This is a genomic window from Micromonospora sp. NPDC023966, from assembly GCF_040639095.1.
GTDB lineage: Bacteria > Actinomycetota > Actinomycetes > Mycobacteriales > Micromonosporaceae > Micromonospora.
Map to the genome: position 1 here is coordinate 1 of NZ_JBEZZJ010000010.1, position 114,725 is coordinate 114,725.

Sequence of the window (114,725 nt, forward strand, 5' to 3'; positions counted from 1 at the left end):
GTGGCCTCCATGGTCATCGTTGCTCAGCAACGTCGATCATGGACGCCCTCGTCTGTGTGCGCTGTCCCCGTATCCCTTGGAATAGATCGTCTAGGCCCTCTCGGATCTTGGACAGTTGCCGTTCGCACCGAACGGCATCTGTCTAAGATCTCGGGGGCTAGCCGGGCAGGGCGGCCAGGCCGGCCAGCAGTTCCCAGCGTTCGGCGTCGCTGAGCACCGCGTACGCGGGCTCGTCGCGCCGGTCGGTCTCCGCCTCGATGGCCGCGCGCTCCGGCCCGTCCGGCAGCGCCCGGATCCCTTCGGCGGTCAGCCCGGCGGCCCGCCACGCCGCCCGGTGCGCGTCGGCGCGGTGGTGGCGCAGGGAACCGAGCCGGGTGACCAGCAGCAGCGCCGGCGAGGCGCCCTCCGGCTCGTACGGCGGGGACATGGCGCGGAACGCCGGACCGCCGGTGGCCTGCCCGTGCGCCAGCACCCGGCCCACCAGGTCGGCGAGTCGGGGCACGATGCTCAGGCCGGGCAGCATTCCCGGCATGGCCGACCACAGCTCCTCGGCGGCCTCGGCCGTGGCCCGTTGCGCGTGGAGGGCCAGCTCCCGGCCCAGCTCGGTGAGGTGCCAGGTGCCCTCGGCGTCCACCGTGGTCACACTCTGGGCCAGCTCCCGGCTCATGTCGCCGTCGGTGTAGGCCAGGCCGTCGGCGAGCGCCTCGGCGGACATGGGCCGGGCCAGCACCCCCGAAAAAAAGCTGTTCTCGTAGCCGAGGTCCACGCCGCGTTCGGCGTAGAACTTCTCCATCCGGGCGCGGGCGGCCCAGCGGGCGCCCACGTACACCCGGTCGATGGCCGGTCGGATCAGTCGCGCGTAGCTCACCGTCGTCTCCACGCCGCCGGACCCTACCGGCAGCGTGGAGACCGGTGGGGGTTGCTACTCCGGCACCCGTCGGTACGCGCCGTCGCTGGCCGAGGTGGCCATCGAGGCGTACGCGCGCAGCGCCGCGGATACCGGGCGGACCCGGCCGGCCGGGGTGTACGGGCGGTCCCGCTTCTCCTCCGCCACCCGGCGCGCCTGAAGCACGTCGTCGGGCACGTCGAGCCGGATCGACCGGGCCGGGATGTCGATGACGATCTCGTCGCCCTCCCGCACCAGCGCGATCAGCCCGCCGGAGGCCGCCTCGGGGGAGACGTGCCCGATGGACAGGCCGGAGGTGCCGCCGGAGAACCGGCCGTCGGTGAGCAGCGCGCAGGAGCGGCCCAGCCCGCGGCCCTTGAGGAACGAGGTGGGGTAGAGCATCTCCTGCATGCCGGGGCCGCCCTTCGGGCCCTCGTAGCGGATCACCACCACGTCCCCGGCGACGACCTCCTTGGCCAGGATCGCCGACACGGCGTCGTCCTGTGACTCGTAGACCTTGGCCGGCCCGCGGAACGTCAGGCACTCCTCGGGCACCCCGGCGGTCTTCACCACGCAGCCGTCCGGCGCCAGGTTGCCGTGCAGGATGGCCAGCCCGCCGTCCGCGCTGTACGCGTGCTCGCGGTCCCGGATGCAGCCGCCGGCCGCGTCGGCGTCCAGGGACGACCAGCGGTTGGTGGTGGAGAACGGTTCGGTGGTGCGCACCCCGCCCGGGGCGGCGTGGAACAGCTCGACCGCCTCCGGGGTGGCGGAGCCGCCGCGCACGTCCCAGTCGGCGAGCCACTGCGCCAGGCTGGGCGAGTGCACCGCGTGCACGTCCCGGTGGAGCAGGCCGGCGCGGTCCAGTTCGCCGAGGATGGCTGGGATGCCGCCGGCCCGGTGCACGTCCTCCATGTGGTACTGCGGCGAGTTCGGCGCGACCTTGGCCAGGCAGGGCACCCGGCGGGAGATGGCGTCGATGTCGGCCACCCCGAAGTCCAGTTCCGCCTCGCGAGCGGCGGCCAGCAGGTGCAGCACGGTGTTGGTCGAGCCGCCCATGGCCACGTCGAGGGCGACCGCGTTCTCGAACGCGGCCCGGCTGGCGATCGACCGGGGCAGCACCGAGGCGTCGTCGGAGTCGTACCAGCGCTTGGCGATCTCCACGGCGGTGCGGCCGGCCTCGACGAAGAGCGACCGGCGGGCGGCGTGGGTGGCCAGCGTCGAGCCGTTGCCGGGCAGCGCCAGGCCGATGGCCTCGGTGAGGCAGTTCATCGAGTTGGCGGTGAACATGCCGGAGCAGGAGCCGCAGGTCGGGCAGGCGGAGCGCTCGATCTCGCCGAGCTGGTCGTCGGTGACCGCCTCGTTCGAGGAGGCGATCATGGCGTCGATCAGGTCGATCTTGGAGTGGACCACGCCCTCGATCGCCACGGTCTTGCCGGCCTCCATGGGCCCGCCGGAGACGAAGACGGTCGGGATGTTGAGCCGCAGCGCGGCCAGCAGCATGCCCGGGGTGATCTTGTCGCAGTTGGAGATGCAGACCAGCACGTCCGCGCAGTGCGCGTTGACCATGTATTCCACCGCGTCGGCGATCAGCTCCCGGCTGGGCAGCGAGTAGAGCATGCCGCCGTGGCCCATGGCGATGCCGTCGTCCACCGCGATGGTGTTGAACTCCCGGCCCACCCCGCCGGCCTCGGCCACCGCGTCGGCGACCAGGCCACCGAGGTCCTTGAGGTGTACGTGGCCGGGGACGAACTGGGTGAAACTGTTGGCGATGGCGACGATCGGCTTGCCGAAGTCGTCGTCGGTCATCCCGGTGGCCCGCCACAGGGCCCGGGCGCCGGCCATCGTCCGACCGTGGGTGGAGGTCCTCGACCGCAGCTCAGGCATGCCTACCAGTCTGACACCGCCGGTCCGGCCGCCCCCCGGCACGCGCCCCGTGTCCCAACAGTTGCACACCCGGTGCCCCACCGAGGGCGCCGATCCGGCACAGTTGAGGTCGTGCAGTCGTCCCCGGGCATGGTCACCGTCGCGGTGCTGAGCGGGCTCGCCGCGGCCGGCGCCGCCGCCCTGCTCGCCGTGTCGGCGCGCCGCCGGGGTGGGCCGCACCGGCGGGCCCACGTGCTGCTCGCGGCCGCCGCCGGGGTCGCCCTGCTCAGCCTGCTCCTCGGCCTGGCCGGCACGCTGGCCGCCGGCGACCACTGGGCGCACCGGCAGGGCCAGCGGACCGGGTGGGCCACCCTCGTCTCGTTCGGCACCACGCTCGCCGGGCTCGGCCTCGGCGTCGTCCTGCTCCGGCTGCCCGGCACCGCCGCGGCCCGGGCGGCCACCGCCCGGCTGCTGCTGGACGGCGTGATCATGGCGAGCGCGCTCTGGTTCGTCGGCTGGGCGGTGTTCAGCCCGCCGACCCGGCTGCTCGGCGACGCGACCCCGGCCGTCTGCCTGGCCATCCTGCTGGCCACGGTCAGCGCGGCGCTCACCGCCGGGCTGACCCTGATCATGGTGTTGCGGGCGGCCCCGCCGCGCGGCCGGCTGGTCCTGCTCGGCGCCGGCGCGACCGGGGTGACCTGCGGCGGCCTGGGCCTGTCGGCCGGGCTCTGCCAGGCCGGTGCGGGCCTGGCGTTCGCCGGCGCCGCGGTGATCGCCGCCGGCCTGCTGGCCACCGCCCTGGCCGCGCACCGGGTCGACCTGCCGCAGGTCGACGTCGACCTGATCCGCCGCGACGGCGAGTACGCCTTCGTCCCGATGTTCGCGATGGCCGCCTCCGCCATGTACCACCTGGTGCAGGGCGGCCGGTTCGACGTGTTCGGCATCGCGGCGGGCAGCGTCGAGGGTTTCGCCCTGGTGGCCCGGCAGTACCTGGCCCTCAACGACGTCCGCGGCTACGCCGGCCGGCTGGCCGAGCGGGAGGCGCACTTCCGCGAGCTGGCGCACACCGACCCGCTCACCGGCCTGGCCAACCGGCGTGGCCTGCTGCGGGCGCTGCACCGCTGCGCCGAGGCCGGCGTCCCCTGCCTGCTGCTCGGGCTGGACCTGGACGGCTTCAAGAACGTCAACGACATGCGCGGGCACGACGTCGGCGACGCGGTGCTGGCCGAGGTGGGCCGGCGGTTGCGCGGCAACCTGCGCCCGGGCGACCTGGCCGCCCGGCTCGGCGGCGACGAGTTCGCGGTGCTCATGCACGGCACGAGCGACCCGGGGCCGGTCGCCGAGCGGCTGCTCGGCGTGCTCGGCCGCCCCTACGAGGAGGCCGACGGGCCGGTCTTCCTCTCGGTCAGCATCGGGGTGGCCGGCGGCTGCGGGGAGACCGACGTCGAGCTGCTGCTGCGCAACGCCGACCTGGCGCTGCGCTACGCCAAGCAGCGCGGCAAGAACCGGATCGAGCGCTACGACGCCACCTACGACCAGCTGCTGCGCCGGCGCACCATGCTGGAGCACGAGCTGCGCGGCGCGATCGAGCGCGACGAGCTGCGGCTGGCCTTCCAGCCGGTGGCCTCGCTGCCCTCGGTCCGCCCGGTCGGCGCCGAGGCGCTGCTCCGCTGGCACCACCCGGAGCTGGGCAACGTCCGCCCGGACGAGTTCATCCCGCTCGCCGAGGAGTGCGGGATGATCTCCAAGCTCGGCGCCTGGGTGCTGCACCAGGCCTGCTACCAGCTCTCCCGCTGGCTGGCCGACGGGCACGACGTCTGGGTGTCGGTGAACGTCTCGCCCCGCGAGCTGCACGCCCCGGAGTACGTGGTCCAGGTCGCCGACGCGCTGCGCGCCCACCACGTGCCGCCGCAGCGGCTGGTGCTGGAGGTCACCGAGCACGCCGTCGCCACCGACCTCGACGAGCTGATCCGGCGGCTCACCGCGCTGCGTCTCACGGGCGTGCGGATCGCGCTGGACGACTTCGGGGCCGGCTACTCCTCGCTGGGGCAGCTCCGCCGGCTCCCGATCGACATCCTCAAGATCGACCACAGCCTGGTCGCGGAGCACGAGCCGGTCCGGCCGGTCGGCCGCGACGGTCCGGCGTTCGCCCCGATGGTCGACATCGTCATGCGCCTCGGGCACCAGCTCGGCCTGGAGGTGATCGCCGAGGGCGTCACCACCCCCACCGAGCTGGCCGCCGTGGTGGCCGCCGGCTGCCGGTTCGGGCAGGGCGCGGCCTTCGGCTGGGGCGTACCCGCCGAACACCTGGAGGCGATGCTGGAGGCGGCCACCTCGCCCGGCAACCGCCCGGCCTCGGTGCCGCCCGTCCCACCGCCCCCGCCGGTGCGGACCGGGCCGTCGCCGCTGCTGCCCCGACTGCGGTCGAACCCGCCCGCCCAGATACCCGCACCGCGTACCTCGAATGAGGGATCTTCGCAGGTGGCGCCGGGCGTGGAGGGCGTTTCGGGGGCCGACACGCCCACGTCCGTGAACCAAAATGTGGGATCAGTTGACTCATCGCGTGAGATGCGTCAGGCTTGACCGCATGTCGTCGAACCGGTCGCTGCGAGTACTTACCTGAGCGCACTCTCCCGAACGAGAGTGCGCTGGCCCCGTGCATCTGCACGTGGGCCGTTTTTGTTGCCGTCGGACCATCGCCGGGACGCCCGCGTTCCATCCTGAGAAGCGCATCACCCACTCCAGCCGAAGGCCTGAACCGCCATGACGAGACCCACGCCAGAGACCCTCGCCCACTCCGTCCGGCGAGCCCGCCCGGCCACCGAGCCGGCGGCTGACGCCGACCACGCTCCCGCCCCCCGCACCGGTGCCGCGCCGGCCGCCTCGGCCGTACGGCAGCCGACCACGGCGCAGGTCTCCGGTGCCGGTTCGCTGGTGCGGTCGCTCGAGGCGCTCGGCGTCGACGTCGTCTTCGGCATCCCGGGCGGCGCGATCCTGCCGGCGTACGACCCGCTCTACGACTCGACCGTCCGGCACATCCTGGTCCGGCACGAGCAGGGCGCCGGGCACGCCGCCACCGGCTACGCCCAGGCCACCGGCAAGGTCGGCGTCTGCATGGCCACCTCCGGCCCGGGCGCGACCAACCTGGTGACGCCGATCGCCGACGCGTACATGGACTCGGTGCCGATGGTGGCGATCACCGGCCAGGTCGCCCGCCCGTCGATCGGCACGGACGCCTTCCAGGAGGCGGACATCCAGGGCATCACCCTGCCGATCACCAAGCACAACTTCCTGGTGCAGACGGCCGACGAGATCCCGCAGGTGCTCGCCGAGGCGTTCCACCTGGCCTCGACCGGCCGGCCCGGCCCGGTCCTGGTCGACATCCCCAAGGACGTCCTCCAGGCGCCGACCACCTTCACCTGGCCGCCCACCCTGGACCTGCCCGGCTACCGGCCCACCCTGCACCCGCACGGCAAGCAGATCCGCGAGGCGGCCCGGCTGATGAGCAGCGCCCGCCGCCCGGTGCTCTACGTCGGCGGCGGCGTGCTCAAGGCCGGCGCCACCGAGGGGCTGCGCCGGCTGGCCGAGTTGACCGGCATCCCGGTGGTCACCACCCTGATGGCGCTCGGCTCGTTCCCCGACTCGCACCGGCAGCACCTGGGCATGCCCGGCATGCACGGCACCGTCGCCGCGGTGTACGGCCTGCAGAAGTCCGACCTGATCGTGGCGCTGGGCGCCCGCTTCGACGACCGGGTCACCGGCCGGCTGGACTCGTTCGCGCCGGACGCCACCGTGGTGCACGCCGACATCGACCCGGCCGAGATCGGGAAGAACCGGCACGCCGACGTCCCGATCGTGGGCGACGCCCGGCACGTCATCGACGAGCTCATCGCGGCCGTCACCGCCGAGCACGCGGCCCACCCGGCCGCCGACCTCGCCGACTGGTGGAACCAGCTCGACGACCTGCGCGGGCGCTACCCGCTGGGCTACGAGGAGCCGGCCGACGGCACCCTCTCCCCGCAGTACGTGATCAAGCGGCTGGGCGAGATCGCCGGTCCAGACACCGTCTACGTGGCGGGCGTTGGCCAGCACCAGATGTGGGCCAGCCAGTTCATCTCGTACGAGAAGCCGTACACCTGGCTGAACTCCGGCGGCCTCGGCACCATGGGCTACGCCGTCCCGGCGGCCATGGGCGCCAAGGTCGGCAAGCCGGACACCACGGTGTGGGCGGTCGACGGCGACGGCTGCTTCCAGATGACCAACCAGGAGCTGGCCACCTGCGCCCTGGAGGGCATCCCGATCAAGGTCGCCGTCATCAACAACGGCAACCTGGGCATGGTCCGCCAGTGGCAGACCCTGTTCTACGGGGAGCGCTACTCCAACACCGAGCTGGGCACCCACAAGCACCGCATCCCGGACTTCGTGAAGCTCGCCGAGGCGCTCGGCTGCGTCGGCCTGCGCTGCGAGAACGCCGCCGACGTGGACAAGACCATCGAGGCGGCCATGGCGATCACCGACGCCCCGGTGGTCATCGACTTCGTGGTCGGCAAGGACGCCATGGTGTGGCCGATGGTCGCCGCTGGCACCAGCAACGACGAGATCATGTTCGCCCGGGGCGTCCGCCCCGCCTTCGACGAGGACGAGCTGTAGTCATGGCCGAGTGCACCGAGCGCAGCGAGGGCCATGAGGGCATGACGAGGAAGGCGCTGTAATGACCCTGCACACCTTGTCCGTGCTGGTGGAGAACAAGCCGGGCGTGCTGGCCCGGGTCTCCGGGCTGTTCTCCCGGCGCGGGTTCAACATCGACAGTCTCGCCGTCGGGGAGACCGAGAACCCCGACGTCTCCCGGATCACCATCGTGGTCAACGCCGAGTCGTCCCCGCTGGAGCAGGTCACCAAGCAGCTCAACAAGCTGGTCAACGTCCTCAAGATCGTCGAGCTGGACTCGCAGGTCTCGGTGGCCCGAGAGCTGCTGCTGGTCAAGGTCCGCGCGGACCGCAGCGCCCGGGGCCAGGTGCTGGAGACGGTCGCCCTGTTCCGCGCCCGGGTGGTCGACGTCGCACCGGACACGCTGACCATCGAGGCCACCGGCACCCCGGACAAGCTCGACGCGCTGCTGCGTGACCTGGAGCCGTTCGGCATCAAGGAGATGGTCCAGTCCGGCACGGTGGCCATCGGGCGCGGCTCCCGCTCGATCACCGCCGGCCCGGCGCTGCGCGCCGCCTGATTCGCACCCACCAGATTTTCGACGGGCCGACGGGCACCGCCGTACGAAAGGGAAGTCAATGAGCGTTGAGGTGTACTACGACGACGACGCCGACCTGGGCCTGATCCAGGGCCGCAAGGTCGCCGTGATCGGGTACGGCAGCCAGGGCCACGCCCACGCGCTGTCGCTGCGCGACTCCGGCGTCGACGTGGTGATCGGCCTGCCCGCCGGCTCGAAGAGCCGGCCCAAGGCCGAGGAGCAGGGCCTGCGGGTGCTCACGCCGGCCGAGGCGGCGGCCGAGGCCGACGTGATCATGATCCTGGCGCCGGACACCGCCCAGCGCGGCCTCTACGCCGAGGCGATCGCCCCCAACCTCGCCCCCGGCAAGGCGATCTTCTTCGGCCACGGCTTCAACATCCGGTACGGCCTGATCAAGCCCCCGGCCGACGTGGACGTGGCGATGGTCGCCCCGAAGGGCCCCGGCCACCTGGTCCGCCGCCAGTACGTCGACGGCAAGGGCGTGCCCTGCCTGGTCGCCGTCGAGCAGGACGCCAGCGGCAACGCCTTCCGCCTGGCGCTGGCCTACGCCAAGGCGATCGGCGGCACCCGGGCCGGCGCCATCCGGACCACCTTCACCGAGGAGACCGAGACCGACCTCTTCGGCGAGCAGGCGGTGCTCTGCGGCGGCGCGGCGGCGCTGGTGCAGACCGGCTTCGAGGTGCTCACCGAGGCCGGCTACGCCCCCGAGGTGGCCTACTTCGAGTGCCTGCACGAGCTGAAGCTCATCGTCGACCTCATGTACGAGGGCGGCATCGCCCGGATGCGCTACAGCATCTCGGACACCGCCGAGTACGGCGACCTCTCCCGCGGGCCCCGGGTCATCGACTCCCGGGTCAAGGAGGAGATGCGCAAGATCCTCGGCGAGATCCAGTCCGGCGAGTTCGCCCGCGAGTGGGTGGCCGAGGACGAGGCCGGCCGGCCGAACTTCGCCAAGTGGCGCGCCGAGGGCGCGGCGCACCCGATCGAGGAGACCGGGCAGAAGCTGCGCGCCATGATGAGCTGGGTCGACCGGCCCATCACCGAGACCGCCTGACCCCGGGTCGGGCAGCTCCGACGCGGCCCGCGGCCCGACGCTCTCCCCGGCGTCGGGCGGCGGGCCGCCGTCATTCCCGCGACGAGGACGGCGGCCAGGCTCGCGGCGGCCCCGCCGGGCGGCCCGCTCACCTGGTGGGACCGGGTGACCAACGCCTCGACCGGACGGCACGCCGACGGGTCACCGGGTGAACGGGGGATGACGGGCGCGCGACCAGGCTGTGTGAGGGCGCTCACCCCGCGGTCCGCGACCCGGAGGGCGGGCCGCCCCCTACCATCCTTGGTGAGGTGCTCCAGCCGGCACCCGACGGCCATGGCACGGATCGGCGCAGGGCGCAGCGAGGCGTCCGGACGCCCCAGGCCGACCACAAAAACCGAGCGTCTACGAGGACCGATGAATCCTGTCGTACTGATCGCCGAAGAACTCGCTCCCGCCGCCATCGAGGTGCTCGCGCACGACTTCGACGTGCGTCACGTGGATGGCACCGACCGCCCGGCCCTGCTCTCCGCGCTCTCCGAGGCCGACGCGGTGATCGTACGCAGCGCCACCCAGATCGACGCCGAGGCGATCGCCGCGGCGCCGCGGCTGAAGGTGGTCGCCCGGGCCGGCGTCGGGCTGGACAACGTCGAGGTGCCCGCCGCCACCGCGCGGGGCGTCATGGTCGTCAACGCTCCCACCTCCAACATCGTCTCCGCCGCCGAGCAGGCCGTCGCGCTGCTGCTCGCCGTGGCCCGCAACACCGCCAGCGCCAGCGCCGCGCTCAAGGCGGGGGAGTGGAAGCGGTCCAAGTACACCGGCGTGGAGCTGCAGGGCAAGACCGTCGGCGTGGTCGGCCTCGGTCGGATCGGCGTGCTCTTTGCGCAGCGCATCGCCGCCTTCGGCACCCGCCTGATCGCGTACGACCCGTACATCCAGCCGGCCCGCGCCGCGCAGCTCGGCGTCCGGCTGGTCGGCCTGGAGGAGCTGCTCCGGGAGAGCGACTTCATCTCGATCCACCTGCCCAAGACCCCGGAGACGGTGGGCCTGATCGGCGAGAAGGAACTGGCGATCGTCAAGCCGGGCGTCCGGATCGTCAACGCCGCCCGCGGTGGCCTGGTCGACGAGCAGGCGCTCGCGAACGCCATCGCCGAGGGCCGGGTCGCCGGTGCCGGCGTCGACGTCTACGCCAAGGAGCCGTGCACCTCCTCGCCCCTGTTCGCCTTCGACAACGTGGTGGCCACCCCGCACCTGGGCGCGTCCACCCACGAGGCGCAGGACAAGGCCGGTCTGGCCGTCGCGAAGAGCGTCAAGCTGGCGCTCCAGGGTGAGTTCGTGCCGGACGCGGTGAACGTGCAGGCCGGCGGCGTGGTCGCCGAGGACGTCCGGCCGCTGCTGCCGCTGGCCGAGAAGCTGGGCCGGGCCTTCACCGCCCTGGCCGGCGGGGTGGCCGCCAGCGTCACCGTCGATGTGCGCGGCGAGATCGTCACCAACGACGTGTCGGTGCTGAAGCTCGCCGCCACCAAGGGGCTGTTCAGCTCGGTGGTGGAGGAGCAGGTCACCTACGTCAACGCGCCGCACCTGGCCGCCGAGCGGGGCGTCGAGGTCACCCTCGCCACGCAGGCCGAGACCGTCGACCACCCGAACCTGGTGACCGTCCGCGGCGCGCTGCCGGACGGCCGCACGGTCAGCGTCTCCGGCACGGTGACCCACACCGGCACCCGGGACGTGCTCAAGCTGACCGAAGTGGACGGTTTCGACGTCGAGATCGGCGCCGAGGGCATCCTGGTCTTCCTGCGCTACGTCGACCGGCCGGGCGTGGTCGGCACGGTCGGCACGCTGCTCGGCGAGGCCGGCGTGAACATCGCCGCCATGCAGGTGGCCCGCCGCGAGGCGGGTGGCGAGACGCTGATGACGCTCACCGTCGACCAGGCGCTCGGCGCGGACCTGCTCACCTCGGCGGCCGACTCGATCGGCGCGGTGGCGGCCAGCGCGGCCGACCTGCGCGACGAGTAGTCCGGCCACGACGGATCGGGGGCCCGGCCGGACGGCCGGGCCCCTCGTCGTGTCCGCTCAGGACGTGACGCGGGCCGGCGGCGGGTAGACCGAGCCGTCCTGAGCGTCGAAGAGCATGAGGTTGTGCTCGCCGGCCAGCCGCTCGATGTCGAGCAGCACCTGGTCCGCGCAGGTGGGGAAGAGGTTCATCTCCACGTGGTCACCGGCCGCGTGCAGCGGGGTGACCTCCCAGGGCGTGCCCGGGCCCGCCGGGCGGTCGGGATAGCTGGCCGTGATGGCCCGGTAGAAGGCGACCACCCGGGGGTCGGGATACGCCTCGCCGTGCCGCCCCTCGCGGCACTGCTGCACCGCTGCCCGCACCTCGTCGGGCGTGGCCCCGGCCCGCAGGGCCCACACGCTCAGATCGAAACTCACGGCGGACAGCGTGCCATCCCCGGTCCGCGCCGTCACCCCTGCCCCGCCGCAGGTTGACGCGCTGATTGCCGACGGGGCGCCGGACGGTCCGCTGTGGAGACTCTTGCGTCGAGTTGCGTCGATTCGCTAGCGTACGCGTGCGGGCACTGGCTGAGTCGATACTCCGGCCCGTCTTCGGGTGGCGTGGTCGGCCGTCCGGCCCACCGGCCCGCACCCCTCGATTGCGCGAGCCACGCGCATTCGTCGCTGACCGGCCTCCACGGTCGTTGCCGAGACCGTGGGGGCCGATCGCCGTTCACGTCCCGGATGCGAAGGCGGGGCGCGCTCCCGGTCAGCGCCGGCGGTGGGCGAAGAGCACCCGGTAGTCCGAGCCGTTGCGGAACCAGGCCAGCCCGGCCGGGCCGGCGGCGTACAGGGCGGTGGCGTAGGCGTCGGCCACCGCGAGATCCGGGCCCACCACCGTGGCGGCGACCAGCTGGTCGGCCGGCTCACCGGTGTGCGGGTCCACCACGTGCCCCCGCCGCCCGGTCACCCCGGAGGTGCCCACCGCGCCGGCCGTCATCTCCAGCACCAGCGGCGCCCGGTGCCCGTCGGTCGGGTGGTGCACCGCGACCCGCCACGGGCCGCCGTGCGCCGCGTGGCCGCGGACGGTCAGGTCGGCGCCGGTGAGCACGGCGTAGTCGTGCACGCCCGCGGCGCGCAGCCGGGCCGCGGCCCGCTCCACCGCCCAGCCGCCGAGCAGGCCGCCCGGGTCGAAACCGCCGGGCACCGCCCAGGCGTCGAACCACCCGTCGGTCGCCGCGCGCATCGCGGCGCAGCCGTCCACCAGGTCCGCCAGCGGCGGGTACGACTCGGGGCCGATCTCGCCCCGGCGCAGCCTCGACACCAGGCTGTCCGGCTGGTTCGGCCCGTAGGTGAGGTCGATGGCGCGCAGTTCGGCGACCGCGTCCCGCAGCGCGTCCCCAATGCCCCGGCGGCCGAGCCACTCGGGCGCGTTGAGCAGCAGCGAGTATTCCGCGGTGGAGGTGCGGACGGTGTGCCGGACGCTGATCCGGTCGCCGGCGGCGCCGCCGGCCCGCTCCAGCCGGTGGCTGCGGGTGCCGAGCCGCAGGTCGGGGCGGCGGTGGCGGAAGGCGGACTGGTCGATCCACCGGGTGCGGGGCTGCTCGTCCGTCCAGCGGGCCTGCCGCTGTCCCTCGATCCGCATGACACTGCTCCCTCGCTGACCACGCCGCAGCGCCGCGGCGAAAGCGGTCACGGGCCCCCGTCGACCCGGTCGCCACCGACCCTAAGCAGTGGACATGACCGCACCATGAATGCCACCTGGGAGAGTCCTGTGCATCGGAGTTTCCCGAATGCTGGAAGACGCGTACCGGGAGCCGGGACGGCGACGTACGGTTGCCGGGAACGACGAGGTGAGGAGCGCCAGGTGGCACGCATCGCGGTGGTGGCCGGGGACGGCATCGGACCCGAGGTGGTCGCGCAGGCCCGCAAGGTCATCGACGCGGTGCTCCCCGGGGTCGAGGCCACCGGGTACGACCTCGGCGCGGCCCGCTACCACCGCACCGGCGAGGTGCTGCCCGACTCGGTCCTCGACGAGCTGGCCGGCCACGACGCCATCCTGCTCGGCGCGGTCGGCGACCCCACCGTGCCGCCGGGCGTGCTGGAGCGCGGCCTGCTGCTCAAGCTCCGCTTCGCCTTCGACCAGTACGTCAACCTCCGCCCCTCCCGGCTCTGGCCCGGTGTCGCCGGCCCGCTGGCCGCCGTCAAGCCCGGCGAGGTCGACCTCGTGGTGGTCCGCGAGGGCACCGAGGGCCTCTACGCGGGCGCCGGCGGCTCGCTGCACCGGGACACCCCGGCCGAAGTGGCCACCGAGGAGAGCCTGAACACCCGGCACGGCGTCGAGCGGGTGATCCGTGACGCGTTCGCCCGGGCCCGCCGCCGGGAGCGGCGAAAGGTCACCCTGGTGCACAAGACCAACGTGCTCACCCACGCCGGCTCGCTCTGGGCCCGCGCCTTCGCGGCCGTCGCCGCCGAGCACCCCGACGTGACCACCGAGTACCAGCACGTCGACGCCGCCGCGATGTTCCTGGTGACCAACCCGTCGCGGTACGACGTGGTGGTCACCGACAACCTCTTCGGCGACATCCTCACCGACATCGCCGCCGCGGTGACCGGCGGCATCGGGCTGGCGGCCAGCGGCTGCATCAACCCGGAGGGGCGCTACCCGTCGATGTTCGAGCCGGTGCACGGCTCCGCGCCGGACATCGCCGGCCGCGGCGTCGCCGATCCGGTCGCCGCGGTGCTCTCCGCCGCGCTGCTGCTCGACCAGCTCGGGCACGCCGACGCCGCCGCGCGGGTCACCGCCGCGGTCGCCACCGAGCTGGCCGGGCGTACGCCGGGCGCGCCGCTGCGCACCGAGGAGGTCGGCGACCGGCTCGCCGGGTACGCCGTAGCCTGACCGGGCCGTCACGTCGGCCCGGATCCGGGCCGCCAGACCCGTACCCGGGCCCGCTCTCGTTCCGGTCCCTGCCGGCGGCCCGTCCGGCGCGCTCCATGTGCCGGGGCGGAGCTATCCGCTGAACGACCGTTCGGGGTAAGTTTCTGGCACCAGTGACGTCGGCGTGCGATCCCGCATGCCGTGGACCCGCAGGGAGGTCAGCGCGATGAGCGGTGGTGACAAGCTCGATTTCGAGATCCGTCCGAATCCCGCGCCGGTATCCGCCGCCGACCGGGCCGCCCTGCTGGCGAACCCGGGCTTCGGCCGGGTGTTCACCGACCACATGGTGACCATCCGCTACGCCGAGGGCAAGGGCTGGTACGACGCCCGGGTGGAGGCGCGCGCGCCGATCCCGATGGACCCGGCCGCCGCGGTCCTGCACTACGCGCAGGAGATCTTCGAGGGGCTGAAGGCGTACCGGACCGGGGACGGGTCGGTGACCATGTTCCGACCGGAGGCCAACGCGGCCCGCTTCGTCGCCTCGGCGCACCGGCTGGCCATGCCGGAGCTGCCGGCGGAGACGTTCGTCGAGTCGCTGCGCCGGCTGGTCGAGATCGACCAGGACTGGATCCCGGAGCACGAGGACGCCAGCCTCTACCTGCGTCCGTTCATGTTCGCCAGCGAGGTCTTCCTCGGCGTCCGCCCGGCCAACGAATACCTCTACTGCGTGATCGCCTCGCCCGCCGGGGCGTACTTCGCCGGTGGGGTGAAGCCCGTGACGGTCTGGGTCTCGCCGGACTACACCCGGGCGGCGCCCGGCGGCACCGGCGCGGCCAAGTGCGGCGGCAACTACGCCGCCTCGCTGGCCGCCCAAGCCGAGGCCATCGAGGCCGGCTGCGACCAGGTGGTCTTCCTGGACGCGGTGGAGCGGCGCTTCGTCGACGAGCTGGGCGGCATGAACGTCTTCTTCGTCTACGACGACGACACCCTGGTCACCCCGCCGCTGACCGGCACCATCCTGCCGGGCATCACCCGTGACGCGATCCTCACCCTGGCCGCCGAGTCGGGGCACCGGGTCGAGGAGCGGCCGGTCAGCTTCGCCGACTGGCAGGCCGACGCGGCCAGCGGGCGGCTGCGCGAGGTGTTCGCCTGCGGCACCGCCGCCGTGATCACCCCGATCGGCGGGGTGCGCTTCCCCGACGGGGAGTTCCTCATCGGCGGCGGCGAGCCGGGCCGCTCCACCATGGCGCTGCGGCAGAAGCTGGTCGACATCCAGCGCGGCCGCGCCGAGGACCGGCACGGCTGGGTCTCCCGCGTCCTCTGACCGTCCACCCGCTCGTCCCGCACGGCCGGCCCCGTCTCCCGACGGCGCCAGCCGTGCGCGCTTTCCGCCGGGGTCAGTCGAGGAGGTGGGTGCGTAGGGCGGTGATCTGCTCGTCGGTCACGCCGGCGTGCCGGAGGTAGCCCTCGGCCGAGCCGTAGCCCTCGCGCAGCTCGCTGAGGAAGAGCATCATCGCCTCGGCGGGGGAGGCGAGGAACGGCGGCGGTGGCTCCTCGGCGTCCGGCACGGTGGCCCGGACCCAGGCGCTGAACCGCTCGGACGCGGCGGTGCTGAGCGCGTAGTCGGCGGCGACGTCCTCGTCGGGCACGCCGAGCACGGCCAGGGTGAGCCCGCAGACGATGCCGGTGCGGTCCTTGCCGGCGACGCAGTGCACCACCACGGGCGCGTTGGCGCTGTCGGCGATCAGGCCGACCGCCTCGGCCAGCCCGGCGGTGCCGGTGCGGGCCAGGTCGGCGTAGCGGTCGGCGAGGTAGCGGGCCAGGCTGGTGTCCGGGTCGTACATCTGCTCGGCCCAGTCCTGGTGCTCCGGATGGATGTGCCGGTAGGTGAGCCCGTCGTAGGCCGGCACCCGGCCGTCCCGCGCCACCTCGGTGGGGCGGCGCAGGTCGATGACGGTGCGGATGCCGAGCGCGGTGAACGCGGCCCGGTCGGTCTCGTCGATCCGGTGCAGGGAGTCGGAGCGGTAGAGCCGGCGGTGCCGGACGGTGCGCCCGTCGCGGTTGCGGTAGCCGCCGACGTCGCGGAAGTTGAACAACGCGGGGAAGGGGGTTTCCAGGGCGTCCACCCCTGACACGGTAACGGCCGGCGGGGCCACGATGTGCCCCGCCGGCCGTCGGTTGCAGGTGCCTCCGTTACCGGGCCGTGCCCGGCGGGATCGACGAGTAGGTGTCGTCGTAGTAACCGCCGAGCTTGTCCCGGTACGCCGGGTCCGTGTCGGTGGTCTCGTCGTACTCGGGCGCGGCCTTGATCTGGTCCTTGCTCCGGTCGACGTAGACCTTCCGCTCGTCGTGGTCGACGTGGTTGACGGTGCCGGCCGGCAGCATGACCTTCTTGCCGAAGATCCACGGCCCGGTGTCCACCACGAGGAAACTGCTGTTCACCTCGTGACTGGCCCGGTCCACCTTGCCGATACCGCCGTCAGTCGCCTCCACCTTGTAGCCGACCAGGTCCACACCGGTCACCCCGGCGTCGTCCCGGTAGCTCCACGGATCGAAACGCCCGGCGGGCGCGCCGCCCGCGAAGGCGCCCTGACCACCCTGGGTCAGCGGATCCGGCGTCCCGTGGGTCGTTCGAGGGTCGAGCCGCTCCATGGCGTCAACACTCCCTTTCTCGACTTTCTCGGGGGATTTGCCTGTCGGATACCTGCCTACCCGGTTGCGGAGATCGATACACCGACCGGCTCAGGCCAGGGCGGCCTCCGCGTCCAGGGCCACCGCCGCGGCGTGCACGACCGCCGCGATCCGCAGCCCCTCGTGCACCTGGTCGCGGCTGAACCCGGCGGCGCGCAGGGTCTTCTCGTGCGACTCCAGGCAGACGCCGCAGCCGGTGATCGCCGAGACGGCCAGGCACCAGAGCTCGAAGTCGACCTTCTCCACCCCGGGCCGGGCGATGATCTGCATCCGCAGCCGGGCCGGCAGCGAGGCGTACTGCTCGTCGCCGATCAGGTGCTTGGCCCGGTAGTAGACGTTGTTCATCGCCATGATGGTGGCCGCGCCCTTGGCCGCCTCGACCGCCTCGGGCGTGAGGTGACCGGCCGCCTCGGCGGCGATCTCCTTGAGCACCGTCGCGTTCCGGGCCGCCACCGCACAGGCCAGGGCTGTGCCCCAGGCCTGCTCCGGCTTCAGCGTCGAGGTGGCGATGGTGGAGCCGAGGTTGAGCTTGATGTCCCTGGCGTACCCGGGCAGGGCCGCCTTGACCGCGTCCAGACCCATGGTCAGGCCCCGGTGCCGGCGAGCAGCGCGTTGGCGTCCAGGGTGGCGCCGCCCTTGTTCCAGTTGCACGGGCAGAGCTCGTCAGTCTGCAGGGCGTCGAGCACCCGCAGCACCTCGGAGACGTTCCGGCCGACCGAGCCGGCGGTCACCATGGCGAACTGGATCTCGTTGTCCGGGTCGACGATGAAGGTGGCCCGCTGGGCCACGCCGTCCTCGCCGAGCACGCCGCAGTCGGCGGTCAGCTCGCGCTTGATGTCGCTGAGCATCGGGAAGGGCAGCTCGCGCAGGTCCGGGTGGTCCTTGCGCCAGGCGTAGTGGACGAACTCGTTGTCCACGGAGACGCCGAGCACCTGGGCGTCCCGGTCGGCGAACTCGCCGTTGAGCCGGCCGAACTCGGCGATCTCCGTCGGGCAGATGAAGGTGAAGTCCTTCGGCCAGAAGAAGACGACGCGCCACTTGCCCTCGTAGGTCTTGTGGTTGATCGTCTCGAACGCCTTGTCGGCGTCGAGCGAGACGCACGCGGTGAGTTCGTACTCGGGGAAGCGGTCACCGACAGTGAGCACGGGTCCTCCTTGACGGCGGCCTGGCAACGACGCCCGGCCGGTAACTTGATCTGTTCCAGATGCTGCCGCAGCGTCGTCTCGGCCCGGCGGCGGCCGGTCCGGTTGTTAAGTCGATCACGGAGCCGGAGGCCGTCGCCCTGGGTCACCATCCCGAGATGTGGATTGTTCCTCCCAAAACCGGGTTCGGGATGGCAGAGTACGGACCGTGACCAGCTCCGTCCTGATTATTGGCAGCTAGCGCGCCGGCCTTCCCCCTCGCCGAGCGCGCAGACCTCCCGCATCCGCGGGGGGTCTTTTTGTTGCTCCCCGCAGGTTCGAGAAGAGGACTCCCATGACCTTCCAGGTGTACGACACGACGCTGCGCGACGGCGCCCAGCGCGAGGGGCTCAGCTACTCGGTGGTCGACAAGCTGGCGGTGGCCGGCCTGCTCGACGACCTCGGGGTCGGCTTCATCGAGGGCGGCTGGCCGGGCGCGGTGCCGAAGGACACCGAGTTCTTCCGCCGGGCCCGCACCGAGCTGGAGCTGCGGCACGCGATCCTGGTCGCCTTCGGGGCCACCCGCAAGGCCGGCGTCGCCGTCGAGGACGACCCGCAGGTGCGCGGGCTGCTCGACGCCCGGACCCCGGCCGTGGCGCTGGTGGCCAAGGCGGACCTGCGGCACGTCGAGCGGGCGCTGCGCACCACCGCCGAGGAGAACCTGGCGATGATCCGGGACACGGTCGCCTACCTGGTGGCGCAGGGGCGGCGGGTCTTCGTCGACGGGGAGCACTTCTACGACGGCTACCGGCACGACCCGGCGTACACCGCCGCGGTGGCGGAGACCGCGCTCGCCGCCGGGGCCGAGCGGTTCGTCCTCTGCGACACCAACGGCGGGATGCTGCCCTCCCAGGTCACCGCCGCGATCACCGGCCTCACCGCGCGCACCGGGATCGCACCGGAGCGGCTCGGCATGCACGCCCAGAACGACACCGCCTGCGCGGTGGCCAACACGATCGCCGCGGTCGAGGCCGGCGTCCGCCACGTCCAGGGCACCGCCAACGGCTACGGCGAGCGCCCGGGCAACGCCGATCTCTTCGCGATCGTGGCCAACCTCCAGCTCAAGCTCGGCATGCCCGTCCTACCGGAGGGCTGCCTGGAACAGATGGTGCGGGTCTCGCACGCCATCGCCGAGATCGCCAACATCGCCCCCGACACCCACCAGGCCTACGTCGGGGCCGCGGCCTTCGCCCACAAGGCGGGGCTGCACGCGAGCGCGATCAAGGTGGACCCGTTGCTCTACAACCACGTGGATCCCTCGGTGGTGGGCAACGACATGCGGATCCTGGTGACCGAGATGGCCGGCCGGGCCAGCGTCGAGCTCAAGAGCCGCGAGCTGGGCCTGGACCTGGCCGGCCATCCGGAGACCCTGTCCCGGGTCACCAGCCGGGTCAAGGAACTGGAGGCCGGCGGCTGGTCGTTCGAGGCCGCCGACGCCTCCTTCGAACTGCTGGTCCGCTCCGAGCTGCCGGACGCCGCGCCGGCCCGGCCGTTCGCGCTGGAGTCCTACCGGGTGCTGGTCGAGCACCGCGAGGACGGCGCGGTGGTCTCCGAGGCCACCGTCAAGATCCGGGTACGCGGCGAGCGCGTCATCGCCACCGCCGAGGGGAACGGCCCGGTCAACGCCCTGGACGAGGCGCTGCGGGTGGGGCTCGCCCGGCACTACCCGGAGCTGCGCGAGTTCGAGCTGGCCGACTACAAGGTCCGCATCCTGGAGGGCAGCCACGGCACCGGCGCGGTGACCCGGGTGCTGGTGGAGACCGCCGGGGCCGGCCGCGACTGGACCACGGTCGGCGTGCACCCCAACGTGGTCGAGGCGAGCTGGCACGCCCTGGTCGACGCTCTCACCTACGGCCTGGACCGGGCCCGGGTCTGAGGCCGGCTCACGCGGCGGGCAGCCGCAGCTCGGCCAGCACGGCGCGGTGGTCGCTGCCCGGCACGCCGTACACGCTGACCGCGCGGACCGCGATGCGCCGGTCGACCAGCACGTGGTCGATGGTGACCGGCGGGATCGGGTCGCCGTCGTAGGGGCCCCAGGTGCCGGGAAGCCCCGCGCCGGCCGCGTCGGCGGCGTCGACGTAGCCGGTGTCGATCAGGTCGCGCAGCGGCGCGTGGTCGAGGGTGGCGTTGAAGTCGCCGGCCAGGACGCTCAAACCGCCGCGCGGGGTGGCCGGCGGTTGCGCCCGCAGGTCGGTCCACCAGTCCGGCACGACCTCGACGGCGTACGGGGCGGCCGGGTGCGCCGACTCCACCCGCAGCGGTGGCGCGCCCGGCACGGCCACCGTGCCGTACGCCTGGGTGAAGAAGAAGCCCTGGTTGCGCCGGTAGCCGGTCCCGCCGAGCGGGTGGCGCGCGTACAGCCCGGAGCCGGTGGTGCCGACCTCGGGGTTCAGCGCCCGGTAGGGCAGCAGGGTGGCCAGCCCGAGCCGGTCCAGCTCGGCGGCGATCTGCGGGGTGAACTCCTGCACGGTCAGCACGTCGACCCGGTGCGCCCGGACCAGCTCAACCAGCCGTGCCGGGTCGGCGCCGCCCTTGAGCAGGTTGGCGGTGAGCAGCCGGAGCACGGGCCCGTCCACCGCGGGTCGGTCGCCCGGGACGGCGCGCGGCGCCACCGCGCCGAGCAGCGCCAGCGCGGCGAGGGCCGCGACCACGGCAGGCGCGCGGCGGCGCAGGGCGAGCGTCAGCGCCACCGCGGCCGGCGCGGCGGCGGCGACGTACGGCGTGAAGGCGACCGCCTGCACCAGCGGTCCCCGTTCCAGCCCGCCGAGCCGGAGCACCGCCCAGGCGGCCACCGGCGCGACCGCCACCCAGCAGGCGATCGTGGCGGCCCGGCCGGCCCGGGTGCCGGCCCGCACCGGCCCACTCGTCGTGATCACGGCCGACACGCTACCTGCCGACCGGGCGGGGCGGTGCCCCACGACATCATTTCGTGAGTGGCCGCACCCTCACTTCTCACAATTATTGGAAGCATTTTTCGAATGCTGTCCGGGAAATGTGAGCTATTGACCGGCCCCATTTTTCGATGCTAGGTTTCCATCTGGTCGAGACGTCGCGACTCTCCGTAGTAAGCCCAGCTCAGAGCCAGGTGCAGCTCGACATTTAGGTGCGCTGACAGTGGGCCCCCCGATGGTCCGCAATTGTCTTGCGTCTGGCTCCCGTGCCGTATCCATCCGTCCCGCACCGCACGCGGGCCGGCCGTATCACCACGGTCACAAAAGGGAGATCTGTCATGGCCACATTCTTCAAGCGCAAGGCGACGGTGGTGGCACTCGCCGCGCTGTCCCTCACCCTGGCCGGCGGGGGCATCGCGGCCGCCGCCCACCCGGCGGCGAAGGCCCCGGCCGAGGTCGGGCAGGCCGGTGCCCGGCAGCCCGGCCACCAGCCGCCGGTGACCGCCGCCGAGACCCGGGCGGCGAAGTCGGCGCTGAAGGCCACCCTCGCCGCACCGGCACCAGGGCTGGTCGCCTGGGCGGTCATCAGCGCCAACGGGACCCTGCTCCAGCACTCCCCGAACGTCGTGAGCGCCAAGCGGTTCTCTCCCTCGGTGCAGGGTCAGTACGCCGGCCAGTACCAGGTCACGCTCGACTACGCCGTCAACCACAAGGGCCTGCAGGCCACGATCGGCACCAACGACGCGGCGAACGTCCCGCCCGCGGGCGAGGTCTCGGTGGCGCCCCGCTACCTGATCCCGAACGCGGTCTTCGTCCAGACCCGCAACTCCACCGGCGGGTACGCGGACCGGCCGTTCCACCTGCTCATCGCCAACTGACCCCCCGCCGCGCGGCAGCCGGTTCCCGCCCCGAGCGGGGGTCGGCTGCCGCCGTCTGATCCGGTCTGCCCCATCCCGCACCGGCTCGCACCGTTGCGGACCGCCCGGGGGAGTCGTCCCGGTCCGGGGGTGGAAGGGCTGCTCAGGGGCCGATAATCCGACGTTTGTCCGTACGCCGGCCCGGGAAGCAAGCACCGTGACGGACATCTCGGACACCCTGGCCAGCGTGCCCAGCCCGGTCGATGCCGACGCGAGCGGCGTCGAGCTGGAACAGACCCTCTTCGAGGTCAAACGCGTGATCGTGGGGCAGGATCGCCTCGTCGATCGCCTGCTCACCGCGCTCATCGCCGACGGCCACTGCCTGCTGGAGGGCGTGCCGGGGGTGGCCAAGACCCTCGCGGCGCAGACCCTCGCCACCGTGGTCGGCGGCAGCTTCTCCCGGATCCAGTTCACCCCCGACCTGGTCCCCTCGGACATCGTCGGCACCCGCATCTACCGGGCCTCCACGGAGGCGTTCGACGTGGAGCTGGGCCCGATCATGGCGAACCTGGTGCTCGCCGACGAGATCAACCGGGCTCCGGCCAAGGTGCAGTCGGCGCTGCTCGAGGCGATGGCCGAGCGGCAGGTCTCCATCGGCGGCCGGAGCTGGCCGGTCCCCGACCCGTTCCTGGTGCTGGCCACGCAGAACCCGATCGAGTCGGAGGGGGTCTACCAGCTCCCCGAGGCGCAGCGCGACCGCTTCCTGATGAAGGTCGTCGTCGACTACCCGAGCGACGCCGACGAGCTGGCCATCCTCTACCGGATGAGCACCGATCGGCCCACCGCCCGCCCGGTGCTCGACCCGGCCCGGTTGCGCGAGCTCCAGCGCCGGGCCAGCGCGGTCTTCGTGCACCACGCGCTCGCCGAGTACGTGGTCCGGCTCATCCTCGCCACCCGGGACCCGGGGCGGTTCGGGCTGCCGGAGATCGCGCCGATGCTGGCGTACGGGGCCAGTCCCCGGGCCACCCTCGGCCTGGTGAGGGCGGCCCGGGCGCAGGCGATGATCCACGGCCGGGACTACGTGCTCCCGGAGGACGTCCGGGACCTGGCGGTGGACGTGCTGGCCCACCGGCTGGTGCTCTCCTTCGACGCGGTGGCCGACGGGGTCTCCGCCGAGACGCTGGTCCGCCGGCTCGTCGAGGCGGTGCCGCCACCCCGGGTGGTCACCGGGCACCCGGAGGCGGCGCCCGACCTGGCGGCGGCATGAGGCGCCGGGACGCACCCACCGTGCCCGAGCCCGGACTGGCCGACCTCGCCCCCGACCAGCGGCTGCGCCGGCTGGAACTGACCGTCACCCGGCGGCTCAACGGGCTGCTGAACGGCCAGTACCGCGGCCTGCTGCCCGGCCCCGGCAGCGAGGCGGCCGGCAGCCGGGAGTACCGCCCCGGCGAGGACGAGGTACGCCGGATGGACTGGGCGGTGACCGCCCGGACCGCCGTCCCGCACGTCCGCGAGGTCGACGCGGACCGGGAGCTGACCACCTGGCTGCTGGTCGACGCCAGCCCCAGCATGGAGTACGGCACGGCCACCCTGGACAAACGGGAGCTGGCGGTGGCCGCGGTGGCGGCGGTCGGCTTCCTCACCGCCGGCGTCGGCAACCGCCTCGGCGGCCAGGTGCTCGCCCCGGACGGGGTGCGCCGGTTCCCGGCCCGGGGCGGGCGTACCCACCTGCTCGGGCTGCTCCGCGCCCTGCTGGGCGCGCCGCGCACCGACGGATACCGGGAGACGCCGACCCTGGCCGACGGGCTGGACGGGCTCCAGCGGATGGCCACCCGGCGCGGGCTGGTGGTGGTCGTCTCCGACTACCTGGACGGGCTGCCCGACGACCCGGACGGTGCCCCGGCCTGGGAGGCGGTGCTGCGCCGGCTCGCCGTCCGGCACCAGGTGCTGGCCGTCGAGGTGACCGACCCGCGTGAGCTGGAGCTGCCCGACGTCGGGCTGGTCACCCTGGTCGACCCGGAGACCGGCCGGCACCGCGAGGTGTGGACCGGTGACCCGGCGCTGCGCGAGAGGTACGCGCAGGCCGCCGCCGCCCAGCGCGACCAGGTCCGGCACGCGCTGCGCCGGTCCGGGGCGACCCACCTGGCGCTGCGCACCGACCGGGACTGGAGCGCCGACATCGTCCGGCACGTGCACGCCCAGCGCCGGCTGGCCGCCGCGCCGGCGGCGGCCCGGGGAGGTGTGGCGTGACCTGGCAGTCGCCCGCCCGCCTCTGGCTTTTGCTCGGCGTCGTCGCGCTGGTCGTCGGCTATCTGGTGATCCAGCGCCGGCAGAGCCGGTACGCGGTCCGCTTCACCAACCTGCGGCTGCTGGACCGGGTCGCCCCGCAGCGGCCGGCCTGGCGCCGGCACGTCCCGGCGGGACTCTTCCTCGCCATGCTCGCGCTGCTGGTGGTGGGCTTCGCCCGGCCCAGCGCCGAGGTGCGGGTGCCCCGGGAACGGGCCACCGTGATGGTGGCCGTGGACGTCTCCACCTCGATGCTGGCCGGCGACGTCGACCCGGACCGGCTGACCGCCGCCAAGGAGGCTGCCCGCCGGTTCGTCGACGGGCTGCCAGACGAGTTCAACGTGGGGCTCGTCGCGTTCGCCGGCAGCGCGGCGGTGCTGGTGCCGCCGAGCACCGACCGGGACGCCCTGGACGAGGGGGTCGAGCGGCTCGCCGAGGGGATAACCGGGGTGCAGGGCACCGCCATCGGGGAGGCGATCAGCACCTCGCTGGGCGCGGTGAAGAGCCTGGACGCCAAGGCCGCCAAGGACCCGCCGCCGGCGCGGATCATCATCCTCTCCGACGGCGCGAACACCTCCGGCATGGACCCGATGGAGGCGGCCGCCCAGGCGGTGGCGGCCAAGGTGCCGGTGCACACCATCTCGTTCGGCACGCCGTCCGGCTCGGTGGACCGGGGTGGACTGGCGATCCAGGTGCCGGTCGACGGGCAGACCCTCAAGGCGGTCGCCGACGAGACCGGCGGCGGCTTCCACGAGGCGTCCACCAGCGAAGAGCTGCGGGCCGTCTACGAGGACATCGGCACCTCGGTGGGCTACCGCAAGGAACGGCAGGACATCTCGGCCCGCTTCATCGGCCTCGGGCTGGTGTTCGCCATGGGGGCCGCCGCCGGATCGCTGCGGTGGTTCTCCCGACTGCCCTGACCCGCATTGACGACCGGACGACGCACGACACGTGAGGAGCCCAGGTATGGCAGTGCAGACCGGACTCGGCGAGCCACGCGGCCCGTGGTTCGTCTCGCCGGAGCTGGACCCGGACGGACGCGGGCGCTGGGACGGGCCCGGGTCCGAGCGGGACGCGGGGCGGCGGGGCTGGCGCGGCCGGCTGTTGAGCGCGGCGGCGGTGGTGGCCCTCTCCACCCTCTCCGGGGCGGCGGCCGGCACCTGGGCGGCCGACCGGGACGCGCCCGGACCGGCGGCGGCCTCCGCCGCGCCGGTGCCGGCCGAGCTGGTCACCGCGGCCGAGAAGACCGTCCCCGGGGTGGTCTCGGTGATGGTCGGCGGGACGTCCGGCGCGTCGGCCAGCGGCTCCGGCTTCGCCATCGACAACGAGCAGCACATCGTGACCAACGACCACATCCTGGCCCGGGGCGGCTCCGGGCCGGTGACGGTGGAGACCTCCGACGGGCGCCGGTTCACCGCCGAGGTGGTGGGGCGGGAGCCGGGCAGCGACCTGGCGGTGCTGAAAATCCCGGCGTCGGCCCGGCTGTCGGCGCTGCCGCTGGCCAAGCCGAACTCCACCCGGGTGGGGGAGCCGGTGCTCGCGGTCGGTTCCCCGCTCGGCCTGGCCGGCACCGTCACCGCCGGTATCGTCAGCGCGCTCAACCGGCAGGTACGCATCGGCAGCGGCCGGCACAGCGCGGTGCAGACCGACGCCTCCATCAACCCGGGCAACTCGGGTGGGCCGCTGGTCAACGCGCGGGGCGAGGTGGTCGGGGTGAACACCGCCATCGCCACCATCGACGGCAACGGCTCGATCGGCATCGGGTTCGCCATCCCGATCGACCAGGTCCAGCAGACCGCCAACACCATCATCGGCCGGGGCGGCTGACCGCGCGGCGGCCCTGGCCTGCGGGGGCGCCGAACCCGCGGGCCGGGAGGGGAACTGTCGGATATCCGGCCTGGGACCATCGGGCCATGGAAATATTACGCTGAGTATGGATACTGGCGTGGGTGGAGCAAGCTGTCATCGCGGCCCTCCTCCTGGTGGGCCTGGTCATCGGCGCCGGTGTCGGCGCGTCGTACGCCCGCGCGCAGCGGGGTTGGAAGGACTACCGGACCATCCGGACCAGCGTGCCGGGTGCCCGGCGCACCGCCTGGATGGCGATCCGCGCGGTGGTCACCAAGATCGGTGTGATCGCGCTGCTGCTCGTCGGGGCGGCGGCGTACGCGGCGGCCGGGTCGGACCACGAACGGGCGGGCCCCGAGCCCACCCCGACCCCGACCGTGACCGCCACCCCGAGTCACCGCCCCGGGCGCTAGCCTCGGGGCGTGGACGACGGACTGCGGGTGACCGACCGGCTCGTGCTTCCCGATGCCGAGCTGCGGGAACGCTTCTCCCGCTCGTCCGGCCCGGGCGGCCAGGGGGTCAACACCACCGACTCGCGGGTGGAGCTGAGCTTCGACCTGGCCGGGTCCCCGAGCGTGCCCGAGCCGCTGCGCGCCCGCGCCCTCGACCGGCTCGCCGGCCGGCTGGTCGACGGGGTGCTGACCGTGGCGGCCAGTGAGCACCGGGCGCAGCTGGCCAACCGGGAGGCGGCCCGCGAGCGGATGGCCGCCCTGCTGCGCGAGGCGGTCGCGCCGCCGCCGAAGCCGCGCCGCCCCACCCGCCCGTCCCGGGCCGCCAAGGAGCGCCGGCTGGCCGAGAAGAAGCGGCAGTCCCAGCGCAAGCGCGACCGCCGGGTGGACGGCGACTGACCGCCCCGCGGGTCAGCGTGACGGCACCGGCCGGGCGGCGGCCCGTTCGTGGCCGCGGAGCACCTCGAACGCGGTGAACGCCAGGCAGACCGCGACCAACAGGGCCAGCGCGAGCAACGCGGACAGGCCGGTCGTCAGCGGCAGCAGCGCCGCCACGACCAGGGCCTGCGCCAGCCGGGCCGGTCGCCGGTGCCCGGTCGTCCGCCACCGGAACGCCTGCACGCCGAGCAGGTAGAGCAGCACCCCGCCGAAGAGCGCGGCGTGCGCCAGCGGATACGGCGGCGGTCCCAACTCGAAGAAGCCCCGGCTGCCCAGCACCGACATGGTCTTGCGCAGGCCGAGCGAGACCAGCACGATCCCGGCCACCATCGGAAAATGCAGCCAGGTGTACGCGTCGCGCGCCAGCCGGGTCCGAGTGCGCAGGTCCGCGGCGGCCAGCACGCGTTCCCCCTCGGCGCTGTCCCAGCCGAAGTAGGCCCACCACAGGGCGGCCAGCAGGGCGGTGCCGAGGAAGACCGCGACCACGATCCGGGCCGAGATCGGCGTGTACGTCACGGCGCTGCCCATCGAGATCACCGCCTCGCCCAGCCCGATGATGATGATGAGGCTGTACCGGTCGGCCCAGTGCTCCGCCGAGCGCACAGTGAGGTGGCGCAGGCCCAGCCGGGCGTTCCCGAGCACGTCGATCGCGATGGCGAGCAGCCACAGCGCGACCCGGGGCGGGGAGAACTGGCGGACGTCGCCGACCGGCAGCGGCAGCAGCGCGGCGACCAGCATCAGGCCGAGCGCGACCAGGGTCGGCGCGGCGGCCCGCAGCGGCGGCGTCCGCCAGGTCGGGTCCTGCCACGCCACCAGCCCGAACGAGGCCAGGTGCAGCAGCCGGATGGCCGCGTAGCAGGCGACGAAGACCAGCGGTCCGGACAGGCCGCCGCGGGAGTCGTCGATCGCCTGCGGGCTGGCCAGCGTGATCATCGCAGTGAGCGCCACCACCAGCACCATCACCAGGCGGACCACCGGTCGCTCCGAGCGCACCTCGGCCGCCAGCCAGGTGTACGCGCCCCAGGCCTGCCAGAGCACGGTGAGCACCAGCAGCCCGCGCGCCAGGCCGGACCACGTCGGGTCGTCGGCCATCAGCGCGGCCACCTGGAGGAACGCGTAGACGAACACCAGGTCGAAGAAGAGCTCCTTCGGGGTGACCCCGGCGTGTTCCTGGGCCGGGCCGATCTGCGCGTGCAGCCGGCGGTGCCGGCGCCGGAACACGGTCACGTCGGCGAGCGCGGTGGCGCCCACCGCCGCGGCCAGCAGAGCCAGTTGGGCCAGCACGGACAGGTGCGGCGCGATCGGCGCCAGCGCGAGCACCAGCACGATGCCGAGCACCGGGGACCGGCCCAGGATGCGCAGCGTCCGCACCTCGAACAGCACCAGCCCCAGCAGGTAGAGCACCACCCCGCCGTAGAGCGCCAGCAGCCCGAGCAGCGGGGTCGCCTTGTCGCTGTGCACCTGCAGGTCTCCGAGCGCCTTCTTCAGGCCGAGCGCCGTCAGGATCAGCCCGGTCATCATCGGCAGGTGCAGGAAGCTGTACGCGTCCCGGCCGAGCAGCCCGCGCCGTGGGCCGGCGGCCCGCTCCAGCGCCTGCTCGGCCGCGAACCGGGCCACGTCGAAGTACGTCCACCACAGCGCGCCGGCCAGGGCCACCCCGAGCAGCGCTCCGAGCAGCACCTCCGGCGTCAGCGGCTGGGTCGCCGCCACGCCCTGGCTCAGCCCCACCGAGATGATCGTCTCGCCGAACCCGATCAGGATGATCAGGCCGTGCCGTTCCGCCCAGTACCGGATCGAGCCGATCCGCCACCGGTCCCCGCCGATCAGCAGCGCGCCGCCGTACTCGGCCACGATCGCGCTGCCCACCAGCGCGAAACGCGCCCACTCCCGGGTCGCGCCGTCCGGCACGTACGCCGGGGTCAGCGCGGCGGCGAGCAGGAGCAGCGCGCCGGCCAGCGCCGGCGGCCAGGTCCGCAGTGCCAGCCGGCGGAGTCCCGGCTGCCCGGCGGTGGCCAGCGCGGCGACGGTCAGCGCGATGCCGCGCACGACCAGGTAGCCGAGGGCGAAGACCATCGGCCCGGAGAGCCCGCCGGGCCGGTCGACGAACGCCTCCCGCACCGTCAGCCCCATCACGAACAACGTGGCGCTGAGCCCGAACATCACCACCGGCATGACCCCGCGGTCGAGCCGGACGGTGCTGCCCAGCCAGGCGAACGGCGCCCAGCACCACCAGAGCAGCACGAGCAGCAGCAGGCCGCGCGGCAGCCCGGCCGCGTTGAGCTGCTCGGCGGTCACCCCGGTGACGTTGAGGAACGCGAAGACGAAGATCAGGTCGAGGAAGAGCTCCAGCCGGCTGACGCCGCCCGCGTCGCCGGCCAGCTGGATCCGACCGACGCCGCCCACCACCTCACTGTGCCAACCGGGCGGGGCGCCGGCCGGGGATCTGCCCCAACCACCCTCGATCGGCCCGGGTGCGCCGGAAAACGGTTTGAGCGCCCTCGCGCCGTCGCCGAGAATGCGCCGCGTGCCGAGCGACTTCTCCGTCAAGCCCACCCTCACCGGCGAGCTGGTCCTGCTGCGTCCGTTCGTCGACGACGACCTCGCGGCCTTCGAGGCGATCCTGGCCGACCCGGAGGTGGCCCGGCTCACCGGCAGCCCGCCCGGGGAGGCGCTCGAACCGGCCCGGCTGCGGGCCTGGTACGGCACCCGCAACAGCCAGCCCGACCGGCTCGACCTGGCCGTGGTGGACCGGGCGACCGGGGCCTGCGTCGGCGAGGTCGTCCTGAACGAGTGGGACCGGCACAACGACAGCTGCAACTTCCGCACCCTGATCGGCCCCGCCGGGCGGGACCGGGGGCTCGGGACCGAGGCGGTCCGGCTCGTCGTCGGGTACGGCTTCGAGCAACTCGGCCTGCACCGGATCGGGCTGGAGGTGTTCGCCTTCAACCCGCGCGCCCGCCGGGCCTACGAGAAGGTCGGTTTCGTGGCCGAGGGCACGCTGCGGCAGGTGCTCCGCGACGGCGACGGCTGGGTGGACGCCACCGTGATGTCGATCCTGGCCCCGGAGTGGGCCGCGCACCGGGGCCACCCGGCCGGCTGAGTCCGCCGCGCGGGACCCGTCGGGGTGCCGCCGCCGGCGCCGGTCAGCCCGGCCGGTCCGCCACGTCGAGGGCGGCCAGCAGCCGGGACCGCAGCCCGGCGGCCCGCTCGGCGAAGCCCCGCTGGGCGGCGGCGTACTCGGCCCGGCCCTCCGGGGTCTCCACCCGCACCGGCGGGTACCCGAGGTCGGCCAGGTCGTACGGGCTGGCCCGCATGTCCAGCGTGCGGATCTCCCGGGCCAGCGCGAAGCCGTCCGCCACCAGCTCCGACGGCACCAGCGGGGAGAGCTTGTACGCCCACTTGTAGAGATCCATGTTGGCGTGCAGGCAGCCCGGCTGCTCCAGCGCGTGCTGGCTCTCCCGGGTCGGGCTGAGCACGTTGAGCGGCCGGGCGGGCGCGGTGAAGAACCGGAACGCGTCGAAGTGGCTGCACCGCACGCCGCGCTCCTCCACCACCGCGGCGGTGGCCGCCGGGCTGAGCCGCAGCGGCCAGGCGTTGTGCCGCACCTCGTCCTGGGTCTGCCGGTAGACCATCGCCCACTCGTGCATGCCGAAGCAGCCGAAGTGGGCCGGGCGGCCGGCGGTCGCCGCGAGCAGCGTACGGATCCAGGAGATCGACTCGGCGCGGCGTGCGCGTACGCCGTGGGTGTCGAGGGTGACCCCGGCGGTGGTGGCGCGGTAGTCCCGGCCGAACTCGGCCGGGACCGCGTCGCGCAGCACCACCCCGGCCCCCGGGTGCCAGCGGCGCAGCTGGGCCGGACGGTGCGAGTAGTAGGTGAAGAGGAAGTCCTCGACCGGGTGCTTCACCCCGGAGCGGCGGCGGGCCAGGTGCGGCGCCAGCCACGCGTCCACCCGCTCCTCGTGGGCGCGACGCCGGTCCTGCCAGTCGGCCGCGGCGAGCGCGGTGGCGGGGGCGAGGGCGGCGGTCACGGACCCCAGGGTACGACCGCCGCCCGGCCCCCGGTCACCGCACGTCCACCCGCACCCCGGCGGAGAAGACCCCGCTACGCAGCTCCAACTGCTTCGGCGGATCGTCGCCGTGCACGGTGAACACCAGCGGCAGCAGCACCCGCGAGCCCGCGGCGACCGGCTGGGCGAAGACGTCCCGGCCGAGGTTGGCCACCCGGGTGGCATTCTCGTCGGTGGCCACCCAGTTGCCCCCGGGCAGGTACGCCCGCTGCAACTGCCCGTGCCAGGTCTGCTCGCCGGACGTGAGGTTGCGCACCCCGACCGTGGCCAGGCACTGCCGGCCGCCCGCCGAGGCCGCGGGCAGTGTCCCCGCGCCGCAGGACAGCCGGTAGACGGTGAACTCGAACGCGGTCTCGCGCAGCGGTACGCCGAGCGCGCCGGTGACGCTGTTGCCCATCCAGGCGCCGCTGGTCGGCTGCTTGGTGGTGTCCATGGCGGCGACCCGTTGGGTGGCCGTCCACGCCGCCGCGCCGACCACACCGGCCAGCACCGCGGCCGCGACCCCCATCACCGCCCAGATCGGCGGCCGGCGGCGTCGTCCGCCCGGGGCGGGCATGGCCGGGCGAGGGTAGAGCGTGCCCCGGTCCGCCCGGCCGCCCACCGCGCCGGCCACCGGCGGGACGCCGGCGGCGAGCCGGGTCAGGCCGGACGGGGTGCCGGTGGTTGGCGCGGCGCCGGTGGCCGCCCGCGCCGGGCCGGGCCGCCGGCGCCGCCACGCCCACCACAGCACGCCGCCGGTGACGACCAGGAGCGCGGCCAGCGCGGCCAGCAGCACCGGCGGGCGGCGCCAGGCCGGAGCCGCCGCAACCTTCGCCACCGGGACCGTGGGCCCCGTCCAGGTCGCCGTGGCGCAGTCGTACGGGCGGGTGCCGTCGGTGCCGTACGCGCAGGTGGGCGCGGTGATCGACCGGTTCGTGGTCGCCCCGCTGAGCGCGGTGTTCAGCGTCGTGGTGCTCCGCGCCGGCAGCCGCAGCCGCCAGGTCACCTCGTTGGCGCCGGCCGACCCGATCGGCCGGGTGGCCCGCCCGCCGCCGGTCACCACGGTCGCCCGGGACCCGGCCGGCAACTCCTGCCGGACGGTGGTCTCGACCGGCGTGGGGCCGGCGTTGCGGACCTGGATCCGGTATCCCGGTGCCGGGGTGCCCGCCGCGGCCACCGCCACGGTGACCGGTGGCGTGGTCAGCTGGATCGGCGCCGGTCTGGTGGTCGGCACCGCCGGCGGCGCCGCCGGCATCCCGGTCGGGATCGGGGTGGCCCGGGCCGCCGCGGCCGGCGGAGCCGGCTGCGGGGTCGCGGCCGCCGCCCGGGGCGCCGCCGCGGGCAGCGCCGGCACGGCGGCGATGATGCCGAGGCAGTTCACGAGCACTGCCAGGGTCCTGTGGTGTCGTCTCGATGCAGGCATACGAACGAACCTCCGGCCCCGAAGCTATGGGCCCGGGCCCGCCGGGCGGGTACGAAGTCCGCAATCCCGCCCCCGCCGGCGCGGGCCGGCGTACGCTGGCGCGCCGCCCGCCGGGGTCCGTGGCCGCGTCCGGCGTGGCGCGGCCGTTCGTCGGGGATAGATTGGCCGGGTGCGTATCGCTCGTTTCGCTCATGCCAAGGGAATGTCGTTCGGGGTCGTCGAGGGCGAGTCGGAGGCCGGGCCGCAGGGCCTGACCATCGCCGAGATCGAGGGCCACCCGTTCGGGCAGATCCAGTTCTCCGGCGCCCGCTGGGCGCTCTCCGACGTCCGGCTGCTCTCGCCGATCCTGCCGAGCAAGGTGGTCTGCGTCGGCCGCAACTACGCCGAACACGCCGCCGAGCACGGCAGCGAGGTGCCCAAGGAGCCGCTGCTCTTCCTCAAGCCGTCCACCTCGGTGATCGGTCCCCGGGACGCCATCCGGCTGCCCATCTTCTCCAAGCAGGTCGAACACGAGGCGGAACTGGCCGTGGTGATCGGCGCGCCGGGCGCCCGCCGGGCCGACCGGGCCGCCGCCGAGCGGGCCATCTTCGGCTACACCTGCGCCAACGACGTCACCGCGCGCGACCTCCAGCGCTCCGACGGGCAGTGGACCCGGGCCAAGGGCTTCGACTCGTTCTGCCCCATCGGGCCGTGGATCACCACCGGGCTGGACGTCACCGACCTCGAGGTCCGCTGTGAGGTGGGCCGCAACCCGGAGGAGATGGAGGTACGCCAGCTCGGCCGGACCAAGGACATGGTCTTCGACGTGCCGGCCCTGGTGTCCTACATCTCCCACGTCATGACGTTGCTCCCCGGTGACGTGGTCCTGACCGGCACGCCGGCCGGGGTTAGTCCCCTCACCGACGGGGATACGGTCACCGTGCGGATCGAGGGGATCGGCGAGCTCACCAATCCGGTGGTGCCGGTCGCCTGATGCGTCCGACGCCTCGTTTCCGCAGTTCAGGGGCGGTTCGGGGGGTTGGATTTGGCCTGCTGGCACCGGGAGGGTAAAGTTCGTTCCTGGCGCCGCAAGGGGCCAATGGGGTATGGGGTAATTGGCAGCCCGACTGATTCTGGTTCAGTTAGTCTAGGTTCGAGTCCTGGTACCCCAGCGCAACCGCGGATTCGCGAGAATCCCGGACGCTGGATTCTGGCGGAGTTCCGCTCCGCCCCTCGCGAGAGGGGCGGCAGATGATCTCTGGTAGAGTGCAGCTTCCCGCCCCTGAGGGCGCGGAAGCATGAAGTTCTGGCCCCGTCGTCTAGCGGCCCAGGACGCCGCCCTCTCAAGGCGGTAGCGCCGGTTCGAATCCGGTCGGGGCTACAACGCAGCCAGCCCGTCCCACCTCGTGGGGCGGGCTGTTTCGTGTTCTGCCCTGTCCCGTTGTGCCACCCCCTCGGTGAAGACGGGACGTGGTGCCGCTAGACTACTGCCGCACCGCTCGTCAGGGCGGTGAAGCAGGAAAAGTGCCTGGCCCCGTCGTCTAGCGGCCCAGGACGCCGCCCTCTCAAGGCGGTAGCGCCGGTTCGAATCCGGTCGGGGCTACCACACCGAACGGCCCGTCTCGCTCCCGCGAGCCGGGCCGTTCGCCATTCCCGACCTCCGGTCCGCGCGCCCGCCCCGCGTCTCCGTCGCCCACCCGGGCGACCTTCCGGCCCGCCGCCCCACGACCCTTGGCCGCGCCTCCGTCCAGCGCTGTCACGTCGTTGGGCGGGCGAGGCTTCGCGGTCGGTGGAACGCCATGTAGGTCACCGGCGCCGTTTGACCTTCGTGGCGTTCCACTCACGTGCGCCGTGCCTGGACCCCGACGGCCGCCGGCCGGGCATAGGCGACGGGAGGGGTTAGAGGCCGGAGAGGCGTTGGCCGGCGCGGACGACGGCCATGGCGTGGCGTTCGCCGGGGCGGCGGCCCAGGCGCTCGATCGGGCCGGAGATGCTGATGGCGGCGATGACCCGGCCGGTGCGGTCGCGGATCGGGGCCGAGACGCTCGCCACACCCGCCTCCCGCTCGGCGACGCTCTGCGCCCAGCCGCGGCGGCGTACCTCGGCGAGGGTGCGGCCGGTGAACTTCGACCGGGGCAGCAGCGGCATGACCGCCTCGGGCGGCTCCCAGGCGAGCAGGATCTGCGCCGCCGAGCCGGCCGTCATGGGCAGCACCGAGCCGACCGGCACGGTGTCCCGCAGGCCACTGGCCCGCTCGGCCGCGGCCACGCAGATCCGCTCGTCGGCGCGGCGCAGGTAGAGCTGGGCGCTCTCCCCGGTGGCGTCGCGCAGCGCGGCGAGCAGCGGCTCGGCCGCGGTCAGCAGCACGTCCGGTGCGGCGTTGGCCAGCTCGCCGAGCCGGGGGCCCGGGCGCCAGCGGCCCTGGGTGTCCCGGACCAGCATCCGGTGGATCTCCAGCGCCTGTGCCAGCCGGTGCGCGGTGGCCCGGGGCAGCTTGGTGCGTTCAACGAGTTCGGCCAGGCTGGCGCCGTCGACACAGGCGGCCAGGATGACCACCGCCTTGTCGAGAACGCCGACACCGCTCATACTGTGTCCCACAAGCCGAAATTTACCTCCCAGAATTTAGGATGTCCAGATGGTGGGAGTCACTCAACCGAGGACCCTGGCCGAGAAGGTCTGGGACGCGCACGTCGTCCGCTCCGCCACCGGCGAGCCGGACCTGCTCTTCATCGACCTGCACCTGCTCCACGAGGTCACCAGCCCGCAGGCGTTCGACGGGCTGCGCCTGGCCGGCCGCCGGGTCCGCCGCACGGACCTGACGATCGCGACCGAGGACCACAACACCCCGACCGGTTACGACGACCCGGCCTTCCGTTCCCGGCGCGGCGACCTGCTCACGATCGCGGACCCCACCTCCCGCACCCAGATCGAGACGCTGCGCCGCAACTGCGCCGAGTTCGGCGTACGGCTGCACCCGCTGGGCGACGAGAACCAGGGCATCGTGCACGTCATCGGCCCGCAGCTCGGCCTCACCCAGCCCGGCATGACGATCGTCTGCGGCGACTCCCACACCGCCACCCACGGCGCGTTCGGGGCGCTCGCCTTCGGCATCGGCACCAGTGAGGTCGAGCACGTGCTGGCCACCCAGACGCTGCCGCAGGCCCGCCCGAAGACCATGGCGGTCAACGTCGTCGGCGAACTCGCCCCGGGCGTCACCGCCAAGGACCTGGTGCTCGCCCTGATCGCCCAGGTGGGCACCGGTGGCGGACGCGGCCACATCGTGGAGTACCGGGGCGAGGCGATCCGAAACCTCTCCATGGAGGGCCGGATGACGATCGCCAACATGTCCATCGAGTGGGGCGCCAAGGCCGGCATGATCGCGCCGGACGAGACCACCTTCGCGTACCTCAAGGGGCGGGCCCACGCGCCGCAGGGGGCCGACTGGGACGCGGCGGTGGCCCACTGGCGGACGCTGCCCACCGACGAGGGGGCGACCTTCGACACCGAGGTCACCCTGGACGCCGGCCGGATCACCCCGTTCGTCACCTGGGGCACCAACCCCGGCCAGGGCGTGCCGCTGGGCGCGGCCGTGCCGGACCCGGAGGAGTTCGTCACCGAGGCGGAGCGGGTCGCCGCCCGCCGGGCCCTGGAGTACATGGACCTCACGCCCGGCACCGCCCTGCGTGACCTCGCCGTGGACGTGGTCTTCGTCGGCTCCTGCACCAACGGCCGGCTCGAGGATCTGCGCGCCGCCGCCGACGTGCTGCGCGGGCACAAGGTCGCCGACGGCGTACGCATGCTGGTGGTGCCCGGCTCGGCCGCGGTCCGCGAGGCGGCCGAGGCGGAGGGGCTGGACAAGGTCTTCGCCGACGCCGGCGCCGAGTGGCGCTTCGCCGGCTGCTCCATGTGTCTGGGCATGAACCCGGACACCCTGAAGCCGGGCGAGCGCTCCGCCTCGACCTCCAACCGCAACTTCGAGGGCCGCCAGGGCCGGGGCGGGCGTACCCACCTGGTGTCCCCGCCGGTCGCCGCCGCCACCGCCGTGGTCGGCCGGCTGGCCGCCCCCGCCGACCTGTAGAAGGGCAGCCGACAGATGGACAAGTTCACCACCCACACCGGCACGGCCGTGCCGCTGCGCCGATCCAACGTGGACACCGACCAGATCATCCCCGCCGTGTACCTCAAGCGGGTGACCCGGACCGGTTTCGCGGACGGACTGTTCAACGCGTGGCGGGAGGACCCGTCATTCGTTCTCAACGATCCCGCCCATTCGGGTGCGTCGATTCTCATCGCCGGCCCCGAGTTCGGCACCGGATCCTCCCGGGAGCACGCCGTGTGGGCGCTGCGGGACTGGGGCTTCCGGGCCGTCATCGCGCCCCGCTTCGGCGACATCTTCCGCGGCAACGCGCTCAAGGAAGGCCTCCTTCCGGTCGAGCTGGAATTGAAAGCCGTCGAAGAACTGTGGGATCTGGTGGAATCCGAGCCGACCACCCCGATCACTGTCGACCTTGCCGCCCGCCAGGTCCACGCCGGGGATGCCACCTGGGCGTTCCCGCTCGACGACCACAGCCGTTGGCGGCTGATGGAGGGCTTGGATGACATTGGACTCACCCTCCGGCACGAGGCCGAGATCAGCGCCTACGAGGCGTCCCGGCCGTCGTTCCTGCCCTCGGTCGCCTGACCGCAGATAGCTTTTCGCCCCCACCGGACGGACCGGTGGGGGCGAATCCGTTACGACACAAGGGCTTTTTTCCACCGAATGTTTGTGTCCAGGCAGCACAGGGCATACCGTGCGCGCAGAATGGCTCGCGTCGAGTCAGTTGCACAATCGGGAGGAAGTCGTGAACAAGGCCGAGCTCATCGAAGCGCTCGCCGTTCGCCTGGGGGACCGGAAGACGGCGACGGCCGCGCTCGACGCGGTTCTCGCTGAGGTCCAGGCGGCGGTCACCAAGGGCGAGAAGGTGGCGATCACCGGTTTCGGAGCGTTCGAAAAGCGTGTCCGGGGCGCCCGAACAGCGCGCAACCCGCGGACCGGCGAGGCGGTGAAGGTCAAGAAGACCTCCGTCCCGACCTTCCGGGCGGGCGCGGGCTTCAAGGAGATGGTGGCCAGCGGCAAGGTGCCGAAGGCCACGGCTGCCGCCAGGAAGGCCACGGCGGCCGCCGCGAAGACCACCGGCGCGAAGGCGACCGGGGCCAAGGCGACCGCCGCGAAGAAGACCACGGCGGCCGGTGCCGCCAAGAAGACCACGGCGGCGAAGGCGACCAAGACCACCGCCGCGACCAAGAAGGCCGCGCCGGCGAAGAAGGCCGCGACCAAGACGACCGCGGCCAAGAAGACGACCGCGGCGACGAAGACCACCGCGGCGAAGAAGACGACGGCCGCCAAGAAGACGACGGCCGCCAAGAAGACGACGGCCGCCAAGAAGGCGCCGGCGAAGAAGGCCCCGGCCAAGAAGGCCGCCACCCGGCGCTGATCGCACGGCCCGAAAGGGCGCTCACCGTCCGCGGTGAGCGCCCTTTTTCGTGGGTACGCGTTGACCCGCCGTCGTGTGGGCCCGCAGAATCCTCGTGCCGAAAACCCCCGTCGGTCACGAGAAGAGGGGCGCCCGTGCGCCACCGTCACCTCCCCACCGCCCTGCTCGCCCTGGGCGTCGTGGTCCTGCTCGACGTGCTCCGGGTGTGGCTGCCGTCGATCATCACCATCTTCGGCCAGGCGGCCGAGACCCCGGCCGAACTCCTCGGCGCCTTCGCGCTCGGCTGGTTCGTGCTCGCCCTCGCGGCGCCCGTGCTGGTCCGCCGGCTCGGTCCGCGGCCGGTGGGGCTGGTCGCGGCCGGGGCGCTGGCCGCCACGCGGCTCGCCCTGACCGCCGCGCCCGGCGGCCGGGTCCAGCTCTGGCTCGCCTGCGCCGGCCTGCTCGCCGGCCTGGTCTGGCTCGCCGCGACCGCCGCGACGGCCGCCCGGCCGGTGCCGGGGCTGGCGTTCGGTTTGGCCGGGGCCGCCGTCGGGCACGCCCTGCTCGGCACCGAGGACCTGGTATGGCGGGGCGGCGTGCTCGGGTGGACGGTGAGCGTCCTGCTGGTGCTTGCGTTCCTGGCAGCCTCGGCGGCAACCGGGGACCGGCCTGCGGAGCCGGCACACGGCTCGTCGGCGCCGGACCGGCCGGCCGCCGACCCGCGCACCGGCCCGGCCCGGGCCTGGCTGCTCGTCGGCCCGGCGCTGCTGGTGGCGGGTCAACTGGCGCTCGCCCCGGCGGTGTGGGACGCGGCCGCCTCCTACTGGCCCCGGTCGGCGAACCTGCCCGGCGTGGGGCTGCCCCCGGCACACCTCGCGGCGGTGCCCGAGCTGGCGATCGGCCTCTTCCTGGTGGCGGTGCTCCTGCGGCCGCCCCGGCCGGTGGCCCGCCTGCTCTGGCCGGTGGCGCTGGTGGTCGGGGCCGGACTGTTCGCCTCCGACCGGGCCGGCTGGCTGGCCGCGGCGGTCCTCCTCGCCGCCGCCGGCCTCGGCGGCTGCCTCGCCCTCGTCGACGCCGACTCCGACCACCGGAACCCGCCGGCCGATCGCCGGTCCGGCAAGGCTCTCGTCCCCGCCACCACCGGCGCGGCCAGTGCCCCCGGCTCCGCCGACACGACCCCCGCCTCCGCCACGACTCCCGGCTCGGCCAGCCCTGTTACCGCTGATGCGCCAGGGCTGGGCAAGGGCTCGGGCTTCGGCGAGCCGGCCGAGCCGGGCCGCGGCGCCAGGGGCGGCGGTCGGCGGCCTGGGTTCGCCGTCGTCGGCGGGATGCTGGGCTTCGCGGTCGGCGCGGTGGCCTACTACGCCGCCTACGACCTCGGGTACCCGAACGGCTGGGTGCCGGTGCTGGCGGCGCTCGCCGTCGCCGCCGCGGCCGTGGTCGCCCCGCCGGGCGCCGCGCCCCTGTTCGGCCCGCCCGTGCCGGCGTGGACGGTCCTGGCGGCGATGCTGCTGACCTCCGTCGGCGGCGGGATCCACCGGCCGGCCCCGACGCCGCACCCGCCCGCGGCGCCACCGTCGGCGGTGCGGCTGGTGGCGTACAACATCCGGATGGGGTTCGGGCTGGACGGGCGGCTCGACCTCGACGCGCTGACCCGGGCGGTGGGCGGCAGCCGGCCGGACGTGGTGCTGCTCAGCGAGGTGGACCGGGGGTGGCTGCTCAACGGCGGCCACGACACCCTCGCGCTGCTCGCCGGGCGGTTGCGGATGCCGTACGTCTTCGCGCCCGCCGCCGATCCGGTGTGGGGCGACGCGGTGCTGAGCCGCTTTCCCGTGCGGTCCGGCCGGACCCGGCCCCTCGCGGCGCACGGCGCGCCGACCGGGGCGCAGGCGCTCGGCGTCACGCTCGACCTCGGTGGCCGCGACCTCGCCGTGGTCGCCACCCACCTGCAACCGCCGCCGGGGCAGGGCCCGGTGGCCCAGGGCCGCGAGGTCGCCGCCTTCGCCACCCGGTACGCGGCCGGCCGTCCCCTGATCCTCGGCGGCGATCTGAACACCGAGCCCGGCGATCCGGCGTTCACCGAGTTCACCCGGGCCGGCCTGGTCGACGCGCTGGCCGCGGCCCGCCCGCTCCGCACCAGCCCGGCCGACGATCCGCGCACCCAGATCGACCACGTCTTCGTCTCGCCGGGCCTCACTTCGTCCGAGGTGACCGCCCCGCGCAGCACCGCCAGCGACCACCTGCCGGTCGCGGTGATGCTCGCCCTGCCCTGAGTCCCCAGCTCCGCGAGCCGGCGGTGTCCGACCTGACCGGCGCCCGCCACCTCACCAACGCGCCGGTCTACGACCTGACCGGATGCCGCCACCTCGCCGAGGCGGCGGTGTCCAACCTGAGCGGATGCCGCCACCTCGCCGAGGCGGCGGTGTCCAACCTGAGCGGATGCCGCCACCTCGCCGAGGCGGCGGTGTCCAACCTGAGCAGATCCCATAAGCCGAGCCGCTGGTGGACGGAGACCTCCGGGCTGGGCGGCTCAGAGCCGGTCGGCCGCGAGCAGGCGGTCGCCGGTGAAGGCGAGCAGCCAGCCGCCGCCCTTCGCGGTGGTGAAGTCGTCGGCGCGGCCGGTCAGCTGCTCCAGCGCCCCCGGGATCACCTTGCCCTGGCTGCACACCGCGACCGTCTCCCCGGCCTCGGCCAGCGCGGTCAGCCGGGCCGCGGCGGCCAGGGCACACTCGTCCGGCTGCTGGCCGGGCTGCGGCTCGTCGAGGTCGCCGACCACCTCGATGGGCAGGTCCAGCAGGGCGGCCGCCGGGTCGAGGGTCTGCACGCAGCGCCGGGCCGAGGCGGAGATGAGGCGGGCCGGGCGGACCAGCGCCACGAGGGCGGCGAGCGCCTGCGCCTGGGCCCAGCCCTCGGCGTCCAGCGGCCGGCCGGTGTCCGGACCGGACCAGGTGGCCCGCTTGCCGGCGTGCGCGTGCCGGACCAGCAGCAGGGTGGCGGTGACGGGCGGCAGCGCCGCGAAGGCGCCGATCACCTCGGCGTCGTGCGGGTAGCTGACCCGGCGTACCGCCTCGTCGGTTTCGAACCAGGCCACCTCGTCCACCTCGGTGTCCGGCTGGAAGCCGCCCTGCGCGGCGGCCCGCATCGACCAGTAGTCGACCGCCTTGGGCCGGCCCTCGCTGCGGTAGCGGACGGTGGGCAGGCGTACCTGCGGCACGGCCCGCACGTCGGTCTCCTCGGCGACCTCGCGGACGGCGGCCCGCAGCGGGTGTTCGCCGGCGTCCAACTTGCCCTTGGGCAGCGACCAGTCGCCGTACCGGGGACGGTGTACCAGGCAGACCTCGACGCCGCCGGCCGCCGGGCGCCAGACGACCCCGCCCGCGGCCCGGATCCGCATCGGCTCGTCGTCCGTCATCCGCTCACCGTATGCCCGCTCCGGGCGCGCCGTGGTCCGCTCAGCCCGCCCTGCCGCCGACCCGGTGCAGCAGCAGGTCCTGCAGGTGGGTCAGCGGCGTGTCGTCGGTGCCGGTACGCCGGTGCCAGGCGCCCTCCGCGGCCAGCTCGAAGGCGTCCACCTCGGGGCTGAACGCGGCGGTCAGCACGTGGTCCAGCTCGGCCCGGGCCACCGGGTCGCTCACCTGCACCAGCGCCTCCACCCGGCGGTCCAGGTTGCGGTGCATCAGGTCGGCCGAGCCCATCCAGAACTCGGCGTCGCCGTTGTTGCCGAACCGGAAGATCCGCGAGTGCTCCAGGAACCGGCCGAGGATCGAGCGCACACGGATGTTCTCCGACAGCCCGGGCACCCCCGGCCGCAGCGTGCACATGCCCCGGATCAGCAGGTCGACGTGCACCCCGGCACGGGACGCCCGGTAGAGCGCGTCGGTGATCTTCTCGTCGACCAGGGCGTTCACCTTGAACTGCACCAGCCCCGGCATGCCCAGCCGGACGTGCTCGATCTCCCGCTCGATCCGCTCGACGAGGCCGCTGCGGATGCCCTGCGGGGCCACCAGCAGCCGCCGGTACGCGGTCTGCCGGCTGTAGCCGGTCAGCACGTTGAACAGGTCGGTGAGGTCGGCGCCGATCTCCGGGTCGGCGGTGAGCATGCCGAAGTCCTCGTAGAGCCGGGCGGTCTTCGGGTGGTAGTTGCCGGTGCCGATGTGGCAGTAGCGGCGGATCTGGTTGCCCTCCTGGCGTACCACCAGCGCGGTCTTGCAGTGCGTCTTCAGGCCGACCAGGCCGTAGACCACGTGACAGCCGGCCCGCTCCAGTGTGCGCGCCCAGCCGATGTTGGCCACCTCGTCGAAGCGCGCCTTCAGCTCGACCAGCACCACCACCTGCTTGCCGGCGGCGGCCGCGTCGACGAGGGCGTCGACGATGGGGGAGTCGCCGCTGGTGCGGTAGAGGGTCTGCTTGATGGCCAGCACGTTCGGGTCGGCGGCGGCCTGCTCGATGAAGCGCTGCACGCTGGTCGCGAACGAGTGGTACGGGTGGTGCACCAGCACGTCCCCGTCCCGCAGGGTGGCGAAGACGCTGCGCGGCACCTCGCCCTCGGCGAGCCGGGGGTGGGTGGCCGGCACGAACGGCGGGTCCTTGAGGTCCGGGCGGTCGGCCTCGCCGTACACCTGCCAGAGCGCGGAGAGGTCGAGCAGGCCGCGGACCCGGAGCACGTCGTGGCCGTCCATGTCCAGCTCGCGGACGAGCAGCTCCAGCATGTGGTCGGAGATGGAGGCGGCCACCTCCAGCCGCACCGGCGGGCCGAAGCGGCGCCGGGCCAGCTCCCGTTCCAGGGCCTGGAGCAGGTCCTCGTCGCGGTCCTCGTCGACCTCCACCTCGGCGTTGCGGGTCACCCGGAACAGGTGGCACTCGACCACCTGCATGCCGGAGAAGAGCTGCCCGAGGTGCACCGAGATGAGGTCCTCCACCGGCAGGAAGCGCACCCCCGGCCGGTCGCGGGCGACCCGGACGAACCGGGGCACGTTGTTGGGCACCTTCACCCGGGCGAACAGCTCCGAGCCGCCGTCCGGGTCGCGCACCGAGACGGCCAGGTTGAGCGACCGGCCCGAGATGTACGGGAACGGGTGCGCCGGGTCCACCGCGAGCGGGGTGAGCACCGGGAAGATGTGCTCCCGGAACCAGGTGCGCAGCCGTTCCCGCTCGGCGTCGTCGAGGTCGCTCCAGCGCAGGATCCGGATGTCCTCGGCGGCCAGCTTCGGCAGCACGTCGTCGACGAAGCAGGCGGCGTGCCGGGAGACCAGGTCGACGGTCTTCTCCGTGATCAGCTCCAGCTGGGTCCGCAGCGGCAGCCGGTCGCCGCCGCGCACCGGCAGGCCGGCGGAGAGCCGGCGCTTCAGCCCGGCCACCCGCACCATGTAGAACTCGTCCAGGTTGCCGGCGAAGATGGCCAGGAACTTGGCCCGCTCCAGCAGGGGGGTGCGCGGGTCCTCGGCCAGCGCCAGCACCCGGGCGTTGAAGTCGAGCCAGGAGAGTTCCCGGTTGAAGAACCGGTCCTCCGGCAGCGGGAGGGCCACCGGCGACTCCGCCTGCGGGCCCGGCCCCTCGACCGGGTCGAGGGACTCCTCCAGCCCGGCGGAGGCCGCCGCCGCGGGCTCCGGGCTGACGCTCTCCTCGGGTGGCCGGACGCGTTGGAACCGGCCGTCGGCGCCGCGGGTGGACGCGCCGTTGCGGGGCGCGCCGGGATCGACGAGGTGCCGGGGACCGTCGGGGTGCTCGCGAGGGGTGCTCACCACCTCATGATTCCCCGACAACGGTGAACGGAAAATGAACTCGGGGCAGGTTGGTCACGCCATCGTCGGCAACGTCACCCGGACGACCTCGCCGGCGGCGTCCCGCTCGATCCGGACGCGCTGGCCGAGGCGGAGCAGCCGCAGCCCGGAGGCGTCGAAGGCGCGGGCCGGGAAGGCCAGCTCGGTGCCGTCGTCGAGGAGCAGCACCCCGCTGCGGGTCGACGCGTCGTAGGTGGCCACCGTGCCCTGCATGCCAGCACCGTACCCGACGTCCCGGCCGGCCCGGGCCAGCAGCGCGGCGGTGCGCGGGCCGGCGCCGAGCCGGGCGGCGGCGGTCAGGTCGGCCGGGGTGTCCACATCCCGGCGCAGGGTGGGCCAGTCGCCGGGCAGCGGCAGCGCCCCGCTCGCCGCGTGCGCCGCCGCCGAGCCGGGGCCGAAGCGGGGTTCCAGGGGCGCACCGGGCGGCGCGGCGAGCAGCACGGTGCCGCTGCCCGGGGCATCGGCCACGAACGCGCGTACCCCCTCGGTGGGGACGGCCCGCAGCGCCGCGGCCAGTTCGGCCGGGCGCAGCGCCGGCAGGTCCGCGGTGAGGCCGGCCACCGCGGCGCGCGGGCCGGCCACGGCCGCGCCGTGCCGGAAGGCGGCGTTCAGCCCGGCGGCCGGGTCCGGCGCGACCTCCGCGCCGGCCGCCGTCGCCGCCACCGCCACCCGGGGGTCGTCGGTCACCACCAGCACCCGGGCCACCGCCGGGCAGGCCCGCACCGCGCGGACCGTGTCGGCCGCCAGGGCCAACGCCAGCTCCTCATGGGGTACGCCGGGCAGCGCGCCCCGCAGGCGGCTCTTGGCCACCGTGAGGCGCTTCACCGGCACCACCGCGGTCCAGGTCGGCTCAGGCACGTGACAATCCTGCCAGCCGGACGGCGGTACCCTCACTGGCCGGACCCGGAGCGAGCAGGCATGATTTCGTCCCGGGGCGTGCGCGCGTGGGGCGGAACGAGGAGGCAGGGTGGCACCGCGGAGGCTGGGATTCTGGCCACGGTTCGCCGTGGTGCTGGTGAAGCCGGTGTTGACCGTCTGGACGCGGCGCACCTGGCGGGGCATGGAGCACCTGCCCCGCGAGGGCGGCATCATCATCGTGCCCAACCACATCTCGCACGCGGACCCGCTGGTGTCCGCGCACTTCATCCACGACGCCGGGCGCTGGCCGCGGTTCCTCGGCAAGGCCAGCGTGTTCCGGGTGCCGGTGATCGGCTGGATCCTGCACCGGTGCAAGCAGATCCCGGTCGAGCGCGGCACCGTCGAGGCGGCCCGGTCGCTGGACAAGCTGGTCGCGGCGCTGAACGAGGGAGGCGCGGTGGTGATCTACCCGGAGGGCACCACCACCCGTGAGCCGGACCTGTGGCCGATGAAGGGCAAGACCGGCGCGGCCCGGCTGGCGCTGGCCACCGGCGCCCCGGTGATCCCGCTCGCCATGGTCGGCCCGGAGAAGATGTTCGACCCGCGGACCGCCCGCGTCGGGCTGCGCCCGCGTATCCCGGTGACGGTGGTCGCCGGGCCGCCGATCGACCTGAGCAAGTGGGCGGGCGCCACGCCGACCCGGGCGATCCTGGAGGAGATGACCGACACGATCATGCTGCGGATCCGGGACATGGTGGCCGAGATCCGCGGCGGCACACCACCACCGCTGTGGGAGCGCCCGGCCCGGACGCGTACGCCCGAGGTGACCGAGTGAGCGGGCATGTCGCTGTGCTGGGCGCGGGCTCGTGGGGCACCGCGTTCGCCAAGATCCTCGCCGACGCCGGGCGGCACGTGACCGTCCTGGCCCGGCGCGCCTCGGTCGCCGAGGCGATCCGCACCGGGCGCCACAACCCGGACTACCTGCCCGACGTGCGGCTGCCCGACCGGGTCACCGCGACCGGGGACGCCGAGGAGGCGATCGCCGGGGCCGAGGTGGTGGTGCTCTCCGTGCCGTCGCAGACGCTGCGCGCCAACCTCGCCGAGTGGACCCCGTACCTGGACCCGGACGCCACGCTGGTCTCCCTCATGAAGGGCATCGAGCTGGGGACCACCAAGCGGATGAGCCAGGTGATCATGGAGACCGCCGGGGTGCCGGCCGACCGGGTGGTGGTCGTCTCCGGGCCCAACCTGGCCCCGGAGATCGCCGCCGAACAGCCGGCCGCGACCGTGGTCGCCGGCACCGACAGCCGCCGGACCGCGCTGGTCCAGTCGTCGATCCGGACGCCGTACTTCCGGCCGTACACCAACGACGACGTGATCGGCTGTGAGCTGGGCGGGGCGGTGAAGAACGTGATCGCGCTGTCGTACGGCATCGCCACCGCGATGGGCTTCGGTGACAACACCCGCGCCATGCTGATGACCCGCGGCCTGGCCGAGACCGCCCGGCTGGGCGTGGCGCTCGGCGCCGACCCGATCACCTTCGCCGGCCTGGCCGGCATGGGCGACCTGGTCGCCTCCTGCTCGTCGCCGCTGGCCCGCAACCGCACCTTCGGCGAGCACCTGGGCCGGGGGGAGACCCTGGAGCAGGCCCAGGCGGCCACCCGGCAGACCGCCGAGGGCGTGAAGAGCTGCCTGGCCATCCGCGACCTGGCCCGGGCGCACGGGGTGGAGATGCCGATCACCGAGCAGATCGAGCGGATCTGCCACGAGGGGATGGACCCGCGGCTCGCTGTGGACGCCCTGATGAGCCGGACCGCGAAGCCCGAGTCGTACGAGTGAGGCGGCGATGACCGAGTGGGGTGACGGCACGCGCAGCGTGCACGCCGGGCTGCCCGCGCCGGAGCCGGGCCAGCCCTTCCTGCCGGGGCCGGTCTTCGCCGCGCCCTACCACCTGGACCCGTGGCGGGGTCCGGAGGCGACCCCCAACGGGTACGGGCGGCCCGACAACCCCACCCGGCGGCTGCTGGAGGCGGCCGTCGGCGAGCTGGAGGGCGGCGACTGCCGGGTCTTCGCCAGCGGCCAGGCGGCCATCACCGGGCTGCTGCTGGCCCTGCTGCGCCCCGGGGACACCGTGCTGCTCCCCGCCGACGGCTACTTCCCGGTGCGCGCCTTCGCCACCGCCACCCTCGAGGGCATCGGGGTGCGCGTCGCCTTCGTGCCGACCGCCGGGCCGTACCCGTCGTTCGACGGCGTCCGGCTGGTGCTGCTGGAGACCCCGGCGAACCCGGGCCTGGACGTGGCCGACGTGCGGGCGCTGGCCGCCGCGGCGCATGCCGCCGGGGCCCTGGTGGCGGTCGACAACACCACCGCCACCCCGCTCGGGCAGCGGCCGCTGGAACTCGGCGCCGACGTGGTCGTCGCCTCCGGCACCAAGGCCCTCACCGGCCATTCCGACCTGCTGCTCGGCTACGTGGCGACCCGCTCCGCCGAGCTGCTCGACGCGGTGACCGCCTGGCGGACCACCACCGGCGGGGTTCCCGGGGCGTTCGACTGCTGGCTGGCGCACCGGTCGCTGGCGACCGTGGACCTGCGGCTGGCCCGGCAGACCGCCAACGCCGAGGCGCTGACCGGGCTGCTCGCCGGCCGCGACGACGTCACCGGTCTGCGCTGGCCCGGGCTGCCGACCGACCCGGCGTACCCGGTGGCCTCGCTCCAGATGCGACGGATGCCCGGCGTGCTCTCCTTCGACCTGGGCGACGCCGGCCGGGTGGCCCGGTTCCTCGACGCCTCCCGCCTGGTCGCGGCCGCCACCTCGTTCGGCGGGCTGCACACCACCGCCGACCGGCGGGCCCAGTGGGGCGACGACACCGCCCCCGGCTTCGTCCGGCTCTCCTGCGGCATCGAGGACGGGGCCGACCTGGTCGCCGACGTGACCGCCGCGCTGGACGCGGCCTGACGCCGGCCGGCCCGCTCCGCTAGGGTGACGGGCAGCCACGGCCCGCGCGGGCCCCGACCGGAGGAGGTGAGACCGATCCACCAGCAGAGGACCGGCGCTCCCTCCGAGTCCGCGTCGCCCCAGGGTTAGGCGACGCCGGGAGCGCCGAAGAGCGTTCCCGAAAGGCTTGCCATGGCATCCACCCTGTTCTTCCCCGACCGTCCCGCCCTCGTCCGGCGGCTGCGCGCCGCCGGCTGCGTCTTCGCCGAGGACGAGGCGGAGCTGCTGATCGCCGCCGCCGACTCGGCCGAGGAGCTGACCGACCTGGTCGACCGCCGGGTCGCCGGTCTGCCGCTGGAGCACCTGCTCGGCTGGGCCGAGTTCTGCGGCCTGCGGGTCGCCGTCGACCCGGGGGTGTTCGTGCCCCGCGGGCGGACCGCCCTGCTGGTCGCCGCCGCCGCGGCTGTGGCCGGCCCGGCGCCCGCCGTGCTCGACCTCTGCTGCGGCTCGGGTGCGGCCGCGCTGGTGCTGCACGGCCGGCTGGCGCCCCGCTGGCTGGCCGCCGCCGACCTCGACCCGGCCGCAGTGGCCTGCGCCCGGCGCAACCTGGCCCCGCTGGGCGTGCCCGTCTACCAGGGCGACCTGTTCGCGCCGCTGCCCGTGCGCTGGCGGGGACGGCTGGACCTGGTGGTGGCCAACGCCCCGTACGTGCCGAGCGGCGCGGTCGCGATGCTGCCGGCGGAGGCGCGGCTGTACGAGGCCCCGGTGGCGCTGGACGGCGGCGCGGACGGGCTGGCCGTGCTGCGCCGGGTGGCCGCCGGGGCGGCCGAGTGGCTGGCCCCCGGCGGGCACCTGGCGGTGGAGGTGAGCGCCAATCAGGCCACGGCGCTCTGCGGGATCCTGACCGACGCCGGCCTGGACCCGTTCGTGGTGCACGACGACGAACTGGAGGCCACCGCCGTCACCGCGCGCCTTCCGGGGTGAGGCCCGCGCCGACCCCGCCCGCGCCGGCACCGGGCGGGCGGGGCGGCGGAGCATGGCGGGACGGTGCGCCTCGAACTAGCCTCAGCTCAGGCTCGGCGGGAGGCGGTGGCGGTGGGCAGCGCGGGTGTGCCGGTGGTGGTGGGTCTGGACAACGGCGGCACGAGCAACAACGCCACCGTGCTGACGGTCGACGGCCGGTTCCTGGTGGACGGGCTGGTGGAGATCCCGAGCGAGGTCCGGGCCGGGCCGGAGGCGGCCATCGAGGCCCTCGCGCGGGCGCTCGACGGCGTGCTGGCGCTGACCGGGGTGCCCCGCGAGCTGGTCCGCGCGGTCGGGCTGGACACCCCCGGCCCGGCCAGCGCCACCGGGGTGATCTCATCGCGCGGCTCGACCAACTTCTCCCAGCCGGCCTGGCGCGGCTACGACGTGCGCGGCGCGCTGGAGCACCGGCTCGGCCTGCCGGTGGTCTACGCCAACGACGGCAACGCGGCGGCCCTCTACGCGCACCACGTGCACTTCGGCGCCGACGCGATGGCCCGCTCCTCGGTCGCCGCGATCGTCGGCACCGGGCTCGGCGGCGGTGTCGTGGAGGATGGCCGGGTGGTCGGCGGCGCGGCCGGCATGGCGGGCGAGTTCGGGCACGTGCACATCCCGCTCGACGGGCTGCTCGCGCCCGGCCAACCGGTGCCGGTCTGCGCCTGCGGCTTCGCCGGTGACGCCGAGAGCGTCGCCTCGCTCACCGCCATCGAGCACAACCTGCTGCCCTACTGGCTGGGCCGGTTCCCGGGGCATCCGCTGGCCGCCGAGGAGCCGGGCCGGGCGGCGAAGCTGGTCCGCGGCCACGGCGAGCGGGGCGACCCACTGGCCCGACAGGTTTTCACCCAGCAGGCCATGGCGTTGGGCCGGCTGTTCACCATCGCGGCCAACTTCACCGACCCGCACGCGTACTTCGTCGGCGGTGGGGTGGTGGAGGCGGCGCCGCAGTTCCGCGACTGGTTCCTGGCCACCGTGCGCGAGCACACCGTGCTCCGCGCCGAGCAGCGCGCGGTGGCCACCTTCGCCCTGGTGCCGGACCGGGACATGGCCGGGGCGCGCGGGGTGGCCATCGCGGCGCTGGAGGCGGTCCGCGGCGGGGCCACGGCCGGCCCGCTGGTCGTCGGCTGAGCCACATCGTCGCCGCGGACCGCCGGATCAGGGGCGCGGCGGGGCGTCGGTGAAGGCGGCCCAGGCGGCCGGGGGGAAGACCAGCACCGGGCCGGTCGGGTCCTTGGAGTCGCGGACCGCAACCGCCTCCGGCAGCGGCGCCATCTCGACGCACGCGCCCTCGTCGCCGCTGTGACTGCTCTTGCGCCAACCGGTCGCCGGCGGGCGGGGGCTGTTCGTGCCGTTCATCGCTTCTACCTCTCGTTCAGCAGGCGGAGGAGCTCGTCCCGGCTGGCCGCCGGGCTCAGCGCCACGGTCCGCAGGTGCTCCATGATCTTGGTGCAGGTGCGCAGGTCGCCCGGCCGGTCCAGCACCATCTGCCCCGCCACCGTCTCCACCGAGGCGATGATCGGGTCCTCCGGATCGGCGAACTCCAGGATGTGCAGCGACCCCCGCGTCCCCCGGTGGTATCCGGCGGCCAGGGGGATCACCTGGACGGTGATGTTCGGCAGCTCGGCCATCTTCAGCAGGTGCTGGAGCTGACCCCCCATCACCGTCCGGTCGCCGACCGGCCGGAGCAGCGCCCCCTCGTCGATGATGGCGTCGAGGATCGGTGGATCGTCACTCGTGAGCCGTTGCTGGCGGTCGAGCCGCAGCTTGACCCGCTGCTCGACCTGGTCGTCGCTGAGGGTGTGCGGGCCGCCGCGCATCACCCCGCGGATGTAGTCGGCGGTCTGGAGCAGGCCCGGCACCACCGACGGCTCGAAGTTGGCGATCCCGGTCGCCTCCGCCTCGAGCGCGATGAAGTCGATGGTCCGCCGGTCCAGCAGGTAGGAGTAGGAGACCCACCAGCCGGGCTTGCGGGCGTCCTTGGCGAGCTGCACCGCCGCGGCGATCTCGTCGGGTCCCACCCCGTAGAGGGTGAGCAGCGCCCGCACGGTGGCCGGGTTGACCAGCGTCTGCGCGTTCTCGTAGCGGGACAGCGTGCTGCGGGTGCTGTTGATCTCGTCGGCCGCGGCCTCCAGGGTGAGGCCGGCGGCCTCCCGGTGGGTCCGCAGGGCGATGCCGAGCCGTCGGGCCCGGGCGGTCTTCGGCGCCATGCATCGATGGTCGCACATCAACGGGAGAGTGGGCATGAGAGAAATCCGATGAGAGTTGCATTCACGCGTGTCCACCTGTCAATCTGTGACGGCGTCCTCACCGCCGGTTGTCGTGGCGACGGTGGTGGTGAGTGACCGGAGGGGATGGGGCGCGCGGCGATCGGGTTTTCAGTCCCCCACGACCCGATCGCCGCGTCCCTGTACCCGGCACGCCCAGAAGGGGAGGAGACGCGATGACGGTGACGGCCTGCCACCCCGGGGGTGGGCGGGGATGACCCGGTTCCTCGTGGTCCTCACCGACGTGCGCCCCCTCGACGGGGTCTGGCGCAACGAGCGCACCAGCCCCGAGCGGCGCCGCCAGGTCGTCGGCGCGAACAGCCGGGAGGCGGCGGACCGGATCGCCGGGGCCTTCATGGCGCTGGGCATGGTCCGGGCCGGCCGGCAACGGGTCAAGGTCATCGCAGTCGGTCGCCGGCCACGGACCCCGGAGCACCTGAGCTGAACCGGGCCCGCCCCCGGGACGCGGTGACGGGGGCGGAAGGCGGGCGGCCGGTGGCAGGTCCCGCCACCGGCCGCCCGCACCAGCACAGCTTGCGACCCGTCCGGTTACTCCCCGTATAAGACTCGCTGACCGGATGCCGCCTCCTGCGTCGTCTCCCCGGGTATCAACCACCGACGCTCGCCACGCACAGTAAGGTCAAGCGGGTGAGCGCCACCGGCGAGCACGGCCAGCCGCAGTCGCGAGCGAAGAGGTGACCGGAGTGACCACCCCAGGCAAGACCCGCGTGGCGATCGTCTTCGGCGGCCGCAGCCCCGAGCACGGCATCTCCTGCGTGAGCGCCGGCAGCGTGCTGGCCGCCCTCGACCCCGACGAGTTCGAGGTCGTGCCGGTCGGCATCACCCGCCAGGGCCAGTGGGTGCTCGCCAGCGGCGACCCCGGCCAGCTCGCCATCTCCGACCGCAAGCTGCCCGAGATCACCGCCGGCTCCGGCGCCGAGCTGGTGCTGCGCGCCGACCCGGCCGTGGGCGGCCTCCTGGTGCTCGACCCGACCCAGGGTCCCGTGGCGCTCGCCGACGTGGACGTGGTCTTCCCGGTGCTGCACGGCGCGTACGGGGAGGACGGCACGATCCAGGGGATGCTGGAGATGGCCGACATCCCCTACGTCGGGGCGAACGTGTTCGCCTCCGCGGCCGCCATGGACAAGGAGTTCACCAAGAAGCTCTGCGCCGCCGAGGGCATCCCGGTCGGCCCGTACGTGGTGCTGCGCGCCGGGATGACGCTGTCCGAGGCGGACAAGGAGCGCCTCGGCCTGCCGGTCTTCGTGAAGCCCTCCCGGGCCGGTTCCTCGTTCGGCATCACCAAGGTCGACGACTGGGCGCAGCTCGACGCGGCGGTCGCCACCGCCCGGGAGATCGACACCAAGGTGCTCGTCGAGGGCGCGATCGTGGGCCGCGAGATCGAGTGCGGCGTGCTGGAAGGCGAAGCCGGAGGGGCCCCGGAGGCGTCGGTGCTGGCCGAGGTGCGGGTGGTCTCCGGCCACGACTGGTACGACTTCGAGGCCAAGTACATCGACGACGCCTGCGAGTACGACATCCCGGCGAACCTGCCCGAGCAGGTGACCCGGCAGGTGCGGGAGTACGCCACCCGGGCGTTCACCGCGCTGGACTGCTCCGGCCTGGCCCGGGCCGACTTCTTCGTCACCCCGGAGCTGGACGTCTACCTCAACGAAATCAACACCATGCCGGGCTTCACCCCGACCTCGATGTTCCCCCGGATGTGGGCGGCCAGCGGGCTGGAGTATCCGAAGCTGGTCAACCGGCTCATCCGGACCGCCCTGCGCCGCGCCGGCCGCTGACGTCCACGCGTCGCGACCGGCCGGCGAGGGTCAGGCGGAGCAGCCGGACGGGGCGGTCTTCGCGGCGGGCACCGAGGCGACCACCGCGTCGGAGATCGGCGTGACCCACTGGAGCGGCTGCTCGTACTGCTTCGGGATCCGCACCCGCACCGGGGTCTCCCGGTCGACGGCGGTCAGCACGGTGGCGTCCGCCTCCTGCACCGCGTGCCAGCAGACCTTGTTCACCGACCAGACCTCGTCGGTGGGCTGCACCAGGGGCGGCGTGCCGCCGCAGGCCACGGTGAGCGCCGGATCGCCGTACGCGGCGTTCTGCTCGGCACCGGCGGTGACCGGCCGCTGCGCCAGGTCGCGGACGGTCGCCGGGAGCTGCGACACCAGGGCGCGGCACACCGTGGCCGGACGCTCCGCCAGGGCCGGGGCCGGCATCGCGACCGGCGCGGTCGACTGCGGCCGGACGGCGCTCGCCGACGGGCTCGGCGCGGCGGCCGGGGAGTCGGGGGACAGCTTGGCGAAGGTGAACCCGGCCACCGCCAGGGTGACCGGCACCGCGATCAGGGTCGCCCAGAGCGCGGCGCTGCGGGTCGACCGGTCGCGACGCGCCGGGCGGGACTCCTCCGGAACGGGGGAGGACGTGATCTCTTCCACTTACAGCCGCACCACCGAACAGGTGAGGGTGCGGGTGATGCCGGGCACCATCTGCACCTTGCTGACAATCAGTTTGCCGAGCTCATCCACGGTGTTCGCCTCGGTGAGGACGACCACGTCGTAGGGCCCGGTGACGGCGTCGACGCGTACCACGCCGGCAAGGTCCGCGATCAGACCGGCCACGTCACGCGCCCGACCGACCTCCGTCTGGATGAGGATGTACGCCTGAACCACGACTCGACCTCCGTCCGTCGCCGCCTGGGGCGGCCCGAAGGGTGAAACTACCCTACGGAGCGGCCCTGATCCGTATCGGTCGCTGACGGGATGCGGTGAGTGAGCCCACGTCGGGGCCGTGGTGGCGGGACTTAAAGCTTCAAGAGCGCGACGAGGGGACGGCATGACGGTCGCGAATGTCGGAGAGTTCGGGCTGATCGACCGGGTGACTGCCCGATTGGCCCAGGGGGAGAGCTGCCTGCTCGGCCCCGGAGACGACGCGGCGGTGGTGGCGGCGCCGGACCGGCGGGTGGTCGCCTCCACCGACGTCCTGGTCGAGGGGCGGCACTTCCGCCGGGACTGGTCGGGGGCCCGCGACGTGGGGCACCGGGCGGCGGCGGCCAACCTGGCCGACATCGCGGCCATGGGGGCGACTCCGACCGCGCTGCTGGTCGCCCTCTGCATGCCGACGGACCTCGACACGAGCTGGGCGGAGGAACTCGCCGACGGGCTGGGCGCCGAGGCCTCCCTGGTGGGCGCGAGCGTGGTCGGCGGCGACATGTCCGCCAGCCCGACACTGACCATCGCGGTGACCGCCCTCGGCGACCTGGCCGGCCGGCCGCCGGTGGTCCGCTCCGGGGCCCGCCCGGGCGACGTGGTGGCCCTGGCCGGGCGCACCGGCTGGGCGGCGGCCGGCTACACCGTGCTGTCCCGGGGGTTCCGCACGCCCCGGCTGCTGGTGGAAGCGTTCCGCCGCCCCGAGGTGCCGTACGCGGCCGGTCCCGAGGCCGCCGGGCTTGGCGCGACCGCCATGATCGACGTGTCGGACGGGCTGCTGGCCGACCTGGGGCACGTGGCGAAGGCCAGTGGGGTGGCCGTCGACCTGACCCGGGAGGCGTTCGAGGTGCCCCGGCAGATGCGCGACGCGGCGCAGGCGCTCGGCGTCGACCCGTACTCCTGGATCCTGGCCGGGGGCGACGACCACGCCCTGGCCGCGACCTTCCCGGCGACCGCGACGCTGCCGCCGGGCTGGCGAACGGTGGGGCGGGTGACCGAGGGCGCCGGGGTGACCGTGGACGGCGCGCCGTACGCCGGTTCCGCCGGCTGGGACCACTTCCGCCGGACGGAGTGATCTGCGTCCGATGCGGGGGATCAGGCCCGGGGCGGGCCCCCTCCCGGTCGTACCCTGCATGGCGTGAGCGAGATCGAGATCCGGGCGCAGCGCTTCGACGCGCCCGAGTCGCAGGCGTTGATCCGGGCGGCCCTGGCCGACCTCGGCCGGCGGTACGGCGGCAGCGGCGACGAGACGCCGGTCGACGCGGCCGAGTTCGAGCCGCCGGCGGGCACCTTCCTGGTCGCCTACCTCGACGGGCAGCCGGTGGGCTGCGGCGGCTGGCGCAGCCACGGCGACGACGGCGCGACGGCCGAGCTGAAGCGGATGTACACGGCACCGGCCGCCCGGGGCCGGGGCGTGGCCCGGGCGGTGCTCGCGGCGGTCGAGCGGTCGGCCCGGGACCAGGGCCGCAAGCGGATCATCCTGGAGTGCGGAGACAAGCAGCCCGAGGCGCTCGCCATGTACACCTCGGCCGGCTACGAGCGGATCCCGAACTTCGGCTTCTACCAGGACGCCCCGGGCTGCCTCTCCTTCGGCCGCACCCTCTGACCTCCGCCGTCAGCCGACGGTGATCCGGATCTCCCCGGCGGCCTTGCGCGCGGTGCTTTCCGCCTCGGTCGGGGTGGCGCCCCAGGCCAGCAGGTGCCCGCTGCGGTGCGCCGAGGAGAGCAGCTCCGGCACGTGGTCCCCGATCTTCGCCTCGACCTGCACGTCGAGCACGCCCGGCACGCGCAGCGCGGCCCGCCGGCCGTCCACCGCGGTGACCCGCCCGGGCGGGGCGACCAGGAACTCGACGGCCGCCGCGCCGGTCGCCCGGTCCGGCAGGGCGGGGCGCTCGCCGCGCAGCACCCGCAGGTACGCCTCGACGACGTCGACCTCGTAGGCGATCGAGACCAGCGCAGTGATCATGTCGCCGGGCATCCGGGCGGCGCACTCGACCAGCGTCGGCACGCCGTCGACCAGGATCCACTCGCTGTGCAGCATGCCGCTGCGGAAGCCGGCCGCCTCGGCCAGCCGCACCGCCGCGTCCCGCAGCGCCCGCCGCTCCGCCCCCGGCAGCGCGGACGGCACGGTGTGTCCGGTCTCCACCGGGTACCGGCCGGCCGCGATCCGCTTGTCCGTGACGTTGGCGAAGATCGTCTCGCCCTCGGCGACCAGCAGCTCGACGCTGTGCTCCGAGCCGACCAGCAGCTCCTCGACCAGCACCCCGCTGGGCAGGCCGCGTTCGGTGGCCTCGGCCGGCTCGGGCGGGGCGGCGCTGGCCGCCCAGCGCGCGGCGATCTCCGCCGGGTCGGTGACCACCTGCACGCCCAGGCTGCCGGAGCGGCGGGTGGGCTTGAGCACGCACCGGCCGCCGTGCGCCCGGGCGAACTCCGCCGCCCGCGCCGGGTCGTCGACCAGCTCGTACGCCGGGTTGGCCAGGCCGGTGGCGTCGGCGAGCAGCCGCATCCGGTGCTTGTCGGAGAAGACGTCGGCGGCGGCCGCCCCGCCGCCGGGCAGACCGAGCCGGTCGGCCAGCCGGGAGGCGGCGCCGACGGCGTACTCCAGGCCGGGCAGGACCAGCCGGGCGGCGGCGAGACCGGGCTCCCGGGCGAGCAGGGCGTCGACGTCCAGGCCGGTCTGGTACTCGGCCGGCACCAGCCGGGCGACCATCGGCAGCCCGGCGACGAACCGCTCCAGGCCGCGGCGGCGGATCACGTCCGGCTCCTCGACCAGCACCACGCTGCCGGGCGGCAGCTCCTGGTCGAACCAGCGCAGCGAGCCGAACGACCCGCCGATCACCACCAGCTGCTCCCGCCCCAGATCGAGCTTCACCGGTCGTTCCTCCCCACGGCCGCGCCGGAACGGACGGCCGGCGCAGCAGCACCCTAACCGGGCCGGGCCGATCGGCCGCCGGACGGTCGGCGACCCGTCAGCGCGCGGATACGACAGAAGCCGGCGGACCCCAGGGGTCCGCCGGCATCCGACGAGTGTGAAGAGGTGGTGCTACCGCGTCAGGCGCGGGTGACCTTGCCGGCCTTGATGCACGAGGTGCAGACCTGCAACTTCTTGGTGGTGCCACCACCGGCCGGGGTACGCACCGACTGGATGTTCGGGTTCCAGCGACGGTTGGTCCGCCGGTGCGAGTGGGACACGTTGTGGCCGAAGCCCGGCCCCTTGCCACAGACGTCGCACACGCTAGCCACGGGATACTCCTGGGATTGAAACGTTCATGAGGTCGCCGCCAGGCGCTGCCCGGGCAACCTGGCCAGGTTACCCGATGGCGGACGGTACGCCCAACCGGCCTGGTCGGGACCCGTCCAGCGTACCTGGGCGGTCGGCCGGCGGACCGGCGGCCGGTCCCCGGGCGGCTGGTCGGACACGCCGGGCGGGGGCGGCCGGCCCCGGCGTGTGTCGGCATGCGCCAGTAGGCTTCCCGACGTGCTGGACACCCTCGACGCCGCCGCGGTGCGCCGCTGGTGCGCGAGCGGGCTGGCCGCCCTCCAGCGGCACCAGGGCGAGATCGACCAGCTCAACGTCTACCCGGTCCCCGACGGCGACACCGGGACCAACCTGGTGCTCACCCTCACCTCGGCCCAGCAGGCCCTCGCCATGGACCTGGAGACCCTCCCCGAGGACGGGCACACCCCGCACGGGCACGCCCTGCGGCTGATGGCCCGGGGCGCGCTGCTCGGGGCGCGGGGCAACTCCGGGGTGATCCTCTCGCAGATCCTGCGCGGCTTCGCCGACGCGCTCGCCGCCGCCCCGGCGGTCCGTGGCCGGCAGTTGGCCGCCGCGCTGGCCGACGCGACCACCGCCGCCTACGCCGCGGTCGCCCACCCGGTCGAGGGCACGCTGCTCAGCGTGGTGGCCGCCGCCGCCCGCGCCGCCGAGCAGGCGGACACCGACGACCTGCGCGCGGTCGCCCGGGAAGCGGCCGGCGGGGCGACCCGCGCGCTGGCGCGTACCCCCGAGCAGTTGCCCGCGCTGGCCCGGGCCGGCGTGGTCGACGCCGGCGGGCGCGGCCTCTGCCTGCTGCTCGACGCACTGGTCGAGGTGCTCACCGGGGAGAGCCCCCGGCAGCCGGCGCCCGCGCCGCCCGCGGCCCGCCCGCCCGCCACCGCCGCCCGCGAGACCGGCTCGTCGGCGTACGCCTACGAGGTGCAGTACCTGCTCGACGCCACCGACGAGGCGGTGGCCCGGCTGCGCGCCGAGCTGGACGCCCTCGGCGATTCCCTCGTCGTCGTGGGTGACGGCGGCCCGGGTGTCGGCACGTGGAACGTGCACGTGCACGTCAACGACGTCGGGGCGGCCGTCGAGGCCGGCGTAATGGCCGGCCGGCCGCACCGGATCACGGTGACCCGGTTCGCCGACCAGGTGGCCCCGGCCGCGCCGCTGCCGGCGCCGCTGCCCGACGGCCGGGCCGCCGTGGTGGTGGCCACCGGCGCCGGCATCGCCGACCTGTTCGGCGCCGAGGGCGCCACCGTGGTGCCGGCCAACCCGTCCACCGGCGAGCTGCTCGACGCCATCCGGGCCACCGGCGCCGCCCGGGTGGTGGTGCTGCCCAACGACCCCAACACCCAGTCGGTGGCGAGCGCCGCCGCCCGGGAGGCGCACCGGCTCGGGGTGAAGGTCAGCGTGGTGCCCACCCGGTCCCCGGTGCAGGCCCTCGCCGCCCTCGCCGTGCGCGACCCGAAGCGCCGCTTCGAGGACGACGTCATCGCCATGGCCGAGGCCGCCGGCGCCTGCCGCTACGCCGAGGTCTGCCACGCGAGCAAGGAGGCGCTCACCGTCGCCGGGCCGTGCCGGCCGGGCGACGTGCTGGCGCTGGTCGAGGGGGAGGTTCACCTCATCGGCGCCGATCTCCTGGCCACCTGCACCGCCGTGGTCGACCGGATGCTCGGCGGCGGCGGCGAGCTGGTCACCCTGCTCTGCGGGGCGGACGCCCCGGCCGGGCTGGCCGACCGGGTACGCGAGCACGTCGAGCGGTCCTGGCCGTTCGTCGAGGTGCAGGCTTACGAGGGTGGGCAGCCGCACTATCCGCTCCTGGTGGGGGTCGAATGACGAGCGAACCGGCGACGGTCGACACGCCGCTCAAGAAGCTGGTCGGGGAGCGCACCGCCAAGGCCCTGGCGAGCCACCTCGACCTGCACACCGCCGGCGACCTGATCTACCACTTCCCCCGCCGCTACGACGAGCGCGGCGAGCACACCGACATCCGCTCGCTGGACGTGGGGGAGCAGGTCACCGTGCTGGCCCAGGTGCAGCGCACCGCGGTCCGGCCGATGCGGCAACGCCGGGGCAACCTGCTGGAGGTCACCGTCGGCGACGGCTCCGGCGGGGTGCTCACCTGCACCTTCTTCGGCAACCAGGCGTGGCGGGAGCGGGAGCTGCGCCCCGGTCGCTGGGGGCTGTTCGCCGGCAAGGTCACCGAGTTCCGGGGCAAGCGGCAGCTCAACGGCCCCGAGTACGTGCTGCTCGGCGAGGGCGGCGACGGCGAGGCCGCGGCCAACGAGGAGATCGAGGAGTTCGCCGGGGCGCTCATCCCGGTCTACCCGGCCGCGGCGGCCGTGCCGACCTGGGTGATCGCCCGCTGCGTGCGGGTGGTGCTGGACACCTTCACTCCGCCGGACGACCCGCTGCCGGCGACCGTGCGGGCCAGCCGCAACCTGGTCGGCATCGGCGCCGCGCTGCGCGAGATCCACCGGCCCTCCAGCAAGGAGGAGCTGTACCGGGCGCGCCGCCGGCTCAAGTGGGACGAGGCGTTCGCCGTGCAGCTCACCCTGGTGCAGCGCAAGCACCGGGCGGCGGCCTGGCCGGCGAAGGCCCGGCCGGCGAAGCCGGGTGGGCTGTTGGACGCGTTCGACGCCCGGCTGCCCTACGAGCTGACCTCCGGCCAGCAGGTCGTCGGCCGGGAGATCGCGGCCGACCTGGCGACCGCGCACCCGATGCACCGGCTGCTCCAGGGCGAGGTGGGCTCCGGCAAGGCGCAACCGCTCGACGCTCAAGTTCTGACGCCTACCGGCTTCCGTCTCATGGGCGAGTTGGCGGTCGGCGACGAAGTGATCGCGGCTGACGGTGAAACGACAACGATCGTTGGTGTCTACCCGCAAGGAGAACGCGATGTCTACCGACTGAATTTGTCCGACGGATCATCGGTGGAATGTGATCTCGATCATCTGTGGGCGGTCAACACTACCGTCCGAAGAGACCGCGGAAATCCACTGAAGGCTCTCACGACCGGCGAGATCGCGGCCGATCTGAAGGTGGCAAGCGGGTCTTCCAAATGGTACCTGCCGATGATCGCACCGCCCGAACTCGACTGCTTCCTCGATCGTCCGCTCGACCCATACCTTCTCGGCGTGCTCATCGGCGATGGCTGTCTGCGAAATGGCCGGGTGATGGTCACCACCTCCGACGCGGAGATCGTTTGCGAGACGATTGCTCGCCTGCCCGGCGGCTGCCACCTTGCGAAGCCTGACTACAGCCGGAAGTATGACTGGTTCATCGTGGGATGCCGACGTGGCAAGAACCCGGTGATTGAGCTTCTCACGTCCCTCGGCCTCATGGGGCACGCTGCCCATGACAAGTTCATTCCGCCTGCCTACCTTGTCGCTCCTGTCGCCGTACGACATCTCCTTCTACAGGGCCTCCTGGATACGGACGGGACCATAGACCGGAGGTCAGGATCGAACGTTTCCTTCCTGACTGCCTCCGAGCGGCTTGCATCAGGCGTCCGATGGCTTGTCCAGTCATTGGGTGGAACCTGCCGTATCCACTCCGTGGCGAAGGTCGGGCGGCAATATTTCCAGGCGAGCATTCGACTTCCGAACGAGTTTCCGCCGTTTCGGCTCCAGCGCAAGGCGGCTCTCGTTCGAACGAGAACCAAGTACGCCGAGCCGGTGCGCGCGATCCGGTCGGTCGAATATGCTGGCAGGAAGCAAATGCAGTGCATATCCATCGCACACTCCAGTCAGCTGTATGTGACTGACGGCTTCGTCGTCACGCACAACACCGTGGTGGCGTTGCGGGCCATGCTCCAGGTGGTCGACGCGGGCGGGCAGGCCGCGCTGCTCGCCCCGACCGAGGTGCTCGCCGCCCAGCACCACCGGGGCATGCTCGACCTGCTCGGCCCCCTCGCGCAGGCCGGCGAGCTGGGCGCCGCCGACGACGCCACCCGGGTCGAGCTGATCACCGGCTCGCTCGGCGCGGCCGCCCGGCGGCGGGCGCTCGCCGAGGTGGCCGAGGGGCGCGCCGGCATCGTGCTCGGCACCCACGCCCTGCTCTACGAGGGGGTCGACTTCCACGACCTGGGGCTGGTGGTGGTCGACGAGCAGCACCGGTTCGGCGTGGAGCAGCGGGACGCGCTGCGGGCCAAGGCCGACCAGCCGCCGCACGTGCTGGTGATGACCGCCACCCCGATCCCGCGCACGGTCGCCATGACCGTCTACGGCGACCTGGAGATCTCCACCCTGTCCCAGCTGCCGCAGGGTCGCTCGCCGATCGCCTCGCACGTGGTGCCGGCCGCCGAGAAGCCGGCCTTCCTCGACCGGGCCTGGCGCCGGCTGCGCGAGGAGGTCGGCAAGGGACACCAGGCGTACGTGGTCTGCCCGCGGATCGGGGAGGGCCCGGCCTCGGACGAGGAGGCGCCGCGGGAGGACGACAGCGGCCGCCGGCCCCCGCTGGCGGTGACCGAGGTGGCCCCGCTGCTCGCCGAGGGGCCGCTGCACGGGCTGCGGATCGGGGTGCTGCACGGGCGGCTGCCGGCCGACGAGAAGGACGCGGTGATGCGCTCCTACGCCGCCGGTGACCTGGACGTGCTGGTGGCGACCACGGTGGTCGAGGTGGGCGTGAACGTGCCCAACGCCACCGTGATGATCGTGCTGGACGCCGACCGGTTCGGCGTCTCCCAGCTGCACCAGCTGCGCGGCCGGGTGGGCCGGGGCTCCGCCGCCGGCCTCTGCCTGCTGGTCACCGAGGCTATGGAGGGGTCCCCGGCCCGGGAACGGCTCGACGCGGTCGCCTCCACCACGGACGGGTTCAAGCTCGCCGAGCTGGATCTGGAGCAGCGCCGGGAGGGCGACGTGCTGGGCGCCACCCAGTCCGGCCGCCGGTCCCACCTGCGGCTGCTGTCGCTGCTGCGCGACACCGACCTGATCCGGGACGCCCGGGCCGAGGCCATCACCCTGGTCGAGGAGGATCCGGAGCTGGCCGGGCACCCGGCGCTGGCCGCCTCGGTGGCCGCCCTGGTCGACGAGGAACGGGCCGAATACCTGGAGAAGGGCTGATCCGGCCGTCCCCACCGGGTGGCGGGCCGGGCCTAGGCTCGGGCGATGTCCACTCTCTCCCTCGACCGTGGCGTGCTCCTGGTGGCCCGTGGCGACGACCTCCAGGTGGAGCGCGTCGCCGGCCGGGCCGATGCCGGATCGCCCTGCACGCCATCGACCCGGTTCCAGATCGCCTCGATCAGCAAGCAGATGGCGGCCGCCGCCGTGCTGCTCCTCGCCGAGCGGGGCGCGCTGCGCCTGGATGATCCGATCGGTCGCTGGCTGCCGGACCCGCCGGCGGCCTGGTCCGGGATCACCCCGCACCACCTGCTCACCCACACCTCCGGTCTGGGTCATTGGGAGGACTACCCGATGATCGACCTGGCCGCGCCGGCCGAGCCGGACAAGTTGCTGGCCGTCTTCGCCGGCCTGCCGCCGTTGTTCGCCCCCGGGACCCGCTGGCACTACAGCAGTCCCGGCTACGTCCTGCTGGCCCGGGCGGTCGAGCGCGCGTCCGGCCGGCCGTACGCGGCGTTCCTCGCCGAGGAGGTCTTCGCGCCGCTGGGCATGACGGGCAGCTTCGCCGGTGCCGCCGCCGGGCGGGACGACGTGGCGACGGGGCACGAGGGCGGCCGGCCGGTGCCGTCCTGGGACCTGGACACGGTGAGCATGGGCGCCGGGGACGTCTGGTGCACCGGGGCGGATCTGCTCACCTGGCTGGACGTGCCGCGCCGGGGCCGGCTGCTCAGGCCCGCCGCGGTGGCCGCGATGACCGCCCCGCACGCGCCCACCGGCCGCCCGGGCGAGTCGTACGGCTACGGCTGGTTCGTCGGCACGCTGGCCGGGGAGCGGGCGGTCCACCACTCCGGGGACAACGGCGGCTACAAGGCGTTCGCCGGCTGGTTCCCCGACTCGGACCGCCGCCTGGTGCTGCTGACCAACCAGGCCGAGGTCGATGTCACGCTGGTGGAGGCGGTGCTGCGATGAGCCGAGGGCGCGCCGACCGGGTGGCCGGCGCGCCCTCGGGTCGGGCGGACGTCAGGCGGTGAAGCGGATCCGCCGCCGTCGGGTCACGACGAAGAGCACCGCGCCGGCCGCCACCAGGGCACCGGCCACGGCGGCCATGACGCCGGCCGCCGCGCCGGTCACCGGCAGGGCCGGCTCCCCGCCACCGCTGCCACCGGAGTCCTGCTCGGGCGCGTAGATCGCCTCCAGCTCCAGGTCCAGGTCGGGCAGGGCCACGGTGGCCTGCTCGTCCCTGCCGGCCTTGAAGGTCACCTTCTCGGTCCCGCCCGGCGCGACCGTCCGGGTCTCGGTGCGCCCGCCGTAGGTCAGCTCGGCCTTCACCGGCAGGCCACCCTTGGGGTTGGCCACGGTGAGGGTGAAGGTGTCGCAGTCGGCCCTGGTGGCCACTGTCGGCAGCGGGCAGTCCTCCGGGCGCTGCCAGGAGTAGCTGCCCTTGTCCAGCACCTTGCCGTCGACCAGCACCTCGACGGTGCCGGCGTTCGCGGCCGGGACGACGGTGTCGGTGTTCGCCTTGCCCGGCTCGACGGTCACCTTCTTCGACCAGCCGTTCGCGCCGCGCACCTCGAACTCGACCGGGTAGCGGCTCAGGCTGCCGTCGTTGCTCAGCGCCACGGTGACCGTGCCGTCGCAGTTGGACGTGAAGAGCGAGGCGGGGTTGGTGCAGCCGCGGTTGCCGCCGTTGTACCAGCCCTGCGGACCGTGCGACCGGTTGCCGGGTGCGCCGGGGCCGCCGAGCTTGAGGTTGCCGTAGCGCTTGCCGTCCTCGGTCAGCGGGTCGATGACCTGTCTGGTGCCACCCCAGATGAGGTCCACCTGGGTGTTGCAGTCGGGCAGGTCGACCTTGAGGTCGATCGAGGTCTTCGTGCCGCCGATCCAGTCGCTGGCCGGGGTGCCGTACACGTACTGCGGGGTGGCGAACCGCGGCCGCGGGGCGAAGTACGAGACGAGGGTGAACCACTGCCTGCCCGCGCCGCAGAGCGGCAGGTCACCGTCGAGCTTGACCGTGGCGGTGCCCTTCGGGCCGTCGAAGGTGTGGCTGTAGGTCGCCTTGTCGAGGTCCACGCACTTCGGCGCCGGGGCGCAGGGCGCGTCCCGGGTCAGGTCGACGGTGCCGGTGTCGGTGTGGTCCTTGCCGTTCTGCTTCCACAGCGCGTAGATGGTCAGCGAGGCCGACCGGGTGTCGCCGGGCACCCGCTGGACCGCCTGGACCGAGCCGCCGTCGGGGACGACCGTGCCCTCCAGCGGGATGGCGGACGCGCCCTCGACGGCGACGGTCACGTCGGTCTTCGGGTTCGGGGTGACCTGCTGGAGCGTGGCGGCCTTGTCCCGCTCGCTGTTCTCCACCGTCTAGGTGAGGACCCGCTCGCCGGTGAGCTGGTTGCAGGCGGAGGTGGCGTGGACGGTGGTGTGGTGGGCGCTGGCGGGTGCGGAGACCGCCACGGCCCGGCGAGGCCGAGCAGGGCGGCGCCCAGCACGGCGAGCGGTCGCCGTGGCGACAGCCTGGTACGGATCACGGGTACTCCCGGATTGAGGGGTTCGGGGTGGTCGCGTCGGCCGGGGGCGCCCGGGGTTGCGGGGGCGGCGCCGTCCCGACGCCGGTGCCGGCGAGGCGAGCCGACAACCGGGCAGACCCTAGCGAAATCGACACCGCGGGCGTTACCGCAATCGACAGCTCGTAAAGGGTCTGTGATGAATTTGAGATCATTGATATACGGCAGGTGAGCGCCCGTCGCGCCGGGTGGTCCCCCCGGCCCCGTCCGACGGTCGCGTAGCGTCAGGGGCATGTGCGGGAGCAGAGGGTGACCCGGATCGTGGCGGGGACGCTCGGCGGCCGGCGGATCGCCGCGCCGCCCGGCGCCGGCACCCGGCCGACCTCGGACCGGGTCCGGGAGGCGCTGTTCAGCGCGGTGCAGGCCGAGCTGGATCTCGACGGGGCCCGCGTCGCCGATCTCTACGCCGGTTCCGGCGCGGTCGGGTTGGAGGCGCTGTCCCGGGGTGCCTCGCACGTGCTGCTCGTCGAGTCGGACGCCCGGGCGGCCCGGGTCATCCGGGAGAACATCGCCGTGCTCGGCGCCGCCCCGGCCGCCCGCCTGGTCACCGGCAAGGTGGCCACCGTGCTCGCCGCCGGTCCGGAGGGCGGGCGGTACGACGTGGTCTTCGCCGACCCGCCCTACGCCGTACCCGGCGAGGAGATCAGCGCGATGCTGGCCGCGCTGGTCGGCGGCGGCTGGCTGACCCCGGGCGCCCTGGTGGTCGTCGAGCGGTCCAGCCGCACCGGCCCGGTCGAGTGGGTGGAAGGCATCACTGCCGAGCGCAGCCGCCGCTACGGCGAGACCAGCCTTTGGTACGGTCGCCGATCATGAGACGTGCGGTCTGTCCGGGCTCGTTCGACCCGGTCACCAACGGACACCTCGACATCATCGGCCGGGCGAGCCGGCTCTTCGACGAGGTGATCGTCGGTGTGCTGGTCAACCAGTCGAAGCAGGGGCTCTTCACGGTCGAGGAGCGGATCGACATGCTCCGCGAGGTGACCGCCTCGTACGACAACGTGCGGGTCGAGTCGTTCCGCGGCCTGCTGGTCGACTTCTGCCGCGCCCAGCACGCGAGCGTGCTGATCAAGGGCCTGCGCGCGGTCAGCGACTTCGACTACGAGCTCCAGATGGCCCAGATGAACATCGGCCTGGCCGGCGTCGAGACGCTCTTCATGCCGACCAACCCGCTCTACTCCTTCCTCTCCTCCAGCCTGGTCAAGGACGTGGCCAAGTGGGGCGGGGACATCTCCGCGCACGTCCCCGACGTGGTCCGCGAGGAGCTCGTGGCGCGGCTGCGCCCCTGACGCGGGCCGGGCCCGGTGGGCGACGCGCCGGGCGGGGGCGGGTGGCGCGGCGTTGGCCGACGCGTTACATGATGTGTGCAGCGCCGAACCCGGGTGCAGGCCGCATCATGAAGGTCGGCCGACGAACGACAGGAGTGAGGTACCGGTGGACCCGCTCGATCGCATCGACGAACTGATCGCCATGGTGGAGCAGGCGCGCTCCGTTCCGATGTCGCGCAACAACTGCATGGTCGACCGGGGTGAGATGATCGCCGCCCTCGACGAGCTGCGCGTGGAGCTTCCCGCCGACCTGCGCCGGGCCGCCGCGCTGCTGGAGGAGCGGGACAAGATCATGGAGGCCGGCAAGCGCGAGGCCGACCGGATCATCAGCGAGGGTGAGGCGGAACACGCCCGCCTGGTCTCGGTCAACGAGATCACCGTCTCCGCCGAGCACGAGGGCGCCCGAATCATCGCCGAAGCCCGGGCCGAGGCCCAGCGCCTGCGCGAGGAGGTCGACGACTACGTCGACACCGCCCTGGCCAACTTCGAGCAGTTCCTGACCCGGGCGCTCGCCTCGATAGAGCGCGGCCGGGACAAGATGCACGCGCTGCGTGAGATCGGCACCTTCGCTGGGGACGAGGCGGATCGCCCGCTACCCTTCTGAGCGGCACGCGGGGGCCGGCAGCCGACAGCCGGCAGCCGACGGGCCGGGGCGGCGACGCCCCCGGTTCGACGGTCCGCCGGTCGTCCAGGTAACCTTTTTTGTCGGCCACTCACCGGCCGGAGTCTGACTATGCCCAAACACTCGCCAAGCCAACTCGACCCCAGGTCGCCGCTGGTCCTCGACACGAGGGACCTGCCGCGTCGGCCTGGCGCGTTGCGTACGGTCAAGCGCGTGGTGCCGGCACCGGCGGACCTCGGCGTGGAGTTGATCACCGTGCCAGAGGGTGCGGACCTCGACCTCGACCTGAGGTTGGAGTCGGTGTCCGAGGGCGTGCTCGTCTCCGGGACCGTCACCGGTCCCGTCAAGGGCGAGTGCGGTCGCTGCCTGCGCGAGATCGACGACTCGGTGGCCGTGACGATCCAGGAGCTGTACGCGTACGAGAACAGCACCACGGACGACACGACCGACGAGGACGAGGTGGGCCGGATGCAGGGCGATCTGATCGACCTGGAGCCGGCGCTGCGGGACGCGGTGGTGCTCGCACTGCCGACCAACCCGCTCTGCCGGGAGGACTGCCCAGGCTTGTGCCCCGACTGCGGGGTGCACTGGGACGATCTGCCGGCCGACCACAGCCATCAGCAGATCGACCCGCGTTGGGCGGGCCTGTCGCAACTGACCCGTAAAGAGGAGTAAGAACCGTGGCCGTCCCCAAGCGCAAGATGTCGCGCAGCAACACCCGCGCCCGCCGGGCGAACTGGAAGGCCACGGCGGTCGCGACCGTGTCCTGCCCGCAGTGCAAGTCGGCCAAGCTGCCGCACGCCGCCTGCTCCGTCTGCGGCACCTACAACGGCCGTCAGGTCCTCGAGGTCTGACCGCCGAGTGACGTCCCCGACCACTGGTCGGGTGGCGCACGCACCAAGGCTCTCGCCCGGTGCCCCGGCTCCCTCCGCCGCCGGCCGTTCCCCGGCCGGCACGGCGACGGAGCCGGGCACCGCGCGGATCGCCGTCGACCTCCTCGGCGGGGACGATGCTCCCGCCGTCGTGGTTGACGGCGCTCTGCGGGCGGTGCGTACCGACCCTGACCTGCACCTGCTGCTCGTCGGACCGACCGAGGTCGCCGACGGGCTGATCGGTGCGCTCGACCCGGAGCAGCGCACCCGGGTCACCGTCCGCCCGGTGCGGACCGTCGTCGGCATGGCCGACCATCCCACCGCCGCGCGCGGGGAGAGCACCGTCCGCGCCGCCGTGCACGCCGTCCGCGACGGGTTCGCCGACGCGCTCGTCTCCGCCGGCTCGACCGGCGCCACCGTCACCGCCGCCGCGCTCGGCCTCGGTCGCTGGACCGGGGTACGCCGGCCCGCCCTGGTCGCCACCCTGCCCGCCGTCGAAGGGCCGGTGGTGCTGCTGGACGTCGGCGGCACGCTGGAACCCGGACCCGCCACCCTGGCCCGGCACGCCGTGCTCGGCGCCGCCTACGCGGCCGTGGCCCACGGCGTCACCGCCCCTCGGGTCGGGCTGCTCTCCGTCGGCACCGAGGCGGGCAAGGGCGACCGGCTGCGCCGCTCCGCCGACCCCGCCCTCGCCGCCGTGCCCCTGCCCTGCGGCGCCCGCTACGTCGGCCTGGTCGAGGGGTACGACGTCTCCCTCGGCGCCCGCGCTGACGTGGTGGTGACCGACGGCTTCACCGGCAACGTGCTGCTCAAGGCCATCGAGGGCGCGTACGCGATGGCCGGCGGGCCCCCGGCGAGCGGCGGCGCACCGCGCGCGGCGGCCCTGCTCGGGGTGGCCGGCACCGTGGTGGTCTGCCACGGCGCGGCCCGGCCCGAGGACGTCGCCTCGGGCATCGCCCTCGCCGCCCACCTGTGGCGCCGCGGCGCCACCGACACCGTCTCGACCCTGCTCGACGACGTTCCGCACGATCCCGCACCTGACCGCAGAGACACCGAGGTAGCACCATGACCAACGACAAGCGGCGGCGTGCTCCCGTCGGCCACCTGGAGGCGGCCTTCGGGGTGTCGCTCGATCCGGAACTGCTGGAGCGCGCGCTGACCCACCGCTCCTACGCCTACGAGAACGGTGGCCTGCCCACCAACGAGCGGCTGGAGTTTCTCGGCGACTCGGTCCTCGGCGTGGTGATCACCACGGCGCTCTTCCACAACCACCCGGACCTGCCCGAGGGGCAGCTCGCCAAGCTGCGGGCCAGCGTGGTCAACATGCGCGCGCTCGCCGATGTGGCGCGCGGCCTCGGCCCGGACGGGCTGGGCGCGTACCTGCTGCTCGGCAAGGGCGAGGAGGCCACCGGCGGCCGGGACAAGGCCAGCATCCTGGCCGACACCCTGGAGGCGCTGCTCGGCGCGATCTACCTCCAGTACGGCCTGGACACCGCGGCCCTCGTGATCCACCGCCTGTTCGACCCGCTGATGGCGGAGTCGGCCGGCCGGGGCGCGGCGCTCGACTGGAAGACCAGCCTCCAGGAGCTGACCGCGGCCCTGGCGCTGGGCGTCCCGGAATACCGGATCGAGGGCACCGGCCCGGACCACCTCAAGACCTTCACGGCCTGGGTGGTGGTGGCCGGTAACCGCTACGGCGGCGCGGAGGGGCGCAGCAAGAAGGAGGCCGAGCAGCGGGCCGCCGAGTCGGCCTGGCGGATGCTGACCGAGCAGGCCGAGGCGGAGGCCGCCGCGAAGGCCGCCGCCGACGGGGCCGAGCCGGCGGGCGACCCCGCCGAGACCGGTGCCGGCCGTGCCTGAGCTGCCCGAGGTCGAGACCGTCCGGCAGGGGCTGGCCCAGTGGGTCGTCGGCCGGCGTATCACCTCCGTCGAGGTGCGCCACCCCCGGGCGGTCCGCCGGCACGAGCCGGGCGGCGAGCATTTCGCCGACGTACTGGCCGGTCGGACGATCACGGACGTGCGGCGCCGGGGCAAGTACCTGTGGTTGCCGCTGGACAGCGGGGACGCCCTCATCGGGCACCTCGGCATGTCCGGCCAGCTGCTGCTCCAGCCGGTCGGTGCGGCCGACGAGCTGCACCTGCGGGTCCGGTTCCGGTTCGCCGACGACGGCCCGGAGTTGCGCTTCGTCGACCAGCGCACGTTCGGCGGGCTGTCGGTCTCCGAGGGCGGGGCCGAGCTGCCGGCCGAGATCGCGCACATCGCCCGGGACCCGATGGACCCGGAGTTCTCCGACGCCGGCTTCGTGGCGGCGCTGCGGAAGCGGCGGACCGAGGTGAAGCGGGCGCTGCTCGACCAGACGCTGATCTCCGGCGTCGGCAACATCTACGCCGACGAGGCGCTGTGGCGGGCCAAGCTGCACGGCACCCGGCCGACCGACGCGCTGACCGGTCCGGCGGCCGCCCGGCTGCTCGGTCACGTCCGCGACGTGCTCGGCGAGGCGATCAAGCAGGGCGGCACCAGCTTCGACGAGCTCTACGTCGACGTCAACGGCCAGAGCGGCTACTTCGACCGGTCGCTGAACGCGTACGGCCGGGAGGGGGAGCCCTGCCCGCGGTGCGGGACGCCGATCCGGCGCGAGGCGTTCATGAACCGTTCGTCCTACAGTTGCCCGCGCTGCCAGCCCCGCCCCCGGGTCAGCCTCCGGGGATGACCCCGAGCCGGCTCGGGGTTGCGCCGGTGTGCCTCGCCGGCCGCTGCCCGGCGGGTCCCCGGGTCGTACCCTGAAAAGCCCTTTCTGTCCGGTTGGCCGACCGGTTTCCGGCCGCCCGGTTGGAGCCGACCGGATGGGGGACGAGCCGGGGCCGTTCCCCGATGCCGGCGCCCGGCCTGCTCCCTAGCGTCAGCAGACGTCGGCACAGGGCCGACGTCTGGAGGGGATCCCAGGTATGGGCAGGCGACCGGTGACCGTGCGGCTGGCACGGTGGAGTGCGGAGCATCCGTGGCGGGCCATCGCGCTCTGGGTGGTGTTCGTGGCGGTGTGCTTCGTCGGCGGCAACGCCGCCGGCCTCAACGAGGCGACCGACGACGACCAGGCGATCGGCGAGTTCGGGCGGGCCCAGCTGATCGTCGACAGCGGTGGCTTCCACGAGCCGGCCACCGAGAACGTGCTGATCACGCCCCGCTCGGGCACGCTCGACCCGGCCGCCGCGAAGGCCGCGGCCGACGACGCGGCGGCCCGGCTGCGGCAGGTCGACGGGGTGACCTCGGTGGGGGCGCCGATGCCGTCCCGGGACGGCAACGCGGTGCTCGTGCCGATCACCATGTCGGGCGACCCGGAGACCGCCTCCGACCGGGTGCAGCCGCTGCGCGACACCACCGCGAAGGTCCAGGAGGCGCACCCGGCGCTGCGGGTCGAGCAGGTCGGCGGCCCGTCGATCGGCCAGGCGCTCGACGACACTCTCGGCAAGGACTTCAAGCGGGCGGAACTGCTCAGCCTGCCGGTCACCCTGGCCATCCTGATCATCGCGTTCGGCGCGCTGATCGCGGCCGGCGTGCCGGTGCTGCTCGCGCTCTCCTCGGTGGCCGCGGCCATGGGGCTCTCCACCCTCGCCTCGCACCTGGTGCCGGCCACCGACACCACGGCCAGCGTGATCCTGCTGATCGGCATGGCGGTCGGCGTGGACTACTCGCTCTTCTACGTCCGGCGCGAACGCGAGGAGCGGGCCAAGGGCCGCTCCGGGCTCGACGCGGTGGAGATCGCGGCGGAGACCTCCGGGCACGCCGTGGTGGTCTCCGGCACCGCCGTGATCATCTCGATGGCCGGGCTGCTGCTCGCCCAGGACGCCATCTTCTCGTCGCTCGCCGTCGGCTCGATCCTGGTGGTCGCGGTCGCGGTGATCGGTTCGCTGACCGTGCTGCCGGCGCTCCTGGCCAAGCTGGGCCGCTGGGTCGACCGGCCCCGGGTGCCGCTGCTGTGGCGGCTCACCGCGCCGCGCGTCGGGCGGCACGGCCAGCCGGCCCGGCCCCGGTTCTGGCCGGCCGTGCTGAAGCCCGCGCTGCGCGCGCCGCTGGCCACCCTGGTGGTCTCGGTCGGGCTGCTGCTGGCCCTGGCCGCCCCGGCGCTGGGCATGAAGCTGAAGTTCCCCGGCATGGAGGACGTGCCCCGCACCACGGCGGCCATGCAGGCGTACGACCGGCTCACCGCGGCCTTCCCGAGCAACGGCACCAGCCACACCGTGGCGGTGCGGGCGCCGGCCGAGCAGGCCGACCGGGTGCGGGCCGCGCTGACCGGGCTGGCCGACCGGGCCGCCGCCGACCCGCTCTTCGCGCCGGCCGAGGGGGACGGCCCGAAGATCCAGGTGTCGGCCGACCGGCGGGTGTCGGTGCTGGAGGTGGCCACGCCGTACGCCAGCCGCACCGACGAGGCGTCCCGCTCCCTGCACGAGCTGCGCCGGGACCTGGTGCCGGCCGCGCTGGGCGGCATCCCCGGCGTCGAGTACGCGGTCGGCGGCGGGGTGGCGGCCAGCGAGGACTACGCGGACCACATCTGGGCGAAGCTGCCCCTGGTGGCGGCCTTCGTGCTGGCGCTGACCTTCCTGGTGATGGCCTGGACGTTCCGGTCGGTGGTGGTGGCGCTCACCTCGATCCTGCTGAACCTGCTCTCCGCGGGTGCCGCGTACGGCCTGCTGGTGCTGGTCTTCCAGGGCGACTGGGCGGAGGGGCTGCTCGGCTTCACCTCGATGGACGCGATCGTCACCTGGCTGCCGATGTTCCTGTTCGTGGTCCTGTTCGGGCTCTCCATGGACTACCACGTCTTCGTGGTCAGCCGGATCCGCGAGGGGATCCGCCAGGGGATGTCGAACAAGGACGCGGTGGCGTACGGGATCACCTCCTCGGCGGGGGTGGTGACCAGCGCGGCGATCGTCATGGTCGGGGTCTTCTCGATCTTCGCGACGCTGAGCACCATCGACTTCAAGCAGCTCGGCATCGGGCTGGCCGCGGCGATCCTGCTGGACGCCACGATCATCCGGGCGGTGGTGCTGCCCTCGTTGATGACCCTGCTGGGCGACGCGAACTGGTGGGCGCCGCGGTTCCTGCGCGGCCGGGCGGCGACCCCGCCCGCCGAGCCGCCCGCGCCGGCCCCGGAGCTGGTCGGCGCGCGCTGACGGGGGAACGGGGGAGGGCGGGCCGATCCGGCCCGCCCTTCGTCGTGTGACCGGGGCGTCACGGCAGGATTAATCGACGCGGGGGCGGGGCATGTGGGCGGCCATGGACGAACAGCTCACGCCGGCGGCCCGTCGTCGCGCCCCGGCCCTCGCAGCCCTCCGGAGCGCGTCATGAGCACCGACGTGCGGACCGGCACCGTACGGACCAACGTCCCGGCCCGCCTGGACCGGCTGCCGTGGTCCCGCTGGCACTGGATGATCGTGATCGGCCTCGGCACGGTGTGGATCCTCGACGGCCTCGAGGTGACCATCGTCGGCAACCTGTCCGGCAAGCTGGCCGAGCCGGGCAGCGGCCTGAGCATCACCCAGAGCCAGGTCACCGGCCTGGCCGCCGCGCTCTACGTGGCCGGCGCCTGCACCGGCGCGCTCTTCTTCGGCTGGCTCACCGACCGGTTCGGCCGCAAGAAGCTGTTCCTGCTAACCCTCGGGCTCTACCTGGTCGCCACCGCGCTGACCGCGCTCTCCTTCGACACCTGGTGGTTCTTCCTGTTCCGGTTCCTCACCGGCATGGGCATCGGCGGCGAGTACGCGGCCATCAACTCGGCGATCGACGAGCTGATCCCGGCGCGGCACCGCGGCCGGATCGACATCATCATCAACGGCACCTTCTGGCTCGGCGCGGCGCTCGGCGCGTTGCTGACCGTGCCGCTGCTCAACGGACTGCCGACCAACCTCGGCTGGCGGGTCGCCTTCGGTCTGGGCGCGGTGCTCGGCGTGGTGATTCTGCTGGTCCGCCGGCACGTCCCGGAGAGCCCACGCTGGCTGTTCATCCACGGGCGGGCCGACGAGGCGAACCATCTGGTCGACTCGGTCGAGGCCGAGGTGAAGCGGGAGACCGGCAAGGAGCTCACCGAGGCCGACAACTGGATCGAGATCAGGCAGCGGAAGAGCACCAACTTCCTGGAGATCGCGAAGACCCTGTTCGCCCGCTACCCCAAGCGCGCCACGCTCGGCTTCGCCCTCTTCATCGGGCAGGCGTTCCTCTACAACGCGATCACCTTCGGCTTCGCCCAGATCCTGCAGACCTTCTTCGAGGTCCCGCCGGGCAACAGCGGCTACTACTTCGCGGTGATCGCGGTCGGCAACCTGCTCGGCCCGCTGCTGCTGGGCCGCCTCTTCGACACCGTCGGCCGGGTGCCGATGATCGCCGGCTCGTACATCGGCTCGGGCGTGCTGCTGCTCGGCACCGCCTGGCTGTTCCACTCGGGCGTGCTCAACGCGGTGACCATGACCGCCTGCTGGTGCGTGGTGCTCTTCTTCGCCTCGGCCGGCGCCAGCGCCGCGTACCTGACGGTCAGCGAGATCTTCCCGATGGAGACCCGGGCCATGGCCATCGCGTTCTTCTACGCGCTCGGCACGGCCGCCGGCGGCATCACCGGCCCGCTGCTCTTCGCCAAGCTGGTCGGCACCGGCAAGGTCGGCGACACCGTGGTCGCCTTCGTCGTCGGCGCCATCGTCATGATCATCGGCGGTCTGGTGGAACTGACCCTCGGCGTCAAGGCCGAGGGGAAGTCCCTGGAGGACCTCGCCACCCCGCTCAGCGCCGAGCACGCCGGCATCCCGGGGCAGCGCGGTGCCGGCGCCCCCGCGCCGGTCACCGGCGGCGCCCCCGGCTGACCGCCGCCGCTCCCCACGACGCCGCCCCCGCCCACCCGGGCCGGGGGCGGCGTCGATGCCTGAGGGGTACGCGCACCGCGCCGTTCCCCGGCCCCCGCCGGCTTCCGCAGCGTCGGCGGGTGGTTCAGGACAGCGTGCAGGGTTCGCGCCAGGCGTCGAGTTTGCGGTCCTTGAGAATGGAGGCGAAGCCGTAGCCGACCGTGGTGACGCAGAACCGTGCCGGGTCGCCGGTGTATTCCACGTGGAAGACCGGCTTCTGCTCGTCGGTGAAGGGGAGCAGCTTGTCGCACCCGCCGCGGCGGACGCACTCCTGGTTCACCGCGAAGTCGAAGTCGGGAGCGAGCGCCGCCACCTGCGGCAGGTCGTCGACCAGCCCGGGGGAGAGCTCCAGCCGCCGGGCCAGGGCGGCCAGCCGCCGGTTGAACAGCAACTGGTCGTCGAAGGAGAGCGGGAAGCCGGAGCGGTGGAGGTAGCCGTCGGCGTCGTCGAACGCCGCCGCGCCGAAGCCCTTGCCCCGGCAGAGCCGCAGCCGGTCGGCCAGCACCGGCTCCAGCGAGTCCCACCGGCGGACGTCCAGCCACCGGCTGCCGGGCCGGCCCGGCACCGCCGCCCCGCGTACCGCCGCCGGGAAGCGGCTGGCGTCCGGGTCGGTGGCCGCGTACGTGCCGACCCGGACCTGGCAGACCAGGCGGCGGTTGCGGGCGCGCAGCGCGGCGGTCTCGCCGGAGGTGGTCCGCACCGGGTCGAGCAGGAAGACGTCGGCCTCGACGGTGACGTCCAGCCGGCCGGTGAGCTGCCACTGCCACTGCCAGTGCCCGGCCTGTGCGGCCGGCCACGGGGTGGGTGCCCCGGGCGGGACGAGCGGCTCACGGCAGGCCGGCATCGGGGCGAGCAGCAGCACCGTCAGCAACACCGCCACGCCCCGGCGCGGCCCACGTCGGCGGACGCGGACCGGCCGGGGCGACACGGCCCACGCCGGCCGGATCCGCATCGACAGCTCCCGGGTCGCGGGCGGCACCCCGCCCCCTGCCGGTACGTCTCCGGCGGCCCCGGTGCGCCGGCCACCGGGCCGGCACGGCTCAGGCGTCCCCGGCGTACCTCACCGGGTCAACGAGCGCGGGCCCGGTGACGACGCGCCACGCTCAGCGCGGGGTGCCGAAGTCCTGCGTCCAGTACGGCCCGTTGCTGCGCGCCACGCCCACGCCGATCTCGGTGAACGAGCAGTTCAGGATGTTCGCCCGGTGGCCCGAGGAGTTCATCCAGGCGTCCATCACCGCGGCCGGGCTCTGCTGGTTCCAGGCCACGTTCTCGCCGTACGACCGCCAGGCGTAGCCGACCCGGTCGAGCCGGTCGCCCACGTCGCTGCCGTCGCTGCCGTCGTGCGACATGGTCTTGTGGTCGGCCTGGTCCTGGCTGTGCCGCTGGGCGGCGAGCATCAGCTTGTCGTCGATGGTCAGCGCCTTGCAGCCGGCCTTGGCCCGCTCTTGGTTGACCAGCTCGACGACCTCCCGCAGCTCGGCGCTGATGCCCTTGGTCGAGGTCGTGTTGGCGCCGGTGCTGCTCGGCGCCGTGCTCCGCGACAGTTGCCGGGACGGCGCGGTGGTCCGGCTCGGCTTCGGGGTCGGCTTCTTCGTCGGGCTCGGCTTGGCGCTGGTCGGCGCGGCCGTGGGGCTGGCCGAGTCCGGGGCGAGCGCATCGCCGGGGAACGCCTCGGTGCCGTCGGACGCGAGCGGCGCGGCGGCCACCGGGGCGTCGGCGGAGGTCCGCTCGGTCGGCTCGTCACCGCCGGGCAGCACCAGGGCGCCCACGCCCAGGCTCACCACGAGGGTCGCCGCGGCGGCGGCCCCACCGATGAGGAGGGGACGCGGCAGGCGGCGCCGCTGCCGGTGCCGGCCGGTGTCGTCCGTCTGGGCGTCGGTCGCCGGCTGCCAGGCGCCCGCCGGCCGCTCGTCCGCGACCGGCTGCCAGGAGCCCGTCGTCTGCTGGTCGGCGACCGGCGGCCACGCGGCGGCGGGGTGCTCGTCGGCGACCGGCTGCCAGGCGGCGGTGGCCCGCTCCTCCGGGTGCCAGCCGGCGGCCCGCTCGTAGGGGGACATCGGCCCGACCGGGTGGGCCGCCGGGCCGTACGCCGGTGGCTCGACGGCCGGGGAGTACCCGGTCCGGTCGGCGTCGGCGTACCGCCCGGCGTCGGCCCACCCGGGCGTCCCGGCGCCGGCTTCGGGGAGGTGGCCGCGCTCGGGAGTGGGGTCGTCCCGCCAAGGGGTGGCCCGCGCGTCGGCCCGCCAGACCCCGGTGGGCGCCTCGGTCCAGTCCGGGCCGGGCTGCCCCGGCTCGTCCCCGAAGAGGTACGACGACCGCGGCTCGGGCCGGTCGGTGAGCCAGGCCGGTCCCTCGTCGGTCGGCGGCTCGGGGCGGCGGGGAACGCCATCCGGGTCGATCGGGTCGGTCCAGCGATACACGCCTGTCCCCTCCACGGGTCGGTTGCGGGCCGGGGTGACGCTACGGTCGCGGCGCGAGCTGCGGCAACGTGGCTAAGAAAGAGTTAAGGGGAACCAGACAGCAAGGGTGAGGCGTTCACACATTCCCGGGCGTACAGTAAAGGCGTCCGGACAGAGCGTGTCCGCGCCTTGTGGCAACCCCCCGACAAGTGGACCGGTGGACGTGGAGATGATCTACGGCCTGCGGGAACTTGACGAAGGAGGGGGGTTCGGCTCAATATATAGGTGTCGCCAGTCGCGCCCAGCCATGCCCGGATTTCGCGGGGATGGCAGCCGCGAACATCATGGGCGCGCGTTGGCCGGCCTTTCCGGCAGCGCATATCAAGGAGTCAGCATGGCGAAGGCCCTCTACGGCCACGTAGGTGCAGCGCCCGACCGGCGTCTGCTCGACGAGGTCACCCGACTGCGTTCCAGGGTTCAGGCACTGGAGTTCGAGATCACGCGTCTGCGCGCCGACAACGATCGGCTTGCGGCGGCTGCGGCGGAGGCTGACGACCTCCTCCGACTGGCCGAGCCCGCTCTGACCTGATCTCCGGTTGTCGGAAAACTGAATCGCACCACACAGAAAACGCGCGCCGACACCCAGTGCCGGCGCGCAGCTTTTTGTTTTCCGGACCGCATTCCGCGATCTTGCGGGCCGTCCCGGAATTGCGTCCCGCAATTATGATCTTGCACTTTCCCGTGGCATGCGCCACATCGCCGGAAACCCGGACAGCTCCGGCACCGGGTGGGTCGCGTACCAGGCTCTCCCCGCCCGCGGGTTAGTCTGCGGGTTCACCAGGTCCGCGCAGCCGGCGACGGTACGGCGGCCACCGGACGAGGATCGAGAAGGTGCATCTCAAGAGCCTGACGGTGAGGGGCTTCAAGTCCTTCGCCTCCGCGACGACGCTGAAGCTGGAGCCCGGGATCACCTGCGTGGTGGGCCCGAACGGCTCCGGCAAGTCCAACGTCGTCGACGCCATCGCCTGGGTGCTCGGCGAGCAGGGCGCCAAGGCGCTGCGCGGCGGCAAGATGGAGGACGTCATCTTCGCCGGCACCGCCGGCCGGGCGCCGCTCGGCCGGGCCGAGGTCACCCTCACCATCGACAACACCGACGGCGCGCTGCCGATCGAGTACACCGAGGTCTCCATCACCCGCCGGATGTTCCGCTCCGGCGAGAGCGAGTACGAGATCAACGGCGACTCCTGCCGCCTGCTCGACATCCAGGAGCTGCTCTCCGACTCCGGCATCGGCCGGGAGATGCACATCATCGTCGGGCAGGGCCGGCTCGACGGCATGCTGCACGCCAAGCCGGAGGACCGGCGGGCGTTCATCGAGGAGGCGGCCGGCGTCCTCAAGCACCGCAAGCGCAAGGAGAAGGCGCTGCGGAAGCTGGACGCGATGCAGACCAACCTCAACCGGCTCACCGACCTCACCGCCGAGCTGCGCCGCCAGCTCAAGCCGCTGGGCCGGCAGGCCGAGGTGGCCCGCCGGGCCGCCGCCATCCAGGCCAACCTGCGCGACGCCCGGCTGCGGCTGCTCGCCGACGACCTGCACACCCTGCGCACCACACTGGACCGGGAGATCGCCGACGAGACCGCGCTGCGCGAGCGGCGCGAGCAGATCGAGGCCGAACACGGCGAGGTGCAGGGCCGCCTCGGCGAGCTGGAGGCGGCGCTCGCCGAGGACGCCCCGTTGCTCGCCGCGGCCCAGGACACCTGGTACAAGCTCTCCGCGCTCCAGGAGCGGTTCCGCTCCATCGAGCAGCTCGCCCGGGAACGGCTGCGGCACCTCAGCGCCACCGGCGACGACGAGCGCCCCGGCCGTGACCCGGACCAGCTGGAGGCCGAGTCCCGGCGGGTCCGCGAGCAGGAGGAGGAGCTACGCGCGGCGCTCACCGAGGACCAGATCCGGCTCGCCGAGGCGGTCGAGCACCGGCAGGAGCTGGAACGGCAGCTCGCCGCCGCGGAGCGGGAACTGGTCGCCGCGGCCAAGGCCATCGCCGACCGGCGGGAGGGGCTGGCCCGACTGACCGGTCAGGTCAACTCCGCCCGGGCCCGGACCACCAGCGCCGGCGAGGAGATCGAACGGCTCGCCGCCGCGCACACCGACGCCCTCGCCCGCGCCGAGAAGGCCCAGGCCGAACTCGACGCGGTCGCCGAGCAGTCCACCGAGGCCGACCGGGACAACGCCGACCTGGACGCCCGGCACGCCGAGACGGTCGCCGTGCACGAGCAGGCCCAGGCCGCCGTGCGCAGCCTCGCCGACGCCGAGCGAGCCGCCGAGAAGGACGCCGCCACCTGGAAGGCCCGTGAGGAGGCGCTCGCCCTCGGCCTGCGCCGCAAGGACGGCGCGGGCGCGCTGCTGGCCCGCGCCGACCAGGTGCCCGGCCTGCTCGGCAGCCTCTCCGGGCTGCTCACCGTCGCCCCGGGCAACGAGGCGGCGCTCGCCGCGGCGCTCGGCGGGCTCGCCGACGCGGTCGCGGTCAGCGGGGTGGACGAGGCCGTCGAGGCCATGCGGCTACTCAAGATCTCCGACGCCGGCCGGGCCGGTCTGCTGGTCGGCAGCCCCGCCGGCCCCGGCATGGCCGGCTCCGCCGACGCGCTGCGCCCGAAGCTGCCCGACGGCGCCCGCTGGGCCCCCGACCTGGTGGAGTGCTCCGCCGAGATCCGCCCGGCGGTGCACCGGGCGCTGCGCGACGTGGTGCTGGTCGACGACCTCGCGGCCGCGGCCGAACTGGTCGCCGGCAACCCGGAGCTGCGCGCGGTCACCCCCGACGGCGACGTGGTCGGGGCGTACGCGGCGGCCGGCGGGTCGGCCAAGGCGCCCAGCTACATCGAGGTGCAGGCCGCCGTCGAGGAGGCCCGGGCCAACCGGGCCACCGCCGAGCGCGCCAGCGCCGAGCTGCGCGAGCAACTGGTCGAGGCGCGCGCCGAGGTGGCCACGGCCAAGGAGGCCGTGCAGCACGCCGCCGCCGCGAAACGGGAGGCGGAGAGCCACCGCAACGCCGCCTCCCGCCGCCTCGCCGAGCTGGGCGCGGCCGCCCGCTCGGCCAAGGCGGAGACCGACCGGCTCGGCGAGTCCCGGGCCCGCGCGGAGGCGGCGCGGGAACGCGACCTGACGGCCCTCGCCGAGCTGGAGGAGCGGCTCCGGCTGGCCGAGGTCACCCCGCTCGACGCCGAACCGTCCACCGAGGAACGCGACCAGCTCGCCGCCATGGTGCCGCAGGCCCGGCAGAACGAGATGGAGGTCCGGCTCGCCGTGCGTACCGCCGAGGAGCGGGTCTCCTCGATCGCCGGCCGGGCCGACTCCCTCGCCCGGCAGGCGAACGCCGAGCGGGCCGCGCGGGAGCGCGCGGCGGCCCGGCGCGCGGCCCGCACCCGCGGCGCGGAGATCGCCCGGGCCGTGGTCGGCGGCGCCCGCGAGGCGCTCACCCGGCTCACCGTGTCCCTGGCCCGCGCCGAGGAGCACCGCGACGAGGTCGCCCGCGAGCGCGCCGCCCGCGAGGCCGAGCTCTCCGAGGTACGCGGCGCGGCCAAGCGGCTCGGCGCCGAGCTGGAGCGGCTGACCAGCCAGGTGCACCGGGACGAGGTGGCCCGCGCCGAGCAGCGGCTGCGCATCGAGCAGCTGGAGGCGAAGGCGGCCGAGGACTTCGGCCTCGACGTGGCCACCCTGATCGCCGAGTACGGCCCGGACCAGCTCGTCCCACCCACCGACGCGGATCTCGCGGCGGCGGAGAAGGACGGCACGCCGGTGCCCGATCCGGTCCGCTATGAGCGGCCGGTGCAGGAGAAGCGGGCCGCCAAGGCGGAGCGGGAGCTGGCCCTGCTCGGCAAGGTCAACCCGCTGGCCCTGGAGGAGTTCGCCGCGCTGGAGGAGCGCTTCAAGTTCCTCTCCGAGCAGCTGGAGGACCTCAAGGCCACCCGCCGGGACCTGCTCACCGTGGTCAAGGACGTCGACGACCGGATCCTGGAGGTCTTCGCCAGCGCGTTCGAGGACACGGCGCGGGAGTTCGAGCAGGTGTTCACCGTGCTCTTCCCCGGCGGCGAGGGTCGGCTGGTGCTCACCGACCCGGAGGATCTGCTCACCACCGGCGTCGAGGTCGAGGCTCGGCCGCCCGGCAAGAAGATCAAGCGGCTCTCCCTGCTCTCCGGCGGAGAGCGGTCGCTGACCGCGGTGGCCATGCTTGTGGCGATCTTCCGCGCGCGACCCAGTCCGTTCTACATCATGGACGAGGTGGAGGCGGCCCTCGACGACGTCAATCTGGGCCGCCTGATCACGCTGCTGGCCCAGCTCCGGGAGAAGAGCCAGCTCATCGTGATCACGCACCAGAAGCGGACCATGGAGATCGCCGACGCGCTCTACGGCGTGACCATGCGCAGCGGGGTCACCCAGGTGATCAGCCAGCGGCTCAACCGGGCCGACGACGAGGGGCAGGAAGACAGCGAGTGAGTCGGGAACGCGCCACGGCGCTCTTGGTGGACTTCGACGGCGTGCTGCGCCGCTGGGACCCGGCGGTCGCCGCCCGGGTCGAGCGGGAGTACGGGCTGAGCGAGGGCGTCCTCGGCGAGATCGCCATGTCCTGGGGGCTGCTCAAGCCTGTGCTCACCGGCACCGTCAGCCACGCCGAATGGATGACCAGCGTGGCCGACGCGCTCACCCCCTCGGTCGGCGACCCGGTCCGGGCCCGCGCCGCGGTGGACGCGTGGCAGCGCTACCGGGGTGAGGTAGACCCCGACGTGCTGGCCTTCATCCGGGAGGTCCGGGCCGGCGGCGTCCGGGTCGGGCTCGGCACCAACGCCACCGACGTGCTCGACGCCGACCTGGCCGCGCTGGACCTCACCGACGAACTGGACGTGGTGGTCAACTCCTCGGTGATCGGGGTGCACAAGCCGGCGAAGGAGTACTTCCAGGCGGCCTGCGAGGCGCTGAGGACCCCGCCGGCCCGGGTGCTCTTCGTCGACGACGAGGACCGTGCCGTGGCCGGCGCCCGGGTGGCCGGGCTCTCCGCGCACCGCTGGAGCGGCGCGGCCGACCTGCGCTACCTGCGCGCCGCGCTGGCCTACTGAGCCGGCCCGCCGCCGCGGTGGCGGTCCGCTCGGCCGAGACACCGGCCACCTCGCCGCGCCGGGAGTTCAGTCGCCGGTGACGCCGTCGATGCGCTCGCGGATCAGGTCGGCGTGGCCGTTGTGCCGGGCGTACTCCTCGATCATGTGCACGTAGACCCAGCGGACGTTCATCTCGTCGGCGGTGCCGTCGCGGCGGGGGCGCCGGAAGGTGTGGTCCAGCGACAGGCCGGCGGCGGCCTTGCGGGCCGCCTCGACCTCGGCCCGGAAGACGGCGAAGGTCTCCGCCGGGTCGGCGTCGGCCACGGCGTTCAAATCCGCGTCCGGGTCCTCGTCGCCGTCGTAGAGGCCGCGGATGTCCTCCCCGGCGGCGCGGATCCGGAACCACCAGCGCTCCACGTCGGCCAGGTGCCGGACCAGCCCGAGCAGGGTCAGGCTGGACGGCTCGACGCTCGCCGTCCGGAGCTGCTCGGCGGTCAGGCCGGCGCACTTGTGCAGCAGGGTGTCGCGGTGGTAGTCGAGCCAGCCTTCCAGCATGGTGCGCTCGTCACCGACGTAGGGCTCGTGGCTGCGGTCGATCTCGGGTGCTCTCCAGGTCATCCGGTCATCCTCCGGCCCGGGTACGACAGCCGCGACCGGATTTCAGGGCACCACCACGACCGGCCAGCGGCCGGCGCGGACCAGCCGGGTGGCGACCGAGCCGACCAGCTTGTGGCCGGCCTGCTCGGACGACCCGACCACCACCAGGTCGGCCCGGTGCTCGTCGGCCGCCTTGGACAGCTCGGCGTACGCGTCGCCGTGCCGGCACAGGAAGGTCACCGGCAGGCCCAGCTCCTCCGCGCCGCGCCGGCACTCCTCGCGCAGCTCGGCGGCCAGCTCGTCGTGGGTCTGCTGGACCGCCCCGGCCACCACCCCGGACATGATCCCGGCGTAGGGGGCCGGTGAGCTGACGAAGACCACCACCAGACCGGCGCCCTGCCGGCGGGCCAGCCCGGCCGCGTACGAGCCGGCGCGCAGCGAGGTGCGGCTGCCGTCCACACCGACCAGCACCACCCGGGGCCCGTCCGTGCCGCGTTCGAACGGCAGCGGCCGGGCCTCGGGGCCGTACTTGTCACGCTCGGGGGCGCTCATCGGGTCAGTCCCGTCCGCCCGTGCGTACCACCGCGGCGCCACCGCCGGCCGCGACGGTCGACTCCCGCTCGACCTCGTCGGAGATCGCGTCGCCGTTGGTCCGGCGCAGCGGCACCTCCTTGATGAAGACCACCGCGAGCAGCGCGATCAGCCCGAACGGGGCGGCGGCCAGGAAGATGTCCCCGGCGCCGTGCCCGTACGCGGCCTCGACGACCGCGCGGATCGGTGCGGGCAGGGTGTGCACGTTCGGGAGGGTACCGCCGCTGCCCGAGCCGGACGCCGGGATGCCGAGACCGGCCAGCCCTTCGGCGAGGTAGTCCTTGACCTTGTGGCCGAGGATCGCGCCGAGCGCGCTCACCCCGATGGCGCCGCCCAGGCTGCGGAAGAAGGCCACCACCGAGCTGGCCGCGCCGAGCTCGTGCGGGCCGACGGTGTTCTGCACGGCGAGGACGAGGTTCTGCATGGTCATGCCCAGGCCGAGGCCGATCAGCGCCATGAACACGGCGAGCCGCCAGTACGGGGTGTCCGCCCGCATGGTGCCCATGAGCGCGAACCCGGCGGTGAGCAGCGCCGAGCCGGTGACCAGGTAGCGCTTCCAGCGGCCGGTGTTGGTGATGATCCTGCCGACCACGGTGGAGGCGACCAGCAGGCCGATGATCATCGGCAGGGTCATCAGGCCGGACATGGTCGGGCTCTCGCCGCGGCTGATCTGGAAGTACTGGCCCAGGAAGACCGAGGCGCCGAACATGCCCACGCCGACCGCGATGCTGGCGATCACGGCGAGGGTGATGGTGCGGTTGCGGAACAGACGCGGCGGGATCATCGGCTCGGCGGCCCGGTTCTCCACCCGGAGGGCGAGCGCGCCGAGCAGCACGGCGCCGGCGACCATGACGGCGCTCTGCCAGGACATCCAGGCGTACTTGTCGCCGGCCAGGGTGACCCAGATCAGCAGCAGCGAGACGGCCGCGGTGATCAGGGTGGCGCCCCACCAGTCGATCTTCGCTTCGCGCTTGACCACCGGCAGGTGCAGGGTCTTCTGGAGCACGACCAGGGCGAGGGCGGCGAACGGCACGCCCACGTAGAAGCACCAGCGCCAGCCGAGCCAGTCGGTGTCGACGATGACGCCGCCGATCAGCGGGCCGCCGATGGTGCCGACGGCCATCACGGCGCCAAGGTAGCCGCTGTACCGGCCCCGCTCGCGCGGGGTGATCATCGTCGCCATGATCACCTGGGCCAGAGCGGTGAGGCCGCCCGCGCCGACGCCCTGGAGCACCCGGCAGGCGATGAGCTGGCCGGTGGACTGGGAGAGACCGGCCAGCACCGAGCCCAGCACGAAGATCGTCAGGGCGAGCTGGACCAGAATCTTCTTGCTGGTCAGGTCGGCCAGCTTGCCCCAGATCGGGGTGGTCGCCGTGGTCGCCAGCAGCGTCGAGGTGACCACCCAGGTGTACGCGGACTGGCCGCCGTGCAGCTCGGTGATGATCCGCGGCAGCGCGTTCGAGACGACCGTGGAGGAGAGGATCGCGACGAACATGCCCAGCAGCAGGCCGGAGAGTGCCTCCAGGATCTGCCGGTGGGACATGTCGACGGCGGTCGCCCGGGTGGGCGCTGTCGCCTGCGTCATCGTGGAATGCCTCCGGATAGGACGAGGAAAAAGTTGCTCCGGGCAACCGTATGGCTTGGTTGCCTCAAGCAACAACCGCACGTGGCGCAGGTCTTATTCCGGGCGGACCCGGTCAGAAGGTCTCGTTGAACCGGTGCATCAGCCGGGCGAAGTCCTCGACGTCCTGTTTCGGCCAGGATTCCAGCGACCGCGTGATCTGTCCGAGTCGGGCCGCCCGCGCCGCGTCGAACCGGCGGGTGCCCTCCTCGGTGAGGCTGAGCTGAGCGGCCCGCCGGTCGGTCGGGTCCGGGTCACGCCGGACCAGGCCCAGCGCCTCCAGGCCGCCGATCTGCCGGCTCAGCGTGCCCTTGCCGATGCCCAGCTTGGCGGCCAGGTCGGTGAGCCGGATCGAGCCGGACCGGCGGAGCCAGAGCAGTAGCCCGTAGGCGTTCGGCTCCAGGTTGGGATGGACCTCGCGGGCGATCTCCCAGGACAGCGCGCGCCCGCGCCGCAGCAGCGCGGTCAGTTCGTGCTCCACGGCGCGCAGGGTCTCGTCCACGCTGAGAGGGTACTCACACCTCGTCGCTGAGCCGCTGGCGCGCCACCGTGCGCAGGTGCCCGTCGCTGGTGGTGCCCTCGATCACCACGTCGGCCTCCCGGCCCCGGTGGGTCAGCGTGGCCACCGCGTTGCCGAAGTACGGCCCGGCCAGCTTCCGCCACCGCACCAGCGGGCGGCGTACCCCGGCCGAGCGGGCCAGCGCCCGGGCGGCGCCGGCCGGCCCCGGGTTCCAGCCGAGCCGCATGAGCGGGCGCATCCCGGCCGGCACCTGGTTGTGGATGGGGGAGCAGGTGAGCTGGTGCACCGGGGTGCGCACGCTCCGGTCGGCGAACCGGGCCCGGGCCACGTACGAGTGGTGCACGTCCCCGGAGAGCACGCTGATCGAGGCCGGCCGCGAGTATGCCGGGCCGGCGCCGACCCGCGCCCCCTCGCGCGGCGCGGTGCCGCTGCCCAGCCGGGCGAACAACTCGCCGAGCGCCTCGAAGGAGCGCCGGAACGAGGCCCAGTGCTCCAGGTCCAAGGCTCGGCGCATCTGCTCGGCGAGCGTCGCCACCCAGGGCCGGCCGGAGTCGGCCAGCTTCTCGTTCCAGGACTCCACGTGGTGGATGCCGGGCGGGAGCAACCAGGGCAGCGAGGCCCCGACCACCAGGTGGTCGTAGACGCCGTGCGCCCGGTCCAGGAACCAGGACCACTCGCCCGGCGGCAGCATGGCCCGGTTGCCGGACTCGAGCACCCGGCTGGAGCGGTTGTCCAGCATGACCAGGCGGGTCCGCCCCAGGTCCAGCGCGTAGCTCCACTGGTACTGCACGGCCCGCCAGCGCTCGGTGTCGTGCGCCACGTCAGCCTCGGAGTCCACCCGCTCGCCGAACTCGTGCAGCACGCCCGTGGCGTCCTCGGCGGCCATCACCTTGGCGTAGACCGGGTCGGCGGCGATCTCGTCCGGGGCCAGGTTGCCCAGGTGCTGGTAGACCCAGTAGGAGGCCAGCCCGCTGCGGATCCGCTCGGCCCACCAGGGCTGCGCACGCATGTCCGCCCGCCAGGACGCCGAGGTGTTCCAGTCGTCGATGACCTCGTGGTCGTCGAAGATCATCACGCTCGGCACCGTGGAGAGCAGCCAGCGGATCTCCGGGTCGCGCCAGGACTCCAGGTAGAGCTTGGTGTACTCGTCGAAGCTGACCACCTGTGTGGCCGGGGCGCCCTTCGGGCGGCGCCGGCGCCGCTTGAGCAGCCGCCGCACGGTCGGCGAGGTCTCGTCCGCGTAGACCTGGTCGCCGAGGAGCACCAGCAGGTCGGGCAGGGCGTCCGGGTCCGGGGCGGCGATCAGCCGCCGGGCGTACGCGTCCAGCGCGTCCGGAGGCAGTTTGCGCGCGGTGGCGTGCTGGGTGGTCTCCCGGCAGGAGCCGAAGAGCAGGGACACCGGCTGGTCCCGGTCGTCGGCCGCCCGGGTCCGGATCACGCTGGCCGGGAAGCCGCTGTCGGGAATCGGCCAGGCCACCTCGTCGTCGATCAGCACCTCGTAGGTGGTGCTGCTCTCCGGGGTGAGCCCCGACACCACCACGATCGCGTAGTGGTGGTCGTACGCCGAGAAGGTGGGCGAGCTGCCGGTGGCCCCGCCGGCCGTGCGGACGGTGACCACCGCGGGGGCGCTGGTCTCCACCCAGACGGTGGCCCGCGTGCCGACGACCCGTCGCAGCAGCGGGCCGATGAGCAGACGGGAACTGGTCACGGCGCACCTCCGACGAAGATCATCAAGCCTTTCCCTACCCGGCCGGCGGTTGCGGTACGCCTTCCAGCCGCGAGCGTACCCGCAGCTCGTTCACGTGCCGAGGCGGTGAGTGGGACGCCGCCGCCGCCATCTGACAGGATTTCGGGCATGAAGGAATACCTCCTCGTCGCACTGGCCCTGCTCGCCGTGCTGATCCTCGGCGGCCTCAGCCTCGTGGTGCCGAAGCTGCGCCGGCGCCCCGAGCCGCCGCTGCCGGAGACGGAGGTCGACACCCGGGCCGAGGAGGACCTGGCCGGGCCGCCGGTCGAAGCCGCGGAGTCGGACCTGCGCACCGGCGTGCTGGTCGAGCCGCCGCCGGTGGTCGAGGCGCCGCCGCTGCCCACCATCGAGGTCCCCGAGCCCACCGCCGGCCGGCTGGTCCGGCTGCGCTCCCGGCTGTCCCGCTCGCAGAACGTCTTCGGCAAGGGCCTGCTCGGCCTGCTCAGCCGGGACCGCCTCGACGAGGACACCTGGGAGGAGATCGAGGACAGCCTGATCACCGCCGACGTCGGCATCGACTCGACCCGCGAGATCGTCGACCGGCTGCGCGAGCAGACCCGGGTGCTGGGCACCCGGTCGGTCGACGAGCTGCGCACGCTGCTCGCCGCCGAGCTGGTCAACGCGCTCGACCCGACCCTGGACCGGTCGCTGAAGACCGCTCCCAAGGAGGGTGTGCCGGCGGTGCTGCTGGTGGTCGGGGTCAACGGCGCCGGCAAGACCACCACCTGCGGCAAGATCGCCCGGGTGCTCATCGCGGACGGCCGGACCGTGCTGCTCGGCGCGGCCGACACCTTCCGGGCCGCCGCCGCGGACCAGCTGGAGACCTGGGGCGGCCGGGTGGGCGCGGAGACCGTCCGCGGCCCCGAGGCCGCCGACCCGGCCAGCGTCGCCTTCGACGCGGTCAAGCGGGGCATCGACACGGCCGTCGACACCGTGCTGGTGGACACCGCCGGCCGGCTGCAGAACAAGGTCGGCCTCATGGACGAGCTGGGCAAGGTCAAGCGGGTGGTGGAGAAGCACGGCCCGATCGACGAGACCCTGCTGGTGCTCGACGCCACCACCGGCCAGAACGGCCTGGAGCAGGCCCGGGTCTTCACCGAGGTGGTCAACGTGACCGGCGTGGTGCTGACCAAGCTCGACGGGACCGCCAAGGGCGGCATCGTGATCGCCGTGCAGCGCAAGCTGGGCATCCCGGTGAAGCTGGTCGGCCTCGGCGAGGGCCCGGACGACCTGGCCCCGTTCGACCCGGCGCAGTTCGTCGACGCGCTGCTCGGCAATGAGCCGCTCGTCCGGGACGCGTAGCCTCGACGTGACGACTGACGATCGCGCCTACGCGGGGTGGCGCGACCCCAGCCACCCGTCGCCGCGCCTCGGGAGACCATACGTGACTTCGCAGGAGATCCCGCTGCACGGCGGGAACGTGAGCACCGTGGTCCGGGTGGGCGACACCGTCCGGCGCAACGCCGGCCCGTGGACCCCCTCGGTGCACTCGCTGCTGCGGCACCTGGAATACGTCGGCTTCACCGGCGCGCCCCGCGCCCTGGGCATGGACGAGCGCAACCGGGAGGTCCTGTCGTACCTGGAGGGGGAGTGCGGAGAATATCCGCTGGCTCCGCACTGGGTCACCGACGAGGCCCTGGTCACTGTGGCGACCATGCTGCGGATGTTCCACGACGCCCAGTACGGCTTCACCCCGCCGCCCGGGGCGGTCTGGCGCTCGTTCGGCCCGCCCCCGCCGGACACCGAGGTGATCTGCCACCACGACGCCGCCCCGCACAACGTGATCTGGCGGCCCGACGGCACCCTCGGGCTGATCGACTTCGACCTGGCCTCGCCCGGTGCCCGGATCTACGACGTGGCGTACGCGGCCTGGACCTGGGTGCCGATCTTCTCCGACCGGGACTCGATCACCCTCGGCTGGAAGCACCCGGACCGGCCGCGCCGGCTGCGGCTCTTCGCCGACGCCTACGGGCTGATCCAGCGCGACCGGCACCGGCTGATCCGGACCATCCGCAAGCGGATCGTCGACCACGTGGAGGGCATCCGGCGGATGGCCGCGGCCGGCGAGCCGGCGTTCGTCCGGATCGTGCACAAGGGCCACCTGCGCCGGCCGATGCGCGACCTGCGGCTGCTCGACTACGAGCGGCACGCCCTGGAGTACGCCCTGCGCTGACCCCGCATCGACGAAAGGAGTGGCCGGTTCCTCCTCGGAACGGCCACTCCTTCCGTTTTCTCCAGGCATGATCGTCGTTCGTCACACGCCGGAAACAAGGCGTCACGCGCCGGAAATCGACCGGTGTCGGTGAAGGAAACAGCCGCCGAGCAAGCTTCCGCGCAACCGGCGTACGGGCGACGCTGCCCCGGAAGCCGCGAAGGAGGAGACTTCACCTTTAGGAGGCCAGCGTGCCTGAAGCACCGACGATCGACGGCGGCAACACCGTTTGGCTGCTGGTTTCGACCGCTCTCGTGCTGCTCATGACCCCGGGCCTGGCGCTGTTCTACGGCGGCCTGAACCGGGCCAAGGGCGTGCTCAACATGATGATGATGAGCTTCTCCGCCATCGGGCTCATCTCCGTGCTGTGGTGGTTCTACGGTTTCAGCGTCGCCTTCGGGGCCGACGTCAACGGTTTCTGGGGCGACCCCGCCGCCTACCTCGGCACCAAGACCTTCCTCGCCGAGACCGACCTCTGGGGCGCCACGGCGGAGAACCCCAGCGGCATCGGGGTCCCGCTCTACGTGTTCATGGCGTTCCAGATGGTCTTCGCGGTGATCACCGTCGCGCTGATCAGCGGAGCCATCTCCGACCGGGCCCGGTTCGCCGGCTGGCTGCTCTTCGCCTTCGGCTGGGCCACCCTGGTCTACTTCCCGGTCGCCCACTGGGTGTGGGGCGGCGGCGTCATCGGCGCCAAGCTGCACGCGCTCGACTTCGCCGGCGGCACGGCGGTGCACATCAACGCCGGTGCGGCGGCGCTCGGCGTCGCCCTGGTGCTCGGCCGGCGGGTCGGCTGGCCCCGGGAGGGCATGAAGCCGCACAACATCCCGCTGGTCGCGCTCGGCGCCGGCCTGCTCTGGTTCGGCTGGTTCGGCTTCAACGCCGGCTCGGAGCTGACCGTCGACTCGGTGGCCGGGCTGGCCTTCCTCAACACCCAGCTCGCGACCGCCGCCGCGGTGCTCGGCTGGCTGGCGATCGAGTGGATCAAGGATGGCCGGCCGACCATGGTCGGCGCGTCCTCGGGCGCCGTGGCCGGTCTGGTCGCCATCACGCCGGCCTGCGGCTTCGTCGCCCCGTGGGCGGCGGTCCTGCTCGGCGTCGTCGCCGGTGCGGTCTGCGCGCTCGCCATCAGCCTGAAGTACAAGCTCGGCTACGACGACTCCCTCGACGTGGTGGGCGTGCACTTCGTCGGCGGCTGGATCGGGTCGCTGTGGCTCGGCCTCTTCGCCACCAACTCGGTCAACGGCGCGATCAGCGACGTGGTGGGTGCCTCGGACGGCCTCTTCTACGGCGGCGGCCTGACCCAGCTCGGCCGGCAGGCCCTGGCCGGCCTGATCGTCACCGTGTGGTCGGGCGGCATCGCCTGGCTGCTCGCCTTCGCCATCGAAAAGACGATCGGCTTCCGATTGGCGGCCGAGGCCGAGGTCGACGGCATCGACGTCGCCGAGCACGCGGAGAGCGCGTACGACCTGTCGCCCAGCACGGGCGGCAGCGGCGGGGGCGCGTTCGCGATGGCCGGGATCGGCGCCGCCCGGCCGGCCCCGGAATCCACCGACGCGGCGGAGGAGCCCGCCGAGCCGGTCAGCGAGAAGGTCGCCGGTTAACGTTCCTGGGATGGAGGGGTTGGACATGAAGCTGGTGACCGCGGTCATCAAGCCGTACCAGCTGGACGCGGTGAAGGAGGCCCTGCACGCCCTCGGCGTGGCGGGCCTGACCGTCAGCGAGGTCCAGGGCTACGGCCGGCAGAAGGGGCACACCGAGGTCTACCGGGGTGCCGAGTACACGGTCGAGTTCCTGCCCAAGATCCGGGTCGAGGTGCTCACCGACGAGATGGACGTCGACAAGATCGTCGACGCCATCGTGGGCGCCGCCCGGACCGGCAAGATCGGCGACGGCAAGGTCTGGGTGACCGGCGTCGAGGAGGTCGTCCGGGTCCGTACCGGCGAGCGCGGGCTCGACGCCCTCTGACGCCGGATCCGACCGACGTGACCTCGTTGACCACGACGACCGGCCCCACCGGGGACGGGCAGCTCGTGGTCAACGAGGTCGCCGGCGTACCCGGTGGGATCGGCGCGGACGCGCGGGCGGCCCGGGCCGACGCCCTGGACGCCTGGCTGCGCGGCATCTTCCCCCGGCGGGAGGGGATCGCGCTGATCGCGGTCGGCGGGCTGGGCCGCCGCCAGTGCGCCCCCTACGGCGATCTCGACCTGGTGCTGCTGCACGCCGGGGTGCCCGGCACCGACGAGCTGGCCGCCTCGCTCTGGTATCCGATCTGGGACGCCGGGCTGCGGCTGGACCACTCGGTGCGCACCGTCGCCGAGGCCCTCTCCGTGGCCCAGGACGACGTGAAGGTCGCCCTCGGCCTGCTCGACGCCCGTCACGTGGCCGGCGACCCCACCCTGGCCGACCAGCTCGTCCGCACCGCGGCCGACCACTGGCGGCGGACCGCCGTCCGCCAGCTCCCCCGGCTGCGGGAGATCACCACCGCCCGCTGGGGGACCCACGGGGAGCTGGCCTTCCTCCTCGAGGGCGACCTCAAGGAGGCCGCCGGCGGGCTGCGCGACGTCGGCCTCCTCCGGGCCATCGCGACCGCGGGCGTCACCGACGCCCTCCGCCCCGCCGTGCACGCCGCCCACCGGCGGCTGCTGGACACCCGGGACGCCCTGCACCAGCAGGTCGGCCGCCGGGTCGACCGGCTGGTCGCCCAGGAACGCGACGGCGTCGCTGCCCTGCTCGGCCTGCGACAACTTCAGCTCGGCGCGTCGGACGCCGCGCCGCGACCCGAATCCGTCGCTGAAGCCGGCGACGGCGACGCGCTGCTGCGCCGGGTGGCCGGGGACGCCCGGACCGTCAGCCACGCCCTCGACGACGCCTGGCGGGCCGCCGACCGGCTCCGCGCCGGCCGGCACCGGACCGCCGGCGGCCGGCCGCTGCGCCGCCCGGTCGCCCGGGACGTGGTCGAGCAGGACGGCGAGCTGGTGCTCGCCCGCGCCGCGATCGGCGCCCGCCCCGACCCGAGCCTGTCGCTGCGGATCGCAGCCGCCGCGGCCACCACCCGGCTGCCCATCGCCCGGGCCACCTGCGAGTGGCTGGCCGCGTACTGCCCGCCGCTGCCCGCGCCGTGGCCGCCGGCCGCCCGGACCGCGCTGATCACCCTGCTCGGGGCCGGTCCCGGCCTGGTGCCCGCCTGGGAGACCTGCGACCGGTACGGACTGATCGACGGCTGGCTGCCCGAGTGGACCCGGCTCCGCAGCCTGCCCCAGCACAACCCGGTGCACCGGTTCACCCTCGACCGGCACCTGGTGCAGGCCGCGTACGAGGCGAGCCGGCACACCCGCGACGTGGACCGGCCCGACCTGCTGCTGCTCGGCGCGTTCCTGCACGACATCGGCAAGGGGCTGCCCGGTGACCACAGCGCCGTGGGCGCGCCCCTCGCCGAGGCGGTGGCCGCCCGGATCGGGCTGCCCGCGGACGAGGCGGCCCTGATCGCCAAGCTGGTGCGGCTGCACCTGCTGCTGCCCGACGTGGCCACCCGGCGGGACCTCTCCGACCCGAAGACCATCGCCGGGGTCGCCGAGCGGGTCGGCGACACCACCACCCTGGAGCTGCTGCACGGCCTGGTCCGGGCCGACGCCGCGGCGACCGGGCCGGCCGCCTGGTCGGACTGGAAGGGGCGGCTGGTCGCCGAACTGGTCGCCCGGGTGCGGTCCGCCCTGGACACCGGCGTGGTGCCCGCCCCGCCGGCCCCTGACCCGGCGCTGGTCGCCGGGCCGCTGCCCGTCGTACACCTCGGGGAGGACCGGGTGGCGGTGGCCGCGGCCGACCGGCGGGGCCTGCTCGCCACGGTGGCCGGCTGTCTGGCCCTGCACCGGCTGGAGGTGATTTCCGCGGACGCCGCCACGGTCGACGGCCGGGCCCTGGTGCAGTGCCGGGTGCAGCCGCGCTACGGTCTGGCCCCCGACCCGATCGCGCTCAGCGCCGACCTGCGCCGCGCGGTCACCGGCGACGTCTCGGTCACCCAGCGGCTGCGCGGCCGGGCCCTCGCCGCGCGCGGCCAGGGCGCCGCGCCCCGGGTGGTCTGGCACCGCGAGGCGGCCACCGACGCGGTGCTGCTGGAGCTGCGCGCCGCCGACGCGGCCGGGCTGCTCTACCGGGTCACCTGCGCCCTCGACGAGGCCGGCGCCCAGGTGCGGGCCGCCCGGATCTCCACCCTCGGCGGCGACGTGGTGGACGCGTTCTACCTGGTCGGCGGCTGGCCGTCCGACGCCGACCGGGCCCGGATCGAGGCCGCCGTGCTCGCCGCCGTCTGACTACGTCAGGCGACGTAGCCCGGAAGCCGCCGCCGGGGCGACGTGTCCAGGGCCGCCCGGCGGGACGCTCGACGCATGAACCTGCCAGTGCAGACCGAAGGGCTCACCAAACGGTACGGCGGCCTGACCGCCGTGCAGGACCTCCAGCTCACCGTCCGGGCCGGCGAGGTGTACGGCTTCCTCGGCCCCAACGGCGCCGGCAAGACCACCACCCTGCGCATGCTGCTCGGGCTGGTCCGGCCCACCGCCGGGACGGTCCGGCTGCTCGGCCGGCCACCCACCGCCGGCCGGCTCACCGGGGTCGGCGCCCTGATCGAGGGGCCGGCCTTCTACCCGTATCTCTCCGGCCGGGACAACCTGCGGGTGCTGGCCCGCTACGCCGGCGTCGGCGCCGACCGGGTCGCGCTCGTGCTCGACCTGGTCGACCTGACCGACCGGGCCGGCGACCGCTACGCCGGCTACTCGTTGGGCATGAAGCAGCGGCTCGGCGTGGCCGCCGCGCTGCTGAAGGACCCCCGCCTGCTGATCCTGGACGAGCCGACCAACGGCCTCGACCCGGCCGGCATGGCGGACATGCGCACCCTCATCCGCCGGCTCGGCGCGGCCGGCTGCACGGTGCTGGTCTCCAGCCACCTGCTCGGCGAGGTCGAGCAGATCTGCGACCGGGTCGGGGTGATCGCCCGGGGCCGGCTGGTCGCCGAGGGCAGCGTGGCCGAGCTGCGCGGCGCGGCCGGGCTGCGGCTGCTCGCCGACCCGCTGGACGCCGCGGCCGCCCGGGCGCGGGAACTGGTCGGCGCCGAGCGGGTCCGGGTGGTCGACGGCGGGCTGGAGCTGGCCGTCGAGCCGGAGCGTGCCGCCTGGCTCAACACCGAGCTGGTCGGGGCCGGGCTCGCCGTGCGCGAGCTGCGCCCCCGGGAACGGGACCTGGAACAGGTCTTCTTCGACCTCGTGGAGAAGGGAACGGCCGATGTCGCGTAGCTTCCGCGCCGAGACGGTCAAGCTGGTCCGGCGGCCGGCCAGCTGGCTGCTGCTGGCCATCACGCTGGTGCTCGCACTGATCTTCACCTACCTCTTCCCGTACGCCGGCCTGGCGGGCGGCACCGACGGGCCGAACACCGGCCGGACGCTGGCGGCGCTGCTCCCCGACCAGCTGGTCGGGAACTCCCTCGGCGGCCTGCCGGTCTTCCTCGGCTCGATCCTGCTGATCCTCGGCGTGCTCACCGTCGGCGGCGAGTACGGCTGGGGCACATGGAAGACCGTGCTCACCCAGGGCCCGACCCGGCTGGAGGTGTACGCCGGCAAGCTGCTCGCCCTGGCCGCCGCCGCGCTGGCCGTGGTGCTCGCCGTGTTCGCGGTCGGCGCGGTGGCCAGCCTGCTCATCGCCTCCGCCGAGGCGCAGCCGGTGACCTGGCCTCCCGTCGGCGACCTGCTCACCGGGATCGGGGCGGGGTGGCTCATCGCGACGATGTGGGCCATGCTCGGTGCCGTGCTCGCCGTCGCGCTGCGCGCCGTGGCGCTGCCGGTCGGGCTGGGCCTGGTGTGGATGCTCGCGGTGCAGAACCTGCTCGCCGCGATCGCCGCGCCGCTGGTCGACTGGGTGGCGAAGGCGCAGGAGGGGCTGCCCGGGCCGAACGCCGGGTCGCTGGCCGCCGCGCTGGGCGCGCCGGGAGACACCCCCGGGGTCGCGGCCACCGTCGGCGGCGGGCAGGCGGCCGTGGTGGTGGCCGCGTACCTGGTCGGGTTCGCGGCGGTCGGCGCGGTGCTGTTGCGCCGGCGGGACATCGGCTGAGGCGGGGCGGGGGAGGGGACGTGGACCGCGAGCGTGGCGACTGGGGCCGCCGGCTCCTGGACGGCCTGGTCGCCCTGGCGCTGCTGGTGATCGGGCTGGCCGGCACCGCGCCGGCCGGCCTCAACCAGGGCGTGGGCACCGGGCGGGCCACCTACCCGCTGGTCGTGGTGGCCGCGCTCGCGGTGGCCGTGCGCCGGCGCTGGCCGCTGGCCACCCTGGCGGTGGTCACCGCGGCGAGCACCGCGTACCTGTGGCTCGGCTACCCGTACGGCCCGATCCTGCTGTCGTTCTTCGTAGCGGTCTACACCACGGCCGCGTACCGGCCGCTGCGGACCGCGGCGGTGGCCAACGGCCTGGCGCTGGTGGTGCTGCTCACGCACGTCTTCGTCGGGGTGCGCCCGCCCGGCCTGGTCGGGCTGATGCCGGCCGCCGCCTGGGTGGTGGTGCCGTTCGCGGTGGGGGTCACCGTGCGCCTGGGCCGGGAGAACGCGGCGCGCAGCCGCACCGACGAGGCGCGCCGGCTGGCCGACGCCGAGCGGCTGCGGGTGGCGCGGGAGGTGCACGACGTGGTCGGGCACGGCCTCGCCGCGATCCACCTGCAGGCCGAGATCGCCCTGCACCTGCTGGCCCGTAAGCCCGAGCAGGCCGAGGCGGCGCTCACCGCGATCAGCCGAACCAGCAAGGAGGCGCTGGACGAGTTGCGGGTCACGCTGACCGTGGTCCGCCGCGACGAGGCCGTCGACGAGCGCTCACCCGCGCCGGGGCTGGGCCAGCTCCCGCAGTTGCGCGAGCGGCTGGCCGGTGCCGGGCTCCCGGTCACCGTCGAGGTGGACGGGGCGCCCCGCCCGCTCCCGGTCGCGGTGGACCTGGCCGCGTACCGGGTGGTGCAGGAGGCGCTGACCAACGTGCTGCGGCACGCCGGTCCGGCCACCGCCACCGTCCGGCTCCGGTACGCGCCCACCGAGGTCGCCGTGGAGGTCACCGACACCGGCCGCGGCCTGGCCGCCACGACGGACCGGTCCGGCGGCTACGGGCTGGCCGGCATGCGGGAGCGGGTCACCGCGCTGGGCGGGTCGTTCACCGCCGGCCCCGCCTCCGGCGGCGGGTTCCGGGTGTCCGCCACACTGCCCGTGGAGGAGGTCACATGATCCGCGTGCTGCTCGCCGACGACCAGGACCTGGTCCGGATCGGGCTGCGTGCCCTGGTGGAGAGCGAGGACGATCTCAGCGTGGTCGGCGAGGCCGCGGACGGGCTCGCCGCCGTGGAGGCGGCCCGCCGGGAACGCCCCGACGTGGTGCTGATGGACGTCCGGATGCCGGGCGTCGACGGCATCGAGGCGACCCGCCGGATCGTCGCCGACCCCGCGCTCGCCGGCACCCGGGTGGTCGTGTTGACCACCTTCGAGCTGGACGAGTACGTCTTCGACGCGCTCCGGCACGGGGCCAGCGGCTTCCTCACCAAGGACACCCGCCCGGCCGAACTGCTGCGGGCGATCCGGCTGGTCGCCGAGGGGGAGGCGCTGCTCTCCCCGTCGGTGACCCGGCGGGTGGTGCGGGAGTTCGCCACCCGGCCGGCCCGGGTGCCCCGCCCGCACCCCCGGCTCGGCAGCCTCACCGACCGGGAACGCGAGGTGGTGGGGCTGGTCGGTGAGGGGCTGAGCAACGTCGAGATCGCCGAGCGGCTGGTGGTCAGCCCGGCCACCGCGCGCACCCACGTCAGCCGGGCCATGGTCAAGCTGGGCGCCCGGGACCGGGCCCAGCTGGTGGTCTTCGCCTACCAGTCGGGCCTGGTCGCGTCGTGATCGACCGGCGGCGCTGGCGGTTGTGATCTCCTGGTGGGGGTCCGGCCGGCGGGAAGCACTGCGGAGGCGGGACCGTTACCCTTGCGGGTAGCCGGACGTGTGCGTGCCGGCCGACTGTGCTCGCCAAACCGACAAACGGGATGTTCGCGTGTTTGACACCTTGAGTGACCGCCTGTCCGGGATCTTCACCAAGCTCCGCGGCAAGGGTCGGCTCACCGACGCCGACATCGACGCCACCGCGCGCGAGATCCGCATGGCGCTGCTGGAGGCCGACGTCGCCCTGCCGGTGGTCAAGGGCTTCATCGCGAACGTCAAGGAGCGGGCGCGCAGCGCCGAGGTCTCCGAGGCGCTCAACCCGGCCCAGCAGATCGTCAAGATCGTCAACGAGGAGCTGATCAACGTCCTCGGCGGCGAGGGGCGGCGGCTCCAGTTCGCCAAGCACCCGCCGACGGTGATCATGCTGGCCGGTCTCCAGGGTTCCGGTAAGACCACCCTCGCCGGCAAGCTGGCCCGCTGGCTCAAGGCCCAGGGCCACCAGCCGCTGCTGGTCGCCGCCGACCTCCAGCGCCCCAACGCCGTCGGGCAGCTCCAGGTGCTCGGTGGCCGGGCTGGCGTCGAGGTGTACGCCCCGGAGCCCGGCAACGGCGTCGGCGACCCGGTGCAGGTCGCCCGCGACTCGATCGAGCACGCCAAGCGGGCCGCCCGGGACATCGTCATCGTCGACACCGCCGGCCGGCTCGGCATCGACGCCGAGATGATGCAGCAGGCCGCGGACATCCGCGACGCGGTCCAGCCCGACGAGGTCATCTTCGTCATCGACGCGATGGTCGGCCAGGACGCGGTCCGCACCGCCGAGGCGTTCCGCGACGGCGTCGGCATCAGCGGCGTGGTCCTCTCCAAGCTCGACGGCGACGCCCGCGGTGGCGCCGCGCTGTCGGTCCGCGAGGTCACCGGGCAGCCGATCCTGTTCGCCTCCACCGGCGAGAAGCTGGAGGACTTCGACGTCTTCCACCCCGACCGGATGGCCAGCCGGATCCTCGGCATGGGCGACGTCCTCACGCTGATCGAGCAGGCCGAGGCGGCCTTCGACGCCGATCAGAAGGAGAAGATGACCGCCAAGCTGATGGGCGGGGAGACCTTCACCCTGGAGGACTTCCTCGATCAGCTCATCGCGGTCCGTCGGATGGGCCCGATCGCCAACGTGCTGGCCATGATGCCGGGCATGGGGCAGATGAAGGACCAGCTCGCCGAGCTGGACGACAAGCACTTCGACCGGGTCACCGCGATCATCCGGTCGATGACCCCCGCCGAGCGCACCACGCCGAAGATCATCAACGGCTCTCGCCGGGCCCGCATCGCCAGCGGCTCCGGCGTCACCGTGATGGACGTCAACCAGCTGCTCAACCGCTTCGCCGACGCGCAGAAGATGATGAAGCAGATGGGCGGCATGATGGGCCTGCCCGGCGGGGGCCGGCGCAAGGCGACCAAGTCGCCGAAGAACAAGCGCAAGGGCACCAAGGGCGGCGGGCGGCCGCGCACCGGCGCCGGGGTGCCGGGCGGCTTCCCCGGCGGCATGCCGCAGCTGCCGCCGGGCCTCGACCCGGGTGACCTGGCCGGCGGCCAGGGCCTGCCGCCGGGCTTCAAGCTGCCGAAGATCGACTTCAACAAGCTCGGCAAGGGCGACAACCGCCCCCGCTGACCCACCCACGGATGACGGGGCCCGGCCGGATCGGCCGGGCCCCGCCGCGTGTCCGGGCGATCATCCGGTAGGACTGTGCACATGGCTCTGCATGTGCGCGGTGTGCTCCTGCCCGACGACGAGGTCCGGGACGTCTGGCTGGTCGATGACCGGGTCACCTTCGAACCGGTGCCCGGCGCCGAGACGGTCGTCGACGGCGGCTTCGTGCTGCCCGGCCTGACCGATGCCCACTGCCACATCGGCATCGCCCGCGGCGGCGCCCCGATCACCTCCCTCGACCAGGCCCGCGAGCTGGCCCGCACCGACCGGGACGCCGGGGTGCTGGCCATCCGTGACGCCGGCTCGCCGTACCCGTACCCGGAACTCGACGACGAGGCGGACCTGCCGCGACTGGCCCGCGCCGGCCGGCACGTCGCGCCGCCGAAGCGCTACCTGCGCGACATCGGGGTGGAGGTCGGCGCGGCCGAGGTCGCCGCGACCCTCGCCGCGCAGGCCGCCGCCGGCAACGGCTGGGTCAAGCTGGTCGGCGACTGGATCGACCGCGGGGTGGGCGACCTCGCCCCGGCCTGGGACGCCGACACCATGACCGCGGCGGTCGCCGCCGCGCACGCCGCCGGGGCACGCGCGGCGGTGCACACCTTCTCCGAGTCGGCCGTGGAGATCATGGTGCGGGCCGGGGTGGACTCGGTGGAGCACGGCACCGGGCTGAGCCTCGACCTGATCGACCTGATGGCCCGGCAGGGCACCGCGCTGGTGCCCACCATGATCAACATCCAAACCTTCGGCCACATCGCCGACCAGGCCCGGGCGAAGTTCCCCGGGTACGCCGACCACATGCTCGCCCTGCGCGACCGCTTCCCCGAGGTGGTCCGTGCCGCGCACGAGGCAGGGGTGCCGATCTACGTGGGCACCGACGCGGGCGGCGGCATCGACCACGGGCTCGCCGCCGAGGAGATGCTGCTCCTGCACGAGCAGGCCGGCCTGCCCGCCGAGGACGTGCTCGCCGCCGCCTCCTGGCGGGCCCGGGAGTGGCTCGGGTTCCCCGGCCTGGTCGAGGGCGGCCTCGCCGACCTGACCGTCTACCCCGAGGACCCCCGCCGCGACCTGCGCGTGGTCCGCGCCCCGTCCCGCATCGTCCTCCGCGGCCGCGTCCTCCGCTGACCGCGCCCCGGGCTCACTCCGGGCAGCCGTTGCCGCTCGTCGGTCGGCGCGACACGGCGCGCGCCGACTCCCGGGCGCAGCGGCTGCCCGCCCGGCGCATAGGATGTGCGGTCATGGCACGCGTGCTCACTCCCCGTGCGGAGGACTTTCCCCGCTGGTACCAGGACCTGATCGCCAAGGCGAAGCTGGCCGACAACGGCCCGGTGCGGGGCACCATGGTCATCCGACCGGCGGGCTACGCAATCTGGGAGCGGATGCAGGCCGAGATGGACGCCCGGATCAAGGCGGCCGGCGCGGAGAACGCGTACTTCCCGCTCTTCATCCCGGAGAGCTACCTCAAGCGCGAGGCCGAGCACGTCGAGGGCTTCTCGCCGGAGCTGGCCGTGGTCACCCACGGTGGTGGCAAGCAGCTCGCCGAGCCGGTGGTGGTCCGCCCCACCAGCGAGACGGTGATCGGCGAGTTCATGGCGAAGTGGATCGACTCCTACCGCGACCTGCCGCTGCTGCTCAACCAGTGGGCGAACGTGGTGCGCTGGGAGCTGCGCCCGCGGATCTTCCTGCGTACGAGCGAGTTCCTCTGGCAGGAGGGGCACACCGCGCACGCGACCCGCGAGGACGCCCGGGCCTACGCCCGCCGGATTCTGCACGAGGCGTACGAGGACCTGATGGTCAACGTGCTCGGCATCCCGGTGGTGGTCGGCCTGAAGACCGCCCGCGAGCGCTTCGCCGGCGCCACCGCCACCTACACCTGTGAAGGCATGATGGGCGACGGCAAGGCGCTCCAGCTGGGCACCAGCCACGAGCTGGGCCAGAACTTCGCCAAGGCGTTCGACATCAGCTACTCCTCGGCCGAGGGCGGCCGCGAGCACGCCTGGACCACCTCCTGGGGCACCTCGACCCGGATGCTCGGCGGCCTGATCATGTCCCACGGCGACGACAACGGCCTGCGCGTGCCGCCGAAGCTGGCGCCGATCCAGGCGTACGTGATGATCGTCAAGGACGGCGAGGGCGTTGGCGAGGCGGCGGCCAAGCTCCGCGACGCGCTGCGCGACGCCGGGGTCCGGGTCGCGCTGGACGACCGGACCGACACCGCGTTCGGCCGCCGCGCCGTCGACGCCGAGCTGCGTGGCTACCCGGTGCGCGTCGAGGTCGGCCCCCGTGACCTGGCCGCCGGCAACGCGGTGGTGGTCCGGCGTACGGACGGCTCGAAGGCGCCGGTCCCGGTCGCCGACGTGGTGGGCGCGGTGCTCGCCGCGCTCGAGGCGGACCAGCAGACGCTGCACGATCAGGCGCTGGCGTTCCGGCAGTCCCGGACGGTCGAGGTCGGCACGCTGGCCGAGGCGATCGAGGCGGCCGCCGACGGCTGGGCCAAGGTGCCGTGGTCGGCGGTCGGTGTGCAGGGCGAGGCCGAGGCGAACGGCCAGGGCGTCACCGTCCGGTGCCTGCTGCGGGCCGACGGCTCGGTGCCGGACTCCGAGGACGAGCCGGACCTGGTCGCCGTCCTGGCCCGCGCCTACTGAGGTGCGGCCGGGCGGTCCGGTCGACCGGTTCGAGCCGGGTCGGCTGATCATGCACCGGAACGTGCGGCACGGCCGGATCGGCTGGGTCCGGTCGGCCCGGGTGGTGTCCGACGACGAGCGCGGCCTGCTGCTCTGGGTGGCCCGGAACACACCGGTGGCGTACGAGGTGACCGAGGCGGGGCTGGGCATGCGCGCAGTGCCCTTCGCCGAGTGGATCACCTCGTCCTACCGGCTGGCCCGGGGCCGCTGGAACGGGCCGCCGGTGCTGAAGTTCCTGCCCACCGGCGCGGCCCACTCGGTCTGGTGGTTCCGCGACGCGCAGGGCCGCTTCCAGAACTGGTACGTCAACCTGGAGGAGCCCGGCATCCGCTGGGACGACGGTGCGGTGGCCGGGGTGGACATGGTCGACCAGGACCTCGACGTGGTGGTCCACCCGGACCTGAGCTGGGAGTGGAAGGACGAGGACGAGTTCGTCGAACGCCTCGCCTTCCCCGAGCACTACTGGGTCAGCGACGAGAAGGCGGTCCGGGCCGAGGGGGAGCGGGTGATCCGAATCGCCGAGGCCGGCGAGTTCCCCTTCGACGGCACCTGGTGCGACTTCACCCCGCCGGCCGACTGGGACGTACCGGACGAACTGCCGCCCGGCTGGGACCGGCCGCCGGTCCGCTGAGCGGGTGTCGTTCGTCACCGTCGTGGGCGACCCGGGCGGGCTGTCCGGGTCCGGTGTGAGAGATCCGGGCCGGACATGGCAGAATGGGTCGCTGGTATCCGGCGCGCGTCCGGCGCCCTCTAACCCGGGCGCGTCGCCAGTTAACCGAGCAGTCTCCGGCCCAAACCCCACTGTGCCGGTCGGCGCTCACCCGCCACACCGCCCGCACCGGGCCGGTGAGATCGCAACAGGAGCGAAACAACTGTGGCCGTAAAGATCCGGCTCCTGCGGATGGGCAAGATCCGCAACCCGCAGTACCGCATCGTCGTCGCCGACTCGCGCACCAAGCGTGACGGTCGCGCGATCGAGTTCGTCGGTGTGTACCAGCCGAAGGAAGACCCTTCGGTGATCGAGGTCAAGTCGGAGCGGGTCCAGTACTGGCTGTCGGTCGGCGCGCAGCCGAGCGAGGCCGTGCAGCGCCTGCTGGAGCTGACCGGTGACTGGCAGAAGTTCAAGGGCCTGCCGGCCCCGCCGCCGCTGAAGGTCGCCCCGGAGCGGGCCGACCGCAAGGCGGCGTACGAGGCCGAGGCGAAGGCCGCCGCCGGCGTGGCGGAGACCCCGGCGCCGACCAAGAAGGCCGCCAAGGCCGCGGCCGCCCCGGCCGCCGAGGCCGCGGCGCCGAAGGCCGAGGAGCAGACCGGTGTCGAGTCCGGCGAGCAGGCCTGACATGGCGCTGCGTCCCGCCCTGGAGCACCTGGTCAAGGGGATCGTCGACCACCCGGATGACGTCCGGGTGCGCATGGTCGATTCCCGTCGGGGCAAGCGGCTCGAGGTCCGCGTGCACCCGGAGGACCTCGGCACGGTGATCGGGCGGTCCGGCCGGACCGCCAAGGCGCTGCGCCAGGTGATCGGCTCCATCGGTGGGCGCGGGGTGCGCGTCGACATCGTCGACTCGTACTGATGCTTCTCATCGTCGGCCGGATCGGCAAGCCGCACGGCATCCGCGGTGAGGTCACCGTGGAGGTGCGGACCGATGAGCCCGAAGCACGGTTCGCGCCAGGGTCGGTGCTGGTCACCGACCCTGGCGCGGTCGCGCCTGCGGAGCCCGGGACCTACCGGGTGCCGGAGAAGTTGACCATCGAGGCCGCCCGCTGGCACCAGGGGCGGCTGCTGGTCGCCTTCGAGGGCGTGCTCGACCGCGACGTCGCCGAGGCGCTGCGCGGCACCCTGCTCGGCGTGGACAGCGCCGACGTCGCTCCGCCGGCCGACCCGGAGGAGTTCCTCGACCACCAACTGGTCGGCCTGGCCGTGGTGACCGCGGCCGGCGAGCGGCTGGGCGAGGTGGCCCGGATCGACCACGCCCCCTCCTCCGACCTGCTGGTACTGCGGCGCCCCGACGGGAGGACCGCGCTCATCCCGTTCGTCAAGGCGATGGTGCCCGAGGTCGACCTCGCGGGCGGACGCGTGGTGGTGGAGCTGCCCGGCGGGCTGCTCGACCTCTGACTGGAGCCACCCCCTGATGCGCGTCGACATCGTGTCGATCTTCCCCGAGTACTTCGCCCCCCTGGACCTGTCGCTGATCGGCAAGGCCCGGGCGAGCGGCACGCTGCGGCTGGCCGTACACGATCTGCGGACCTGGACCCACGACGTGCACCGCACGGTCGACGACACCCCCTACGGCGGCGGTCCGGGCATGGTGATGCGGCCGGAGCCGTGGGGCGAGGCCCTCGACGCCCTGGCCCCCGACGAGCTGAGCCCGGACGGGCACACCCTGCCCCGGCTGCTCGTCCCGTCGCCGGCCGGCGTTCCGTTCACCCAGGCCATGGCGCACGAGTTGGCCGCCGAGTCACACCTGCTCTTCGCCTGCGGCCGCTACGAGGGCATCGACCAGCGGGTGCTCGACCACGCGGCGGCCCGGATGCGGGTGACCGAGGTCTCCCTCGGCGACTACGTGCTCTTCGGTGGCGAGGTGGCCGTGCTGGTCATCCTGGAGGCGGTCACCCGGCTGCTGCCCGGGGTGCTCGGCAACGCCGGCTCGCTGGACGAGGAGTCGCACGCCCACGGGCTGCTGGAAGCCCCGATGTACACCAAGCCGGCGACCTGGCGCGGGCACGAGGTGCCCGAGGTGCTCCGCTCCGGTGACCACGGGAAGATCGCCCGCTGGCGGCGCGACGAGGCGCTGCTGCGGACGGCGGACCGCCGCCCCGACATGATCGCCGCGCTGCCGCCGGAGAGCCTGGACAAGCGGGACCGGGCGGCGCTGGACCGGGGTGGATTTCAGCCGCCGGCGGGGGATGTGGCAAAGTAGAGGGGTTGCCGCATCCGCCCACGCCGTGGGTGGGTGCGAGGACCCTCGACCGGGGTCGGCGCCGCCGGCCACCACCCGGGGGTCAGAATCACCCATCCGCGCATCGACTGACGGTGCGCCGTGAGCCTCACGAGGACACAGCGATGAACATCCTGGACGCCCTTGACGCCCAGTCGAAGCGCGCCGACCTGCCCGACTTCCGTGCCGGTGACACCGTCAAGGTGCACGCGCGGGTCGTCGAGGGCAACCGTTCCCGGGTCCAGATCTTCCAGGGCGTCGTCATCCGCCGCCAGGGTGACGGGCTGCGCGAGACCTTCTCGGTCCGCAAGGTCAGCTTCGGCGTGGGTGTGGAGCGCACCTACCCGCTGAACAGCCCGGCGATCGACCGGATCGAGATCGTGACCCGCGGTGACGTGCGGCGCGCCAAGCTCTACTACCTGCGCGAGCTGCGGGGCAAGAAGGCCAAGATCAAGGAGCTGCGCGAGAAGCAGCCAGCGAGCTGAATTTCGCCTCGCCACGCCGCCTGACCTGTGCGGATGTCGTATTGACCGGAGCGCATTACCCTGGTCGTACGGGCGCCGGGGGACGGCGCGCCGCGCCTACTCGACGCGGTGTCACAGCGGTCCACTACCGCCCGTGGGGTCTCTCCAGGAGACTCCCGGGCGGTAGTGTCGTTTCCGCGGACCGGAGAGTGGCATGGTGCAGATGCTTGACGAGGACGGCACCGTCGACCCGTGGCGCCGGCGGGCCCGGCGCAGCCGCCGGCAGATGCCGCTCTGGCAGGAACTGCCCCTCCTCCTCGTCGTCGCCTTCTGCCTCGCGGTGCTGATCCGCACCTTTCTGCTCCAGGCGTTCTTCATCCCGTCCGGGTCGATGGAGGACACCCTGCTCATCGGCGACCGGGTGCTGGTCAACAAGGTCGTCTACGACGTCCGCGACCCGGCCCGCGGCGAGGTGGTCGTCTTCCGGGGCACCGACCGGTGGGTCGCCCAGGAGGCTCCGGCACCGCCGACCAACTTCGCCGGCAAGGTCGGCCGCACCCTCGGTGACCTGGTCGGCATCAGCCGGCCCGGCGAGAAGGACTTCATCAAGCGGGTCATCGGGGTGCCCGGCGACCGGGTCTGGTGCTGCGACAAGGGCCGGGTCGTGGTCAACGGCGTGCCGCTGGACGAGCGGGGATACGTCTCCGAGGACTCGCCGGTCGAGCTGCCGCCGAACCCCAAGGAGTGCCGTTCCCGGCAGTTCACCGAGATCGTCGTGCCGCCCGGGCAGATCTTCGTGATGGGCGACCACCGGCTGGTCTCCCAGGACGCCCGGTGCCAGGGCCCGGTGCCGATCGACAACGTGGTCGGCCGCGCCTTCATGATCGTCTGGCCGTCTCAACGGTGGACCACCCTGCCCGTCCCGGGAACCTTCGCCGACCTGCCGCAACCCAACGCCGCGCCGGCCCGGCCGGCCCCGGTGGATCCCGACCCGGTGGGCGGCGTCGTCCTGATCCTCCCGGTCACGGCCGCGCTCTCCGTTCTCGCGCGTTCGGGGCGACTGCGCCACGGGCGGGGACGTAGGCTCCACCCGTGATTGACGAGCAGACCGAGAAGCCACGCAGCTCCTTCTGGAAGGAGCTGCCCATCCTCCTGGGCGTGGCGATCCTGGTCGCAGTGCTGGTTCGTGCCTTCGTGCTGCAGACCTTCTTCATCCCCTCCCCGTCCATGGAGAACACCCTCAAGATCGACGATCGGGTGCTGGTCAACAAGCTGGTCTACGACTTCCGCTCGCCGCACCGGGGCGAGGTGATCGTCTTCAAGGCGCCCACCGAGTGGAGCGGCAACCCGGAGGGCGAGGACTTCATCAAGCGGGTGATCGGGGTCGGTGGTGACCACGTGGTCTGCTGCGACCGCACCGGCCCGCAGGAACGGTTGATCATCAACGGCAAGCCGATCGACGAGCCGTTCATCTTCCCCGGCAACAAGCCCGCCGACCAGGACTTCGACGTCACCGTGCCGGATGGCCGGCTCTGGGTGATGGGCGACCACCGGGAGGCCTCCGGCGACTCGCTGGAGCACTGGCAGCAGTCCGGCGAGGACATCACCGAGGCCACCATCCCGGAGGACCAGGTGGTCGGGCGGGCCTTCACGATCTTCTGGCCCGTCGGCCGGGCGACCTGGCTCAGCGTGCCCGAGCAGTTCGACGGCATCCCCAATCCCTGACCCGGAGGGCGTGGGCGTTCGTCGGAGGCGTCTGGCAGGCTTGTGCGGTGACCGTCTACACCCCTCGTCGCGCGGCCCGCGTGCTGCTCGTCGACGCGTCCGACCGGGTGCTGCTGTTCGAGGGCAGTGATCCGGCCCGCCCGGGCCACCGCTACTGGTTCACCCCCGGCGGCGGCCTCGACCCCGGGGAGACCCCGGCCGCGGGCGCGGCCCGCGAGCTGGCCGAGGAGACCGGGCTGCGGCTCGCCCCCGCCGAGCTGGGCGCGCCGGTCTGGGCGGAGACGGTCGAGTTCCCGTTCGACGGGGTCTGGTACCGGCAGGAGCAGGAGTTCTTCCTGGTCCGGGTGCCGACCTGGGAGGTCGACACGGCGGGTTTCGACGAGATCGAGCAGGCCAGCATGCACGGCCACCGCTGGTGGTCGGTCGACGAGCTGGCCGGCACCGCCGAGCGCTACTACCCGCCGGACCTGGTGGACCGGCTCGCCCGGGCGCTCGCCGGGGGTGGCCCGTGCTGACCCCGCCGCGCACCGTCGTGCGCCGTGACGGCGGCCTCTACGCGCTGGAGCGGGCCCTGCAACGGCGTGGCTTCCGGCACGTGGCCGGCGCCGACGAGGCCGGTCGGGGCGCCTGCGCCGGGCCGCTGGTGGCCGCCGCCGCGGTGCTGCCCGAGGGGCGGCGCGGCGAGATCGACGAGCTGGCCGACTCCAAGCTGCTCACGCCGGCGGCCCGGGAGCGGGTCTACGACGAGGTGGTGGCGCGGGCCCTAGCGTACGCGGTGGTGATCATCCCCGCCGACGAGGTCGACGCGCGCGGGCTGCACGTGTGCAACGTGGCCGCCATGCGCCGGGCGCTCGCCTCGCTGACCACCCGCCCGGAATACGTGCTGACCGACGGTTTCGGCGTCGACGGGCTGGACGTGCCCGGGCTGGCGGTCTGGAAGGGGGACCGGGTGGCCGCCTGCGTGGCGGCGGCGAGCGTGCTGGCCAAGGTCACCCGGGACCGGATCATGGTGGAACTGGACGAGCGGCACCCGGGCTACGGCTTCGCCGAGCACAAGGGCTACATCACCCCGGAGCACAGCGCCGCGCTGCGCGAGCTGGGGCCCTGCCGGGAGCACCGCTTCTCGTACGTCAACGTGGCCACCGTCTCCGGACGGGACGGGCGGCCGCCCCGCTCCCGCCGGCCGGCGGCCGGAAGCCCCGACGAGGCGCTCTTCGGCGCCCCTGCCGAGGCGTTCGCGGACGGCCCGGACGAGCCGATGGAGCGCTCCGGCGCGCCAGGGGGTACCGTCGGCGTGGCGTTGGGCGAGCAGGCGCGACCTCCGGCGCCGGTGGGGGAAGATGTGGTCATGGAAGGCGGAGTGCGATGAGCGCGGAAGATCTCGAGAAGTACGAGACCGAGATGGAGCTGCAGCTCTACCGGGAGTACCGCGACATTGTCCGCCAGTTCTCCTACGTGGTGGAGACCGAGCGCCGCTTCTACCTGGCGAACCAGGTCGACCTGCACGTGCGTAACTCGGACGGCGAGGTCTACTTCGAGGTCGAGATGCACGACGCCTGGGTGTGGGACATGTACCGCCCCGCCCGGTTCGTGAAGAATGTCCGGGTAATGACGTTCAAGGACGTCAATGTGGAAGAGCTCGAAAAGCCCGACATCTCGCTTCCCGCAGACTCCGGATTCGGCGGCTGATCCGACCCGACCCGAGCGGCGGCCGGCGGGCTCGCCGGCCCGCCCGCCGCCCGAGGCGGATCACTCCGCCAGCACGACCACCTCGACCAGCTGCACCAGGTTGTTCGCGAACCCACCCCGGTTCCACGGCTGCTCGACCGGCTGGGTCCGCCCGGAGGCGTCGACCGCCCGGGCGCCCAGCACGTGCCGCCCCGGCGTCGCCCGCCACGACACCTGCCACCGCCGCCACGCCCACTCGCCCCCGGTGGGCTCGTCCAGCGTCGCCGGCGCCCACGTCGTACCGCCGTCGAAGGTCACCTCCACGGCCGTCACCGGCGCGTGCCCCGACCAGGCCCGCCCGTCCACGGTGCACGGCCCCGGCCGCAACACCCGGGTCCGTGACATGAAGTCCGGGAAGCCCGGCGGGCGCACCAGGGCCCGGGGCTCGATGCGGGTCACCGGCACACCTGGGTCGTCGGCGTCCTGCCGCAGCCGGTACGCCACCGCGTTCTGGTAGCCGTCGAACGGCTCGGTCAGCACCCGGATGTCGCGCAGCCACTTGACGTGCGCCATCCCGTACCAGCCGGGCACGATCAGCCGCAGCGGCGCGCCGTGCTGCGGCAGCAGGGGAGCGCCGTTCATCTCGTACGCCAGCAGCACCTCCTCGCGCAGCGCGTCGGCCACCGGCAGGGCCCGCTGGTAGTCCTGCTCGACGCCGCGCTCCACCCCGTGGTCGGCGCCGGTGAAGACCACGTCCACCGCGTCGGCGGCCAGCCCGGCCTCGCGCAGCAGCGGGGCCAGCGGGGTGCCGGTCCACTCGGCGTTGCCCACCGCCTCCACCAGCCACGGCTGGCTGACCGGGCGGGGGTCCAGCAGCGCCCGGCCGTTCCCCGCGCACTCCAGGGTGACCCGGTGGGTGACCCGGGGCCGCTCCCGCAGCGCCGCCAGGTCGAGGCGGAGCGGACGCGCGACCGCGCCGCCCACGGTCAGCGCGTGCGCCGCCGGGTCGACGTCCGGGATGTCGTAGTGGATGAGCAGGTAGTGCAGCCCGGCCGGGGTCACGTCGTAGCGCAGCGCCTCCAGCGGGATGCCGTGGTTGCGCGCGGCCAACTGGAGTTCCGCGGCGCTGATCGCCTCGTCCGGCCCGGCGATCCGGGATGGCCGGCTGACGTCGTCCACAGTGGTCATTTCGCTGCTCCTCGGCCTGTTCAGGGGTGGGTGAGGCGGTCGTAGCCGATGAACTCGAACATCGCCGTGCCGGGCGCCAGCGGGCGGGGCGGGCCGGTGAGGCGGTGCACGCCGACGCCGGCCCCGTCGGCGGGGCTGCTCACCGCGATCGGCGCGAACCCCTCCTCGGCGAACCAGTCGCAGATGGCGGGGACCAGGTCCGGTTCGCGGCGGTGCCGGGTCCAGAAGACCGTGCCGCCGGTGGCGCAGAGCGAGGCGCAGTGCCGCACGGTCGCCCGGATGTCGGCGTCGCTGATGTTGCCGAAGATGCCGCAGGCCAGCACGAGGTCCGCCGGTACGAGGTCGGCGTACCGGTCGGTCAGCGCCGCGTCCCCGACCACCACCTCCACGCCGGTCAGCCCCGCCTCGGCGGCGGCGTGCCGGGCCACCTCGGCGTTGCGCGGGTCCAGCTCCACCAGGCGGGCCGTCACGTCCCTGCCGCGCGGGTGGGTGGCCAGCACCGGGATCAGGTCGCGCCCCTGGCCGGCGCAGAGGCTGATCGCCCGCAGCGACCCGGGCGGCGCGGTGTCCAGCGCCTCCGCGATGCGGTCCCGCACCTCGGCGAGACGGCGGGAAAGGGAGGAGTCCGGCTGGTCGTAGTCGGTGTGCCAGGCGTACCAGTCCTTCGTCACGCGGCCAGCATAGGCGGCGCTCCGATAGCAGATCCGCCCCGCGTGCGGGGCTTGTCCACAGGCGCACTGCGGTCCACAGCGGCGGTCGTCACGTGGTTGCCGGCGTGCTGCGGGGCCGGCAGTGTGCGGTGGCGTGTGGATCCTGTCGAACCGCGCCGGCCCGGCCATCGTGATGGTGCTGCTGGCCATCCCGGGGCTGCCGGCCGATGTCGGGGTGGTGGCCGCGGCCCGGCCGTCCGCCGTGTCGCCGCCTTCCCCTCCGCAGGTCGTGTCCGTGGCCCGGCCGCTCACGCCGTCGTCGCCGCGCTCGCCCGGGGCGTCGACGGTCGGCACCCCGGCGGCGCGGTTCCGCTGGCCGCTGGCCGGCACGCCCCGTGTCGTGCGCCGGTTCGACCCGCCGCCGCAGCCCTGGCTGCCGGGGCACCGGGGCGTGGACCTGGCCGCCACCCCCGGCGTCGAGGTCCGGGCGGCGGGCGCCGGGGTGGTGCTCTTCGCCGGCACGGTGGCCGGGCGGCCCGTGGTCACCGTCGGGCACGCCGACGGGCTGCGCACCACCTACGAGCCGGTCCGCCCCGGGCCGCCGGTCGGCGCCCGGGTCGCCGCGGGCGCGCCGATCGGCCTGCTGATCGCCGGGCACCCGGCTGCGCCGTGGCGGCGTGCCTGCACTGGGGGCTGCGCCGGGGCGAGGAGTATCTCGATCCGCTCGCCTTGCTCGGGCTCGGCCCGGTCCGGCTGCTCCCGCTCGATGCGCCGCCCGCCGCGGCTCAGCCCTGGGCGAGCAGCGTGGGCAGCCGGAGGGCGAGCCGGTCGTACTCGTCGGGGGTGTTGTAGACCTGGCCGCACAGGCGCAGGTAGCCGCGACCGTTCCAGCCGGCGATCGACACCTCGGCCGCGAGCCGGTCCGCGATCCGGGCCTGCAACTCCCGGGCCGCGTCCATGGTGGTCGCGACGCCGGGCGGCAGCGGGATCAGCCGCATGGCGACCATCGGTCCGCCCGGTTCCGGCAGGTGGGTCGGCGCCACCCCGAGCGCATCCCCGACCACCCGTTGCCCGTACGCGGCCAGCGCCGCGTTGTGCGCCCGCACCCGGTCCACGCCGAGGCTGCGCAGCGTGAACAGTCCCACCGGGGCGGCCAGCCAGCCGGTGTAGTCGAGGGTGGCCTGCCACTCCACCCGGGTGGGGAACCCGCTGCCCTGCTCCCAGGAGACGACCAGCGGCTGGATCCGCTCCCGCCACGGCTCGGCCACCACCAGGGCGGCGGTGCCGCGCGGCGCGTACGCCCACTTGTGCAGGTTGCCGACCCAGAAGTCGGCGCCGACCGAGGCCACCGTGGTCGGCAGCATGCCCGGGGCGTGCGCGGCGTCGACCAGCACCGGCACCCCGTGCTCCCGGGCCACCCCGACGATCGCCGCCGTGGGGAAGAGCCGCGCCGTGGGCGAGGTGAGCTGGTCGACGATCAGCAGCCTGGTCCGCCCGGGACGCAGCCCGGCCCGGACGATCTCCACCACCTCCTCGTCGGTGGCGGTCAGCGGCACCGGCAGCGTCCGGGAGACCGCCCCGGTCCGGGCGCACTCCCGCTCCACCGAGAAGCCGACCGCGCCGTACCCGTGGTCGGTGGTCAGCACCTCGTCGCCAGGACCCAGCGCCAGCGACTGGAGCACGATGGCCGCGCCGGTGGTGGCGTTGCCGACCAGGGCCGTGCCGTCCGGGTCCGCGCCGAGGAACGTGGCCAGGTGCCGTCGGGCGTGGGTGATCCGGTCGACCAGGCCCTGGGTGAAGAAGCGGAGCGGGTTGGCCTCCATCTCGTCGCGCAGGCGCTGCTGGGCGCGCTGCACGACGATCGGAACCGCGCCGAACGATCCGTGGTTGAGGTGGCTGACCGACGGGTCGAGGGAGAAGAGCAGCCGAGCCCCGGGGATCGGCTCGGGCGGCTGCGGAACCGTCATCGGCCGATCGTAGCCCGTCGTGGATCATCAACTCGCCGCTTCCCGCCGGCTGTCGGTGGAGGTGGGGCCCGCGGGAGCCGATCGTGTCGCCCCTCCCGTGACCGGCCCCGTAGGCCCGCCGTTGTCCCGCCGTGTCTCCCCGGTGCGCGGGTCCACCGCCAGCACGCCTGACGCAGGGTCAGGCTCGCGGGTGCGCCTGCCGGTACGCCGCCCGCAGCCGCTCGACCGAGACGTGGGTGTAGATCTGGGTGCTGGCCAGGGACGAGTGCCCGAGCAGCTCCTGCACGGCGCGCAGGTCCGCGCCACCCTCCAGCAGGTGGGTGGCGGCCGAGTGCCGCAGGCCGTGCGGGGTCACCCGGGGCAGGCCGGCGGCCTCGGCGTACCCGGCGACGATCCGGCGGGCGGTGGTCGGGTTGAGCCGGCCGCCGCGGGCCCCGAGCAGCAGCGCGCGACCCGAGCGGGGCGTCGCCAGGGCCGGCCGGCCACGGGCGAGCCACGCGTCCAGCGCGCGCTGTGCCGGCACCCCGTAGGGCACGGCCCGTTCCCGCCCGCCCTTGCCGAGCACGCGTACCACCCGGCGGGCCTGGTCGACGTCGCTGACGTCCAGGCCACAGGCCTCGCTGATCCGCACCCCGGTGCCGTAGAGCAGTTCGAGCAGCAGCCGGTCGCGCAGCAGCACGGGATCGGGCGCGTCGTTCCCGCGCTGGGCCGGCGCGATTGCCTGGTTCGGCGTCGGGACGTTCCCGCTTCCGGCCGGCACGGCGTCGTCGCGCCCGGGGCGCATGGCACCGTTGTCCGGGGTCGGTGCGCCGCCCCCGCTCCGGGTCGGCGCGAGGTTCCCGTCCCTGGCCGGTTCGGCCCCGTCCCCGGTCGGGGCGGCGTCTCCGCTCGGGGTCGGTGCGGCGTCGCCGGCGTCGGCCGTCGTTCGTGCCCGGCTCCGGTCCGGGGCGTCCATCAACGCGGCGGCCTGGTCGGCTCGCAGGACGGTGGGCAGCTCCCGGTGCGCCTTGGGACTGGCCAGCGGCGCGGCCACGTCACCGGCGAGCAGGCCGGTCCGGTGCGCCCAGGCGCTGAAGGTACGGGCCGCGGCGGCCCGCCGGGCGAGGGACGTCCGGGCCGCGCCCATGGTCCGTTGCTTCGCCAGCCAGCTCCGCAGCACGGTCAGGTCCAGCTCCGCGAGGTCGGCGCAACCCATCCGCACCGCGTGGTCGAGTAGCGAGACGAGGTCCGTCACGTACGCCCGCACGGTGTGCGCGGACCGGTTGCGTACCCGGGCCAGATGGTCGGCGAAGTCGTCGACCGCCTCCCGCATCGGCGCCGGCAGCGCCTCGTGGGCCGCCCGCGTGCCGCGTCGCTGATCAGTCATCGGCTACCCCGGCGGACGCACGGGTGCCACCGGCGCCCGGGGCGCCGCGCCGGCGCGGTGAGGCGGGGCGGTCGGAAGACACCGGTTCAGCCTACGGGCGTGGGCGGCCGACGGCCGACCGCCGCTCCGGGCTGGAGGCTGCTGGCGCGGTTGTCCGGGCACCGTCCCGGGCCGGCCTGACTGAGCGCTCGCACCGCTCTTGCCGGGTGGTCGGCCGGGTAGTGCTCACAGCCTCGGCCTGACGAGCGTTTATCTGATCATCGTCGCGACTGGAGGGCGACAGAACGGAAAGACGGGGGACGCGGCGCGCCGTTCGGGGTGGCTGACCCGGCCCTGGACAGGGGAAACTGTTGCTACGAAAAGGACGGTGGCAACGTCCCGGGGTCCGCCGACGCGCGACCCTCCGGCGTGGCCGAACGGTGCCGACATCCCGCCAGAGCGGGCGGCCGGGCGCTGCGGCGTACCGGCCTGGTGGCGGCGCGGAAGGGTGACTCGCGAGACGGATCGGAACGGGCGTCCCCCGGGGCGGTGACGCCGGTGGGAGGAGGGACCGAGCATGGGGGTGGATGCCGTCCTCTATCGGCAGGTGCGGGCCGGGCCCGCCCGCCGCCGGCCGTCGTACGTCTCCACGGAGGTGGTGGCGGACCCGCACGACGTCCTGCTGAACCTGCTCAAGCGGGTGCGGGGCGGAGGTCGTACGCCCCTGCTGGACCGGGTCGATCCGCTCGGTGAGCTGGTGGTGGACGCCGAGGCGGTGCCACAACTGCTCGCCGAGCTGCCCTGCCTGGCGGAGGCGGCCCAGGCGCCCGCGGAGGTCGACCAGATCCGCCGGCTGGCCCTCCTCGCCCGGCGCTGCCTGAGCAGCCGCGATGCAGAGATCCGGTTCGAGGGCGACTGACCGGCGGCACAGGACCCGGCAGGTCAGCTCGGGGGAGTAGCCGACGGGCCCGGACCGACACCCGTCGGCGCCCGGCCGCCACCGGTTCCCGCTGGGGCGGCGGCGCGAGGGCGTAGCCGTCGTCGCGGCGTACCACCATGGCCAACTCCTCCAACATGGAGAGCTTGCGCATCGCGGTGCGGAGGTCCACCCCGGCGCGTGCCGCGACGCGCTCCACGCCGATCGCCTTCCGCCGGGGCAGTGCCTCCAGCACCTGGGCCGCCTCGTCGTCGAGCCGGTCCCGCGGGCGCTCCGGCGCGCGGGCGGGTGGCGCCAGGTCGTAGCCGATCCGCCCCACCTCCTCCAGCACATGGGCCGTGCCGGTCACCAGCCGCGCCTTGTGCTGCTCGCGGAGCACCTCGTGCGCGCCCACCGACATGGCCGAGGTGACCGGCCCCGGCACCACCATCGCCGGGCGGCCGACACCGACCGCCCGGTTCAGGGTCTGGGTCGCGCCGCTGCGGGCCGCCGCCTCCACCAGCACCGTGCCCGTGGTGGCCGCCGCGATGACCCGGTTGCGGATGAGGAACCGGGGCCGCAACGGCTCCGCGCCGGGCATCCACTCGCTCACCAGCAGGCCCGTCTCGGCGATCCGGTCGAACAGCGCGGCGTTGCCCACCGGGTACGGGCGCTCCAGCCCACAGGCCAGCACGGCGACCGTGAGCCCACCGGCGGTCAGCGCGCCCCGGTGCGCGGCGGAGTCGATGCCGAACGCCCCGCCGGAGACCACCGTCCAGTCCCGGTCGGCCAGCCCGTAGCCCAGCTCGGTGGCGACGTGCGTGCCGTACGGGGTGGCCGCCCGGGCACCGACCACGGCCACCGACCGGCCCAGCGCCTCGCCCAGCGGCCACGCCCCGCGTACCCAGAAGCAGAGCGGCGGGGCGGTCTCCAGGTCGACCCGGCGATCGGCGCCGGACAGCCGCAGCCGGCGCAGGTCCGCCACCCGGGCCGGCCATTCCTCGTCCTCGGGGGTGACCACCCGCGCACCGAGCCGCTCGGTGCGGGCCAGCGCCTGCTCCGCCACCGCCCGCGCCTCACCGGCGGCGGAGCGGGCCGCCACGGCCGACCGGAGCGCCCGGTCCGGCGCGCCGCCGCTAGCAACGAAGATTCTTACGCTCCCGTTATGGATCTCACCGGCAGCGCCGGG

General features: G+C 73.9%; 102 protein-coding genes, 3 tRNA genes and 6 pseudogenes (1 of these 111 running past the window's edge). 75 read left to right on the top strand and 36 right to left on the bottom strand.

The features are described from left to right. Positions 1-157 precede the first annotated feature (157 nt). Positions 158-880 (bottom strand): hypothetical protein, encoded by a 723-nt coding sequence (locus AB0F68_RS15495; protein WP_357337841.1) that lies wholly within the window; start codon positions 878-880, stop codon positions 158-160. Positions 881-922: 42 nt separating this feature from the next. Next, positions 923-2,770 (bottom strand): dihydroxy-acid dehydratase, encoded by a 1,848-nt coding sequence (gene ilvD, locus AB0F68_RS15500; RefSeq protein ID WP_357337843.1) that lies wholly within the window; start codon positions 2,768-2,770, stop codon positions 923-925. A gap of 111 nt (positions 2,771-2,881) precedes the next feature. Between ilvD and AB0F68_RS15505 the strand changes: the two genes are divergently transcribed. From AB0F68_RS15505 to serA, 5 genes are all read left to right on the top strand, one after another. Then, the gene (locus AB0F68_RS15505; protein ID WP_357337846.1) at positions 2,882-5,332 is read left to right on the top strand and encodes a bifunctional diguanylate cyclase/phosphodiesterase; all 2,451 of its coding nucleotides are present in this window, start codon (positions 2,882-2,884) and stop codon (positions 5,330-5,332) included. A gap of 180 nt (positions 5,333-5,512) precedes the next feature. Continuing rightward, complete coding sequence (locus AB0F68_RS15510) at positions 5,513-7,399, top strand: acetolactate synthase large subunit (RefSeq protein ID WP_357337849.1); 1,887 nt, start codon at positions 5,513-5,515, stop codon at positions 7,397-7,399. Between the two features lie 61 nt (positions 7,400-7,460). Continuing rightward, a complete protein-coding gene (ilvN, locus tag AB0F68_RS15515; protein ID WP_357337859.1) occupies positions 7,461-7,976 on the top strand; it encodes an acetolactate synthase small subunit in 516 nt (171 codons plus the stop codon). Between the two features lie 58 nt (positions 7,977-8,034). After that, positions 8,035-9,048 (top strand): ketol-acid reductoisomerase, encoded by a 1,014-nt coding sequence (gene ilvC, locus AB0F68_RS15520; protein WP_357337861.1) that lies wholly within the window; start codon positions 8,035-8,037, stop codon positions 9,046-9,048. 393 nt (positions 9,049-9,441) lie between these two features. After that, entirely contained in the window at positions 9,442-11,040 is a 1,599-nt protein-coding gene (serA, locus tag AB0F68_RS15525) for a phosphoglycerate dehydrogenase (RefSeq protein WP_357337863.1), read from the top strand. 57 nt (positions 11,041-11,097) lie between these two features. Here the strand turns inward: serA and AB0F68_RS15530 are convergent, their stop codons facing one another. After that, positions 11,098-11,454: a hypothetical protein gene (locus AB0F68_RS15530; protein WP_357337866.1), complete on the bottom strand. Its 357-nt coding sequence runs from the start codon at positions 11,452-11,454 to the stop codon at positions 11,098-11,100. 331 nt (positions 11,455-11,785) lie between these two features. Beyond that, positions 11,786-12,661, bottom strand: a complete 876-nt coding sequence (locus tag AB0F68_RS15535; protein WP_357337868.1) for an FAD:protein FMN transferase — start codon at positions 12,659-12,661, stop codon at positions 11,786-11,788. 222 nt (positions 12,662-12,883) lie between these two features. On the opposite strand from AB0F68_RS15535, the gene AB0F68_RS15540 reads away from it, so the two are divergent. Next, on the top strand, positions 12,884-13,915 hold the full coding sequence (locus AB0F68_RS15540; RefSeq protein ID WP_357337870.1) for a 3-isopropylmalate dehydrogenase: 1,032 nt from the start codon (positions 12,884-12,886) through the stop codon (positions 13,913-13,915). 205 nt (positions 13,916-14,120) lie between these two features. After that, positions 14,121-15,218 (top strand): branched-chain amino acid aminotransferase, encoded by a 1,098-nt coding sequence (locus tag AB0F68_RS15545; protein ID WP_212837618.1) that lies wholly within the window; start codon positions 14,121-14,123, stop codon positions 15,216-15,218. 73 nt (positions 15,219-15,291) lie between these two features. On the opposite strand, the gene AB0F68_RS15550 is transcribed toward AB0F68_RS15545, so the two are convergent. From AB0F68_RS15550 to AB0F68_RS15565, 4 genes are all read right to left on the bottom strand, one after another. Then, a complete protein-coding gene (locus AB0F68_RS15550; protein WP_357337874.1) occupies positions 15,292-16,029 on the bottom strand; it encodes a tyrosine-protein phosphatase in 738 nt (245 codons plus the stop codon). 58 nt (positions 16,030-16,087) lie between these two features. Then, a complete protein-coding gene (locus AB0F68_RS15555) occupies positions 16,088-16,546 on the bottom strand; it encodes a PRC-barrel domain-containing protein (protein WP_357337876.1) in 459 nt (152 codons plus the stop codon). A 90-nt stretch (positions 16,547-16,636) separates the two neighbouring features. Then, positions 16,637-17,167, bottom strand: a complete 531-nt coding sequence (locus AB0F68_RS15560) for a carboxymuconolactone decarboxylase family protein (RefSeq protein ID WP_357337878.1) — start codon at positions 17,165-17,167, stop codon at positions 16,637-16,639. A 2-nt stretch (positions 17,168-17,169) separates the two neighbouring features. Continuing rightward, positions 17,170-17,730 (bottom strand): peroxiredoxin, encoded by a 561-nt coding sequence (locus tag AB0F68_RS15565; RefSeq protein ID WP_357337881.1) that lies wholly within the window; start codon positions 17,728-17,730, stop codon positions 17,170-17,172. Between the two features lie 331 nt (positions 17,731-18,061). On the opposite strand from AB0F68_RS15565, the gene cimA reads away from it, so the two are divergent. Further along, entirely contained in the window at positions 18,062-19,642 is a 1,581-nt protein-coding gene (gene cimA, locus AB0F68_RS15570; RefSeq protein ID WP_357337886.1) for a citramalate synthase, read from the top strand. Positions 19,643-19,649: 7 nt separating this feature from the next. On the opposite strand, the gene AB0F68_RS15575 is transcribed toward cimA, so the two are convergent. Further along, positions 19,650-20,639 (bottom strand): endonuclease/exonuclease/phosphatase family protein, encoded by a 990-nt coding sequence (locus AB0F68_RS15575; RefSeq protein ID WP_357338280.1) that lies wholly within the window; start codon positions 20,637-20,639, stop codon positions 19,650-19,652. Positions 20,640-20,995: 356 nt separating this feature from the next. Here AB0F68_RS15575 and AB0F68_RS15580 point away from each other — a divergent pair, with 356 nt between their 5' ends. The 7 genes from AB0F68_RS15580 to arfB all read left to right on the top strand — a co-directional run bounded on the left by AB0F68_RS15580 (position 20,996) and on the right by arfB (position 26,493). Further along, positions 20,996-21,535 carry a hypothetical protein gene (locus tag AB0F68_RS15580; protein WP_357337889.1) on the top strand — a complete coding sequence of 180 codons (540 nt, stop codon included), beginning with the start codon at positions 20,996-20,998 and terminating at the stop codon, positions 21,533-21,535. Between the two features lie 196 nt (positions 21,536-21,731). Beyond that, positions 21,732-22,781: a MoxR family ATPase gene (locus AB0F68_RS15585; RefSeq protein ID WP_357337892.1), complete on the top strand. Its 1,050-nt coding sequence runs from the start codon at positions 21,732-21,734 to the stop codon at positions 22,779-22,781. Continuing rightward, entirely contained in the window at positions 22,778-23,764 is a 987-nt protein-coding gene (locus AB0F68_RS15590) for a DUF58 domain-containing protein (protein WP_357337895.1), read from the top strand. Before AB0F68_RS15585 ends, AB0F68_RS15590 begins: the two co-directional genes overlap by 4 nt. Beyond that, positions 23,761-24,720: a VWA domain-containing protein gene (locus tag AB0F68_RS15595; RefSeq protein WP_357337899.1), complete on the top strand. Its 960-nt coding sequence runs from the start codon at positions 23,761-23,763 to the stop codon at positions 24,718-24,720. Before AB0F68_RS15590 ends, AB0F68_RS15595 begins: the two co-directional genes overlap by 4 nt. Positions 24,721-24,766: 46 nt before the next feature. Continuing rightward, positions 24,767-25,627: a trypsin-like peptidase domain-containing protein gene (locus tag AB0F68_RS15600; protein WP_357337901.1), complete on the top strand. Its 861-nt coding sequence runs from the start codon at positions 24,767-24,769 to the stop codon at positions 25,625-25,627. A gap of 122 nt (positions 25,628-25,749) precedes the next feature. Continuing rightward, entirely contained in the window at positions 25,750-26,058 is a 309-nt protein-coding gene (locus AB0F68_RS15605; protein ID WP_357337904.1) for a hypothetical protein, read from the top strand. A 9-nt stretch (positions 26,059-26,067) separates the two neighbouring features. Then, positions 26,068-26,493 carry an alternative ribosome rescue aminoacyl-tRNA hydrolase ArfB gene (gene arfB / locus AB0F68_RS15610; protein WP_148427041.1) on the top strand — a complete coding sequence of 142 codons (426 nt, stop codon included), beginning with the start codon at positions 26,068-26,070 and terminating at the stop codon, positions 26,491-26,493. A gap of 12 nt (positions 26,494-26,505) precedes the next feature. Here the strand turns inward: arfB and AB0F68_RS15615 are convergent, their stop codons facing one another. After that, positions 26,506-28,935, bottom strand: coding sequence for a low temperature requirement protein A (locus tag AB0F68_RS15615; RefSeq protein ID WP_357337908.1), 2,430 nt, complete (start codon positions 28,933-28,935; stop codon positions 26,506-26,508). Positions 28,936-29,056: 121 nt separating this feature from the next. On the opposite strand from AB0F68_RS15615, the gene AB0F68_RS15620 reads away from it, so the two are divergent. Further along, a complete protein-coding gene (locus AB0F68_RS15620) occupies positions 29,057-29,632 on the top strand; it encodes a GNAT family protein (RefSeq protein WP_357337911.1) in 576 nt (191 codons plus the stop codon). 43 nt (positions 29,633-29,675) lie between these two features. On the opposite strand, the gene AB0F68_RS15625 is transcribed toward AB0F68_RS15620, so the two are convergent. Both AB0F68_RS15625 and AB0F68_RS15630 read right to left on the bottom strand, forming a co-directional pair. Then, complete coding sequence (locus AB0F68_RS15625; protein WP_357337914.1) at positions 29,676-30,560, bottom strand: 3-methyladenine DNA glycosylase; 885 nt, start codon at positions 30,558-30,560, stop codon at positions 29,676-29,678. 34 nt (positions 30,561-30,594) lie between these two features. After that, positions 30,595-32,001, bottom strand: coding sequence for a hypothetical protein (locus AB0F68_RS15630; protein WP_357337918.1), 1,407 nt, complete (start codon positions 31,999-32,001; stop codon positions 30,595-30,597). A gap of 169 nt (positions 32,002-32,170) precedes the next feature. Here AB0F68_RS15630 and AB0F68_RS15635 point away from each other — a divergent pair, with 169 nt between their 5' ends. The 4 genes from AB0F68_RS15635 to AB0F68_RS15650 all read left to right on the top strand — a co-directional run bounded on the left by AB0F68_RS15635 (position 32,171) and on the right by AB0F68_RS15650 (position 33,586). Beyond that, positions 32,171-32,974 (top strand): fumarylacetoacetate hydrolase family protein, encoded by an 804-nt coding sequence (locus tag AB0F68_RS15635; RefSeq protein WP_091268833.1) that lies wholly within the window; start codon positions 32,171-32,173, stop codon positions 32,972-32,974. A gap of 106 nt (positions 32,975-33,080) precedes the next feature. After that, a tRNA-Gln gene (locus AB0F68_RS15640) sits at positions 33,081-33,152 on the top strand. A 136-nt stretch (positions 33,153-33,288) separates the two neighbouring features. Beyond that, a tRNA-Glu gene (locus tag AB0F68_RS15645) sits at positions 33,289-33,361 on the top strand. 149 nt (positions 33,362-33,510) lie between these two features. After that, positions 33,511-33,586: transfer RNA gene (locus AB0F68_RS15650), tRNA-Glu, on the top strand. A 293-nt stretch (positions 33,587-33,879) separates the two neighbouring features. Here AB0F68_RS15650 and AB0F68_RS15655 read toward each other — a convergent pair. After that, positions 33,880-34,566, bottom strand: a complete 687-nt coding sequence (locus AB0F68_RS15655) for an IclR family transcriptional regulator (RefSeq protein ID WP_013284529.1) — start codon at positions 34,564-34,566, stop codon at positions 33,880-33,882. 49 nt (positions 34,567-34,615) lie between these two features. On the opposite strand from AB0F68_RS15655, the gene leuC reads away from it, so the two are divergent. From leuC to AB0F68_RS15675, 4 genes are all read left to right on the top strand, one after another. Further along, entirely contained in the window at positions 34,616-36,058 is a 1,443-nt protein-coding gene (gene leuC, locus AB0F68_RS15660; RefSeq protein WP_357337922.1) for a 3-isopropylmalate dehydratase large subunit, read from the top strand. Between the two features lie 15 nt (positions 36,059-36,073). Then, positions 36,074-36,661: a 3-isopropylmalate dehydratase small subunit gene (gene leuD / locus AB0F68_RS15665; RefSeq protein ID WP_313722624.1), complete on the top strand. Its 588-nt coding sequence runs from the start codon at positions 36,074-36,076 to the stop codon at positions 36,659-36,661. Positions 36,662-36,821: 160 nt separating this feature from the next. After that, positions 36,822-37,454 carry an HU family DNA-binding protein gene (locus AB0F68_RS15670; RefSeq protein ID WP_357337925.1) on the top strand — a complete coding sequence of 211 codons (633 nt, stop codon included), beginning with the start codon at positions 36,822-36,824 and terminating at the stop codon, positions 37,452-37,454. 134 nt (positions 37,455-37,588) lie between these two features. Further along, positions 37,589-39,706: an endonuclease/exonuclease/phosphatase family protein gene (locus AB0F68_RS15675; RefSeq protein WP_357337927.1), complete on the top strand. Its 2,118-nt coding sequence runs from the start codon at positions 37,589-37,591 to the stop codon at positions 39,704-39,706. Positions 39,707-39,963: 257 nt separating this feature from the next. On the opposite strand, the gene AB0F68_RS15680 is transcribed toward AB0F68_RS15675, so the two are convergent. From AB0F68_RS15680 to cofC, 4 genes and pseudogenes are all read right to left on the bottom strand, one after another. After that, on the bottom strand, positions 39,964-40,845 hold the full coding sequence (locus AB0F68_RS15680) for an NUDIX hydrolase (protein WP_357337929.1): 882 nt from the start codon (positions 40,843-40,845) through the stop codon (positions 39,964-39,966). Positions 40,846-40,885: 40 nt separating this feature from the next. Further along, on the bottom strand, positions 40,886-43,174 hold the full coding sequence (locus tag AB0F68_RS15685) for an RNA degradosome polyphosphate kinase (protein ID WP_357337933.1): 2,289 nt from the start codon (positions 43,172-43,174) through the stop codon (positions 40,886-40,888). A 54-nt stretch (positions 43,175-43,228) separates the two neighbouring features. Beyond that, positions 43,229-43,426, bottom strand: a complete 198-nt coding sequence (locus AB0F68_RS15690) for a hypothetical protein (RefSeq protein WP_212838810.1) — start codon at positions 43,424-43,426, stop codon at positions 43,229-43,231. A gap of 39 nt (positions 43,427-43,465) precedes the next feature. After that, positions 43,466-44,071, bottom strand: a pseudogene (gene cofC, locus AB0F68_RS15695) (2-phospho-L-lactate guanylyltransferase); the annotation flags it as partial. Between the two features lie 109 nt (positions 44,072-44,180). Between cofC and AB0F68_RS15700 the strand changes: the two are divergent. The 5 genes from AB0F68_RS15700 to AB0F68_RS15720 all read left to right on the top strand — a co-directional run bounded on the left by AB0F68_RS15700 (position 44,181) and on the right by AB0F68_RS15720 (position 49,154). Next, positions 44,181-44,906, top strand: coding sequence for a lysophospholipid acyltransferase family protein (locus AB0F68_RS15700; protein ID WP_357337935.1), 726 nt, complete (start codon positions 44,181-44,183; stop codon positions 44,904-44,906). Further along, positions 44,903-45,910: an NAD(P)H-dependent glycerol-3-phosphate dehydrogenase gene (locus AB0F68_RS15705; RefSeq protein ID WP_357337938.1), complete on the top strand. Its 1,008-nt coding sequence runs from the start codon at positions 44,903-44,905 to the stop codon at positions 45,908-45,910. The genes AB0F68_RS15700 and AB0F68_RS15705 overlap by 4 nt, the downstream gene beginning before the upstream one ends. A gap of 7 nt (positions 45,911-45,917) precedes the next feature. Then, positions 45,918-47,027, top strand: a complete 1,110-nt coding sequence (locus AB0F68_RS15710; RefSeq protein WP_357337939.1) for a cystathionine gamma-lyase — start codon at positions 45,918-45,920, stop codon at positions 47,025-47,027. Between the two features lie 171 nt (positions 47,028-47,198). Next, complete coding sequence (locus AB0F68_RS15715; protein ID WP_357337942.1) at positions 47,199-47,990, top strand: putative protein N(5)-glutamine methyltransferase; 792 nt, start codon at positions 47,199-47,201, stop codon at positions 47,988-47,990. Between the two features lie 111 nt (positions 47,991-48,101). Beyond that, on the top strand, positions 48,102-49,154 hold the full coding sequence (locus tag AB0F68_RS15720) for an ROK family protein (protein WP_357337944.1): 1,053 nt from the start codon (positions 48,102-48,104) through the stop codon (positions 49,152-49,154). A 27-nt stretch (positions 49,155-49,181) separates the two neighbouring features. Here AB0F68_RS15720 and AB0F68_RS15725 read toward each other — a convergent pair whose 3' ends face one another. Then, positions 49,182-49,382: a DUF397 domain-containing protein gene (locus tag AB0F68_RS15725; protein WP_357337946.1), complete on the bottom strand. Its 201-nt coding sequence runs from the start codon at positions 49,380-49,382 to the stop codon at positions 49,182-49,184. A 5-nt stretch (positions 49,383-49,387) separates the two neighbouring features. Next, a complete protein-coding gene (locus AB0F68_RS15730; protein ID WP_357337948.1) occupies positions 49,388-50,233 on the bottom strand; it encodes a helix-turn-helix transcriptional regulator in 846 nt (281 codons plus the stop codon). A 271-nt stretch (positions 50,234-50,504) separates the two neighbouring features. Between AB0F68_RS15730 and AB0F68_RS15735 the strand changes: the two genes are divergently transcribed. Beyond that, positions 50,505-50,735 (top strand): hypothetical protein, encoded by a 231-nt coding sequence (locus AB0F68_RS15735; protein WP_357337951.1) that lies wholly within the window; start codon positions 50,505-50,507, stop codon positions 50,733-50,735. A 259-nt stretch (positions 50,736-50,994) separates the two neighbouring features. After that, entirely contained in the window at positions 50,995-52,089 is a 1,095-nt protein-coding gene (locus AB0F68_RS15740; protein ID WP_357337953.1) for a D-alanine--D-alanine ligase family protein, read from the top strand. 30 nt (positions 52,090-52,119) lie between these two features. Here AB0F68_RS15740 and AB0F68_RS15745 read toward each other — a convergent pair whose 3' ends face one another. Further along, positions 52,120-52,734, bottom strand: a complete 615-nt coding sequence (locus tag AB0F68_RS15745; protein WP_357337955.1) for a DUF3515 family protein — start codon at positions 52,732-52,734, stop codon at positions 52,120-52,122. Beyond that, the gene (locus tag AB0F68_RS15750) at positions 52,735-52,968 is read right to left on the bottom strand and encodes an Lrp/AsnC ligand binding domain-containing protein (RefSeq protein ID WP_013284547.1); all 234 of its coding nucleotides are present in this window, start codon (positions 52,966-52,968) and stop codon (positions 52,735-52,737) included. A 163-nt stretch (positions 52,969-53,131) separates the two neighbouring features. Here AB0F68_RS15750 and AB0F68_RS15755 point away from each other — a divergent pair, with 163 nt between their 5' ends. After that, positions 53,132-54,079, top strand: coding sequence for a thiamine-phosphate kinase (locus AB0F68_RS15755; protein ID WP_357337958.1), 948 nt, complete (start codon positions 53,132-53,134; stop codon positions 54,077-54,079). A 63-nt stretch (positions 54,080-54,142) separates the two neighbouring features. Next, the gene (locus AB0F68_RS15760) at positions 54,143-54,610 is read left to right on the top strand and encodes a GNAT family N-acetyltransferase (protein WP_357337960.1); all 468 of its coding nucleotides are present in this window, start codon (positions 54,143-54,145) and stop codon (positions 54,608-54,610) included. 9 nt (positions 54,611-54,619) lie between these two features. On the opposite strand, the gene AB0F68_RS15765 is transcribed toward AB0F68_RS15760, so the two are convergent. Both AB0F68_RS15765 and rpmB read right to left on the bottom strand, forming a co-directional pair. After that, a complete protein-coding gene (locus AB0F68_RS15765; RefSeq protein WP_357337962.1) occupies positions 54,620-55,876 on the bottom strand; it encodes an ATP-grasp domain-containing protein in 1,257 nt (418 codons plus the stop codon). 179 nt (positions 55,877-56,055) lie between these two features. Then, positions 56,056-56,247, bottom strand: a complete 192-nt coding sequence (gene rpmB, locus AB0F68_RS15770) for a 50S ribosomal protein L28 (protein WP_013284551.1) — start codon at positions 56,245-56,247, stop codon at positions 56,056-56,058. 235 nt (positions 56,248-56,482) lie between these two features. Here rpmB and AB0F68_RS15775 point away from each other — a divergent pair, with 235 nt between their 5' ends. From AB0F68_RS15775 to AB0F68_RS15795, 5 genes and pseudogenes are all read left to right on the top strand, one after another. Continuing rightward, entirely contained in the window at positions 56,483-58,105 is a 1,623-nt protein-coding gene (locus AB0F68_RS15775) for a DAK2 domain-containing protein (protein WP_357337965.1), read from the top strand. Further along, positions 58,102-59,028 (top strand): annotated as a pseudogene (locus AB0F68_RS15780) (ATP-dependent DNA helicase RecG); the annotation flags it as partial. The gene AB0F68_RS15775 and the pseudogene AB0F68_RS15780, both read left to right, overlap by 4 nt. A 579-nt stretch (positions 59,029-59,607) precedes the next feature. Then, positions 59,608-59,814, top strand: a pseudogene (locus AB0F68_RS15785) (LAGLIDADG family homing endonuclease); the annotation flags it as partial. Positions 59,815-60,054: 240 nt separating this feature from the next. Beyond that, positions 60,055-61,329, top strand: a pseudogene (locus AB0F68_RS15790) (helicase-related protein); the annotation flags it as partial. 45 nt (positions 61,330-61,374) lie between these two features. Further along, positions 61,375-62,295 (top strand): serine hydrolase domain-containing protein, encoded by a 921-nt coding sequence (locus tag AB0F68_RS15795; protein WP_357337967.1) that lies wholly within the window; start codon positions 61,375-61,377, stop codon positions 62,293-62,295. 51 nt (positions 62,296-62,346) lie between these two features. On the opposite strand, the gene AB0F68_RS15800 is transcribed toward AB0F68_RS15795, so the two are convergent. Next, positions 62,347-63,678, bottom strand: a complete 1,332-nt coding sequence (locus tag AB0F68_RS15800; protein ID WP_357337974.1) for an LPXTG cell wall anchor domain-containing protein — start codon at positions 63,676-63,678, stop codon at positions 62,347-62,349. Positions 63,679-64,133: 455 nt separating this feature from the next. On the opposite strand from AB0F68_RS15800, the gene rsmD reads away from it, so the two are divergent. From rsmD to AB0F68_RS15850, 10 genes are all read left to right on the top strand, one after another. Beyond that, positions 64,134-64,697, top strand: coding sequence for a 16S rRNA (guanine(966)-N(2))-methyltransferase RsmD (gene rsmD / locus AB0F68_RS15805; RefSeq protein WP_357337979.1), 564 nt, complete (start codon positions 64,134-64,136; stop codon positions 64,695-64,697). Then, a complete protein-coding gene (gene coaD / locus AB0F68_RS15810; RefSeq protein ID WP_357337983.1) occupies positions 64,694-65,170 on the top strand; it encodes a pantetheine-phosphate adenylyltransferase in 477 nt (158 codons plus the stop codon). Before rsmD ends, coaD begins: the two co-directional genes overlap by 4 nt. A gap of 145 nt (positions 65,171-65,315) precedes the next feature. After that, positions 65,316-65,813, top strand: coding sequence for a hypothetical protein (locus AB0F68_RS15815; protein ID WP_091312510.1), 498 nt, complete (start codon positions 65,316-65,318; stop codon positions 65,811-65,813). A gap of 129 nt (positions 65,814-65,942) precedes the next feature. Then, complete coding sequence (locus AB0F68_RS15820; protein ID WP_357337987.1) at positions 65,943-66,506, top strand: YceD family protein; 564 nt, start codon at positions 65,943-65,945, stop codon at positions 66,504-66,506. Between the two features lie 5 nt (positions 66,507-66,511). After that, a complete protein-coding gene (gene rpmF, locus AB0F68_RS15825) occupies positions 66,512-66,685 on the top strand; it encodes a 50S ribosomal protein L32 (protein ID WP_357337991.1) in 174 nt (57 codons plus the stop codon). A 127-nt stretch (positions 66,686-66,812) separates the two neighbouring features. After that, a complete protein-coding gene (locus AB0F68_RS15830; protein WP_357338283.1) occupies positions 66,813-67,772 on the top strand; it encodes a phosphate acyltransferase PlsX in 960 nt (319 codons plus the stop codon). Beyond that, positions 67,769-68,563 (top strand): ribonuclease III, encoded by a 795-nt coding sequence (rnc, locus tag AB0F68_RS15835; protein WP_355340544.1) that lies wholly within the window; start codon positions 67,769-67,771, stop codon positions 68,561-68,563. The genes AB0F68_RS15830 and rnc overlap by 4 nt, the downstream gene beginning before the upstream one ends. After that, entirely contained in the window at positions 68,556-69,413 is an 858-nt protein-coding gene (gene mutM / locus AB0F68_RS15840; RefSeq protein ID WP_357337997.1) for a bifunctional DNA-formamidopyrimidine glycosylase/DNA-(apurinic or apyrimidinic site) lyase, read from the top strand. Before rnc ends, mutM begins: the two co-directional genes overlap by 8 nt. Before the next feature lie 235 nt (positions 69,414-69,648). Beyond that, positions 69,649-71,868, top strand: a complete 2,220-nt coding sequence (locus AB0F68_RS15845) for an MMPL family transporter (RefSeq protein WP_357338000.1) — start codon at positions 69,649-69,651, stop codon at positions 71,866-71,868. A 171-nt stretch (positions 71,869-72,039) separates the two neighbouring features. Beyond that, entirely contained in the window at positions 72,040-73,545 is a 1,506-nt protein-coding gene (locus AB0F68_RS15850) for an MFS transporter (protein ID WP_357338002.1), read from the top strand. Positions 73,546-73,669: 124 nt separating this feature from the next. On the opposite strand, the gene AB0F68_RS15855 is transcribed toward AB0F68_RS15850, so the two are convergent. Both AB0F68_RS15855 and AB0F68_RS15860 read right to left on the bottom strand, forming a co-directional pair. Continuing rightward, positions 73,670-74,563 carry an endo alpha-1,4 polygalactosaminidase gene (locus tag AB0F68_RS15855; protein ID WP_357338005.1) on the bottom strand — a complete coding sequence of 298 codons (894 nt, stop codon included), beginning with the start codon at positions 74,561-74,563 and terminating at the stop codon, positions 73,670-73,672. Between the two features lie 124 nt (positions 74,564-74,687). Continuing rightward, the gene (locus AB0F68_RS15860; RefSeq protein ID WP_357338007.1) at positions 74,688-76,004 is read right to left on the bottom strand and encodes a CAP domain-containing protein; all 1,317 of its coding nucleotides are present in this window, start codon (positions 76,002-76,004) and stop codon (positions 74,688-74,690) included. A gap of 373 nt (positions 76,005-76,377) precedes the next feature. Here AB0F68_RS15860 and AB0F68_RS15865 point away from each other — a divergent pair, with 373 nt between their 5' ends. The 3 genes from AB0F68_RS15865 (at position 76,378) to AB0F68_RS15875 (ending at position 81,091) form a co-directional block, all read left to right on the top strand. Further along, positions 76,378-76,572 (top strand): hypothetical protein, encoded by a 195-nt coding sequence (locus tag AB0F68_RS15865; protein WP_030487463.1) that lies wholly within the window; start codon positions 76,378-76,380, stop codon positions 76,570-76,572. A gap of 302 nt (positions 76,573-76,874) precedes the next feature. After that, complete coding sequence (gene smc, locus AB0F68_RS15870; protein ID WP_357338010.1) at positions 76,875-80,474, top strand: chromosome segregation protein SMC; 3,600 nt, start codon at positions 76,875-76,877, stop codon at positions 80,472-80,474. Then, the gene (locus AB0F68_RS15875) at positions 80,471-81,091 is read left to right on the top strand and encodes an HAD-IA family hydrolase (protein ID WP_357338013.1); all 621 of its coding nucleotides are present in this window, start codon (positions 80,471-80,473) and stop codon (positions 81,089-81,091) included. Before smc ends, AB0F68_RS15875 begins: the two co-directional genes overlap by 4 nt. A 66-nt stretch (positions 81,092-81,157) precedes the next feature. Here the strand turns inward: AB0F68_RS15875 and AB0F68_RS15880 are convergent, their stop codons facing one another. The 5 genes from AB0F68_RS15880 to AB0F68_RS15900 form a co-directional block, all read right to left on the bottom strand. Further along, the gene (locus AB0F68_RS15880) at positions 81,158-81,688 is read right to left on the bottom strand and encodes a DinB family protein (protein WP_357338015.1); all 531 of its coding nucleotides are present in this window, start codon (positions 81,686-81,688) and stop codon (positions 81,158-81,160) included. A 42-nt stretch (positions 81,689-81,730) separates the two neighbouring features. Further along, entirely contained in the window at positions 81,731-82,219 is a 489-nt protein-coding gene (locus AB0F68_RS15885; RefSeq protein WP_357338017.1) for a universal stress protein, read from the bottom strand. Positions 82,220-82,223: 4 nt separating this feature from the next. After that, the gene (locus AB0F68_RS15890) at positions 82,224-83,843 is read right to left on the bottom strand and encodes an MDR family MFS transporter (protein ID WP_357338019.1); all 1,620 of its coding nucleotides are present in this window, start codon (positions 83,841-83,843) and stop codon (positions 82,224-82,226) included. Between the two features lie 112 nt (positions 83,844-83,955). Beyond that, positions 83,956-84,381: a MarR family transcriptional regulator gene (locus AB0F68_RS15895; RefSeq protein ID WP_355640453.1), complete on the bottom strand. Its 426-nt coding sequence runs from the start codon at positions 84,379-84,381 to the stop codon at positions 83,956-83,958. A 13-nt stretch (positions 84,382-84,394) separates the two neighbouring features. Beyond that, the gene (locus tag AB0F68_RS15900; protein ID WP_357338021.1) at positions 84,395-86,107 is read right to left on the bottom strand and encodes an alkaline phosphatase D family protein; all 1,713 of its coding nucleotides are present in this window, start codon (positions 86,105-86,107) and stop codon (positions 84,395-84,397) included. A 147-nt stretch (positions 86,108-86,254) separates the two neighbouring features. Here AB0F68_RS15900 and ftsY point away from each other — a divergent pair, with 147 nt between their 5' ends. From ftsY to AB0F68_RS16015, 23 genes are all read left to right on the top strand, one after another. Next, the gene (gene ftsY / locus AB0F68_RS15905; protein ID WP_357338023.1) at positions 86,255-87,448 is read left to right on the top strand and encodes a signal recognition particle-docking protein FtsY; all 1,194 of its coding nucleotides are present in this window, start codon (positions 86,255-86,257) and stop codon (positions 87,446-87,448) included. Then, the gene (locus AB0F68_RS15910; protein WP_357338026.1) at positions 87,423-88,319 is read left to right on the top strand and encodes an aminoglycoside phosphotransferase family protein; all 897 of its coding nucleotides are present in this window, start codon (positions 87,423-87,425) and stop codon (positions 88,317-88,319) included. The genes ftsY and AB0F68_RS15910 overlap by 26 nt, the downstream gene beginning before the upstream one ends. Positions 88,320-88,549: 230 nt before the next feature. Next, positions 88,550-89,962 (top strand): ammonium transporter, encoded by a 1,413-nt coding sequence (locus AB0F68_RS15915; protein WP_357338028.1) that lies wholly within the window; start codon positions 88,550-88,552, stop codon positions 89,960-89,962. Positions 89,963-89,987: 25 nt separating this feature from the next. Further along, entirely contained in the window at positions 89,988-90,326 is a 339-nt protein-coding gene (locus AB0F68_RS15920; RefSeq protein WP_013284578.1) for a P-II family nitrogen regulator, read from the top strand. 17 nt (positions 90,327-90,343) lie between these two features. Next, positions 90,344-92,668 (top strand): [protein-PII] uridylyltransferase, encoded by a 2,325-nt coding sequence (locus tag AB0F68_RS15925; protein WP_357338030.1) that lies wholly within the window; start codon positions 90,344-90,346, stop codon positions 92,666-92,668. A gap of 75 nt (positions 92,669-92,743) precedes the next feature. Then, positions 92,744-93,646 carry an ABC transporter ATP-binding protein gene (locus AB0F68_RS15930; RefSeq protein ID WP_357338032.1) on the top strand — a complete coding sequence of 301 codons (903 nt, stop codon included), beginning with the start codon at positions 92,744-92,746 and terminating at the stop codon, positions 93,644-93,646. Further along, complete coding sequence (locus tag AB0F68_RS15935) at positions 93,636-94,457, top strand: ABC transporter permease (protein ID WP_357338034.1); 822 nt, start codon at positions 93,636-93,638, stop codon at positions 94,455-94,457. Before AB0F68_RS15930 ends, AB0F68_RS15935 begins: the two co-directional genes overlap by 11 nt. A gap of 20 nt (positions 94,458-94,477) precedes the next feature. Beyond that, entirely contained in the window at positions 94,478-95,605 is a 1,128-nt protein-coding gene (locus tag AB0F68_RS15940; RefSeq protein ID WP_357338037.1) for a sensor histidine kinase, read from the top strand. Then, a complete protein-coding gene (locus tag AB0F68_RS15945) occupies positions 95,602-96,258 on the top strand; it encodes a response regulator transcription factor (protein WP_357338039.1) in 657 nt (218 codons plus the stop codon). Before AB0F68_RS15940 ends, AB0F68_RS15945 begins: the two co-directional genes overlap by 4 nt. A 148-nt stretch (positions 96,259-96,406) precedes the next feature. Continuing rightward, positions 96,407-97,957 carry a signal recognition particle protein gene (ffh, locus tag AB0F68_RS15950; protein WP_357338042.1) on the top strand — a complete coding sequence of 517 codons (1,551 nt, stop codon included), beginning with the start codon at positions 96,407-96,409 and terminating at the stop codon, positions 97,955-97,957. 81 nt (positions 97,958-98,038) lie between these two features. Continuing rightward, positions 98,039-99,118: an amidohydrolase family protein gene (locus AB0F68_RS15955; protein WP_357338045.1), complete on the top strand. Its 1,080-nt coding sequence runs from the start codon at positions 98,039-98,041 to the stop codon at positions 99,116-99,118. 113 nt (positions 99,119-99,231) lie between these two features. Beyond that, positions 99,232-100,638, top strand: a complete 1,407-nt coding sequence (gene proS / locus AB0F68_RS15960) for a proline--tRNA ligase (RefSeq protein ID WP_357338047.1) — start codon at positions 99,232-99,234, stop codon at positions 100,636-100,638. Positions 100,639-100,687: 49 nt separating this feature from the next. After that, entirely contained in the window at positions 100,688-101,308 is a 621-nt protein-coding gene (locus AB0F68_RS15965) for a DUF402 domain-containing protein (protein ID WP_357338050.1), read from the top strand. A 243-nt stretch (positions 101,309-101,551) separates the two neighbouring features. Then, positions 101,552-102,013 (top strand): 30S ribosomal protein S16, encoded by a 462-nt coding sequence (rpsP, locus tag AB0F68_RS15970; protein WP_357338053.1) that lies wholly within the window; start codon positions 101,552-101,554, stop codon positions 102,011-102,013. After that, the gene (locus AB0F68_RS15975; RefSeq protein WP_187399607.1) at positions 101,988-102,248 is read left to right on the top strand and encodes an RNA-binding protein; all 261 of its coding nucleotides are present in this window, start codon (positions 101,988-101,990) and stop codon (positions 102,246-102,248) included. Before rpsP ends, AB0F68_RS15975 begins: the two co-directional genes overlap by 26 nt. After that, positions 102,248-102,790, top strand: a complete 543-nt coding sequence (gene rimM / locus AB0F68_RS15980; protein ID WP_357338055.1) for a ribosome maturation factor RimM — start codon at positions 102,248-102,250, stop codon at positions 102,788-102,790. Before AB0F68_RS15975 ends, rimM begins: the two co-directional genes overlap by 1 nt. A gap of 16 nt (positions 102,791-102,806) precedes the next feature. Then, positions 102,807-103,595, top strand: a complete 789-nt coding sequence (trmD, locus tag AB0F68_RS15985) for a tRNA (guanosine(37)-N1)-methyltransferase TrmD (RefSeq protein WP_357338058.1) — start codon at positions 102,807-102,809, stop codon at positions 103,593-103,595. A 143-nt stretch (positions 103,596-103,738) separates the two neighbouring features. Further along, a complete protein-coding gene (gene rplS, locus AB0F68_RS15990) occupies positions 103,739-104,098 on the top strand; it encodes a 50S ribosomal protein L19 (RefSeq protein ID WP_357338061.1) in 360 nt (119 codons plus the stop codon). Between the two features lie 193 nt (positions 104,099-104,291). Next, positions 104,292-105,173, top strand: coding sequence for a signal peptidase I (gene lepB, locus AB0F68_RS15995; protein WP_357338063.1), 882 nt, complete (start codon positions 104,292-104,294; stop codon positions 105,171-105,173). Next, entirely contained in the window at positions 105,170-105,802 is a 633-nt protein-coding gene (lepB, locus tag AB0F68_RS16000; RefSeq protein ID WP_357338066.1) for a signal peptidase I, read from the top strand. The genes lepB (AB0F68_RS15995) and lepB (AB0F68_RS16000) overlap by 4 nt, the downstream gene beginning before the upstream one ends. Positions 105,803-105,849: 47 nt before the next feature. After that, complete coding sequence (locus tag AB0F68_RS16005; protein WP_357338068.1) at positions 105,850-106,317, top strand: NUDIX hydrolase; 468 nt, start codon at positions 105,850-105,852, stop codon at positions 106,315-106,317. Then, a complete protein-coding gene (locus tag AB0F68_RS16010; RefSeq protein ID WP_357338070.1) occupies positions 106,311-107,171 on the top strand; it encodes a ribonuclease HII in 861 nt (286 codons plus the stop codon). Before AB0F68_RS16005 ends, AB0F68_RS16010 begins: the two co-directional genes overlap by 7 nt. Further along, positions 107,168-107,491 (top strand): DUF2469 domain-containing protein, encoded by a 324-nt coding sequence (locus AB0F68_RS16015; protein ID WP_007075222.1) that lies wholly within the window; start codon positions 107,168-107,170, stop codon positions 107,489-107,491. Before AB0F68_RS16010 ends, AB0F68_RS16015 begins: the two co-directional genes overlap by 4 nt. A gap of 60 nt (positions 107,492-107,551) precedes the next feature. On the opposite strand, the gene AB0F68_RS16020 is transcribed toward AB0F68_RS16015, so the two are convergent. Both AB0F68_RS16020 and AB0F68_RS16025 read right to left on the bottom strand, forming a co-directional pair. Further along, positions 107,552-108,658 carry a sulfite oxidase gene (locus AB0F68_RS16020; RefSeq protein WP_357338072.1) on the bottom strand — a complete coding sequence of 369 codons (1,107 nt, stop codon included), beginning with the start codon at positions 108,656-108,658 and terminating at the stop codon, positions 107,552-107,554. Positions 108,659-108,678: 20 nt separating this feature from the next. Further along, a complete protein-coding gene (locus AB0F68_RS16025; RefSeq protein ID WP_357338075.1) occupies positions 108,679-109,329 on the bottom strand; it encodes a class I SAM-dependent methyltransferase in 651 nt (216 codons plus the stop codon). A 172-nt stretch (positions 109,330-109,501) separates the two neighbouring features. On the opposite strand from AB0F68_RS16025, the pseudogene AB0F68_RS16030 reads away from it, so the two are divergent. Then, positions 109,502-110,076, top strand: a pseudogene (locus AB0F68_RS16030) (peptidoglycan DD-metalloendopeptidase family protein); the annotation flags it as partial. A gap of 17 nt (positions 110,077-110,093) precedes the next feature. Here AB0F68_RS16030 and AB0F68_RS16035 read toward each other — a convergent pair. The 3 genes and pseudogenes from AB0F68_RS16035 to AB0F68_RS16045 all read right to left on the bottom strand — a co-directional run. Then, a complete protein-coding gene (locus AB0F68_RS16035; protein WP_357338077.1) occupies positions 110,094-111,275 on the bottom strand; it encodes an aminotransferase class V-fold PLP-dependent enzyme in 1,182 nt (393 codons plus the stop codon). 178 nt (positions 111,276-111,453) lie between these two features. Further along, complete coding sequence (locus AB0F68_RS16040; RefSeq protein ID WP_357338079.1) at positions 111,454-112,641, bottom strand: tyrosine recombinase XerC; 1,188 nt, start codon at positions 112,639-112,641, stop codon at positions 111,454-111,456. Between the two features lie 1,001 nt (positions 112,642-113,642). Continuing rightward, positions 113,643-114,725, bottom strand: a pseudogene (locus AB0F68_RS16045) (DNA-processing protein DprA) (its annotated part continues 15 nt past the right edge of the window); the annotation flags it as partial.

Excerpts from the sequence above, each read along its gene's own strand:
- ilvD (WP_357337843.1), bottom strand. The coding sequence starts at position 2,770 with ATGCCTGAGCTGCGGTCGAGGACCTCCACCCACGGTCGGACGATGGCC.
- AB0F68_RS15510 (WP_357337849.1), top strand. The coding sequence starts at position 5,513 with ATGACGAGACCCACGCCAGAGACCCTCGCCCACTCCGTCCGGCGAGCC.
- ilvN (WP_357337859.1), top strand. The coding sequence starts at position 7,461 with ATGACCCTGCACACCTTGTCCGTGCTGGTGGAGAACAAGCCGGGCGTG.
- ilvC (WP_357337861.1), top strand. The coding sequence starts at position 8,035 with ATGAGCGTTGAGGTGTACTACGACGACGACGCCGACCTGGGCCTGATC.
- serA (WP_357337863.1), top strand. The coding sequence starts at position 9,442 with ATGAATCCTGTCGTACTGATCGCCGAAGAACTCGCTCCCGCCGCCATC.
- AB0F68_RS15535 (WP_357337868.1), bottom strand. The coding sequence starts at position 12,661 with ATGCGGATCGAGGGACAGCGGCAGGCCCGCTGGACGGACGAGCAGCCC.
- AB0F68_RS15545 (WP_212837618.1), top strand. The coding sequence starts at position 14,121 with ATGAGCGGTGGTGACAAGCTCGATTTCGAGATCCGTCCGAATCCCGCG.
- AB0F68_RS15555 (WP_357337876.1), bottom strand. The coding sequence starts at position 16,546 with ATGGAGCGGCTCGACCCTCGAACGACCCACGGGACGCCGGATCCGCTG.
- AB0F68_RS15560 (WP_357337878.1), bottom strand. The coding sequence starts at position 17,167 with ATGGGTCTGGACGCGGTCAAGGCGGCCCTGCCCGGGTACGCCAGGGAC.
- cimA (WP_357337886.1), top strand. The coding sequence starts at position 18,062 with ATGACCTTCCAGGTGTACGACACGACGCTGCGCGACGGCGCCCAGCGC.
- AB0F68_RS15580 (WP_357337889.1), top strand. The coding sequence starts at position 20,996 with ATGGCCACATTCTTCAAGCGCAAGGCGACGGTGGTGGCACTCGCCGCG.
- AB0F68_RS15590 (WP_357337895.1), top strand. The coding sequence starts at position 22,778 with ATGAGGCGCCGGGACGCACCCACCGTGCCCGAGCCCGGACTGGCCGAC.
- AB0F68_RS15600 (WP_357337901.1), top strand. The coding sequence starts at position 24,767 with ATGGCAGTGCAGACCGGACTCGGCGAGCCACGCGGCCCGTGGTTCGTC.
- AB0F68_RS15630 (WP_357337918.1), bottom strand. The coding sequence starts at position 32,001 with ATGCCTGCATCGAGACGACACCACAGGACCCTGGCAGTGCTCGTGAAC.
- AB0F68_RS15655 (WP_013284529.1), bottom strand. The coding sequence starts at position 34,566 with ATGAGCGGTGTCGGCGTTCTCGACAAGGCGGTGGTCATCCTGGCCGCC.
- leuC (WP_357337922.1), top strand. The coding sequence starts at position 34,616 with ATGGTGGGAGTCACTCAACCGAGGACCCTGGCCGAGAAGGTCTGGGAC.
- leuD (WP_313722624.1), top strand. The coding sequence starts at position 36,074 with ATGGACAAGTTCACCACCCACACCGGCACGGCCGTGCCGCTGCGCCGA.
- AB0F68_RS15680 (WP_357337929.1), bottom strand. The coding sequence starts at position 40,845 with ATGACGGACGACGAGCCGATGCGGATCCGGGCCGCGGGCGGGGTCGTC.
- AB0F68_RS15690 (WP_212838810.1), bottom strand. The coding sequence starts at position 43,426 with ATGCAGGGCACGGTGGCCACCTACGACGCGTCGACCCGCAGCGGGGTG.
- AB0F68_RS15710 (WP_357337939.1), top strand. The coding sequence starts at position 45,918 with ATGACCGAGTGGGGTGACGGCACGCGCAGCGTGCACGCCGGGCTGCCC.
- AB0F68_RS15715 (WP_357337942.1), top strand. The coding sequence starts at position 47,199 with ATGGCATCCACCCTGTTCTTCCCCGACCGTCCCGCCCTCGTCCGGCGG.
- AB0F68_RS15725 (WP_357337946.1), bottom strand. The coding sequence starts at position 49,382 with ATGAACGGCACGAACAGCCCCCGCCCGCCGGCGACCGGTTGGCGCAAG.
- AB0F68_RS15730 (WP_357337948.1), bottom strand. The coding sequence starts at position 50,233 with ATGGCGCCGAAGACCGCCCGGGCCCGACGGCTCGGCATCGCCCTGCGG.
- AB0F68_RS15735 (WP_357337951.1), top strand. The coding sequence starts at position 50,505 with ATGACCCGGTTCCTCGTGGTCCTCACCGACGTGCGCCCCCTCGACGGG.
- AB0F68_RS15755 (WP_357337958.1), top strand. The coding sequence starts at position 53,132 with ATGACGGTCGCGAATGTCGGAGAGTTCGGGCTGATCGACCGGGTGACT.
- AB0F68_RS15795 (WP_357337967.1), top strand. The coding sequence starts at position 61,375 with ATGTCCACTCTCTCCCTCGACCGTGGCGTGCTCCTGGTGGCCCGTGGC.
- coaD (WP_357337983.1), top strand. The coding sequence starts at position 64,694 with ATGAGACGTGCGGTCTGTCCGGGCTCGTTCGACCCGGTCACCAACGGA.
- AB0F68_RS15820 (WP_357337987.1), top strand. The coding sequence starts at position 65,943 with ATGCCCAAACACTCGCCAAGCCAACTCGACCCCAGGTCGCCGCTGGTC.
- rnc (WP_355340544.1), top strand. The coding sequence starts at position 67,769 with ATGACCAACGACAAGCGGCGGCGTGCTCCCGTCGGCCACCTGGAGGCG.
- AB0F68_RS15845 (WP_357338000.1), top strand. The coding sequence starts at position 69,649 with ATGGGCAGGCGACCGGTGACCGTGCGGCTGGCACGGTGGAGTGCGGAG.
- AB0F68_RS15850 (WP_357338002.1), top strand. The coding sequence starts at position 72,040 with ATGAGCACCGACGTGCGGACCGGCACCGTACGGACCAACGTCCCGGCC.
- AB0F68_RS15865 (WP_030487463.1), top strand. The coding sequence starts at position 76,378 with ATGGCGAAGGCCCTCTACGGCCACGTAGGTGCAGCGCCCGACCGGCGT.
- AB0F68_RS15880 (WP_357338015.1), bottom strand. The coding sequence starts at position 81,688 with ATGACCTGGAGAGCACCCGAGATCGACCGCAGCCACGAGCCCTACGTC.
- AB0F68_RS15885 (WP_357338017.1), bottom strand. The coding sequence starts at position 82,219 with ATGAGCGCCCCCGAGCGTGACAAGTACGGCCCCGAGGCCCGGCCGCTG.
- AB0F68_RS15890 (WP_357338019.1), bottom strand. The coding sequence starts at position 83,843 with ATGACGCAGGCGACAGCGCCCACCCGGGCGACCGCCGTCGACATGTCC.
- ftsY (WP_357338023.1), top strand. The coding sequence starts at position 86,255 with ATGAAGGAATACCTCCTCGTCGCACTGGCCCTGCTCGCCGTGCTGATC.
- AB0F68_RS15910 (WP_357338026.1), top strand. The coding sequence starts at position 87,423 with ATGAGCCGCTCGTCCGGGACGCGTAGCCTCGACGTGACGACTGACGAT.
- AB0F68_RS15920 (WP_013284578.1), top strand. The coding sequence starts at position 89,988 with ATGAAGCTGGTGACCGCGGTCATCAAGCCGTACCAGCTGGACGCGGTG.
- AB0F68_RS15930 (WP_357338032.1), top strand. The coding sequence starts at position 92,744 with ATGAACCTGCCAGTGCAGACCGAAGGGCTCACCAAACGGTACGGCGGC.
- AB0F68_RS15935 (WP_357338034.1), top strand. The coding sequence starts at position 93,636 with ATGTCGCGTAGCTTCCGCGCCGAGACGGTCAAGCTGGTCCGGCGGCCG.
- AB0F68_RS15945 (WP_357338039.1), top strand. The coding sequence starts at position 95,602 with ATGATCCGCGTGCTGCTCGCCGACGACCAGGACCTGGTCCGGATCGGG.
- AB0F68_RS15955 (WP_357338045.1), top strand. The coding sequence starts at position 98,039 with ATGGCTCTGCATGTGCGCGGTGTGCTCCTGCCCGACGACGAGGTCCGG.
- proS (WP_357338047.1), top strand. The coding sequence starts at position 99,232 with ATGGCACGCGTGCTCACTCCCCGTGCGGAGGACTTTCCCCGCTGGTAC.
- AB0F68_RS15965 (WP_357338050.1), top strand. The coding sequence starts at position 100,688 with ATGCACCGGAACGTGCGGCACGGCCGGATCGGCTGGGTCCGGTCGGCC.
- rimM (WP_357338055.1), top strand. The coding sequence starts at position 102,248 with ATGCTTCTCATCGTCGGCCGGATCGGCAAGCCGCACGGCATCCGCGGT.
- trmD (WP_357338058.1), top strand. The coding sequence starts at position 102,807 with ATGCGCGTCGACATCGTGTCGATCTTCCCCGAGTACTTCGCCCCCCTG.
- rplS (WP_357338061.1), top strand. The coding sequence starts at position 103,739 with ATGAACATCCTGGACGCCCTTGACGCCCAGTCGAAGCGCGCCGACCTG.
- lepB (WP_357338063.1), top strand. The coding sequence starts at position 104,292 with ATGGTGCAGATGCTTGACGAGGACGGCACCGTCGACCCGTGGCGCCGG.
- AB0F68_RS16015 (WP_007075222.1), top strand. The coding sequence starts at position 107,168 with ATGAGCGCGGAAGATCTCGAGAAGTACGAGACCGAGATGGAGCTGCAG.
- AB0F68_RS16020 (WP_357338072.1), bottom strand. The coding sequence starts at position 108,658 with ATGACCACTGTGGACGACGTCAGCCGGCCATCCCGGATCGCCGGGCCG.
- AB0F68_RS16035 (WP_357338077.1), bottom strand. The coding sequence starts at position 111,275 with ATGACGGTTCCGCAGCCGCCCGAGCCGATCCCCGGGGCTCGGCTGCTC.
- AB0F68_RS16040 (WP_357338079.1), bottom strand. The coding sequence starts at position 112,641 with ATGACTGATCAGCGACGCGGCACGCGGGCGGCCCACGAGGCGCTGCCG.